Source organism: Mycobacterium sp. ELW1 (assembly GCF_008329905.1).
In the GTDB taxonomy this organism is placed as follows: Bacteria; Actinomycetota; Actinomycetes; order Mycobacteriales; family Mycobacteriaceae; genus Mycobacterium.
The window spans coordinates 5,887,911-6,003,253 of record NZ_CP032155.1; the positions used below are offsets into that span (position 1 = coordinate 5,887,911).

The 115,343-nt window shown below is 67.1% G+C and carries 99 protein-coding genes, 3 tRNA genes and 5 pseudogenes (2 of these 107 cut by a window edge); 51 read left to right on the top strand and 56 right to left on the bottom strand.

The features are described 5' to 3' along the window. The 3 genes in view from D3H54_RS28295 to D3H54_RS28305 are tightly spaced (each overlapping or abutting the next) and all read right to left on the bottom strand, a layout consistent with a single transcriptional unit that may run on beyond the window. Positions 1-550: the 5' portion of an ABC transporter permease gene (locus D3H54_RS28295; protein ID WP_149383004.1), read on the bottom strand. Its footprint begins 95 nt before the window's first position; only the first 550 of its 645 coding nucleotides appear in the window; its start codon is at positions 548-550; the stop codon falls past the left edge of the window. Further along, positions 547-1,647 carry an ABC transporter ATP-binding protein gene (locus D3H54_RS28300; RefSeq protein ID WP_149383005.1) on the bottom strand — a complete coding sequence of 367 codons (1,101 nt, stop codon included), beginning with the start codon at positions 1,645-1,647 and terminating at the stop codon, positions 547-549. Before D3H54_RS28300 ends, D3H54_RS28295 begins: the two co-directional genes overlap by 4 nt. Continuing rightward, on the bottom strand, positions 1,648-2,601 hold the full coding sequence (locus tag D3H54_RS28305; RefSeq protein WP_210419615.1) for an ABC transporter substrate-binding protein: 954 nt from the start codon (positions 2,599-2,601) through the stop codon (positions 1,648-1,650). It lies immediately after the preceding gene. Between the two features lie 184 nt (positions 2,602-2,785). On the opposite strand from D3H54_RS28305, the gene D3H54_RS28310 reads away from it, so the two are divergent. Then, positions 2,786-3,112 carry a LapA family protein gene (locus D3H54_RS28310; protein ID WP_149383800.1) on the top strand — a complete coding sequence of 109 codons (327 nt, stop codon included), beginning with the start codon at positions 2,786-2,788 and terminating at the stop codon, positions 3,110-3,112. On the opposite strand, the gene D3H54_RS28315 is transcribed toward D3H54_RS28310, so the two are convergent. Genes D3H54_RS28315 through D3H54_RS28325 form a run of 3 tightly spaced genes read right to left on the bottom strand, consistent with a single transcriptional unit; the run spans position 3,109 to position 5,980 of the window. Then, entirely contained in the window at positions 3,109-4,134 is a 1,026-nt protein-coding gene (locus D3H54_RS28315; protein ID WP_149383006.1) for a phosphotransferase family protein, read from the bottom strand. The genes D3H54_RS28310 and D3H54_RS28315 overlap by 4 nt on opposite strands. Positions 4,135-4,147: 13 nt before the next feature. Continuing rightward, positions 4,148-4,756: a histidine phosphatase family protein gene (locus D3H54_RS28320; RefSeq protein ID WP_149383007.1), complete on the bottom strand. Its 609-nt coding sequence runs from the start codon at positions 4,754-4,756 to the stop codon at positions 4,148-4,150. Positions 4,757-4,816: 60 nt separating this feature from the next. Continuing rightward, positions 4,817-5,980, bottom strand: coding sequence for a CaiB/BaiF CoA transferase family protein (locus D3H54_RS28325; RefSeq protein ID WP_149383008.1), 1,164 nt, complete (start codon positions 5,978-5,980; stop codon positions 4,817-4,819). An 87-nt stretch (positions 5,981-6,067) separates the two neighbouring features. Here D3H54_RS28325 and D3H54_RS28330 point away from each other — a divergent pair, with 87 nt between their 5' ends. Genes D3H54_RS28330 through D3H54_RS28350 form a run of 5 tightly spaced genes read left to right on the top strand, consistent with a single transcriptional unit; the run spans position 6,068 to position 10,784 of the window. Next, positions 6,068-7,111: a phosphotransferase family protein gene (locus D3H54_RS28330; RefSeq protein WP_149383009.1), complete on the top strand. Its 1,044-nt coding sequence runs from the start codon at positions 6,068-6,070 to the stop codon at positions 7,109-7,111. Beyond that, positions 7,112-7,870: an SDR family NAD(P)-dependent oxidoreductase gene (locus D3H54_RS28335; protein ID WP_149383010.1), complete on the top strand. Its 759-nt coding sequence runs from the start codon at positions 7,112-7,114 to the stop codon at positions 7,868-7,870. A 12-nt stretch (positions 7,871-7,882) separates the two neighbouring features. Continuing rightward, a complete protein-coding gene (locus D3H54_RS28340) occupies positions 7,883-9,190 on the top strand; it encodes an acyl-CoA dehydrogenase family protein (RefSeq protein WP_149383011.1) in 1,308 nt (435 codons plus the stop codon). Beyond that, positions 9,187-9,810 (top strand): TetR/AcrR family transcriptional regulator, encoded by a 624-nt coding sequence (locus tag D3H54_RS28345; RefSeq protein WP_115317689.1) that lies wholly within the window; start codon positions 9,187-9,189, stop codon positions 9,808-9,810. The genes D3H54_RS28340 and D3H54_RS28345 overlap by 4 nt, the downstream gene beginning before the upstream one ends. Continuing rightward, positions 9,810-10,784, top strand: coding sequence for an NADPH:quinone oxidoreductase family protein (locus D3H54_RS28350; RefSeq protein ID WP_149383012.1), 975 nt, complete (start codon positions 9,810-9,812; stop codon positions 10,782-10,784). Before D3H54_RS28345 ends, D3H54_RS28350 begins: the two co-directional genes overlap by 1 nt. Positions 10,785-10,789: 5 nt before the next feature. Here the strand turns inward: D3H54_RS28350 and D3H54_RS28355 are convergent, their stop codons facing one another. From D3H54_RS28355 to D3H54_RS28385, 7 genes and pseudogenes are all read right to left on the bottom strand, one after another. Continuing rightward, entirely contained in the window at positions 10,790-12,667 is a 1,878-nt protein-coding gene (locus D3H54_RS28355; protein WP_149383013.1) for an alkyl/aryl-sulfatase, read from the bottom strand. A gap of 28 nt (positions 12,668-12,695) precedes the next feature. Further along, positions 12,696-14,600, bottom strand: a complete 1,905-nt coding sequence (locus D3H54_RS28360; RefSeq protein ID WP_286199032.1) for an alkaline phosphatase family protein — start codon at positions 14,598-14,600, stop codon at positions 12,696-12,698. 156 nt (positions 14,601-14,756) lie between these two features. After that, positions 14,757-16,661: a glycosyltransferase family 39 protein gene (locus D3H54_RS28365; RefSeq protein WP_149383014.1), complete on the bottom strand. Its 1,905-nt coding sequence runs from the start codon at positions 16,659-16,661 to the stop codon at positions 14,757-14,759. Beyond that, positions 16,661-17,902: a bifunctional glycosyltransferase family 2/GtrA family protein gene (locus D3H54_RS28370; RefSeq protein ID WP_149383015.1), complete on the bottom strand. Its 1,242-nt coding sequence runs from the start codon at positions 17,900-17,902 to the stop codon at positions 16,661-16,663. The genes D3H54_RS28365 and D3H54_RS28370 overlap by 1 nt, the downstream gene beginning before the upstream one ends. A 44-nt stretch (positions 17,903-17,946) precedes the next feature. Continuing rightward, positions 17,947-19,743: a glycosyltransferase family 39 protein gene (locus D3H54_RS28375; protein WP_149383016.1), complete on the bottom strand. Its 1,797-nt coding sequence runs from the start codon at positions 19,741-19,743 to the stop codon at positions 17,947-17,949. Beyond that, positions 19,740-21,241 (bottom strand): annotated as a pseudogene (locus tag D3H54_RS28380) (sensor histidine kinase). Before D3H54_RS28380 ends, D3H54_RS28375 begins: the two are co-directional and overlap by 4 nt. Next, entirely contained in the window at positions 21,219-21,923 is a 705-nt protein-coding gene (locus D3H54_RS28385) for a response regulator transcription factor (protein WP_149383802.1), read from the bottom strand. The pseudogene D3H54_RS28380 and the gene D3H54_RS28385 overlap by 23 nt, the downstream one beginning before the upstream one ends. 160 nt (positions 21,924-22,083) lie before the next feature. Here D3H54_RS28385 and D3H54_RS28390 point away from each other — a divergent pair, with 160 nt between their 5' ends. The 8 genes from D3H54_RS28390 (at position 22,084) to D3H54_RS28425 (ending at position 28,012) form a co-directional block, all read left to right on the top strand. After that, positions 22,084-22,554: a DUF4249 domain-containing protein gene (locus tag D3H54_RS28390; protein ID WP_149383017.1), complete on the top strand. Its 471-nt coding sequence runs from the start codon at positions 22,084-22,086 to the stop codon at positions 22,552-22,554. 7 nt (positions 22,555-22,561) lie between these two features. After that, positions 22,562-22,939 carry a DUF1622 domain-containing protein gene (locus tag D3H54_RS28395; RefSeq protein ID WP_149383018.1) on the top strand — a complete coding sequence of 126 codons (378 nt, stop codon included), beginning with the start codon at positions 22,562-22,564 and terminating at the stop codon, positions 22,937-22,939. Positions 22,940-22,965: 26 nt separating this feature from the next. Continuing rightward, entirely contained in the window at positions 22,966-24,282 is a 1,317-nt protein-coding gene (locus D3H54_RS28400) for a threonine/serine exporter family protein (protein ID WP_149383019.1), read from the top strand. Between the two features lie 40 nt (positions 24,283-24,322). Further along, positions 24,323-25,321 (top strand): phosphotransferase family protein, encoded by a 999-nt coding sequence (locus D3H54_RS28405; RefSeq protein ID WP_149383803.1) that lies wholly within the window; start codon positions 24,323-24,325, stop codon positions 25,319-25,321. After that, the gene (locus D3H54_RS28410) at positions 25,318-26,496 is read left to right on the top strand and encodes an acyl-CoA dehydrogenase family protein (protein ID WP_149383020.1); all 1,179 of its coding nucleotides are present in this window, start codon (positions 25,318-25,320) and stop codon (positions 26,494-26,496) included. The genes D3H54_RS28405 and D3H54_RS28410 overlap by 4 nt, the downstream gene beginning before the upstream one ends. After that, entirely contained in the window at positions 26,493-27,254 is a 762-nt protein-coding gene (locus D3H54_RS28415) for an SDR family NAD(P)-dependent oxidoreductase (protein WP_149383021.1), read from the top strand. Before D3H54_RS28410 ends, D3H54_RS28415 begins: the two co-directional genes overlap by 4 nt. A gap of 90 nt (positions 27,255-27,344) precedes the next feature. After that, entirely contained in the window at positions 27,345-27,614 is a 270-nt protein-coding gene (locus D3H54_RS28420) for a hypothetical protein (protein ID WP_149383022.1), read from the top strand. A 134-nt stretch (positions 27,615-27,748) separates the two neighbouring features. Continuing rightward, positions 27,749-28,012: a hypothetical protein gene (locus D3H54_RS28425; protein ID WP_168214996.1), complete on the top strand. Its 264-nt coding sequence runs from the start codon at positions 27,749-27,751 to the stop codon at positions 28,010-28,012. A gap of 11 nt (positions 28,013-28,023) precedes the next feature. On the opposite strand, the gene D3H54_RS28430 is transcribed toward D3H54_RS28425, so the two are convergent. Both D3H54_RS28430 and D3H54_RS28435 read right to left on the bottom strand, forming a co-directional pair. Further along, positions 28,024-28,218, bottom strand: coding sequence for a three-helix bundle dimerization domain-containing protein (locus D3H54_RS28430; protein WP_286199033.1), 195 nt, complete (start codon positions 28,216-28,218; stop codon positions 28,024-28,026). Positions 28,219-28,289: 71 nt separating this feature from the next. After that, the gene (locus D3H54_RS28435) at positions 28,290-28,847 is read right to left on the bottom strand and encodes a TetR/AcrR family transcriptional regulator (RefSeq protein WP_149383025.1); all 558 of its coding nucleotides are present in this window, start codon (positions 28,845-28,847) and stop codon (positions 28,290-28,292) included. An 83-nt stretch (positions 28,848-28,930) separates the two neighbouring features. On the opposite strand from D3H54_RS28435, the gene D3H54_RS28440 reads away from it, so the two are divergent. Both D3H54_RS28440 and D3H54_RS28445 read left to right on the top strand, forming a co-directional pair. Beyond that, the gene (locus D3H54_RS28440; protein WP_149383026.1) at positions 28,931-29,338 is read left to right on the top strand and encodes a hypothetical protein; all 408 of its coding nucleotides are present in this window, start codon (positions 28,931-28,933) and stop codon (positions 29,336-29,338) included. After that, on the top strand, positions 29,335-30,780 hold the full coding sequence (locus D3H54_RS28445) for an FAD-dependent oxidoreductase (protein WP_149383027.1): 1,446 nt from the start codon (positions 29,335-29,337) through the stop codon (positions 30,778-30,780). Before D3H54_RS28440 ends, D3H54_RS28445 begins: the two co-directional genes overlap by 4 nt. 7 nt (positions 30,781-30,787) lie before the next feature. Here the strand turns inward: D3H54_RS28445 and D3H54_RS28450 are convergent. Then, positions 30,788-30,860, bottom strand: a tRNA-Arg gene (locus D3H54_RS28450). Between the two features lie 41 nt (positions 30,861-30,901). Further along, positions 30,902-30,990 (bottom strand) — tRNA-Ser (locus D3H54_RS28455). Positions 30,991-31,074: 84 nt separating this feature from the next. Here D3H54_RS28455 and hisC point away from each other — a divergent pair. Next, positions 31,075-32,145 carry a histidinol-phosphate transaminase gene (gene hisC, locus D3H54_RS28460; protein ID WP_149383028.1) on the top strand — a complete coding sequence of 357 codons (1,071 nt, stop codon included), beginning with the start codon at positions 31,075-31,077 and terminating at the stop codon, positions 32,143-32,145. On the opposite strand, the gene D3H54_RS28465 is transcribed toward hisC, so the two are convergent. After that, positions 32,135-32,722, bottom strand: coding sequence for a TIGR03086 family metal-binding protein (locus D3H54_RS28465; RefSeq protein WP_149383029.1), 588 nt, complete (start codon positions 32,720-32,722; stop codon positions 32,135-32,137). The genes hisC and D3H54_RS28465 overlap by 11 nt on opposite strands. Positions 32,723-32,792: 70 nt before the next feature. On the opposite strand from D3H54_RS28465, the gene cysK reads away from it, so the two are divergent. The 4 genes from cysK (at position 32,793) to D3H54_RS28485 (ending at position 36,719) form a co-directional block, all read left to right on the top strand. Next, positions 32,793-33,728 carry a cysteine synthase A gene (cysK, locus tag D3H54_RS28470; protein ID WP_149383030.1) on the top strand — a complete coding sequence of 312 codons (936 nt, stop codon included), beginning with the start codon at positions 32,793-32,795 and terminating at the stop codon, positions 33,726-33,728. Between the two features lie 4 nt (positions 33,729-33,732). Beyond that, positions 33,733-34,317 carry a serine O-acetyltransferase EpsC gene (epsC, locus tag D3H54_RS28475; protein ID WP_149383031.1) on the top strand — a complete coding sequence of 195 codons (585 nt, stop codon included), beginning with the start codon at positions 33,733-33,735 and terminating at the stop codon, positions 34,315-34,317. A gap of 88 nt (positions 34,318-34,405) precedes the next feature. Then, positions 34,406-35,860 (top strand): APC family permease, encoded by a 1,455-nt coding sequence (locus D3H54_RS28480; protein WP_149383032.1) that lies wholly within the window; start codon positions 34,406-34,408, stop codon positions 35,858-35,860. 34 nt (positions 35,861-35,894) lie between these two features. After that, the gene (locus D3H54_RS28485) at positions 35,895-36,719 is read left to right on the top strand and encodes a crotonase/enoyl-CoA hydratase family protein (RefSeq protein ID WP_149383033.1); all 825 of its coding nucleotides are present in this window, start codon (positions 35,895-35,897) and stop codon (positions 36,717-36,719) included. A 3-nt stretch (positions 36,720-36,722) separates the two neighbouring features. Here D3H54_RS28485 and D3H54_RS28490 read toward each other — a convergent pair whose 3' ends face one another. The 3 genes from D3H54_RS28490 to D3H54_RS28500 all read right to left on the bottom strand — a co-directional run bounded on the left by D3H54_RS28490 (position 36,723) and on the right by D3H54_RS28500 (position 37,852). After that, positions 36,723-37,013 carry a hypothetical protein gene (locus tag D3H54_RS28490; protein WP_168214997.1) on the bottom strand — a complete coding sequence of 97 codons (291 nt, stop codon included), beginning with the start codon at positions 37,011-37,013 and terminating at the stop codon, positions 36,723-36,725. A 222-nt stretch (positions 37,014-37,235) separates the two neighbouring features. Beyond that, positions 37,236-37,322 (bottom strand) — tRNA-Ser (locus tag D3H54_RS28495). A gap of 17 nt (positions 37,323-37,339) precedes the next feature. Next, complete coding sequence (locus D3H54_RS28500; protein WP_149383035.1) at positions 37,340-37,852, bottom strand: MarR family winged helix-turn-helix transcriptional regulator; 513 nt, start codon at positions 37,850-37,852, stop codon at positions 37,340-37,342. A 64-nt stretch (positions 37,853-37,916) separates the two neighbouring features. On the opposite strand from D3H54_RS28500, the gene D3H54_RS28505 reads away from it, so the two are divergent. Then, a complete protein-coding gene (locus D3H54_RS28505; protein WP_149383036.1) occupies positions 37,917-38,900 on the top strand; it encodes an NAD(P)H-quinone oxidoreductase in 984 nt (327 codons plus the stop codon). A gap of 12 nt (positions 38,901-38,912) precedes the next feature. Here D3H54_RS28505 and D3H54_RS28510 read toward each other — a convergent pair whose 3' ends face one another. Next, positions 38,913-40,109, bottom strand: a complete 1,197-nt coding sequence (locus D3H54_RS28510) for a cysteine desulfurase-like protein (protein WP_149383037.1) — start codon at positions 40,107-40,109, stop codon at positions 38,913-38,915. A gap of 109 nt (positions 40,110-40,218) precedes the next feature. Here D3H54_RS28510 and D3H54_RS28515 point away from each other — a divergent pair, with 109 nt between their 5' ends. The 6 genes from D3H54_RS28515 to D3H54_RS28540 are packed head-to-tail and all read left to right on the top strand — an operon-like array spanning position 40,219 to position 46,772. Continuing rightward, complete coding sequence (locus tag D3H54_RS28515; protein ID WP_149383038.1) at positions 40,219-42,201, top strand: DUF6541 family protein; 1,983 nt, start codon at positions 40,219-40,221, stop codon at positions 42,199-42,201. Positions 42,202-42,229: 28 nt separating this feature from the next. Further along, complete coding sequence (locus D3H54_RS28520; RefSeq protein ID WP_149383039.1) at positions 42,230-42,736, top strand: bacterial proteasome activator family protein; 507 nt, start codon at positions 42,230-42,232, stop codon at positions 42,734-42,736. Between the two features lie 11 nt (positions 42,737-42,747). Beyond that, complete coding sequence (gene wzt, locus D3H54_RS28525) at positions 42,748-43,572, top strand: galactan export ABC transporter ATP-binding subunit Wzt/RfbE (protein ID WP_149383040.1); 825 nt, start codon at positions 42,748-42,750, stop codon at positions 43,570-43,572. Then, the gene (gene glfT1, locus D3H54_RS28530) at positions 43,569-44,465 is read left to right on the top strand and encodes a galactofuranosyltransferase GlfT1 (RefSeq protein WP_149383041.1); all 897 of its coding nucleotides are present in this window, start codon (positions 43,569-43,571) and stop codon (positions 44,463-44,465) included. The genes wzt and glfT1 overlap by 4 nt, the downstream gene beginning before the upstream one ends. Continuing rightward, positions 44,462-45,292 (top strand): galactan export ABC transporter permease subunit Wzm/RfbD, encoded by an 831-nt coding sequence (gene wzm, locus D3H54_RS28535; protein ID WP_149383042.1) that lies wholly within the window; start codon positions 44,462-44,464, stop codon positions 45,290-45,292. Before glfT1 ends, wzm begins: the two co-directional genes overlap by 4 nt. Positions 45,293-45,326: 34 nt before the next feature. Beyond that, the gene (locus D3H54_RS28540) at positions 45,327-46,772 is read left to right on the top strand and encodes an HNH endonuclease signature motif containing protein (protein ID WP_149383043.1); all 1,446 of its coding nucleotides are present in this window, start codon (positions 45,327-45,329) and stop codon (positions 46,770-46,772) included. On the opposite strand, the gene D3H54_RS28545 is transcribed toward D3H54_RS28540, so the two are convergent. Together D3H54_RS28545 and D3H54_RS28550 are read right to left on the bottom strand one after the other, a co-directional pair. Further along, positions 46,769-47,203, bottom strand: a complete 435-nt coding sequence (locus tag D3H54_RS28545) for a pyridoxamine 5'-phosphate oxidase family protein (RefSeq protein ID WP_149383044.1) — start codon at positions 47,201-47,203, stop codon at positions 46,769-46,771. The genes D3H54_RS28540 and D3H54_RS28545 overlap by 4 nt on opposite strands. A gap of 91 nt (positions 47,204-47,294) precedes the next feature. Beyond that, positions 47,295-47,918, bottom strand: a complete 624-nt coding sequence (locus D3H54_RS28550; RefSeq protein ID WP_149383045.1) for an HD domain-containing protein — start codon at positions 47,916-47,918, stop codon at positions 47,295-47,297. 146 nt (positions 47,919-48,064) lie between these two features. Here D3H54_RS28550 and D3H54_RS28555 point away from each other — a divergent pair, with 146 nt between their 5' ends. From D3H54_RS28555 to D3H54_RS28600, 10 genes and pseudogenes are all read left to right on the top strand, one after another. Then, a complete protein-coding gene (locus D3H54_RS28555; protein WP_149383804.1) occupies positions 48,065-48,430 on the top strand; it encodes a GtrA family protein in 366 nt (121 codons plus the stop codon). A gap of 27 nt (positions 48,431-48,457) precedes the next feature. Further along, positions 48,458-49,858 (top strand): decaprenylphosphoryl-beta-D-ribose oxidase, encoded by a 1,401-nt coding sequence (dprE1, locus tag D3H54_RS28560; protein WP_149383046.1) that lies wholly within the window; start codon positions 48,458-48,460, stop codon positions 49,856-49,858. A 19-nt stretch (positions 49,859-49,877) separates the two neighbouring features. Continuing rightward, positions 49,878-50,657, top strand: a complete 780-nt coding sequence (gene dprE2 / locus D3H54_RS28565) for a decaprenylphospho-beta-D-erythro-pentofuranosid-2-ulose 2-reductase (RefSeq protein WP_149383047.1) — start codon at positions 49,878-49,880, stop codon at positions 50,655-50,657. Positions 50,658-50,701: 44 nt separating this feature from the next. Next, positions 50,702-52,513, top strand: a complete 1,812-nt coding sequence (locus D3H54_RS28570; protein ID WP_149383805.1) for a galactan 5-O-arabinofuranosyltransferase — start codon at positions 50,702-50,704, stop codon at positions 52,511-52,513. Between the two features lie 2 nt (positions 52,514-52,515). After that, positions 52,516-55,755, top strand: a complete 3,240-nt coding sequence (locus D3H54_RS28575) for an arabinosyltransferase domain-containing protein (RefSeq protein WP_149383048.1) — start codon at positions 52,516-52,518, stop codon at positions 55,753-55,755. Positions 55,756-55,831: 76 nt separating this feature from the next. Further along, positions 55,832-58,128: pseudogene (locus D3H54_RS28580) on the top strand (arabinosyltransferase domain-containing protein); the annotation flags it as partial. Between the two features lie 42 nt (positions 58,129-58,170). Next, positions 58,171-59,244, top strand: a pseudogene (locus tag D3H54_RS28585) (arabinosyltransferase C-terminal domain-containing protein); the annotation flags it as partial. Further along, positions 59,241-62,452 (top strand): annotated as a pseudogene (locus D3H54_RS28590) (arabinosyltransferase domain-containing protein). The pseudogenes D3H54_RS28585 and D3H54_RS28590, both read left to right, overlap by 4 nt. Before the next feature lie 107 nt (positions 62,453-62,559). Further along, positions 62,560-63,171 (top strand): hypothetical protein, encoded by a 612-nt coding sequence (locus D3H54_RS28595; RefSeq protein WP_149383049.1) that lies wholly within the window; start codon positions 62,560-62,562, stop codon positions 63,169-63,171. A gap of 66 nt (positions 63,172-63,237) precedes the next feature. Beyond that, positions 63,238-64,737, top strand: coding sequence for an APC family permease (locus tag D3H54_RS28600; RefSeq protein WP_149383050.1), 1,500 nt, complete (start codon positions 63,238-63,240; stop codon positions 64,735-64,737). Here the strand turns inward: D3H54_RS28600 and D3H54_RS28605 are convergent. Continuing rightward, positions 64,734-65,102, bottom strand: coding sequence for a hypothetical protein (locus D3H54_RS28605; RefSeq protein ID WP_149383051.1), 369 nt, complete (start codon positions 65,100-65,102; stop codon positions 64,734-64,736). The genes D3H54_RS28600 and D3H54_RS28605 overlap by 4 nt on opposite strands. A gap of 272 nt (positions 65,103-65,374) precedes the next feature. Between D3H54_RS28605 and D3H54_RS28610 the strand changes: the two genes are divergently transcribed. Continuing rightward, positions 65,375-65,728 carry a hypothetical protein gene (locus tag D3H54_RS28610; RefSeq protein WP_149383052.1) on the top strand — a complete coding sequence of 118 codons (354 nt, stop codon included), beginning with the start codon at positions 65,375-65,377 and terminating at the stop codon, positions 65,726-65,728. 29 nt (positions 65,729-65,757) lie between these two features. On the opposite strand, the gene D3H54_RS28615 is transcribed toward D3H54_RS28610, so the two are convergent. The 4 genes from D3H54_RS28615 to D3H54_RS28630 are packed head-to-tail and all read right to left on the bottom strand — an operon-like array spanning position 65,758 to position 68,661. Then, the gene (locus tag D3H54_RS28615) at positions 65,758-67,020 is read right to left on the bottom strand and encodes a serine/threonine-protein kinase (protein ID WP_149383053.1); all 1,263 of its coding nucleotides are present in this window, start codon (positions 67,018-67,020) and stop codon (positions 65,758-65,760) included. A 29-nt stretch (positions 67,021-67,049) separates the two neighbouring features. Further along, positions 67,050-67,487: an RDD family protein gene (locus D3H54_RS28620; protein ID WP_149383054.1), complete on the bottom strand. Its 438-nt coding sequence runs from the start codon at positions 67,485-67,487 to the stop codon at positions 67,050-67,052. Then, positions 67,484-67,876 carry a hypothetical protein gene (locus D3H54_RS28625; protein WP_149383055.1) on the bottom strand — a complete coding sequence of 131 codons (393 nt, stop codon included), beginning with the start codon at positions 67,874-67,876 and terminating at the stop codon, positions 67,484-67,486. The genes D3H54_RS28620 and D3H54_RS28625 overlap by 4 nt, the downstream gene beginning before the upstream one ends. Positions 67,877-67,893: 17 nt before the next feature. Continuing rightward, a complete protein-coding gene (locus D3H54_RS28630) occupies positions 67,894-68,661 on the bottom strand; it encodes an SCO6745 family protein (RefSeq protein WP_149383056.1) in 768 nt (255 codons plus the stop codon). 169 nt (positions 68,662-68,830) lie between these two features. Here D3H54_RS28630 and D3H54_RS28635 point away from each other — a divergent pair, with 169 nt between their 5' ends. Further along, positions 68,831-69,142 carry an SDR family NAD(P)-dependent oxidoreductase gene (locus D3H54_RS28635; RefSeq protein WP_149383057.1) on the top strand — a complete coding sequence of 104 codons (312 nt, stop codon included), beginning with the start codon at positions 68,831-68,833 and terminating at the stop codon, positions 69,140-69,142. Continuing rightward, positions 69,109-70,380 (top strand): glycoside hydrolase family 27 protein, encoded by a 1,272-nt coding sequence (locus D3H54_RS28640; RefSeq protein ID WP_149383058.1) that lies wholly within the window; start codon positions 69,109-69,111, stop codon positions 70,378-70,380. The genes D3H54_RS28635 and D3H54_RS28640 overlap by 34 nt, the downstream gene beginning before the upstream one ends. Here D3H54_RS28640 and D3H54_RS28645 read toward each other — a convergent pair. The 14 genes from D3H54_RS28645 to glf all read right to left on the bottom strand — a co-directional run bounded on the left by D3H54_RS28645 (position 70,377) and on the right by glf (position 93,511). Further along, the gene (locus tag D3H54_RS28645) at positions 70,377-72,599 is read right to left on the bottom strand and encodes a molybdopterin-dependent oxidoreductase (RefSeq protein ID WP_286199334.1); all 2,223 of its coding nucleotides are present in this window, start codon (positions 72,597-72,599) and stop codon (positions 70,377-70,379) included. The two genes, D3H54_RS28640 and D3H54_RS28645, sit on opposite strands and share 4 nt — an antisense overlap. A 144-nt stretch (positions 72,600-72,743) precedes the next feature. Then, positions 72,744-74,294, bottom strand: a complete 1,551-nt coding sequence (locus D3H54_RS28650) for an acyl-CoA carboxylase subunit beta (RefSeq protein ID WP_149383060.1) — start codon at positions 74,292-74,294, stop codon at positions 72,744-72,746. Next, positions 74,291-79,600: a polyketide synthase Pks13 gene (gene pks13 / locus D3H54_RS28655; protein ID WP_168214998.1), complete on the bottom strand. Its 5,310-nt coding sequence runs from the start codon at positions 79,598-79,600 to the stop codon at positions 74,291-74,293. The genes D3H54_RS28650 and pks13 overlap by 4 nt, the downstream gene beginning before the upstream one ends. Positions 79,601-79,662: 62 nt before the next feature. Further along, the gene (fadD32, locus tag D3H54_RS28660) at positions 79,663-81,555 is read right to left on the bottom strand and encodes a long-chain-fatty-acid--AMP ligase FadD32 (protein ID WP_149383061.1); all 1,893 of its coding nucleotides are present in this window, start codon (positions 81,553-81,555) and stop codon (positions 79,663-79,665) included. A 278-nt stretch (positions 81,556-81,833) separates the two neighbouring features. Then, the gene (gene culp6 / locus D3H54_RS28665; protein WP_149383062.1) at positions 81,834-82,853 is read right to left on the bottom strand and encodes a carboxylesterase Culp6; all 1,020 of its coding nucleotides are present in this window, start codon (positions 82,851-82,853) and stop codon (positions 81,834-81,836) included. A 21-nt stretch (positions 82,854-82,874) separates the two neighbouring features. Continuing rightward, entirely contained in the window at positions 82,875-83,384 is a 510-nt protein-coding gene (locus D3H54_RS28670) for a DUF732 domain-containing protein (protein ID WP_286199034.1), read from the bottom strand. 94 nt (positions 83,385-83,478) lie between these two features. Continuing rightward, a complete protein-coding gene (locus tag D3H54_RS28675) occupies positions 83,479-84,369 on the bottom strand; it encodes an alpha/beta hydrolase-fold protein (protein ID WP_149383063.1) in 891 nt (296 codons plus the stop codon). Between the two features lie 145 nt (positions 84,370-84,514). Next, entirely contained in the window at positions 84,515-85,522 is a 1,008-nt protein-coding gene (locus tag D3H54_RS28680; protein ID WP_149383064.1) for an esterase family protein, read from the bottom strand. A gap of 116 nt (positions 85,523-85,638) precedes the next feature. Then, a complete protein-coding gene (locus tag D3H54_RS28685; protein WP_149383065.1) occupies positions 85,639-86,598 on the bottom strand; it encodes an esterase family protein in 960 nt (319 codons plus the stop codon). 306 nt (positions 86,599-86,904) lie between these two features. After that, the gene (gene aftB / locus D3H54_RS28690) at positions 86,905-88,860 is read right to left on the bottom strand and encodes a terminal beta-(1->2)-arabinofuranosyltransferase (RefSeq protein WP_149383808.1); all 1,956 of its coding nucleotides are present in this window, start codon (positions 88,858-88,860) and stop codon (positions 86,905-86,907) included. A 4-nt stretch (positions 88,861-88,864) separates the two neighbouring features. Continuing rightward, positions 88,865-89,779, bottom strand: coding sequence for a decaprenyl-phosphate phosphoribosyltransferase (locus tag D3H54_RS28695; RefSeq protein WP_149383066.1), 915 nt, complete (start codon positions 89,777-89,779; stop codon positions 88,865-88,867). A gap of 6 nt (positions 89,780-89,785) precedes the next feature. Then, positions 89,786-90,328: a phosphatase PAP2 family protein gene (locus tag D3H54_RS28700; protein WP_149383067.1), complete on the bottom strand. Its 543-nt coding sequence runs from the start codon at positions 90,326-90,328 to the stop codon at positions 89,786-89,788. Continuing rightward, positions 90,321-92,261 carry a glycosyltransferase gene (locus D3H54_RS28705; protein WP_149383068.1) on the bottom strand — a complete coding sequence of 647 codons (1,941 nt, stop codon included), beginning with the start codon at positions 92,259-92,261 and terminating at the stop codon, positions 90,321-90,323. The genes D3H54_RS28700 and D3H54_RS28705 overlap by 8 nt, the downstream gene beginning before the upstream one ends. Beyond that, positions 92,258-93,511, bottom strand: a complete 1,254-nt coding sequence (gene glf / locus D3H54_RS28710) for a UDP-galactopyranose mutase (RefSeq protein ID WP_286199035.1) — start codon at positions 93,509-93,511, stop codon at positions 92,258-92,260. The genes D3H54_RS28705 and glf overlap by 4 nt, the downstream gene beginning before the upstream one ends. A gap of 245 nt (positions 93,512-93,756) precedes the next feature. Between glf and D3H54_RS28715 the strand changes: the two genes are divergently transcribed. Further along, entirely contained in the window at positions 93,757-94,704 is a 948-nt protein-coding gene (locus tag D3H54_RS28715; RefSeq protein WP_149383069.1) for a hypothetical protein, read from the top strand. Positions 94,705-94,867: 163 nt separating this feature from the next. Then, on the top strand, positions 94,868-96,487 hold the full coding sequence (locus tag D3H54_RS28720) for an N-acetylmuramoyl-L-alanine amidase (protein WP_149383070.1): 1,620 nt from the start codon (positions 94,868-94,870) through the stop codon (positions 96,485-96,487). Positions 96,488-96,489: 2 nt separating this feature from the next. Here the strand turns inward: D3H54_RS28720 and D3H54_RS28725 are convergent. From D3H54_RS28725 to D3H54_RS28735, 3 genes and pseudogenes are all read right to left on the bottom strand, one after another. Further along, positions 96,490-97,304 (bottom strand): annotated as a pseudogene (locus D3H54_RS28725) (HAD family hydrolase). Beyond that, on the bottom strand, positions 97,304-98,050 hold the full coding sequence (locus D3H54_RS28730; RefSeq protein ID WP_149383071.1) for a lysophospholipid acyltransferase family protein: 747 nt from the start codon (positions 98,048-98,050) through the stop codon (positions 97,304-97,306). The pseudogene D3H54_RS28725 and the gene D3H54_RS28730 overlap by 1 nt, the downstream one beginning before the upstream one ends. Positions 98,051-98,055: 5 nt before the next feature. Beyond that, positions 98,056-98,823: a lysophospholipid acyltransferase family protein gene (locus D3H54_RS28735; protein WP_149383072.1), complete on the bottom strand. Its 768-nt coding sequence runs from the start codon at positions 98,821-98,823 to the stop codon at positions 98,056-98,058. A gap of 74 nt (positions 98,824-98,897) precedes the next feature. Between D3H54_RS28735 and D3H54_RS28740 the strand changes: the two genes are divergently transcribed. Further along, positions 98,898-100,448, top strand: a complete 1,551-nt coding sequence (locus D3H54_RS28740) for a Rieske 2Fe-2S domain-containing protein (RefSeq protein ID WP_149383810.1) — start codon at positions 98,898-98,900, stop codon at positions 100,446-100,448. After that, a complete protein-coding gene (locus tag D3H54_RS28745) occupies positions 100,445-100,780 on the top strand; it encodes a hypothetical protein (RefSeq protein WP_149383073.1) in 336 nt (111 codons plus the stop codon). Before D3H54_RS28740 ends, D3H54_RS28745 begins: the two co-directional genes overlap by 4 nt. 2 nt (positions 100,781-100,782) lie before the next feature. Here D3H54_RS28745 and D3H54_RS28750 read toward each other — a convergent pair whose 3' ends face one another. Beyond that, positions 100,783-101,598, bottom strand: a complete 816-nt coding sequence (locus D3H54_RS28750; RefSeq protein ID WP_149383074.1) for a DUF5718 family protein — start codon at positions 101,596-101,598, stop codon at positions 100,783-100,785. Then, the gene (gene serS / locus D3H54_RS28755) at positions 101,595-102,848 is read right to left on the bottom strand and encodes a serine--tRNA ligase (RefSeq protein ID WP_149383075.1); all 1,254 of its coding nucleotides are present in this window, start codon (positions 102,846-102,848) and stop codon (positions 101,595-101,597) included. The genes D3H54_RS28750 and serS overlap by 4 nt, the downstream gene beginning before the upstream one ends. Positions 102,849-102,977: 129 nt before the next feature. Here serS and D3H54_RS28760 point away from each other — a divergent pair, with 129 nt between their 5' ends. Both D3H54_RS28760 and D3H54_RS28765 read left to right on the top strand, forming a co-directional pair. Beyond that, a complete protein-coding gene (locus D3H54_RS28760) occupies positions 102,978-104,363 on the top strand; it encodes a septum formation family protein (RefSeq protein ID WP_149383076.1) in 1,386 nt (461 codons plus the stop codon). Further along, positions 104,363-104,713 (top strand): metallopeptidase family protein, encoded by a 351-nt coding sequence (locus D3H54_RS28765; protein ID WP_149383077.1) that lies wholly within the window; start codon positions 104,363-104,365, stop codon positions 104,711-104,713. The genes D3H54_RS28760 and D3H54_RS28765 overlap by 1 nt, the downstream gene beginning before the upstream one ends. 6 nt (positions 104,714-104,719) lie before the next feature. On the opposite strand, the gene D3H54_RS28770 is transcribed toward D3H54_RS28765, so the two are convergent. The 4 genes from D3H54_RS28770 to D3H54_RS28785 all read right to left on the bottom strand — a co-directional run bounded on the left by D3H54_RS28770 (position 104,720) and on the right by D3H54_RS28785 (position 108,587). After that, on the bottom strand, positions 104,720-105,463 hold the full coding sequence (locus D3H54_RS28770; protein WP_149383078.1) for a hypothetical protein: 744 nt from the start codon (positions 105,461-105,463) through the stop codon (positions 104,720-104,722). Next, positions 105,460-106,680, bottom strand: a complete 1,221-nt coding sequence (locus D3H54_RS28775) for a zinc ribbon domain-containing protein (protein ID WP_149383079.1) — start codon at positions 106,678-106,680, stop codon at positions 105,460-105,462. The genes D3H54_RS28770 and D3H54_RS28775 overlap by 4 nt, the downstream gene beginning before the upstream one ends. Beyond that, positions 106,677-108,233 (bottom strand): S53 family peptidase, encoded by a 1,557-nt coding sequence (locus D3H54_RS28780; RefSeq protein WP_168215125.1) that lies wholly within the window; start codon positions 108,231-108,233, stop codon positions 106,677-106,679. Before D3H54_RS28780 ends, D3H54_RS28775 begins: the two co-directional genes overlap by 4 nt. A gap of 93 nt (positions 108,234-108,326) precedes the next feature. Next, a complete protein-coding gene (locus D3H54_RS28785; protein ID WP_115317765.1) occupies positions 108,327-108,587 on the bottom strand; it encodes a hypothetical protein in 261 nt (86 codons plus the stop codon). A 209-nt stretch (positions 108,588-108,796) separates the two neighbouring features. On the opposite strand from D3H54_RS28785, the gene D3H54_RS31980 reads away from it, so the two are divergent. Beyond that, positions 108,797-108,994 carry a hypothetical protein gene (locus tag D3H54_RS31980; protein WP_149383081.1) on the top strand — a complete coding sequence of 66 codons (198 nt, stop codon included), beginning with the start codon at positions 108,797-108,799 and terminating at the stop codon, positions 108,992-108,994. A gap of 7 nt (positions 108,995-109,001) precedes the next feature. Here D3H54_RS31980 and D3H54_RS28795 read toward each other — a convergent pair whose 3' ends face one another. Together D3H54_RS28795 and pheA are read right to left on the bottom strand one after the other, a co-directional pair. Then, positions 109,002-109,688: a histidine phosphatase family protein gene (locus D3H54_RS28795; protein ID WP_149383082.1), complete on the bottom strand. Its 687-nt coding sequence runs from the start codon at positions 109,686-109,688 to the stop codon at positions 109,002-109,004. Beyond that, entirely contained in the window at positions 109,685-110,605 is a 921-nt protein-coding gene (gene pheA / locus D3H54_RS28800; RefSeq protein ID WP_149383083.1) for a prephenate dehydratase, read from the bottom strand. Before pheA ends, D3H54_RS28795 begins: the two co-directional genes overlap by 4 nt. 95 nt (positions 110,606-110,700) lie before the next feature. Here pheA and D3H54_RS28805 point away from each other — a divergent pair, with 95 nt between their 5' ends. From D3H54_RS28805 to D3H54_RS28815, 3 genes are all read left to right on the top strand, one after another. Further along, on the top strand, positions 110,701-111,471 hold the full coding sequence (locus D3H54_RS28805) for a DUF2470 domain-containing protein (protein ID WP_149383084.1): 771 nt from the start codon (positions 110,701-110,703) through the stop codon (positions 111,469-111,471). A gap of 18 nt (positions 111,472-111,489) precedes the next feature. After that, on the top strand, positions 111,490-112,257 hold the full coding sequence (locus D3H54_RS28810; protein WP_286199036.1) for a CPBP family intramembrane glutamic endopeptidase: 768 nt from the start codon (positions 111,490-111,492) through the stop codon (positions 112,255-112,257). 73 nt (positions 112,258-112,330) lie between these two features. Further along, the gene (locus D3H54_RS28815) at positions 112,331-113,500 is read left to right on the top strand and encodes an LCP family protein (protein WP_149383811.1); all 1,170 of its coding nucleotides are present in this window, start codon (positions 112,331-112,333) and stop codon (positions 113,498-113,500) included. Here D3H54_RS28815 and D3H54_RS28820 read toward each other — a convergent pair. Beyond that, the gene (locus D3H54_RS28820; RefSeq protein ID WP_149383085.1) at positions 113,497-114,318 is read right to left on the bottom strand and encodes a glycerophosphodiester phosphodiesterase; all 822 of its coding nucleotides are present in this window, start codon (positions 114,316-114,318) and stop codon (positions 113,497-113,499) included. The two genes, D3H54_RS28815 and D3H54_RS28820, sit on opposite strands and share 4 nt — an antisense overlap. Positions 114,319-114,322: 4 nt before the next feature. Then, positions 114,323-115,343 carry the 3' portion of a DUF4328 domain-containing protein gene (locus D3H54_RS28825; protein WP_149383086.1) on the bottom strand. 32 nt of this gene lie beyond the right edge of the window, so the window shows 1,021 of its 1,053 coding nt (coding positions 33-1,053); the start codon falls outside the window, past its right edge — the gene reads right to left on this strand; it ends in the stop codon at positions 114,323-114,325.

Sequence of the window (115,343 nt, forward strand, 5' to 3'; positions counted from 1 at the left end):
TGATGCCTGCGACGATCTGATCGCTCTTGTCCGCCTGGTAGCCCTCGGTGAACCAGGTACCCAGCCCGCCGATGCCGATGACCGACCCCACCGACACCATCGAGATGTTGGTCACCGCGACTACTCGAAGACCGGCGATGAGGACCGGAATCGACAGCGGCAGTTCGACTTTGAGCATCCGCGACACTCGGGTATAGCCGACAGCGGTGGCCGCGTCACGCACCTGGGCGGGCACCGCGTCCAGCGCTTCGGGCACTGCCCGCACCAGCAGCGCGGTGGTGTAGAGCGTCAGCGCGACGATGACATTGGCCTCGTCGAGGATTCGGGTCGGAATGATCAGCGGCAGCACCACGAACAGTGCCAGCGACGGGATCGTGAAGATGATGCTGGCCGTCACCGTGGTCACCCGGCGCAGCGCGGTCGTCCGCCACACATAGGCGCCCAACGGCACCGCGATCACCAGACCCAGCACCACCGGAATGAGCGACAGCCGGAGATGAATCACGGTCAGCGCCCATGCCTTGTCGAGATGGGTGAGCAGATAATTCATTGTCGGGTCCGTTGGGCCTCTAACGCTTCCAGGACGTCGTCGGCCTTCACTCCGCCGATCACCTGCCCGTCGTCGTCGACTGCCACCCCCAGCCCGGCCGGGGAGGACAGCGCCGCATCAAGAGCCAGTCGCAACGTACCGCCCGGAACGAACAGCGATCCGCCCGCAATTGTGCTGTCGTACAACGAACTTCCGCCACGATGGAGCTGCACGCCGTCGGCGTCGAGCCACGCGTACGGCCGGCCGTCGTCCCTGGTGACCAGGCGCCAGTCCCCCGGCGCGAGTGTCAGCGCATCGATCTCGGCCTCTGTGACCGTCTGAATGTCGTGCAGCGGCAACCCGGAAGCCTGCCGGAACTGCAGGCCACGGTAGCCGCGGTCGGTACCGATGAACCCGGAGACGAATTCGTTGGCGGGATTGGACAACAGCCGGGCCGGGGCGTCGTACTGCTGCAAGGTGCCGCCGGGCCCGAACACCGCGACCCGGTCACCGAGCTTGATCGCCTCGTCGATGTCATGGGTGACGAAGACGATGGTCTTCTGCAATTCTCCTTGCAGGCGCAGAATTTCGGCCTGCAACTCATCGCGCACCACCGGGTCGACCGCCGAGAACGGCTCGTCCATCAGCAGTACCGGTGGATCTGCAGCCAGCGCGCGGGCCACGCCGACGCGCTGCTGTTGACCGCCGGACAGCTGCGCGGGGTAGCGGTCGCCGAGCTTGGGATCGAGGCCCACCCGCTCCAGCACCGCGTAGGCGGCCTTGCGAGCGGCCCGCCGCGACTCGCCTTTGAGCACCGGGACCGTCGCCACGTTGTCGATCACCCGCTGATGGGGCATCAGTCCGCCGCTCTGGATGACATAACCGATCCCGAGCCGGAGCTTGACCGGGTTGACACCGGCGATGTCGCGGCCGTCGACGGTGATCGTCCCGGAGCTGGGCTCGATCATCCGGTTGATCATCCGCATCGAGGTCGTCTTGCCGCAGCCCGACGGCCCGACGAACACCGTCAGCGTGCCGGTCGGCACCTCCATACTCAGGTCGTCAACCGCGACCGTGCCGTCCGGGTAGGTCTTCGTGACGTTGGCGAAGGTGATCATCTATTTCCCGATCGGCTTGTCGAAACCGTTGTCACGTATCCACTTTCGCGCCGCCTCATCGGGGTCGACGCCGGAATTGCCAGACACTGCGGTGTTGAGTTCGATGAGTGCCTCGGTGCTCAGCTTCGCCGACACCGCATCCAGCACAGTCTTGAGTTCGTCGGACTTCTTCTGCGAACTGACCAGCGGCACGACATTGGCCGCCAGGAAGTTGTTCTTGGGGTCCTCCAGGACGACCAGTTTGTTCTGCGGAATGGCGGGTGAGGTGCTGAAGATGTCGGCGGCGGTGACGGTGCCGTCCACCAGCGCACGGACCGTCGCCGGGCCGCCGCCGTCACTGATCGAGACGAAGTTGTCCGGCTTGATGTCCAGCCCGTATTTGGCCTTCAGGCCCGGCAGCCCCTCCGTGCGGGTCTGGAACTCTGACGGTCCACCGAACTTCACCTCCGGCGAATGTGCGGCCAGGTCGCCGATTGTCTTCAGGTTCCACTTCCGTGCGGTGGCTTCGGAGACGGCGACGGTATCGGTGTCGTTGGCCGGTGACGGGGTCAGGATCGACAGATCGCCGGGCAACACCCGGAACAACGCCAACTCGACCTGATCCGGCGTCGTCACCGTGGTCTTGGAATCGAAGTACTGCAAGAGATTTCCGGTGTACTCGGGCACCAGGTCGATGGAGTGGTCACGCACCGCGGGAATGTAGGTCTCGCGGCTGCCGATGCCGAACTGCCGGCCCACGGTGAAACCGTTGGCCTCCAAGGCCTGGGCGTAGATCTCGGCGATGATCTTCGACTCCGGGAAGTCCGCCGATCCGACAACCAGATTCTTCAGATCACCCGAGGCCGATCCGCCACCAAGCGGATTGGCGCTGCCACACGAGACCACCGCCGGCAGCACGAGCGCCAACAAGATCGCCACAAACCACAGTCGCCTGCCGCCCCGCGACGCATTCATGCGCGTCCTTTCACCCCGACCCGTTTAGCCGACAGTAACGACACTTACCCTCCTACGCCGGGGTTTAGATCAGGGCAAACGTCATCGTTCTGTCATAACCCCATTGTTTCTGCCCGGCCTGAGTGGGAACAATGACTATGTGACCATCAGTGAACCGACGGGCCCGCACTACGAGCCGACGCCGATGCCGCCGGCGCCTCCGGCTGCGGAGCCTCCCGCGCCCACCAATGCCAAGTCGGTGAACGAGGTCAAGTTCACCCGCGCCGCGGCCCTGTGGTCCTCGTTGATCTTCGGATTGTTGATCCTGACGGTCCTGCTGATCTTCATCGCCCAGAACACCGGATCGACGTCGTTCGCGTTCTTGGGCTGGCATTGGTCACTGCCACTGGGCGTCGCGATCCTGATGGCGGCGGTGGCCGGCGCCATGGTGACCGTGTTGGCCGGGGCGGCCCGCATCTTCCAGCTCCGCCGCGCCGCCAAGAAGAACCTGCGGGCAGCCCGCACGACTTAACCGAAAAACTCCAGACCGCGGCTGATCAGCACGGCGACAGCCTCCCCCGCCTGGTCATCGTCGCCGGCGACGTCCTCGGACATCCGCCGGCGGAAGTCGATTCCGGCCACGATGATCGCCAGTTTGAAATAGCCCAGTGCCATGTGGAAGTTCCAATGCGCCAACGGGTTTCCGGACGCCACCGAATAGCGCTGGGCCAGATCCTCTGCCGTCGGCATCTGCGGGGCCGTCCACGACTTGTGCTCCTGGCTGAGCAAGTCCAGCATCGGATCGCGCTGCACACACATCACGGCGACATCGGCCAGCGGGTCTCCGAGGGTGGACATCTCCCAATCCAGCACCGCCCGAACAATTGTCGGGTCACTCGGATCGATGATGGTGTTGTCGATGCGGTAATCGCCGTGCACGATCGAGCTACGACTTTCCGACGGCACCGCGTCGGCCAGTTTGGAGTGCAGCCGTTCGACGTCACCGTCACGCGGATCGTCGGGCAGCCGAACGTGTTGCCACTGCGAACCCCACCGCCGCACCTGCCGTTCGAGATATCCCACCGGCTTGCCGAAGTCACTCAAGCCGACGGCGTCGGGATCCACTTCGTGAAGGTCGACAAGCACCCGGATGAGACTGTCGACGCAATCGCTGACCACGCCGGCGTCGCCGAGCGCATCGAGCTCGGCGCGGGTTCGAACCACTTGGCCCGCCACATATTCCACCATCTGGAACGGCACACCCCCGACGGAATCGTCGTCACGCATGGTGACCGCGGGCGCGACCGGCACCGGGCTGCCGGCCAATGCGGCCACCACCCGATATTCGCGAGCCATATCGTGCGCCGACGGGGTGAGCCCGTGCAGCGGCGGGCGGCGCAGCACCCATTTGGAGGCGTCGTCGAAAATCAGGAAGGTCAGGTTCGACCGGCCACCGGAGATGAACTCCGCCTGCAGCTCCCCGCTACGCGGAATGCCCGCCGATCGCAGATGCCTGTCCAGTGCCGCCAGGTCGAGCCCGTCCAGAGAAGTCACCCGCTATGTATAGCTAATAGCGCTGGTTGCGCGGCAAGAGATCCCAAACATGTTCGGTGGTGTTGACCGCCGCCACCGTGCCGAACCCGCTGCGGGCGTAGAGCAGGCGGGTGATCGAGACGTAATCGATGGGGAACGACAGCAGCCGTTTGGTGCCGAGCAGCTCGTGCAGGATCACGTTGATCACCCCGCCGTGGCTGAAGACGGCAACCGTCTCGTCGTGGTCTGCCGCCGCGACGATATCTCTCAGCGCCGCGCCTACCCGGCCGCGGAACTCGTCTTCGTCGACGGTGCTGGGCAGCCGGCCGTCGGCCATCCGCGCCCACTCCTCCGGCCGCTCTTTGCGCACCTGTTCGATCGGCACGTAGTGGGACAGCCCGCGGTCGTACTCGGCCAGCCGGTCGTCGATATCGACGGTCAGCCCGGTGGCCTTGGCGACCGGCTCGGCGGTCTGCAGCGCGCGCCGCTGCGGGCTGCTGATCAGCCGGGCGAGCGGGAAACGGTCCAGTGCCTCAGGCAGCCGCCTGGCCTGCTCCCAACCCTCCTCGGACAGTTCCGGATCGCTGCCTTCACCCGCCTCGGTCCGGTGTGGCAGGGCATGCCTGACGAGCAGCAGCTGCATGGGTGCGGTGGTCCTTTCACGCTCCGAGCGTGTGAGTTGTCGCGGATTCTTCGACGATTTTCAACGATATCCCGCACGTTCGGCGAGCTCGGCGAGGACCTCATCGGTGTGCTCGCCGAGTTTCGGGGCGGCCGACCGCGGCGCCCACGGGGTGCCGTGGAAGTCGGCGGGGGTGGCGATCATCGGGCCGCCGTCGGGCACGTCGACCAGACCGCCCGCGGCGTGGAACTGCTCGTCGGCCAGGACGTCCTCCATCGAGTTCACCGGCGACCAGAACAGGTCGGGCTCGGCGTCGAACGCTGAAGCCCATTCGGCGAGCGTCTTCGTCGCGAAGATCTCGTCGAGCGTCGCAATCAGTTCACGGGAATTGATCGCGCGGTCGCGGGCAGTGGTAAATCGGCTGTCGGTCAACCACTCCGGGCGCCCGACCGCACGGCACAGCGACGGCCAGTGCCGGTCGGCTTCCAGCCCGACGATCCAGAGGCGCCGCCCGTCGGCCGCCAGGTAGTTGTTCATGCACGGGTTGAACATCGTCTCGCGCTGACCGATCGCGATCGGATTGCCGGTCAGCAGGAAGGTGTTGAGGTCGAAGCTGACGGTGTAGGCGCCCTGGCGGTAGAGGGATGTGGTCACCAGTTGCCCTTCACCGGTGCGGGCGCGGGCGACCAGTGCGGCGTTGATCGCCGCGGCCAACGTCATCCCGGTCATGTGATCGCCCATGCCGCCCCGCTGGAAGGGCGGGCTGTCACCGGGACGGGTGAGCAGATCGGCAACCCCGGAGCGGGCCCAGAATGCGGCGACGTCGTAGGCCGGGCGGTTGGCTTCAGGCCCGCTCTCGCCGTACCCGGTGATCAGGCCGTAGACCAGGCCCGGATTGAGCGCGGCCACCGACGGATAGTCCAGATCGAGCCGCCCAAGCGCATCCGGCCGGACGTTGGTGAGGAAAACGTCTGCCGCCGTGAGCAATTGGCGAGCGGTAGCCAGCCCACCGTCGGTGGTCAGGTCGAGCACGATGCTGCGCTTGGACCGATTGTCCATCTCGAACGGCGGGTTGCTGCCGTCGTCGAGTCCGAGCATCCGGCCGAACATTCGGCCCGGGTCGCCGGTCGGCGGTTCGATCTTGACGACGTCGGCACCCCAGTCGGCCAGAATTCCTCCGGCAGCCGGCCCGGCGACCCACACCCCGAGCTCGACAACCTTGATGCCCTCCAGCGGTCCGGCCATCGTCGCCCCTTTCGCTATGCGTCTGCCAAAGGCTAGTGGCTCGGCGCTTGGAGAATGCTATTCTCCAAATGGAGATTGAGGAGTTCCATGACGAGAACGCAAAACCCCGCGGACCTCGACACCGCGACGCTCGGCCGATGGCTCGACACCCAGAACGCACCCGGCCATGGCGAGCAGCCCGTCGCCGAGGTCCTCAAGGGCGGGTCGCAGAACATGCTGTACCGGATCAACCGCGGTGGGGAGGGCATGGTGCTGCGGATGCCCGGACCGCGCGCCGACGAGCGCCGCCTCGGTGAGCTGCTTCGCGAAATCCGTCTGGAACGGGCGTTGAAGGGCACCGACGTACCGCACGCGGAACTGGTGGCCGCCGACGAGAGTGGGGAGGTTCTCGGCAAGCCCTTCTATCTCATGAAGGAAGTCGACGGCTGGAGCCCCATGGAGGGCGGCTGGGAGGCGCCGTTCGACGCTGACCTCGACGCCCGCCGCGACCTGGCATTCCAGCTGATCGAGGGTGCCGCGAAGCTCGGCCGGGTGGACTGGAAGGAACAGGACCTGGAGGGGTTCGGCAGACCCGACGGCTTCCACGACCGACAGGTGGATCGCTGGCTGGCGTTCCTCGCCGCGTTCCAGGTGCGCGAACTGGCCGGACTGGATGCGGCGTCGCAGTGGTTGCGCGACAACCGGCCCGCGCACTACACCCCCGGGATCATGCACGGCGACTACCAGTTCGCCAACGTCATGTACGCCCACGGGGCACCCGGGCGGCTGGCCGCGATCGTGGACTGGGAGATGACCACGATCGGCGACCCGCTGCTGGACGTGGCATGGGCGCTACTCGGCTACGACGGCGAACATCCCAAGGACACCGGCTTCTACCTGCCGATGGACGGTATGCCCACCCGCAGTGAGCTGCTGGCGCACTACGAGAAGGTCAGCGGGCTGTCTACCGAGAACATCCACTACTACCTGGTGCTGGCCAACTGGAAGCTGGGCATCGTGCTGGAGAAGACCTACGCCGCCGCGGTCAACGGCGGCACGGCAGACCCGAAAGTGGTCGAGGCCTTCGGCGCGATGGTGCCCGATCTGATCGCCACCGCGGCCCGGTTGGCGCAATCCGGTGAGGAGTCCTGAATGGGCTACGCAGACACTCTTTTCGACCTGACCGGCCGCGTCGTGCTGGTCACCGGCGGCAGCCGCGGTCTGGGCCGCGAGATGGCGATGGCGGCCGCGCGCTGCGGCGCGGACGTGGTGATCGCCAGCCGCAAGTTCGACACCTGTGTGGCGACGGCCAAGGAGATCGAGGCCGAAACCGGCTGCACCGCAATGCCATACGGGGTTCACGTCGGGCGATGGGATGAGCTCGACGGGTTGGTCACCGCGGTCTACGACCGGTTCGGCAAGCTTGATGTGCTGGTGAACAACGCCGGTATGTCGCCGACCTACGACAAGCTCACCGATGTCAGCGAGAAACTGTTCGACGCGGTGATGAACCTGAATCTGAAGGGGCCGTTCCGCCTTTCGGCACTGGTCGGCGAACGCATGGTCGACGACGGCGGCGGTGTGATCATCAACGTCAGCACCCACGGCTCGCTGCGGCCGCATCCGTCGTTCATCCCGTACGCGGCATCCAAGGCCGGACTGAACGCGATGACCGAAGGCCTCGCGGCGGCGTTCGGGCCGACGGTGCGGGTCAACACCCTGATGCCGGGTCCGTTCCTCACCGACATCAGCAAGGCCTGGAACCTCGGTCGCGAAAATCCGTTCGGCCGGCATGCCCTGCAGCGGGCCGGTGAGCCGCACGAAATCATCGGCGCCGCACTGTTTCTGATGTCCGATGCATCCAGCTTCACCACCGGCTCGATCCTTCGGGCCGACGGCGGAATCCCGTAAAGGAGTACGACGATGGCGTGGGACTTTTCCACCGAGCCGGAATTCGAGGAGAAGCTCGAGTGGATCCGGACCTTCGTGCGCGACGAGATCGAACCGCTCGAGGTGATCTTCCCGAGCTGCGAGTTCCTGCCGCTCAACGACGAGCGCCGCAGGATCGTCGACCCACTCAAGCAGAAGGTCCGCGACCAGGGCCTGTGGGCGCCGCACCTCGGGCCCGAGCTGGGCGGCCAGGGCTTCGGGGCCGTCAAGCTCACGCTGATCAACGAGATCCTGGGCCGCGCAACGTGGTCGTCGATCATCTTCGGCACCCAGGCGCCCGATACCGGTAACGCCGAGATCCTCGCCCGCTTCGGCACCGAGGAACAGAAGCAGCGGTACCTGACCGGGCTGCTGTCCGGGGAGATCTTCTCGACGTTCTCGATGACCGAACCGCAGGGCGGATCCGATCCGCGGGTGTTCACCACGCGGGCGGTGCGCGACGGCGACGACTGGGTTATCAACGGCCGCAAGTACTGGTCCTCGAACGCCTCGGTGGCATCGTTCTTCATCGTGGTCGCGATCACCGACCCGGACGTCCCGGTACACACGGGCGCCTCGACGTTCCTGGTGCCGGCCGACACCCCGGGCGTGCACATCGAGGCGACCCACCACCTGGTCGGCTCGCAACCCCACGACCCCGGGCACTCACTGGTGCACTACGACAACGTCCGGGTCCCCGCGTCGGCGATGCTCGGCGAAGAGGGCCACGGCTTCGGCGTCGCCCAGTCCCGGCTGGCCGGCGGGCGTCTGCACCATGCGATGCGCTCCATCGGAGTGGCCCAGCGAGCGATCGACGCGATGGCCCGCCGCGCGAAAAGCCGCTTCACACAGGGAAGTCTGCTGGCTGACAAGCAGTTGATCCAGGAGATGGTCGCCGACTCGTTCGTTGAGCTGACCCAGTTCCGGCTGATGGTGTTGCACGCCGCGTGGCTGGTCGACACCGCCGGTGAGCGGGCCGCGCGGGAGGAGATCGCGGCCTGCAAGATCGCGACCGCCTCCGTGCTGAAGTCCATCGGCCTGCGGGCGATCCAGGTGCACGGCGGACTCGGACTGACCGACCAGATGCCGTTGACCAGTGTGCTCATGGGTGGGATCACGCTGGGGCTGGCCGACGGGCCGACCGAGGCGCACAAGGTCAACCTGGCCCGCCAGCTCCTCAAGGGCTACGAGGCGGAGGATCCGGTCTGGCCCAGTGAGTTCCTGCCCAACCGGATCGAGCGAGCCCGGGAGAAGTACGGCCATTTGGTCGATCGCATTCCCGCGCTGCCTGTTTCGCCGTGACCAGCAGAGCCGCGGCCGCCGTGGTGCGGGCCCTCGACGACCGGCAACGCGAAGCCACCGAAGACGTGGAGCGCATCCTGGCCGCCGCACTGCGGGTGTTGCAGCGGGTCTCCCCCGACGCGCCGCGGGTCAGCGACATCGTCGCCGAGGCCGGCGTCTCCAACAAGGCGTTCTACCGTTACTTCGCCGGCAAGGACGATCTGATGCTGGCGGTCATGGAACGCGGTGCGGCAATGGTGGTTTCGTACCTGGAACACCAGATGGCCAAGGAATCCACCCCGAAAGGCAAGATCACCCGATGGATCAGCGGGGCGCTGGCCCAGGTCGCCGATCCGGAGCTGATCGGAATGAGCCGCGCCCTGGTGGTGCAGATGTCCGACTCGGACAAGCGCCGCCTCGGCGAGGAGGAGATCCTGGCCGCCATGCGCGAGCTGCTGGTCGAGCCGATTCGGCAGCTCGGCAGTAGCGATGCCCAGCGTGATGCCGACGCGGTGTTCGTGTGTACCGTCGGCACGATGCGCCGCTACGTGAACTCCACCGACCAACCGGGTCGCAAGGACATCAACCACCTCGTCGGGTTCTGCCTGCGAGGCCTCGGCCTGCCGGAAGCGACGAGCTGATGCGCGCCGTCGTCTGCCGCGAGTACGGCGCCCCGGAGGATCTGGTCACCGACGAACTGCCGGACCCCACACCGGGTCCCGGTCAGGTGGTGGTCAAGGTGCATGCCGCCGCGGTCAACTATCCCGACGTGCTGCTGATCGCCGGCAAGTACCAGATCAAGGTGCCGCCGCCGTTCATCCCGGGCAGTGAGCTGGCCGGTGAGGTGCTGGCCGTCGGCGACGGCGTCGATTTCCGGCCGGGCGATCGGGTGTCGGCCACCACGTTCGTCGGCGGATTCGCCGAGCAGGCGCTGGTCGATGCGCGGGGTCTGACCCGCGTTCCGGACGGTGTCGACTATGCCGATGCCGCCGCGTTCGGGGTCACCAACCGCACGGCCTACTACACCCTGCGCACCGTCGCTCCCGTCCAGCCCGGCGACTGGGTGGTTGTCCTCGGCGCCGGTGGTGGTGTCGGCCTGGCCGCCGTCGACATCGCGGTTCTGATGGGCGCCAAAGTCATTGCCGCGGCATCGGGCGCCGAGAAGCTCGAGGTATGCCGCCGCCGCGGCGCGACGGAGGTCATCGACTATGACCGCGAGGACCTCAAGAGCCGGCTCAAGGAGATCACCGGCGAGGCCGGCACCCGCGTGGTCCTCGACCCGGTCGGTGGTCACTACTCCGAGCCCGCCCTGCGTAGTCTCGGCCGTGGCGGAAAGTTCGTGACGCTGGGCTATGCGGCCGGCGAGATCCCCAGGATTCCGTTGAACCTGGTGATGCTCAAAGGAATCACCGTGCAGGGCATGGAAATCCGGACGTTCGCTACCGACTACCCGGACGACATCGCGCACGACGACGCCGAGCTTGCGCAGTTGTTCGCCGAGGGCAAGCTGCGCCCGTACCTCGGGGCGCGGTTCCCGCTGGAGCAGGCGGCGACCGCGCTGCGTTACGTCGCCGACCGCAAAGCGATCGGCAAGGTCGTCATCGACGTCTGCTGACCGCGCTAGGGCGTGATGATGTTGAAGCTCGGGTCCGGCTGATCCAGCGCCCCGAGAAACTTCTGCAGGGCTTCCGCCTCACCGGTGGTCTCCAGACCCGGTGAGGTGAAATCGCCTGCCGCGGCGGCCAATAGCCGCAGCTTGGTAGCCAGCCGGATGGTGGCGGTCGCCGTCGACTCGTCTGCCGGCCACTGCCGGTAGACCAGCACGCCATTACGCAGGGTGAGCCGGTAATTGGCGTCGAGATCGGCGAACGTCACATCCAGTGCGATGTCCAGGTCCCAGGCCCGCGGCCCGTTCACACTGATCGCCAGCACGTCGAACATCTGCTCCGGGGTGAGCTGAGCAAGCAACGTCGACGACGACGACTGGGTGGGCGTACCGAAGTTCCCGTCGCGCAGCTCGGTGGCGCCGGACAGGAAGAAGTTGCGCCACGTCGCGCACTCGGCGCCGTACGCCAGCTGCTCGAGTGTGTCGGCGTACAGCTCCCTGGCACCCGCATGCTGTTCGTCGGTGAAGATGACGTGATCCAGTAGCGTTGCTGCCCAACGATAGTCACCGGATTCAGCGGCCGCACGGGCCAGCTCGACCACCCGGTCGGCGCCACCCATCGCCTCGACGTAGCGCGGCCCGATCGCCTCGGGCGGATGCGCCCACAAGCGCGCCGGGTTACCGTCGAACCAGCCCATGTACCGCTGGTAGACGGCTTTGACGTTGTGGCTGACCGATCCGTAATAGCCGTGCGCATGCCACGCCTTGTGCAGCGCGGGCGGCATCTGGAAGCCCTCGGCGATCTCGATGCCGGTGTAACCCTGGTTGAGCTGCCGCAGTGTCTGGTCGTGCAGGTAGGCGTAGAGATCGCGTTGCAGTGACAGGAATTCGACGATGTTGTCCTGCCCCCAGGTCGGCCAATGATGCGAGGCGAACACGACGTCGGTGCGGTCGGCGAACGTCTCGATGGCCTCGGTCAGGTACCCCGACCACCCGTGCGGGTCGCGCACCAGCGCCCCGCGCAACGTCAACAGGTTGTGCAGGTTGTGCGTGGCGTTCTCCGCCATGCACAACGCGCGAAACTTCGGAAAGTAGAAGTGCATCTCGGCGGGCGCCTCGGTGCCCGGCGCCATCTGGAATTCGATCTCGATACCGTCGATGGTGTGCTTCTCACCGGTGGTTTTGATGTCGATGGTCGGCACGATGATCGCGACCTCACCCGTCGACGGTGTCTGCCCCAACCCACAGCCGACCTGCCCCTGCGGCCCGCGGGCTAGGACGGCGCCGTACATGTACCCGGCCCGTCGCGCCATCGCGGTGCCGGCGTAGACGTTCTCCTGGACGGCGTGTTCGGTGAACCCCTCGGGGGCCAGCACCGCGACCTTGCCCGCGTCGACGTCGGCCTGGGTGGTCACCCCGAGGACACCGCCGAAATGGTCCACGTGGGAATGCGTGTAGATCACCGCGACCACCGGCCGGTCGCCGCGGTGCGCACGGTAGAGCGCCAGAGCGGCTGCGGCGGTTTCGGTGGAGACCAGCGGATCGATCACCACGATGCCGGTGTCGCCCTCGATGAAGCTGATGTTGGACAGGTCCAGTCCGCGGACCTGGTAGATACCCTCGACCACCTCGTAGAGACCCTGCTTGGCGGCCAGGATGGACTGCCGCCACAGACTCGGGTGGACCGATGTCGGCGCATCCCCGTCGAGGAAGCCGTAGGCGTCGTTGTCCCACACCACCCGTCCGTCGGCGGCATGGACCACGCACGGGGTCAGGGCGGCGATGAAGCCGCGGTCGGCGGCGTCGAAGTCGGCGGTGTCCTCGAACGGCAGGGATTCCAGATGCTCGGCATGAGCGGCCTCGATGACGGCGGACGGCGGCTTGGGTGTCATACCGCAATCCTTACCCAGGACGACGGCGTCAGGTCCAGAATCCGTTGAGCGGTTCGGCGTACTTGTCGTTGTTGGTCATCGTCGGCACCCCGAGCGCGTCTTCGATGGTGCGCAGCGTGCTGTAGTGGTCGTAATGATCGGTGACGACGAAGGCGCCGCCCTTCATACCGCCCGCGCTCACCGCCATCGGCGAGGGGATCACCACCGTCACGACGTGGTTGCCCTCGTTGCCGAAGCCCAGCGTGATGTTGTTGTTGTCCTCGTCGAACGTGACGATCAGCACCGACTTGGTGGTCTTCCACACGTCGGAATTCATGATCGTCGGGACGTTGTCCGCCAGGAACTGGTCGAGCGCGGGGACGTTGTACTGGTGGCGCGGATCGATCTGCGAGAACGCGAAGTGCGCGACTCCCGCCAGGGAGTCGACCGGGCCTTCACCGTTGGAATCCTCGTCGGCGGCGAACCACACGAAATCGGGTGTGGTGGCGTCTGATTGGAGGTCAGTGGCCATCTGCGTCAGCGGGAACATGTGCGCAGCGGCGTAGGCCTGGTTGTCGCCGATGCCGGCGAAGGCCGGCCACGGGGTCTGGTCCGTCGAATAGTTCGCGGTCGACTGCAACGGCTGCCCCGGTGTCATGCCCTGGGCGTAGGCCGCCCACGTCTTGCCGTGGGTGTCGAGGTTGACGGCCAGATTGTTGGGATCGGTGATGCAGACCGATTTGCAGTTGTAGGTCTTGCCGTACACCTGGCCGCCGACGATGGCGTAGTAGTTCGGCAGGCTGGGATGGGTCACCGCGTAATAGTTGTTCGCGAGGCCGTAGCCGTTGATCAAGCTGTTGAGGAACGGTGCGTTGGGGCTTCCGACGATGTCGTTGTAGCCCTTGTTCTCCATGTACACCAGGAACACGTGGTCGAGCGGCTGGACATCGGACACCGGCGGCGTCGGCGCGGGCGGTGCGGGCTGGGCGGTGCCGATACTGAAGGACAGGTTGTCGGCGTACGCGTTGTTGTAGCGGGCGGTGAAACCGATCACCACCGGATTCAGGTCGTGCATGGTCAAGGTGACGACGGCGCTGCGGGTGCCCACCGGGACGGTACCGATGGAGGTGCGTTGCCGGAATCCGGTCTGCCCCCAGCGATCCAGGTTGGAAACCGGCCCGATCGTGGAGCTTCCGAGGTAGAGCTGGTTCTGGTCCAGGAAGGTGACTTTCACACTGGCGAAGGACGGATCCAGCAGGTAGCCACCCAGGTAACCGTTCAGGTTGAACGGGACTGTGCCGCTGTCGATCTCAGCACTGGATGCACTGAGGTCCACGGTTTGGGAAAGCTTGGACGTGGCCACGTCTCCGCCGCCGAAGAACTGGGCGCCCCCACCGGGGGGTGCTGCGTTGACGCCCGGGAACGAGACGATGGCGGGAAGATTCGGCCATGCGAAACTCAGGCCCACCGGCCACGCGTTGCGGAGTTCGCCGTACTGAACCACGGTCGGGGTGCCGGTTGCGGTCCAGCCCGGCACGCTGACGGTGCTGTTGCCGTACCCGGCCGGATCACCGAGCTCGGCACCCGGATTCGTCAGCAGGTTGGGCCCGGTGGCCGGTACCGCGGTGGTCGTGACCGCGCCCGCCTTGCCGATGCCCGTGATGCGACGCAATTCGTCGCCCGCATACGCCAGCATCGACGAGATCGTCGCCGGCGAAGGCGGCGTGCCATCGCCGACCAGAGAATGCACTGCGACGGCGATCGAGTGCACTGTCGGCGCGTGCATCACCGGAGCCGAAAGTTGCGCGGGCTTGGCCACTTTGGCCGACGACGGGCCGGCGGCCAAACTGGGCGTCACCCGGTGCGTCTTGCCCACTGCCGCGGGTTTCGGCTTGGCCGCCGATGCCGTGGCCCCCGAGGCAGTCGAGGTGTTCGACGGCTGGGCATTCGCCACACCCGGTGTGCTTGCCAACCAGGAACCGATCCCGAGGGCTACCGCTAGCGCCCCGACCCTGCCGATATGTGCTGCGTTACCCATGACCCGTACTCCCGCCAGCCGATACGACAGATGGTACGAAGTACGGGCCGTCGGCGGACGGTAATTGACGGGTTAGTTCGGCGCGGTCAGGTCGTAGACCTCGGTCCCGCCCACATCCTGTGCGGTGAAGTGCTGCTTCACCCACTGGGTGATCTGGGTACCCGCACCCGAATCGCCGCCGGGCCCGTGATGGCCACCGCCGGGCCCCTCGCCGGCGATGAAGTAGTGGACCTGACCCGTCGAGACGTAGCTCTGGAACTGTTCCAGTGTCGGCGAGTTGTCGCCGCCGCCGAAACCACCGATCGACATGATCGATGTGCCGGTGGCCAGCTCCAGCGGGCTGGTGCTCATGGACCCGACAGTTGCTGCAGCCCAACGATTGTCGGCCTGAGTGAGCATGGTCTTCAGTTCGGTGTTGTCGGACGCCTGCTGGCCGCGAGGACCACCTGGTCCGCCGAAGCCCATCCCTCCGTCGGAGCGAGCCGGTCCCGATGTCGGAATCGCCCCGCTGTGGCTGTTGGCCACGGTCTCGACGGTGTAGGCCGCTGTGGCACCGAGGCCGAAGAGCAGACCGGCCGCCGCCAGTGCGACCGTCCAACGCCCGAGGCGATGTCCGCCCGCCACGAGCACGGCGGTGACCAGGATCGAGCCGGCCAACACCACCCAGCGCAGCCAGGGAAGCCACTCAGGAGTGCGATCGAGAAGGACGAAGTTCCACACTCCGGTGGTCACCAACATCGCCCCGAGTCCCACCCGCGACAACACAAACTGCTTGCCACGCCACAGTTCTCGAACGCTGATGCCGATCACGGCGGCGATCGCCGGTGCGAGGGCGATCGTGTAGTAGGGGTGCATGATCCCCTTCATGAAGCTGAACACCGCGGCGGTGACCAGCAACCAGCCTCCCCACAGGAGCAACGCCGCACGGGTGCGGTCGGTGCGCGGTGCCCGGCGAGTGAACCACAATCCGGCGAGCAGGCCGATCAGTGCGGCGGGCAGCAGCCAGCTGATCTCGGTGCCCATCGAGCTGTCGAACATCCTGGTGATGCCGGTGGACCCACCGAACATCCCGCCACCGGGACCGCCGCCCTCGCCGGGGCCCCCGCCGGAGCTGCCGCCCGGATTCCCGTCGCCGCCGAACACGCGGCCCAGGCCGTTGTAACCCAGCGCCAGCTGCAGCAGGCTGTTGTCGGTCGATCCGCCGATGTAAGGCCGAGAGTCACTGGGCCACAGGCTGACCAGAGCCAGGTACCACCCGGCGGAGACCACCATCGCGATCAGACCGACGGCAAGATGACGCAGCCGCAGCCACACACTGCCCGGGACCGCGACCAACACCACCAGGGCGAATGCCGGGGTGACCAGCAGGGCCTGCAGAAGCTTGGCCAGGAACGCGAATCCGATGGCCACACCGGCCAGGGCGATCCAGCGGGTGGGGTTGGCCTCCAGCGCGCGGATCAGGCAGTAGGCGGCCACCACCATCAGCAGAACGAGAAGTGCGTCGGGGTTGTTGAAGCGGAACATCAACGCCGCCACGGGTGTCAGCGCCAGAACCGCACCCGCCAGCAGACCGGCACCGTATCCACTGACCCGACGAACCGCGCTGTAGACCAGCGCCACGGACGCCACGCCCATCAAGGCCTGCGGGACCAGCATCGACAGTGTGCCGAATCCGAAGATCCGCCCGGACAATGCCATCACCCACAGCGAGGCCGGTGGCTTGTCCACCGTGATCGCATTGCCCGCGTCGAGCGACCCGAACAGCAGGGCCTTCCAGCTCTGAGTGCCGGCCTGCACAGCGGCCGCGTAGTACTCGTTGGCCCACCCGGCGGCACCCAGCCCCCACAGGTAGAGCAGGGCGGTGACGGCCAACAGCAGCCCCAGCGCCGGGCGCACCCAGCGCGGCCGCAGCGGGTGCGGCTGTTCGTGGGGCGGAATGTCCGTTGGCTTCTCAGTGAACTCGGCGAGCACAGTCATCACTTTCCTCCAACGGTCTGGCCGGTGCGCCGGGGATGGAAGACCCAGTTGCGCAACAGCACGAAGCGAACGACGGTGGCCATCAGGTTGGCCGCGATCAGCACCAGGAGTTCCACGGCGCGGTGCGGTTCGCCCATCGCGTGCAGCAGCGCCAGTGCGCCGCTGGTCAGGCCCAGCCCGATACCGAAGACCACCAAGCCCTCGAACTGATGGCGTGCCACCCCGCCTCGGCCGCGGACCCCGAAGGTGAACCGCCGGTTGACCGCGGTATTGACTATCGCGGTCACCAGCAGCGCCACCAGGTTGGCGCCCTGCGCGCCGATCGGGCGCAGCAGCAGGAACAACAGCAGGTAGGCCAGTGTCGATCCGATGCCGATCGCTGCGAATCGCACACCTTGGGTCAACAGCGATTTCGGCGCGCCGGCCTGGTTGCCGAACTGGGCGCCGATTGCCTTGACCGGGATCTGTCCGGTGCCGAATCCTTTGAGCAAGCGTGCGATTCCCTTCAGATCGGCGACCGCGGTGGCCACGATGTCGACCCGGCTGTCGGGATCGTCGATCCAGTCCACGGGGACCTCGTGGATGCGAAGGCCGCTACGCTCGGCCAGCACCAGCAGTTCGGTGTCGAAGAACCAGCCGGTGTCCTCGACGTAGGGCAGCAGCTCGGCCGCGACATCGGCGCGGATCGCCTTGAAACCGCATTGGGCATCACTGAACTTGGCGGCCAGCGTCGAACGCAGGATCAGGTTGTAGCAGCGCGAGATGACCTCCCGCTTGGCACCCCGCACCACACGGGAGCCGCGGCCCAGCCGGGTGCCGATGGCCAGATCGGAATGCCCCGACACCAGCGGTGCCACCAGCGGCGACAGCGCGGCCAGATCCGTCGACAGGTCGACGTCCATGTAGGCCAGCACCGGCGCATCCGAGGTCGACCACACCGCGTGCAACGCCCGCCCCCGGCCCTTCTGCTCCAGTCGCACCATGCGGACTTCGGGCAGTTCGGCAGCCAGACGGGCCGCCACCGCGGGGGTGTCGTCGATGCTGGCGTTGTCGGCGATCGTGATGCGGAACGAGAACGGGAAGTCCTCCCGCAGGTGGCGGTGCAGCCGGTGGATCGAGTTGGCCAGCACGGCCTGCTCGTTGTACACCGGCACGACGACATCGAGCACCGGTACACCGCGGTCGGCGGCGGTCAGTGCGGCATTGCGTCGGCGTGCCACGGGGATGTCGGTGATGGTCATGTACTCATCGTCGGCCGCGGCGGTGAGGGCCCAATTTGTGTTTGCTATGCGGCGGCTGTGAATCCCTGCGACAGGTCGTAGACGGTGATCCCGTCGACCTCGCGGGACGTGAAATTCGCGCTCACCCAACGCTGGATCTGCTCGGCGGCGTCACTGCCCGACCGGTTGCCGAACATGAATCCGGGCATGTCAGAACGGATGAACCAGTGGATGCGGCGCCCAGTGACGTAGGCCTGGAACTGCTCGAGGGTCGGAGCGGGGTCGGTGCCGTTGAAGCCGCCGACGGCCATCACCGGCAATCCGGTCGCGAGCTGGTATCCGGCGGCGTTGCTCGAACCGACTACCGCTGCCGCCCAAGTGAATTGACCGGCATCCTGACGCAGTGAGGCCGTCAGCGCCGCACCCGGCCGAGGCGCGTCGAACATGCCGCCCGGCGGTCCGCCCTGCCCGCTCGACGGGCCCACCGACGGGATGGCACCGCTGTGCGGAGCGGCGACGGTGGCCAACGAGAACGCGACCGGTCCGGCCAGCGCGGCGACCACGGCCACCATCCCCACCCCCATGCCCACCCGGCGCGGCAGGCGTACCACCACCAGCAACAGCAGGGCACAGCCGATGGCGGTGACGACGACGGCCATCCGAAGCCACGGTAGCCACTGCGAATCACGCTGCAGCAGAAGGTAAGCCAGCACACCGGTGATGACAACCATCCCGGCCAATGTGGTGGCAGCGCGGATATCGGTGCGATGCCGCCACAGCAGTGCCGTGCCGATCGCCAGGCCGCCGCCGATCGCCGGCGCCAGCGCCACGGTGTAGTACGGGTGCAGGATGCCGTTGGCGAAGCTGAACACCACCGCGGTGACGACGAGCCAGCCGCTCCACAACAGCAGCGCGGCCCGGGTGACGTCGGTACGGGGTGCGCGGCGGGTGATCACCAGCCCGGCGACGATCGCGATGGCCGCGGCGGGCAGCAGCCAGGCGATGTGGGTGCCCATCTCTGCACCGAACAGCCGCGCCCACCCGACATCGGAGTTCATGTTGCCAAGGCCGCCGGTTTCCTCGCCGGTGATGCGGCCCAGACCGTTGTAGCCCAGTGCCAGCTCGAGGATCGAATTGTGCTGCGACCCACCGATATACGGCCGCGCCGTCGCAGGCCACACGGCGACCAGCAGTAGATACCAGCCACCGGACACCGCCAGGGCAGCCACCGCGGCCGCCAGGCGCACGAACCGTGTCCGCAGCGGCACCGCGGCGGCGAACAGAAAGACCGCACCGAGCGCGGGCAACACCAAGAAGGCTTGCATCATCTTGGCGAGGAAGCCGACGCCGATCGCCACTCCCGCCAGCGGCATCCACCACCACGCGGCGCCGTCGTCCAGTGCGCGCAGCGTGGCATAGGCGGCCACCACCAGCGAAAGGACCAGCAGCGCATCGGGATTGTTGAAGCGGAACATCAGCGCCGCGGCCGGGGTGAGCGCCAACACCGCACCGGCGAAGAGTCCCGCCCACGGTCCGCTGACTCGGCGCACGGCTGCGTAGAGCACCGCGACGGCCGCCACGCCGAACAGTGCCTGCGGCACCAGGATGCTCCAGGGATTGACCCCGAACACACGCGCCGACAGACCGGTCACCCACAACGCGGCAGGGGTCTTGTCGACGGTGATCGCATTGCCCGCGTCGCTGGACCCGAACAGCCAGGCCGTCCAGTTCTGCGCGCCGGCCTGCGCTGCCGCCGAATAGAACGGATTCGCCCAGCCGCTGGCGCCCAGGTTCCACATGTACAGCACGGCTGTGACGGCCAGCAGCACCGCGAGAGCACCATAGTGCTTGCTGCGGATCATGATTGGGCCGATCGCGGCAACCTCACCGTGAATTCGGTCAGACCCGGCACGCTGACCAGCTCGATGACCCCGCCGTGAGCCCGCACGACGGCCGACGCGATCGCCAGGCCGAGGCCGGTGGATCCGCCCTTACGGGATCTCGACGTGTCCCCGCGCGCGAATCGCTCGAACACCTCGGTCTGCAGCTCCGCCGGAATGCCCGGCCCGTCGTCGACCACCCGCAGCACCGCGGCGTCGGGCTCCGCGTGCAGCGACAACGTGACCGTCGTCCCGGGCGGGGTGTGCGTGCGGGCGTTGGCCAGCAGGTTGGCCACGACCTGATGCAGCCGGGCGTCGTCGCCGGTGACATACAGCGGATCCGACGGCACGTCGAGGTTCCACTCGTGGTCGGGTCCGGCGATGTGCGCGTCGCTGGCGACGTCGGCCGACAGCCGGGACAGGTCGACCGGCTCGCGTTCCAGCGGGCGCCCGGAGTCCAGCCGCGCCAGGAGCAGCAGGTCCTCGACGAGGTGGGTCATGCGTTCGGCCTCGGACTCCACCCGGCCCATCGCGTGCGCCACGTCGTCGGGCACCTGATCCCGTTTGCGTTGTGCCAGTTCGGTATAACCCCGGATGGCGGCCAGGGGGTGCGTAGCTCATGGCTGGCGTCCGCGACGAACTGACGCACCCGGCTCTCGCTGGCCTGCCGCGTCGACAGCGCGGTCGAGATGTGGTCGAGCATCCGATTCAGCGCGAGCCCCAGCCGGCCCACCTCCGTGTAGGGATTGGCATCGGTGTCCGAGACCCGCACGGGCAGTTCCACCTCGCCACGGTCCAACGGCAGGTTCGCCACCTCGCCCGCGGTGGCCACCACCCGGGTGAGCGGCGCCAGTGCACGACGGTTGATCACGATGCCGACGGTCGTCGCCACCGCCAGCGCCGCCAACGTCACCACCACGAAGGTCAGTGCCACCTGCAACAGCGTCGCGTTGAGATTGCCCAGGCTCAGCCCGATCACCAGCGTCTCACCGGTCACCCTGCTGCGAACCGCCATCACCCGGTAGTCGCCGAGGCCGTCGAGATTGCGCGTCACCGGGCGGCGTTGGTCGGCGTTGCGGGTGAGTTCGGCTGTCGCGCCGGACGGTACCTGCGCGCGCACGCCGCCCGGACCGAGCAGCCCGGCGTCGCTTGCGGTGCCGTTGGTGATCACAGCCGCGACCATCCCGATCGGTTGTCCCGGCGCGTCCAGGAACTGCGGCCCCGGCCCGGGCCGCGGCCACGGTGGCCGGTTTTCGCGGAATGCCGGCGGCAGCGGTGGTGGCGGTGGCTCGCCGTAGATGATGGCCGACCGGTGCGCGGTCTCGCGCAGCTGATTGTCGACCTCGCCGATCAAATACTGGTGCAGCGCAAGGATTGTCACCGCACCGATACCGACGCAGACAACCAGCAGCAGACACAGCTGACCGATCAGCAGCCGCGCACTGAGCGACCGCGTGTTAGCTCGCAGGTTTGAGAACATAGCCCGCGCCGCGCAACGTATGGATCATCGGGTCGCGGCCGCTGTCGATCTTCTTGCGCAGGTATGAGATGTACAGCTCGACGATGTTGGACCGACCGCCGAAGTCATAGCTCCAAACCCGGTCCAGGATCTGGGCTTTCGACAACACCCGCTTGGGGTTGCGCATCAGGAAGCGGAGCAATTCGAACTCGGTGGATGTCAGCGAGACCGGTTCACCGCCTCGGGTCACCTCGTGGCTGTCCTCGTCGAGCACCAGATCACCGACGACGATCTGGGCGCCGCTGTCCTCGGTGGTCACGCCGGTACGACGCAGCAGGGCCCGCAGCCGCAACACGACCTCTTCGATGGAGAACGGCTTGGTGACGTAGTCGTCGCCGCCCGCCGTCAGCCCGGCGATGCGATCCTCCAACGCGTCTTTGGCGGTCAACAGCAGCACCGGCAGTTGGGGGTTCTGTTCGCGCAGCTTGCGCAGTACATCCAGGCCGCTCATGTCGGGCAACATGATGTCGAGCACCACGGCGTCCGGCCGCGCGCTGCGGGCCGCGGTGATCGCCGACGCGCCGTCGGCGGCGGTGGCGATGGTCCAGCCCTCGTAGCGCAGCGCCATCGACACCATCTCGGCCAGCACTGCCTCGTCGTCCACCACCAGCACCGTGATCGGGTTTCCGTCGGCTCGGCGCATCACGACACGTTCCGCCGCTGAAGAGGTCATGTACTCCAGTATGAGAGCGGCGATGAGTGGTTCCTATGGCGTTCCTATGCCCCCGCTGTGAAACGTGATGCACAGATCGGGCTGATCGCGCGCACAGCGGACACACAGCTCGGCTGCCCACCGTGGTGGCATGAGTGTCGAACAGCAGCCTGTGTGGGGTGCACCCGCGGAGCACCCCAAGACCTGGTCAACCCGCACGACGGCGGCTGCCGTCGGGATCGCCGCCGCACTTGCCGCGGTCGGTGGCGTGGTGGTCTACGCCGCGGCCGGCAGCGGTGACGGGCACGCGGGCGGCCCGCCCGGATGGGGTGGCGGCGGCCCGGGCGGCCCGGGCGGGTCGCAGCGGTCGCTGCACGGCGAGAGCGTCGTCTCCGACGGCAAAGGCGGATTCAGCACCGAACTGACCCAGACCGGTGACGTCACCGCCGCGTCCGACAGCTCGGTGACGGTGCGCTCCCAGGACGGCTTCAGCCAGACCTATGTGCTGAACACCGACACCCGAAAGCCACCGCAGCCGCTGCAGACCGGTACGCAGGTGTCGGTTCGCGCGACCGAACAGGACGGCGCGGCAACAGCGACGATGGTGATGCCCGCCAGATAATTTGGCGGTGAACTTTTTCGAGGTCATCGAGACGGTGGGCAAGGCGATCGACGCGACGGGGGTCGCCGTGATCGCGATCGGCGCACTGCTCTCGGCCAGCGGTGTGCTGCGCCGGTTGCGGACCGGCGACGCCTACCGGGCGTTCCGCCAGCAGCTCGGCCGATCGATCCTGCTGGGGCTGGAGCTTCTGGTCGCCGCCGACATCATCAGGACCGTCGCGGTGACCCCGGACGCCCGCAGCGTGGCGGTGCTGGCCGGCATCGTGCTGATCCGGACGTTCCTGAGTTTCTCGCTGGAGTTGGAGATCACCGGCTACTGGCCGTGGCAGAAGAACCGCCAGCCTCAGGCCGCGCCGGATCCCGCCGGCCAGTCAGCCACGACGTGACGCCACCAGTTCGCAAGGATGCGGGTATGGACGACAAGCGACGGGCTCGGCGCACACGGATCTTCGACGCGATCCGCAAGATTCCCCCGGAGCCGCTCGGTCCGCCGGACTCACACGACCAGGTCGAAGTGGCGGCGATGCTGCGGGAGATCGGCATCGCCCTGCTCGAAGTCGAGCAGCCTACTCAGCTGGTGTACGCCCGCTTGCTGGAAATCGCCGCGCAGTACACCACCGCGCCGGTGCGCATCGTCGTGCTCCCCACTGTGTTGATGATCCAGGTGGGCACCGTCGCCTACGAGGTGGACACCTCGACGACCTACTCGGTGCAGCTGAACATGGCCGGCCGCATCGACGACATCGCCAGTCTGGCGTCCGTCGGGGCGATCACACCCGCCGATGCGGTCGAGTCGACCAAGCGGGCACGCGCCCTGCGTCCGCGATTCGGCCCGATCGCGACGACCCTCGGATATGCCGTCACCACAGTCGGTTTCGGCATGGTCATCAATCCCACCTGGGCCTCGCTGCCGGGTTACGTATTCCTCGGCCTGGTGGTCGGCGCGATAGCCCAACTCGGGCGCCCGTTCCCGTCGCTCAGCCCGGTTCTGCCCACGCTGGCCGCGATGATCGTGACGATGCTGGCGACGTGGTTTGTGGCCGATACCGCGAATGACGGTCTGCTGCGGGTGATCGCCCCGGCCCTGGTGGCGATGCTGCCGGGCATGTCGCTGACGATCGGCGCGATGGAGCTGGCCAGTAACCAGCTGATCGGCGGCACCAGCCGGCTGGTCTACGGCATCGCTCAGCTGGCGCTTCTGGTGTTCGGCGTCGCGTTGGGTGTGCATGTCGCCGGGGAGGTGCTTCCGCAGACACCGTCGACGCAGATGGGTCCGTGGGCGCTGTATGTGGCGATCATCGTGGTGGGGTTCGGGTTGTACGTCTATCTGTCCGCACCGAAGGGCTCGCTGGTGTGGTTGATGGCCGCGATTGCAGTCGCGCTGGTCGGCCAGGCGATCGCCGGAAAGTTCGTGGCGGCAGCCTATTCCGGTTTCATCGGCGCCTTCCTGACGGTGCCGTTCGCGATGCTGGCATCGCGAATCAAGACCTCACCCCCGGCGATCGTGATGATGCTCGCGGCGTTCTGGGCGCTGGTGCCCGGCGCGCTGAGCTTCGAGTCGGTGAGTCAGGCCGCCACCGGCGGCAACATCGGCGTGGCCAGCCTCGGCGTGACCGGAGCGGCGATTCTGTCCATCGCGCTGGGCACGGTGATCGGCTGGAGCGTGTTCCGCACCATCGACAGCAGGTTGCCCTGGCCGAAGGGATTGGCTCAACCAACCGTACGGTAGGTTCTCCTGGGTGGATGAGCTGAGCGCGGTCAGCGCATGGATGTCGGAGCGGGGCCTGGGTGACGGCCCGCTCGAAAACGTCTCCGAAATCACCGGCGGCACCCAGAACGTCATGCTCCGTTTCACCCGCTCGGACCGCGAGTACGTGTTCCGCCGAGGACCCCGCCACTTACGCCCGGTGAGCAACAAGGTGATCCTGCGCGAGACCCGGGTGCTGCACGCGCTGGCCGGTACCGATGTCCCCCACCCGCGACTGATCGCGGTGTGCGACGACACCGCCGTCCTCGGCGATGCGGTGTTCTATCTGATGGAGCCCGTCGACGGGTTCAACGCCGGCTCGATGCTGCCGCCGCTGCACGCCGGTGACGCCGGCATCCGGCACGGGATGGGACTGTCGATGGCGGAGGCGGCAGCCAAGCTCGGCGCCGTCGACCACGTCGCGGTCGGCCTCGCCGACTTCGGGAAGCCGGACGGATTCCTGGAACGCCAAGTGCCGCGGTGGCTTTCCGAGCTGGAGTCCTACAGCGGGTTCGACAACTATCCGGGACCCGACATCGGCGACGTCGACGCCGTGGCCACCTGGCTGCAGCAGAAGCAACCCACCGACTGGCAGCCAGGCATCATGCACGGCGACTACCACGCCGCCAACGTGATGTTCTCGCCGACCGGCCCCGAGGTGGTGGCCATCGTCGACTGGGAGATGTGCACCATCGGCGACCCGCTGTTGGATCTGGCGTGGATGCTGGCCACCTGGTATTCGCCCGGCCGCGATTCGGTGCTGGGCAACGCCCTCATGGGCGCCGACGGCCTGGCCACCCCCGACGAGCTGATCGAGCGGTACGCACAGAACACCACCCGCGACCTGTCCAACATCGACTGGTACACGGTGCTGGCGTGTTTCAAACTCGGCATCATCCTCGAGGGATCGAATGCCCGTGCCGCTGCAGGGTTGGCACCCAAAGAAGTTGGCGACCATCTACACATCGCGACAGTGCGCTTGTTCGAGCGCGCCCTAGCTCTCATGGAGGGACAACGATGATCGATTTCGAGATTCCCGACGACCTGGCCGCGCTGCGCGACGAGATCCGCGCGTTCGTCGTCGAGAAAATCGTTCCCTACGAACGAGATCCACGCGTCACCCGGCACGGACCCAACGAGGACCTGCGCACCGAGCTGGTGGGGCTGGCCCGCGATGCCGGCCTGCTCACGTTCCAGGCCCCGCACCGCTTCGGCGGCCGTGAACCGTCGCATCGCGAGCAGGCGGTGCTGTTCGAGGCGGCCGGCTGGTCGACGCTGGGTCCGGTCGCGCTGAACTGCGCGGCACCCGACGAGGGCAACATGTACCTGCTGTCCAAGATCGCGACCGAGGAGCAGGCCGACGAGTTCCTGGTCCCGGTGATCGACGGCCGCCAGCGCTCGGTGTTCGCGATGACCGAACCTGGTGGTGCCGGATCCGACCCGAATCAGCTTGCCACCGAAGCGGTTTTCGACGGCACCGACTACGTGATCAACGGGCGCAAGTGGCTGATCACCGGAGCCAACAAAGCGCGGACGTGGATCATCATGGCGCGAGTTGCGCCGAATGCGCACGGTCCCGACGGCCCGACCCTGTTCCTGTGCGACGGCAACACGCCCGGCATCGAGCTCGAGCGCGTGATGGACACCATGGACCGCAATTACGTCGAGGGGCACGGCGTCGTGCTGTTCAACGACTTGCGGCTGCCGGCCGCCACCGTCCTGGGCGAGGTGGGACAGGCACTGCGCTACGCCCAATTGCGGCTGGCGCCGGCGCGTTTGACGCACTGCATGCGTTGGCTGGGCGCGGCATCGCGAGCACAGTCGATCGCAATCGAACATGCCCGCACCCGAACGGGCTTCGGCAAGCCGCTCGGCGAACACCAGGGCGTCAGCTTCATGCTGGCCGACAACGAGATCGCCCTGCAGCAGTGCCGGCTGGCCATCTGGTGGGCGTGCTGGACGTTGGACGGCGGAGCCAAGGGGCGCCACGAAAGCTCGATGGTCAAGGCTTACGTGTCCGAGGAACTGTTCAAGGTGGCCGACCGCTGCGTGCAGATCCTGGGCGGTATGGGCATCTCCGACGAAACCCCGGTTGGTGCAATCTTTTCCGACATGCGGGCGTTCCGGCTCTATGACGGTCCCACCGAAGTCCACAAGTACGCGATCGCCCGCCAGGTGCTGAGGAACCCGTCATGAGCATCCTTGATTCGTTCCGGCTCGACGACAAGGTCGTCATCGTGACCGGCGCGTCGTCCGGTTTGGGCGTGTCGTTCGCGCAGGCCTTCGCCGAGGCGGGTGCCCACCTGGTGCTCGGCGCACGACGGGTCGAGCAGATGGCGGGCACCGCGGCCCTCGTCGAAGAGGCGGGCCGCAAGGTGTACACCCGCAAAACCGATGTCGTCGATCCCGATCAGTGCCAACAACTCGTCGAGTCGGCGATGAAGGTGTTCGGCCGAGTGGACGTCTTGGTCAACAATGCCGGCGTGGGAACCGCGGTGCCGGCCACCCGCGAGACGCCTGAACAGTTCCGCAAGGTCGTCGACGTCAACCTCAACGGTTCGTACTGGATGGCACAGGCGTGCGGCCGCGTCATGCAGGCCGGAAGCTCAATCATCAATATTTCCAGCATTCTTGGCATCACCACGGGTGGTCTGCCGCAGGCCGCGTACAGCGCGTCCAAGGCAGGCGTGATCGGGCTTACCCGGGATCTGGCCCAACAGTGGGGGCCGCGCAAGGGAATTCGCGTCAATGCCCTGGCTCCTGGCTTTTTCCAGAGCGAGATGACCGACGAATATCAGCCCGGCTACCTGGACACACAGCTACCGCGAGTGATGGTGGGCAGGATGGGTGATCCCGTCGAATTGGCCGCTACCGCAGTGTGGCTGGCCTCGCCGGCCGGCGGTTATGTGACGGGACAGACAATTATCGTCGACGGCGGCCTCACGATCACCTAGTGATCACGATCACGCAGCGATTCGGGGCCTCTCAGTACTCTCACACGATTGAGACACCCGCCTTTAAGAAGTATCTGGGACTCTCAAGCCATGTGGTTGAACCTGTACCTGGTGTCGGCGGTCATCGCGGCCGTTGGCGCCTGGCTGATCAGCCCACACTTTCAGTCCTACGATCCCCCGAGTGACATCGTCCGCGGACTCTGTTCTGCCGTCGCCGGCGCGCTGTGGCCCATCATCGTGGTTGGGGCCGCTCAAATAATGGCCGTGCGCTACATCGCGCGCCGCCTGAGTGCGCCACGCGTCGAAGCGGTGGATCTGGCTCCGCTCATCGCGCTGCCGAACGCCGGCCTGCGTTCCTGATCGCAGGTCGGTTCGACTCGCCGCGAATTTGCGTCGTATAAGCGGCACCTCCGGACGAAATCGGCGACTATTGACGCCTATCGAAGAGGAGATCGTCCGTGATGGTGCGCGAAAGACTGGTATCGGCAGGCCTTGTGACTGTCACGATGGCCGCGATCATGCTCTCGGCGGCCGCGACGGCCGCGGCTGACGACTCGGGCAGCGGGCTGTTGTGGCCGGATCCCAACGAGCCGTACTACTGGGATGACAACGAGAACCCCGGCAGTACCGGACCCGCACCGCTACCGACCGACGACCTGTACTGGAAGGAAGGTCAGGATGCCGGCGGCACGGGCAATGCGCCCCAGCCGAGCGGTCCTGAGTACACCGACGAGGGTGAGAACGCGGGGGCGGTCTAGCCCACGCGGGGTTACGACGACCAGACGAGCAGCGATTCGCTGCGGGAGAGTTCTTTTCGCGCCCGACGCTCGACCAGCAGGGGAACGAACTCGCGGATCGTGCTGTCGTGGAAGTGATTGTGGGCGTTGGCAACCGTCTGCGCTACATCGTCACGAGGGACGTCGGAATAGGTGGCCGCCAGGCGGTCGATGACCTGCTCGATCAATATAACTTCACTTACGTTTCCCACCCTGTTAACTCTGAGCCATGGGATCGGCGCCGTCAATTTGACGTCCGTCACGGCGCCGGGTCACTGAGGTAGTGCGCCACTACCGGCCGCAACCACTCCGCAAGCGTTGCGTCATCCATGGCCACAAGCGGCGGTAGCCCCAATACGTAGCGTCCGACCGCCAGACCCAGCATCTGCGAGCCGACGAGTGCGGCGCGCTCCGCCGGCCGGTCCGGCACCACGGCGGCCAGGGCAGGGCTCACCTGGTCGACGAACACGCCGAGCAGCGCATCGGCGGCGAGCCTGTTCGTGGCCGCAGAGCGCAGCAGCGGCAGAAACGGGCCGTGCGGTCCCCACACTTCGACGAATAGCGGAAGCACCAGGTCGACGACGCGCTCGGGCGCGACGCCGGCAAGGTCCGGGAAGGTGATCGCGAGTCGCGACGCGGCCGCGAAGAGCTCGGACTTGGTGCCGAAGTAGTGCATGACCAGAGCCGGATCCACTCCGGCCGCCGACGCGATCGACCGGATGGTCGTGCGCTCGAAGCCCCGTTCACCGAATTGAGAGCGGGCTTCGGCCAGGATCCGCGATCGGGTCGCCTGACCGTCGCGCGACTTCACCGTCATTTCGGCAGTCTATTCAACAACTGTTGATATCTCCAAGTCGTCGACCTAGCGTCGAGTTCAACAACTGTTGAGGAGGCATCGACATGACCGTCACTGCCATACAGATCGGACTCGATCCCGACGTGATCGACTACTCGTCCCCAGACTTCACCCAGTTCCGCGGCCTGTCGAAGGACGGGCTTCGCGCCGCCAACGACGAGAACGTGTCGGCGCTGCGGGCCGCCGGCTATGAGGTCGACAACTGCCTGATCGACGTCGGTGAAGCCGGCGTCGAGACTGCCCGGCAGTGGCTCGGCGCCAAGCGCTACGACGCGGTGCTGATCGGCGCGGGCGTGCGCCTGGTCGCCAGCAACACCCTGCTTTTCGAGTCCATCGTCAACGCCGCCCACGTGGCCCAACCGGGCTGCCGGTTCGTCTTCAACCAGGCGGCCAAGGCCACCCCCGACGACATCCGTCGCTGGTACCCCGATCCGGAAGGAGCGCTGCGATGACCGACCATGACGTCGACGTACTTGTCGTAGGAGCCGGGCCCGCCGGCTTGACCGCCGCCGGCGATCTGGCCCGGGCCGGCTGCTCGGTGACCGTCCTGGAGCGCTGGGCCACGATCAACCCGTCGAGCCGGGCGTTCGCGGCGATGGCCCGCACGCTCGAAGTGCTCGACGCACGCGGACTGGCCGAGAACGTGCTGACACAAGGCCAGCACGCGCAGCAGATCCGGATCTTCGGCGACGCACGTCTTGATCTGACTCATCTGGACTCGCCCTACCGCTTCGTGCTGATCACTCCGCAGACCAACGTCGACGCCGCACTCGCCGGCTATGCCGAAGCCCACGGCGCCGACATCCGGCGCGGTATCGAGGTGGTCGATCTGGTGCAGGACGAGGCCGGCGTAACCATCACCGCGCGGGCGCACGACGGAGCCGGACCGCTGATGCGGTTCCGGTCCAAGTACGCGATCGGGGCAGACGGCGCGCACAGCACAGTGCGCCGGCTGGTCGGGGCGGAGTTCCCCGGCAACACCCTGCTGTCGTCAGTGGTGCTGGCCGACGTGAAACTGGCGCACGGGCCCGATGACGGGCTGAAGCTGGGCAACACCCGGCAGGTGTTCGGATTCCTCGCACCGTACGGCCGCGGTGACGCCGACGGCGCGTGGTACCGCGCGATGGTGTGGGACCGCCACCATCAGGTGCCTGACACCGAGCCGGTGGACAACGCTGAGGTGATCACGGTTCTGAACCGGGCCTTCAAGGCAGATGTGGGCGTGCTCGAGATCAGCTGGAAGTCCCGATTCCATTGCGACGAAAGGCAAGTCGCACAGTATCGGCACGGTCGGGTATTCCTGGCCGGCGACGCCGCGCACGTGCACTCCCCCGTCGGCGGGCAGGGGATGAACACCGGGATTCAAGACGCGGCCAACCTCGCCTGGAAGCTGGCCGCGGTGCTGGGCGGCGCCGACGACAGCCTGTTGGACAGCTACCAGGAGGAGCGTCATCCGATCGGCCGCCGGGTGGTGTTGCAATCCGGGGTGATGACGCGTGCGGTGACGCTGTATCCGCGGGTGGCGAGGGCGATGCGAAACTTGCTGGCACCCAGGCTTCTTCGAGTGCCGATCGTGCGCGACGCCATGGCGGGCAGCTTCGCGGGGACCGGGCTTCGGTACGGCCGCCGGGGACCGGTGGGCACCCGGGCAACACAGATACCGCTGGCCGAGGGCCGGCTGACCGAGCTGCAGCGCACGCCATGGTTCGTGCTGATCCGCGAGCGCGGGGCGGATCCCGTCGAGGTGACCGGGGTGCTCCAGGCCGAGCGGACCGACGACGGCCCCGCGGTGTTGGTGCGGCCGGACGGCTACATCGCGTGGGTGGGGTCGTCAGCCGGCGAGGGCTGGCGGGATGTACTCAGGGAGTGGATGCCGACGCATGCGTCGGTGTGATGCGAAGTGCGCCCGAAGGGATTCGAACCCCTAACCTTCTGATCCGTAGTCAGATGCTCTATCCGTTGAGCTACGGGCGCCGTTCTGTCTTCAGTTGTCGTGGCTGACGAATCAGCCGCGGCGGAGGCGAGAGGATTTGAACCTCCGGTCCCCTGTAAGGGGGACAACTCATTAGCAGTGAGTCCCATTCGGCCGCTCTGGCACGCCTCCTGAACTACCTGAGCGTACCGGAGCCTGACTGATGCCCCGAACCGCCGATGGATGAGAGTACACAGCCCACTTAGACTTGGACAAATGACTGCCCGCCTGCGCCCTGAACTGGCCGATCTACCGGCCTACACCCCGGGTAAGACGGTGCCGGGCGCCATCAAGCTGGCCAGCAATGAAACCGTGCACGGGCCGCTGCCCAGCGTGCGCGAGGCGATCGCCGCATCGGCCGAAACCATCAACCGCTACCCCGACAACGGCTACGTGGAGCTCAAGGAGCACCTGGCCAAGCATCTGAGCAAGGATGGGCCGTTCGCCCCCGAGAACATCGCCGTCGGCTGCGGATCGGTGAGCCTGTGCCAGCAGCTCATTCAGATCACCGCCTCTGTCGGTGACGAGGTGGTCTTCGGCTGGCGCAGCTTCGAGATCTACCCGCTGCAGGTCCGGGTCGCCGGCGCCACCGCTGTCCAGGTGCCGCTGCGCGACTACACGTTCGACCTCGAGGCCATGCTCGCCGCGATCACCGACCGCACGCGTCTGATCTTCGTCTGCAACCCCAACAACCCGACCTCCACCGTCGTGGACCCCGACGCGCTCGCCCGGTTCGTCGCCGCCGTGCCGTCCGACATTCTCATCGCCATCGACGAGGCCTACGTCGAGTACATTCGCGACGGGATGCTGCCCGACAGCCTCGGACTGGTCCGGAACCATTCCAACGTCGTTGTGCTGCGCACCTTTTCGAAAGCCTACGGGCTGGCAGGGCTGCGGATCGGCTACGCCGTCGGTGATCCCGACATCATCACCGCACTGGGCAAGGTCTACGTGCCGTTCACCGCGACCACCGTCTCGCAGGCCGCGGCGATCGCTTCGGTGAATGCCGCTGACGAACTGCTGGCCCGCACCGACGCCGTGGTCGCCGAACGCCGCCGGGTCTGCGCCGCACTCACCGACCTCGGCTACCGCTTCCCGCCGTCGCAGGCGAACTTCGTGTGGCTGCCGCTGACGCCGGAGGAGACGCCCGACTTCGTCGAGAAGGCCGCCGACGACCGCGTCCTGGTGCGCCCCTACGGCACCGACGGCGTCCGGGTGACGATCGGCGCACCCGAGGAGAACGACGCGTTCCTGGCCTTCGCCCGAAATTGGATCGCTACCCGCTGACCGGTGTCCTGCCGGTGAAGGCGACCAGCCGGTCCAGTTTGGGCGCGTGCCGGCCGACGTCGACCGGGTCGTCGAAACCGGCCCTGACACGGCCCTCCGGGGTGATGATGCGGTGCGCCAGGCCCGACACGTACTCGGCCAACGAATCCGGGACATCGATCGGACGGCCGATCGACGACGCGTAATCCCACGCGTGGATCAGGAACTCGACCGACAGGATGCCGGCCATGTACTGCGCGGGCGCTTCGTTCTCGCCGAACGGGACCGTGCCGTCCAGTCCACGGCGCCGCCAGGCGTCCAACGCCGGCCGGGCCGCAGCGATCACCTGGCGCTCGACGGAGTCATCGCGGTTGCGCTCCGGGAATTGCGCACCGGCCGCACCACCCAGCAGCGTGATCGAGTTCAGCAGGTGATCGGTGAGCCCGGCAACGTCGAATTCGCGGCACGGCGTCTGCTTATTTAAATCATCGGAAGCAATACCGTGCAGCACTTGTTGGAGAACCTGTAGTGATGCTTCAGCACTGGCCAGTTCGTCGGTGGGCGGAGCTTCCGGTCCTGAGGTCAGTTCGTCAGCCATGCCCCAACCGTACGACCAGCGGCCGACAGAATAGTGTTCGGTGGGGTGCCACGAGGAAGGGACGCGCAGCATGGGCAAGATCTATGACAACGTCACCGAGCTGGTCGGCAATACGCCGCTGGTGCGGCTCAACCGCTTGACCGAGGGCCTCGATGCCGAGGTCGCGGTCAAGCTCGAGTTCTACAACCCGGCCAACAGCGTCAAGGACCGCATCGGCGTGGCGATCATCGACGCGGCGGAGGCCTCCGGTGAGCTGAAGCCCGGCGGCACGATCGTCGAGGCCACCAGCGGCAACACCGGCATCGCGCTGGCGATGGTCGGCGCGGCCCGCGGCTACAAGGTGATCCTGACGATGCCGGAGACGATGTCGACCGAGCGCCGGGTGATGCTGCGTGCCTACGGCGCCGAGATCGTGCTCACCCCCGGCTCCGAAGGCATGGCCGGTGCGGTGGAGAAGTCCCGCCAGATCATCGCCGAAACCAACAACGCCGTCTCGGCGAACCAGTTCGGGAACCCGGCCAACCCGGCGATCCACGAGAAGACCACCGCAGAAGAAGTCTGGAACGACACCGACGGCAAGGTCGACATCTTCGTCGCGGGCATCGGCACCGGCGGGACCGTCACCGGGGTGGGACACGTGCTCAAAGCGCGCAAGCCCGGCATCCAGATCGTCGGAGTCGAGCCCAAGGACTCGCCGCTGCTGACCGAAGGCAAGGCCGGCCCGCACAAGATCCAGGGCATGGGAGCCAACTTCGTTCCCGACGTGCTCGATCGCGGCGCCTACGACGAGATCGTCGACGTCGAACTCGACGACGCCATCAGGGTCGCCCGGGACCTGGGAACCGCGGAAGGCATTCTGGGCGGCATCTCGTCCGGCGCGATCGTGTGGGCCGCCCTGGAAATCGCCAAGCGTCCGGAGAACGCCGGCAAACTCATCGTTGCCATCGTGTGTGACTACGGCGAGCGCTACATCTCCACACCGCTTTTCGAGCACATCAGGGACTGACTTCATGGGCCTGCTGTCGACACTGCGCGAAGACCTGAGCAACGCGCGCGGCCACGATCCGGCTGCGCGCGGCGACGTCGAGAACGCGTTGGTCTACTCCGGCCTGCACGCCATCTGGTCCTATCGGCTGGCGCACCGGCTGTGGGCCAGGCCGGCGCTGCGCGGTCCGGCTCGGGTGCTGTCGCAGCTGACCCGGTTCGCCACCGGCATCGAAATCCACCCCGGTGCCACCATCGGCCGCCGGTTCTTCATCGACCACGGAATGGGCGTCGTGATCGGCGAGACCGCCGAGATCGGCGAGGACGTGATGCTCTATCACGGCGTGACGCTCGGTGGCCGCTCCCTGGAACAGGGCAAACGCCACCCCACCCTCGGCAACCGAGTGGTCGTGGGCGCCGGGGCAAAGATATTGGGCCCCTTGATGATTGGCGATGACAGCGCGATAGGCGCGAATGCCGTGGTCACCCACGACGTGCCGGCGGACTCGATAGCCACCGGCATCCCTGCCGTCGTACGGCCGCGCACCGAACAGCAGCGCGAACAGCTGGTGGACCCGACGTCCTACATCGACCCCGCGATGTACATCTGAGCGGTATCGAATCCGACTGATCCGAAGTGTCTGATCCTGCCCGTCTCGGGATTAGCGTCTGCAGGCGCGAATCCAGCGAAAGGGCATCATGGCGAACCGAATTGAACAGGGCACTGCCCGGGATGCTGTAGACACGTCCGACGGCGTCTCACACCGCAAACTTCGAGGCACGCTGGGCGTGTGGGGCATCGTCTTCGTGGTGGTGGCCGCAGCGTCTCCGCTCGGCGTCATGGGCGGCCCGGTGCCACTGGGCATCGCCAACGGCAACGGCGTCGGGTTCCCCGCCATCTTCGTGGTCAGCACGCTGATCATCCTGCTGTTCGCGGTCGGATTCACCGCGCTGACACCGTATGTGCCGGATGCGGGCGCCTTCTACTCCTACATCGGTAAGGGCCTCGGCCGGGTGACGGGCTTCGGTTTCGCGTTCGTCGCGCTGATCTCGTACCTCACCCTGGAGATCGCCGTCTACGGCCTGATCGGCCAAGGCGCACAGGCGTTGTTCACCTCCTATGGACTGCCCAATATTCATTGGGGCATATGGGCTTTCGTCGCATTCGCGATTGTGACGGCGCTCGGCCACTTCAATATCGACCTGTCCCGCAACGTCCTCGGGGTCCTGCTGATCGGCGAGGTGGCGATCGTGCTGGCGCTCGATGCCGCCGTCGTCTTCAGCGGCGGCCAGGAAGGCTTGTCCACCGGGATTGTGACGCCGTCTGAAATCCTTTCGGGCGCACCGGGTATCGCGTTGCTGTTCGCGATCCTGAGCTTCATCGGCTTCGAGGCCACCGCCGTGTTCCGTGACGAGGCCCGCGAGCCGCTGCGCACCATCCCGAAGGCCACCTATCTGGCGGTCGTCCTGATCGGGGTGTTCTACACCGTCTCGACGTGGGCATTGATCAGCGCGGTGGGCGACAGCAAGGCCGTCGAGAAGGCGCAGGCCGACCCGTCGGCCCTGCTGCCCAACGCAACTGAGCAGTACCTCGGCACGGCTGGGCTGCACATCGTCCAGGTGCTGTTCGTCACCAGCCTGTTCGCCTGCATCCTGTCGTTCCACAACATCGTGGCCCGCTACGTGTTCACGCTGTCCAACCGCCGGGTGTTCCCCAACCGACTCGGGCAGCCGCACGCCGCCCACGGCTCCCCGCACATCGCCTCCGGAGTCGACGCGATCGTCGTGGCAGTGGCCATCGTCGTGGCCATCCTGTTCGGCCTCGACCCGGTCACGCAGTTCTACACATGGCTGGCAGGCATCTCCACGGTCGGCATCACCATCTTGCTCATCGCGACCACCGTGGCCGTGCTCGCCTTCTTCATCCGGCGCAAGCGGGCCGGCCAGCTCGAGGTGTCGACCTGGCGCGCGTTCGTGGCACCCGGCCTGGGCCTGCTCGGTCTGCTGATCTCGTTCGCGCTGATCCTGCAGAACCTGCCCGGCCTGGTCGGCGACTCGACGCCCATCGCGGTCGGCGTCGTCGCGCTGCTGGTCGCATTCTTCGCCCTGGGCGCCGGCATCGCCGCACGCCGACCGCACGTGACCCTGGAGTAACGCAGGCTGCGGCAGGCGTCGTAGCCTTCAGAGCATGAGCCAGCAGTATGAATCCCTCACCGTCGAGGTCAAGGACCACGTTGCCCAGGTCACGCTGATCGGCCCGGGCAAAGGAAATGCCATGGGTCCGGCGTTCTGGGCAGAGATGCCGGTGGCCTTCGGCGAGCTCGATGCCGATCCCGACGTGCGGGCGATCGTGCTGACCGGCTCCGGCCGCAACTTCAGCTACGGCCTGGACCTGGTCGCGATGGGCGACACCATCGGCGGTGCGATGTCCGGAGAGGTCTCGGCCCGGCCTCGCGTCGAGTTCCACGGCAAGCTCAAGCGCATGCAGCAGTCGATCACCGCGGTGGCCGACTGCCGCACCCCGACGATCGCGGCCATCCACGGCTGGTGCATCGGTGGCGGCGTCGACCTGATCAGTGCGGTGGACCTCCGCTACGCCAGCGCCGACGCCAAGTTCTCGGTACGCGAGGTCAAGCTGTCCATCGTTGCCGACGTGGGCAGCCTGGCCCGGCTGCCGTACATCCTGTCCGACGGACATCTTCGCGAATTGGCGTTGACAGGCAAGGACATTGACGCCGCACGCGCCGAGAAGATCGGTCTGGTCAACGACGTCTACCCGGACCCCGAGGCCACGCTGGCCGCGGCACACGAGACCGCCGCCGAGATCGCGGCGAACTCGCCGCTGGTGGTGCACGGCATCAAGGACGTCCTCGACGAGCAGCGCACCGCCGCCGTGGCGGCTAGCCTGCGCTACGTCGCGGCCTGGAATTCGGCGTTCCTGCCGTCCAAGGACCTCAACGAGGGCATTGCGGCGATGTTCGCCAAACGGAAGCCGGAGTTCACCGGCGAATAGCGGTTACTTGCCGGCTTTGATGGCCGGTACCGCTTTGGTGACCTCGAGTGCCGTCGGCTCGTCGGTGGGCTGCGTCGTCGTGGTCGCACCCACGTTCATGGCGGCGACGGCGGGCGAGGAGTAGGCGGGGAACTTGGTCTCGTCGCCGGAGTCGGCCATATGGGTCAGCGATGCAGGGGCCGGGTGGGTGAGCCCGAACAGGCCGAGGACCGCGATGGCACCGCCGCCGACGACAGTACCCAGCAACCTCTTATCCAGAGCCAAGCTTTTCCGAAGCTTTCGAGGGGAGGACATGTTGACCAGCACCTTTCGCGATGTTTCGGACCGACGCCACCTAACCGGGCCGTTCCACAAGAAGGGTCCGGCTACCATTTGGCGCCTTACATCCTTTGTATGCCCGTCCACCGCTGGAATGCACGCGTCCCAAGCTGATCCACAGAAGTCCTGATCCCGCCCCACAGGTCACCAAGGGCGAAATGCCAGGAGTCAGATGGGCGTCAACCGGCGCCCACGCAGCGGTGGCGGAGGGATTTGAACCCCCGGACGGTGTTAGCCGTCTCTCGCTTTCAAGGCGAGTGCATTAGGCCGCTCTGCCACGCCACCGCCGACAAGACTAGCGGTTAGACGCGGCCGACCCTCGTCGAGTTGCCGCCGTCCTTCAACGCCGCGCTGATCCGGCGGCAGTTCTCCCCCATCGCCGCCATCTGCGGACGCGACAACGGAGTCAGGAAGTTCTCCCGGACCCCCTTGGCGTAGGTCAGCATCGCGTCTTCGACGACCTCACGGCCGAGATCGGTGATGCTCGCCAGGACTCCGCGACCGTCGTCAGGGCTCGCCTCACGACGCACCAGCCCCGCGGTCTCCAGCCGGCGAATCTGGCGTGTCACCCGACTCGGCAACGACATCAGTTGTTCGGCCAGATCACCCATCCGAGCCGCGCCGGTCTCCGAGTTGTCCAGGATTTCCAATAGACGAACGTCGACCAAGCTCAACTTGTGCTTGTCGACGAGCCCCCGATTCAGTGTTCCGTACAGCCGCAGTGCAGCGTCGAGGAAGTTCTGCCAAGATCTCTGCTCGGCTATATCCAACCCCGGCATCTCACTAGCGGTCCGCCCCGCAATCATCCCTCCCATTGCGCAATCGTAAGCGACACAGCGCTGTACGAGGCCGAAATGACCCGGGAGTAACCTGACGCCCATGTTGGCCATCGTCGCTGAATCGTCCGACCGCCTGACCTGGCGCGAAGTGCCTGATGTGTCGCCCGGCCAGGGCGAAGTTCTGATCCGGGTGAACACCGCGGGTGTCAACCGTGCCGACCTCCTGCAAGCGGCCGGGAACTATCCGCCACCCCCGGGAGCCAGCAACATCCTTGGTCTCGAAGTGTCCGGCGTCATTGCGAACGTGGGCGACGGCGTGACGGGATGGACTGTCGGACAAGACGTTTGCGCACTGTTGGCCGGAGGCGGTTACGCCGAGTACGTCGCGGTGCCCGCCGGCCAGGTCATGCCCGTTCCCCTCGGGGTCTCGCTGCCCGACGCGGCCGCGCTGCCGGAGGTCGCGTGCACGGTGTGGTCCAACATCGCCATGACCGCGCAGCTGGCCGACGGCGAACTGTTGCTCATCCACGGTGGCGCAAGCGGGATCGGCACCCACGCCATCCAGGTAGCCACCGCCCTCGGCAATCGAGTGGCCGTGACGGCGGGTTCGCGCTCGAAGCTCGATCTGTGCCGCGAACTGGGGGCCGAAGTCCTAATCCCTTACCGCGACGAGGATTTCGTCGCGCGCGTCAATAACGCGACCGACGGCCGCGGGGCGGACGTCATCCTCGACATCATGGGTGCGGCATACCTGGATCGCAACCTCGACGCGTTGGCACCGGACGGCCGGATGACCATCATCGGAATGCAGGGTGGCATCAAAGCCGAATTCAACATCGCCAAGGCGGTCGCCAAGCGGCTGCACGTGATCGGTACCTCCTTGCGCGGCCGGCCCATCGACGGTCCGCACGGAAAGAAGGCCATCGTCGACGCGGTGGTGTCCTCGGTCTGGCCGATGATCGCCGACGGCAGAGTCAGGCCCATCATCGGTGCCCGGTTCCCCATCACCGAGGCCGCCGAAGCGCACCGGGTGCTGGCCGCCGGAGAGACGTTCGGGAAAGTGTTGCTGACCGTCAACGAGTGACGTGGGCCGGATTCAGCCGAGTGACGCGAGCGCCCGCACCAGCTGATCGACTTCGGCCATCGTCGAGTAGTGCGCCAACCCGACGGTCACCGCACCTCCGATGTCGTTGACGCCGATCAGGTCGAGCACCCGGGAGTTGGCGTTGCACACGGCCAGAATTCCGTTGTCCGCCAGCCGCTGGACCACCCGCTCCGCAGGCACCCCGGTCACTGCGAAACTGACGACCGGAATGTGCGCCTCCGGCCGGCCGATCACCATCACCAGGGGCAGCGATCGCAGCGAGCCCATCAAATAGTCGAAGAGTCCGTTGAGATACGAACCCGCGGATTGCATTGAGAGCGCCAGTCTTTCGCGCCGACTGCCGCGCGCCGACTCATCCAGCCCGGCCAGATATTCGATGCTCGCGACCACTCCGGCCAGCAGACCGTACTGGTGGCCGCCGAGTTCGAGCCGTTCCGGCCCGCTGGCGTACGGGTTCATCGACACCGACCCGAAGCTGTCGATGAGCGACGGGTTGCGGAACACCAGCGCGCCGATCGGCGGCCCGCCCCACGCCGGTGCGTTGAGCGCGACGACGTCGGCTTCGGTCTCGCCGAGATCCATCAGCTGATACGGCGCCGCGGCCGAATGGTCGACGACCACCAGCCCGCTGACGTCGTGCACGAGTTTGGTGACGGCACTCACGTCGGTGATCGTGCCCAGGGTCGAGGATGCCGACGTCATGGCCACCAATCGGGTGGGCGGGGTGATCAGGCTCTCCCACTGCCACGGCGGCAGCTCACCGGTCTCGATGTCGACTTCGGCCCACTTGACCTTGGCTCCATACCGGTTGGCCGCACGCAGCCACGGCGCGATGTTGGCCTCGTCGTCGAGCCGGCTGACCACCACCTCGTAGCCGATCCCGGCCCGCGAGGAGGACGCATCGGCCAGCGACGTCAGCAGGATCGACCGATCGGCGCCGAGGACCACCCCGCTCGGATCGCCGTTGACCAGGTCGGCCACCGCCTGGCGGGCGGCGTCCAGAACAGCGACGCTGCGCCGGGCCGCCGGATGCGGGCTGGCCGTGTTGGGCACCGAACCCCGGAACGCCGTCGAGACCGTGGTGGCCACCGACTCGGGGATCAGCATCCCGGCCTGGGCGTCGAAGCGCATCCACCCGTCGCCCAATGCTGGGTGCAGACCACGCACCCGGGCGACGTCGTATGCCATGAGCCCACCTTAGAGCGTCGGTGATTGCGCTATTGAGACAGCGATGGCGCCTGCGGCCCTCGCCGATGGGCGATAAGGGCAGGTTCACCTGGCCAGCCATACTAGTCCAGTGAGCTTCGGGTTCGGAGTCCTGATCGCGGTCTTGTTGCTGATCCTGCCGGGTGCGGTGGTGGCGCTGGCCGGGCGGCTGCGCTGGTACGTCGCACTCGGCGTGGGGCCGGTGCTGACGTACGGCGTTGTGGGCCTGGCCATCATCCCGTTCGGTGCGATCGGCATCGGCTGGAACACCTGGACGGCGCTGCTGGCACTGGCCATCGTGACGGCCGCCGTGTTCGGTTTGCGGATTCTGCTCGCCCGGTATCGCGCCGCCGACCCGACCGCCGACGAGGTGTCGCTGTGGCCCGCGCTGACGGTGGCCGCCGGGGTGATCCTCGGCGCACTGTTGATCGGCATCGCGGCCTGGCGAGGGATGCCCTACTGGCAGTCCATCCCGAGCAACTGGGACTCCGTCTGGCACGCCAACACCATCCGCTGGATCCTCGACACCGGCCAGGCGTCGTCCACGCACATGGGCGAACTGCGCAACGTCGAAACCCATGCGCAGCTGTATTACCCCTCGGTCTTCCACGCGCTGGGTGCCGTGCTGGCCCAGCTGACCGGCGCAGCCCCGACCACCGCGTACACGCTCAGTTCGCTGTCCGCCGCGGTGTGGCTGTTCCCGCTCAGCGCAGGCCTGTTGACCTGGCAGCTGCTCCGCTCCCGCGGCACCTCGCAGTGGCGCACCGCCGGTGCGGCGGCCACCGCGGCCGCGCTGTCCGCGTCGTTCACCTCGGTGCCCTACGTCGAGTTCGACACCGCCTCGATGCCGAACATGGCGGCCTACGGCACCGCCATACCCGCGTTCGTGCTGATCGCATCGTCCCTGCGGAATCGCGACCGCATCCCGTTGGCGGTGATCGCGCTGGTGGGGGTCTTCTCGGTGCACATCACCGGCGGTGTCGTGGTGGTCACATTCGTGGTGGCGTGGTGGCTGCTGGACGCGCTGTGGCGGCCGGTACTGGGCCGAGCACGCGACTTCATCACCCTGGTGGTCATCGCCGTGCCCACCCTGGCGGTCCTGCTACCGCAGTTCCTCGGCGTGCTGCAGCAGGCCGAGGTCATCGCCGGGCACGCGTTCCTGACCCATCAGGGCCGCAAACGGACACTGTTCAACGCGATCGTCCAGCACACCCGGCACCTGAACGACTACCCGATCCAGAACGTCATCGTCGCGCTGGCCGGTGCCGGCTTCGTCCTGCTGCTGACCAAGCGGATCTGGTGGCCGGCGGCGGTCTGGTTGGTGCTGATCGTGTCGATCGTGCATTCCGGCGCGCCATTCGGCGGCCCGCTCGGCACGATCATCGGCAAGTACAGCGATCTGTTCTACAGCGACCCCCGCCGGCTGTCCGCCGTGGTGACGCTGCTGCTGACGCCGATGGCCGGGATCGCGCTGTACTCGCTGGTGTTGATCCTGGTGGCCGGCGCCCGCCGGTTGACCCGACGCTGGGCCGCCGCCCGCGAGCCCGACCGCGGCTTCTGGATCGGCGCCACCGCGGTGCTGCTGGTGGCCGTCAGCGTCGGCCTGGCCTGGCATTACTTCCCGCGCCACCGCTACCTGATGGGCGAGAAGTACGACCGGGTGATCATCGACGACAAGGATCTGCAGGCGATGGCCTATCTGGCGACCCTGCCCGGGGCCCGGGACACCGTGATCGGCGACGCGAACGTCGACGGCACCGCCTGGATGTACGCGGTGGCCGGCCTGCACCCGCTGTGGACGCATTACGACTACCCGGTGCAGCAGGGGCCGGGCTACCACCGGTTCATCTTCTGGGCCTACGCCGACGACGCGGACCACGATCCGCGGATCGCCGAGGCGGTGAAGGCGCTGAACATCCGCTATGTGTTGACGAGCGCACCGGTGGTTCGCGGGTTCGTCATGCCCGACGGACTAGTGTCACTAGACAAGTCCAAGTCGTGGGCGAAGATCTACGACAACGGCGAGGCCCGCATCTACGAATGGCGCGGATCTGTTCCGCAGGACACCAAGTAACAATGGGCGACGAGGGAATGCTCACTCCATGACGACGAACACAGACGACGACAACATCGAGATCATCACCGGTGCCGACGGGGGCGACGCCGACGCCGACGGTCGCTCCGTGACCGACCTGGTGGAGCAGCCGGCCAAGGTGATGCGCATCGGCACGATGATCAAGCAGCTGCTCGAAGAGGTGCGCGCCGCACCGCTGGACGACGCCAGCCGCAGCCGGCTGCGCGAGATCCACGCGACCTCGATCCGCGAACTCGAAGACGGCTTGGCCCCGGAGCTGCGCGAAGAGCTCGAGCGGCTCGCCTTGCCGTTCACCGACGACAGCATCCCGTCCGATGCCGAGCTGCGCATCGCCCAGGCTCAGCTGGTTGGCTGGCTGGAGGGCCTGTTCCACGGAATCCAGACCGCGCTGTTCGCCCAGCAGATGGCGGCGCGCGCGCAGCTGGAGCACATGCGCCAGGGAGCCCTGCCGCCCGGCATCGCACAGCCCGGCCCGCCCGGAGTCCCCGGTCACGGCACCGGGCAGTACCTCTAGCCGAGACCCCGGTGCCTGCCGACGACCCCTACATCGAAACCCGCGACGCCTGGGTTGAGTTTCCGATCTTCGACGCCAAGACGCGGTCGCTGAAAAAGACCTTCCTCGGCGCCGCCGGCGGCGCTATCGGGCGCAACACCGAGAACGTCGTCGTGATCGAGGCGCTGCGGGACATCACGTTGTCGCTGAAGATGGGCGACCGCGTCGGCCTCGTCGGCCACAACGGCGCGGGCAAATCCACGCTGCTGCGGTTGCTGTCCGGGATCTACGAACCGACCCGCGGGTCGGCCACGGTCCGCGGGCGCGTCGCGCCGGTGTTCGACCTCGGCGTCGGGATGGATCCGGAGATCTCCGGCTTCGAGAACATCATCATCCGCGGGCTGTTCCTGGGGCAGACCCGCAAGCAGATGATGGCCAAGGTCGACGAGATCGCCGAGTTCACCGAACTCGGCGAATACCTGTCGATGCCGCTGCGCACCTACTCCACCGGCATGCGGGTGCGACTGGCCATGGGCGTGGTCACCAGCATCGATCCCGAGATCCTGCTGCTCGATGAGGGCATCGGCGCGGTCGACGCAGACTTCCTGAAGAAGGCTCAGACCCGGCTGCAACGTCTGGTCGAGCGGTCCGGAATCCTGGTGTTCGCCAGCCATTCCAACGAATTCCTTGCGCGGCTGTGCAAGACCGCGATGTGGATCGACCACGGCACCATCAAGATGTCCGGCGGCATCGAAGACGTCGTGCGAGCGTACGAGGGCGAGGACGCGGCCCGGCATGTGCGGGAAGTGTTGGTCGAGCACAAGTCCGATTGGTCCGACGGGGTCGCCACCCCGTGACCGACCTGGTGTGCGCCGTCGTCGTCACTCACCGCCGCCTCGACGAACTCGCCAAATCGCTGGGTGTGTTGACCACCCAGACCCGGATGGTCGACCATCTGATCGTCGTCGACAACGACAACGACGAGCGGGTGCGCGACCTCGTCGCCGGACAGCCCGTGCCGACCACCTATCTGGGATCCCGCCGAAACCTCGGTGGCGCAGGAGGATTCGCGTTCGGCATGCTGCACGCACTGTCGTTGGGTGCGGACTGGGTGTGGCTGGCCGACGACGACGGCCGGCCCAAGGACTCCGCGGTGCTGGCGACGCTACTGGACTGCGCCGCGCGCCATCAGCTGGCCGAGGTGTCGCCGATGGTGTGCGATCTCGACGACCCGGATCGGCTCGCCTTCCCCTTGCGGCGTGGCCTGGTGTGGCGGCGCCGTGTCTCGGAGCTGGGCTCGGAATCGGGTGGCGACGACCTGCTGCCAGGCATAGCGTCGCTGTTCAATGGGGCGCTTTTTCGGGCGCAGACGCTGGAAGCTGTTGGCATACCTGATATTCGGCTCTTCATCCGCGGCGACGAGGTCGACATGCACCGCAGGCTGGTGCTCTCAGGTCTGCCGTTCGGCACCTGCCTGAAGACCAGCTACCTGCACCCTCAGGGCAGCGACGAGTTCAAGCCGATCCTCGGCGGGAAGATGCACACCCAATATCCGGACGACCCGACTAAGCGGTTCTTCACCTATCGCAACCGCGGTTATCTGCAGGCACAGCGCGGTATGCGCAAGCTGGTGCCGCAGGAGTGGGTGCGGTTCGGCTGGTTTTTCTTGGTCCAGCGCCGCGATCCGAACGGCTTCGCCGAATGGATTCGGTTGCGGCGCTTGGGTAGGCAGGAAAGGTTCACCAGATGACGATCGTCGACGCCGCCGCGCAGTCGAAGACCTTCACCCGCGCGTGGGGTGACCTGCTCGACGGGTTCCGCAAGCGCGAACTGTGGCTGCACCTCGGCTGGCAGGACATCAAGCAGAAGTACCGCCGCTCGGTGCTCGGCCCGTTCTGGATCACGATCGCGACAGGTACCACCGCGGTCGCGATGGGCGGGTTGTACTCACAGCTGTTCCACCTCAAGCTGTCCGAGCATCTGCCGTATGTGACGCTCGGCCTGATCATCTGGAACATGATCAACGCCGCGATCCTCGAGGGCGCCGATGTGTTCATCGCCAACGAAGGGTTGATCAAACAGCTGCCGACGCCGCTGAGCGTGCACGTCTACCGGCTGGTGTGGCGGCAGATGATCCTGTTCGGGCACAACATCGTGATCTATGTGGTGATCGCGATGATCTTCCCGAAACCGTGGTCCTGGGCCGACCTGTCGGCGATCCCGGCGCTGCTGCTGATCATGCTGAACTGCGTGTGGGTGTCGTTCTGCTTCGGCATCCTGGCGACCCGCTACCGCGACATCGGCCCGCTGCTGTTCTCGATCGTGCAACTGCTGTTCTTCATGACGCCGATCATCTGGAACGACAACACTCTGCAGCAGCAGGGCGCCGGCCGCTGGGCCAAGATCATCGAACTCAACCCGCTGCTGCACTACCTCGACATCCTGCGCGCGCCTCTGCTGGGCGCCGACCAGCACCTGCGGCACTGGGCGGTCGTGATCGGGCTGACGATCCTCGGCTGGCTGCTGGCGGCGTTCGCACTGCGGCAGTACCGCGCCCGGGTGCCGTACTGGGTCTAACTGCTTGTCGGGGGCCGATGGCATAATCGAACACATGTTCGACACCAGGTCCGCTGGCGATGCGGCGGTGGTGGAGGCCATCGTCGACTTCGCGCGAGCCGAGAACCAGGACGCGGCGCGACGCCTGGCCTGGATCGGGGAGCTGGTGGCGCGGCGCTGCGCTGATGACGAGCGAGCCCACTGGGCCTGCGACGAATGGGACTCCGCGGTAGCCGAGGTGTCGGCGGCGCTCGGGACCACGTCGGGTCGGGCTTCGGGCGAGATGCTGATGGCGATGTCGCTGCGGCATCGGCTGCCTCGGGTGGCCGAGCTCTTCCTGGCGGGCGCGTTGAGTTACCGGGTGTGTGCGGCGATCACCGATCGCACCGATTTGATCCGAGACCGGGTCGCGTTGCGGTTGGTGGACAAGGCGATCGCCGAGGACGCGACAACCTGGGGTGCGCTGTCGACACTGAAGCTGCAACGCGCTATCGACTCCTGGGTGGATCGCTATGACCCGGGCGCGGTGCGCCAGGTGCGCTCACGATCACGCGAACGTGACGTCGTGATCACCGTTGACGCCGGGGCCGGGACGGCCGACATCTACGGGCGACTCTCCGCCACCGACGGTGAGATCGTGCGACGCCGGTTGACCCGGATCGCATATTCGGTGTGCGAGGACGATCCGCGCACCATCGCCCAGCGCCGCGCTGACGCCATGGGTGTGCTGGGCGCCGGCGGAGATCGGCTGGCCTGCCTGTGCGGCAACCCGGACTGCCCCGCCGCCGGCGAGGACGACCGGGCTGCCTGCGTGGTGGTGCACGTGCTCGCCGACGCCGATGTGATTGACGCCGAACCGGATCCGGGGATGCACGGCGAAAAACCCGATACCGACCCCGAACCGCGGCGGGCGGCCAGCGCAGTGCTGACCGGTAACCGGGGCATTGTGCCCGCCCCACTGCTGGCCGAACTCGTCCGCGCCGGGGCGGCGGTGCGTCATCTGCGCCGCCCCAAGGACGAGCCCGAACCCCAGTACCGGCCGTCGACCGCCCTCGATGAATGGGTTCGGCTGCGCGACATGACCTGCCGGTTCCCGAATTGCGATGTGCCCGCCGAGTACTGCGACGTCGACCACACCATCGCCTGGCCGTTCGGACCCACCCACCCGTCGAACCTTGCGTGCATGTGCCGAAAACACCACTTGCTCAAGACTTTTTGGGCCGGCTGGTCAGATCGTCAACACCCCGACGGCACCATCGACTGGACCTCACCCACCGGGCACACCTACACCACCCGCCCCGGCTGCCGGCTTCTCATGCCCACCTGGAACACCACCACCGCCACCCTGCCACCGCCGAAAGGCGAACCCCCACCCACCATCGGCATCATGATGCCCACCCGACGACAAACACGGGCCACCCAACGCGCCCACCGCATCACAACCGAACGCACACTCAACGACGCCCGCGTCGCCGAACGCAACCGGCCGCCACCGTTCTAGCCGGGGTAGGACCCCCGGTCGGGCTCCGGCCCGAAGACAAAGCGCCTGCCGGACACCTCATTCGGGGTGATGCGCACGAACCGCAGCTTCTCGGTGGCGACCCAGGGCAGCAGCTGCGCGCTCTCGGCTTCGTGGATGTCGTCGGCCGCGGTCAGCACCTGCGCGGTGCCGCGGATGATGACGCTCCAGCCCTCCGAGACGGTGTGGTCGTCGACTTCGAAGAGCACCTTGTCGTTCATCACCGTGCTGAAAAGCTTGGTGCCCTCGGCGGTCCGGAACAGCACCGTGTGGTTCTGCGTCACGAAGTTGACCGGGAAGATCTCCAGCTGATCGCCGATCTGCGTGACCAGGCGCCCCAGCGCAGCGCTCTTCAGGCGATCCCAACTCTCGTGGTCGCTGAGTACCACGATCGGATCCTGTTCGACTGTCATGGGCAGATCTTCCGCCGCGGACCACGCCCGGCCATAGGGTCGAACGGCCTTCGGTGAAGGTCGGGCGTCACTACCAGTGCCGATGCCCGGCTCAACCCGTCAACGTCGCCAGTTCGGCCCGCAGATTGCCCTGGGCCAATGTCTCCCACTCGCGGCGGGCGTACTCGGTGCGGAAAACGCCCGGCCCGCCCAGCAGTGCCACCAGCACCTGCACCCGGCCCCGACGGAAGACCTCGGTGGGGACATGGCTGTATTCGGCCTGAATCGCCGCGGTGTTGCGCTCGTAGCGGTCCCTCGGCACCGCCAACGCCGCCAGGTCGGCATCGGAGAGCACCTCGCCGTTGTGGTCGCCCGGCGCGGGATCGTGCGTGATCGTCAGCCGAATCAGCCGGGCCACCTCGTCGACCAGCTGCGGCTGCACGCCCAGGCGGGACAGGTCCTGCTCGGCGAGCTGGGCGCTACGTTCCTCGTCGTCGGGTAGCCCGGCGTAGACCGCGTCGTGGTACCAGGCCGCGAGCCGCACAGCGTCCGGGTCGTCGGCGAATCCGGCCAGCTCCTCGACATGGCGGAGGATGTCCCGCAGGTGCTCGACGGAGTGGTAGCGGCGGTGCGCTTCGGACCAGGACGCCACCAGGTCGCGGCCCACCTCAGCCACGGCCGGGTCGTCGGTATACCGGGACAGCAGTGCGGCCCACGCCTCAACCAGATCCTGCACACCACCATGGTGCACTCACCGGCGGGCAGGAGCGAAGCGACCCGGGGAATCGGACCGGCGGGCAGGAGCGAAGCGACCCGGGTGATCAGTAAGCTTCCGGCGTGGCCGAATCAGCCCCGACGGCGTCCCTGAGCCTCAAGACCCAGATGGTGCGCTTCATCGTCACCGGCGGGCTGTCGGCCGTTGTCGACTTCGGGCTGTACGTGCTGTTCCTCAAGCTCGGCCTGCAGGTCAATGTCGCCAAGACGCTGAGCTTCATCGCCGGCACCACCACGGCCTACCTGATCAACCGCCGGTGGACCTTCCAGGCGCCGCCGAGCACCGCCCGCTTCGTCGCGGTGGTCGTCCTCTACGCCCTCACTTATGCGGTGCAGGTGGGCATCAATTACCTGTTCTATCTGAAGTTCGCCGGCCATTCCTGGCAGGTGCCGGTGGCCTTCGTCATCGCGCAGGGCACCGCCACAGTCATCAACTTCGTGGTGCAGCGAGCAGTGATATTCCGGTTGAAGTAATGGGGCCGGGTAACCTTTGGCACTGATATGGCTACCGCACTTCCCCTCACGCCGCGTTCCCTGACCGGATTCGGCCGAACTGCGCCGAGCGTGGCACAGGTGCTCTCCACTCCCGACGTGGAGGTGATCGCCGACGCCGTCCGGCAGGTCGCCGACGCTGATTCCGCCAGCCCGTCGTACCTGCGCCGCGGCATCGTGGCGCGCGGGCTGGGCCGTTCGTATGGAGACCAGGCCTGCAACGGCGGCGGAATCATCGTCGACATGACCCGGCTGAATCGGATTCACTCGCTGTCCGCCGACACCGCGGTGGCCGATGTGGATGCCGGGGTGAGCCTGGATCAGCTGATGAAGGCCGCGCTGCCGTTCGGCCTGTGGGTGCCGGTCCTTCCGGGCACCCGTCAGGTCACCGTGGGCGGCGCCATCGGATCTGACATCCACGGCAAAAATCACCACAGCGCAGGCAGTTTCGGCAACCACGTGCTGTCGCTGGACCTGCTGATGGCCGACGGCGAAGTGCACACCCTGACGCCGGACGGCCCCGAAAGCGCGCTGTTCTGGGCCACGGTCGGCGGAAATGGCTTGACGGGCATCGTGATTCGCGCACGAATCGCGATGACCCGGACCGAGACCGCGTATTTCATCGCCGACGGCGTGAGTACCGCAAACCTGGACGAGACCATCGCCGTGCATCTGGACGGCAGCGAGGACAAGTACACCTACTCGAGCGCGTGGTTCGACCTGATCAGTCCGCCGCCCAAACTGGGCCGGGCCGCGGTCAGCCGGGGCAGCCTGGCCAAGCTGGACCAGTTGCCCGCGAAGCTCGCCAAAGATCCGCTGAAGTTCGACGCGCCGCAGCTGTTGACGGTGCCCGACATCTTCCCGATCAGCGCCATGAACAAGCTGTCGTTCAGCGCGATCGGCGAGGTGTACTACCGCCTGGGTGGCACCTACCAGGGCAAGATCATGAACCTGTCGCAGTTCTACCACATGCTCGACCTGGTCAGCGGCTGGAACAATGCTTATGGCCCAGCAGGTTTCGCGCAGCATCAATTCCTCGTTCCACCGGACGCCCTGGACGAGTTCAAGGACATCATCCGGTGGATCCAGACCAGCGGGCACTACTCGGCCCTCAACGTCTTCAAGCTGTTCGGCCCCGGCAACAAGGCACCGCTCAGCTTCCCGATGGCGGGCTGGAACGTCGCGATGGATTTCCCGATGAAGGCCGGAGTGAACGAGTTTCTCAACGAACTCGACAGCCGTGCAATGGAATTCGGCGGCCGGGTCTACACCGCGAAGGACTCGCGCGTCAGCGCGGAGAATTTCCACAAGATGTATCCACGGATCGACGAGTGGATTGCACTGCGCCGCAAGGCCGATCCGGACGGCGTGTTCGCCTCCGACATGGCCCGCCGACTCGAACTGCTGTAGAAAGGCATCCCCCACAGACATGATCGACGCCACTGGCAATCCGCAAACCATCCTGCTGCTGGGCGGAACCTCCGAGATCGGCCTCGCCATCTGCAAGCGCTACCTGCGCAACGCCAAGGCCCGCATCATCCTGGCCGATCTGCCGAACGCCCCCAAGCGTGACGCCGCCATCGCCCAGCTGGAGGCCGCAGGCGCCAGCTCGGTCGAGTACCTCGACTTCGATGCACTGGACACCAAGAGCCACCCGGATGTCATCGAAAAGGCCTGGGCCAATGGCGATGTCGACGTGGCGATTGTCGCGTTCGGCATCCTCGGCGACGCCGAGGAGCTCTGGCAGAATCAGTCGAAGGCGGTCCTGAGCGCCCAGATCAACTACACCGCGGCGGTCTCGGTGGGGGTGCTGATCGGTGAGAAGATGCGCGCCCAGGGTTTCGGTCAGATCATCGCGATGTCCTCGGTGGCCGGGGAACGGGTACGCCGCAACAACTTCGTCTACGGATCCACCAAGGCCGGTCTGGACGGCTTCTACCTCGGCCTCGGAGAGGCCTTGCAAGAGCACGGGGTTCACGTCCTCGTCATCCGCCCCGGCCAAGTGCGCACCACCACGACGCTGGAGCACTGGAAGGCCACCGGCGCCAAGGAAGCACCGTTCACGGTGAACGCCGAAGATGTCGCCGAACTGGCCGTCACCTCCGCGGCCAAGGGCAAAACCCTGGTGTGGGCGCCCGGGCAGGTGCGGGTGCTGATGTCGGTGATCCGACACATCCCGCGCCCCATTTTCCGCAAGCTGCCGATTTAGCAGGCCGCCCGGTGTCCAAGGGCGCGCTGGCCACCGTGGGCCAGATGGTTGCGGCAGTCGTTGCAGCCGTGGCCGTTTCGACCATTGCGCTGATCGCGATCTCGCGGGTGCAGTGGCCGGCCTTCCCGTCGTCGAACCAACTTCACGCGCTGACCACCGTCGGGCAGGTGGGCTGCCTGATCCTGCTGCTGGGCACGGGATTCCTCTGGCGCAGGGGATATGAGTGGGTCGCCCGGATGGCCGCGGCGGCGTTCCTGGCGGCGTTCACGGTGGTCACCCTCGGCATGCCACTGGGCGCGACCCGCCTCTATCTGTTCGGCATCTCCGTCGACCAACAGTTCCGCACCGAGTACCTGACCCGGCTCACGCAGAGCCCGGCACTGCACGACATGACCTATATCGGTCTGCCACCGTTCTATCCGCCAGGCTGGTTCTGGCTGGGCGGCCGCATCGCCGCCCTGACCGGAACTCCGGGCTGGGAGATGCTGAAGCCGTGGGCCATCGTCTCGATCGCGATCGCCGTCGTGCTCGCGATGACGTTGTGGTCGGCCATGATTCGGTTCGAGTACGCACTGATCGTCACCGTTGCCACCACCGCGGTGACCTTGGCCTACAGCTCGCCCGAGCCCTACGCCGCGATCATCACCGTCCTCATCCCGCCGGTCCTGGTGCTCGCGTGGTCGGGACTGCGCGGCAAGACCCGGGCCGGTGGATGGGCCGCCGTCGTCGGCGTCGGGGTGTTCCTCGGCGTCTCGGCGACTTTCTACACCCTGCTCGTCGGCTACACCGCGTTCACGGTCGTGGTGATGGGTCTGATCGTGGCGATCGCGCGACGCACCGCCGAACCGCTGCTGCGACTCCTGGTCGCCGGCGTCATCGCACTGGCCATCGCCGCGATCACCTGGCTGCCGTTCCTGCTGCACGCCGTCCGGCATCCGCTCAGCGACACCGGCAGCGCCCAGCACTACCTGCCCGCCGACGGCGCGGTCCTCACCTTCCCGATGCTGCAGTTCTCGCTGCTGGGCGCGCTGTGCATGCTCGGCACGCTCTGGCTGGTGTGGCGGGCCCGCTCGTCCACGAGAGCAGCCGCACTCGGGATCGGAGTGCTGACCGTCTACGGCTGGTCGATGCTGTCGATGCTCACCACGCTGGTCGGCACCACCTTGCTGTCGTTCCGGTTGCAGCCCACCCTCACCGTCCTGCTGTCGGCCGCCGGGGTGTTCGGGTTCATCGACGTGACTCTGGCGCTGGCCACTCGCACCAACCGCAAGGTCATCGGAGCCGCCGCGGCCATCGGGCTGATCGGGGCCGTCGGCTTCAGCCAGGACATCCCCGACGTGCTGCGCCCCGATCTGACCGTCGCCTACACCGACACCGACGGCTACGGCCAGCGCGGCGACCGCCGACCCCCCGGGGCCGAGAAGTACTACGCCGAAGTCGACGCCGCCATCGCAAAGATCACCGGCCGGCCCCGCCAGGAGACCGTCGTGCTGACCGCCGACTACAGCTTCCTGTCCTACTACCCGTACTACGGGTTCCAGGGGCTGACGTCGCACTACGCCAACCCGCTCGCCGAGTTCGACAAGCGCGCGGCGGCCATCGAATCCTGGGCCGAGTTGAAGAGCGCCGACCAGCTGGCCCACGCGCTCGACACCCTGCCGTGGCAGCCGCCCACGGTGTTCCTGATGCGCCGTGGCGCCAATGACACCTACACCTTGCGGCTGGCCGAGGACGTCTACCCGAACCAGCCCAATGTGCGGCGCTACACCGTCGACTTCGACGTCAGCCTGTTCAGCGGACCGCACTTCACCGTCAAGACGATCGGGCCCTTCGTAGTGGCCATCCGGAATCCGTAGCGATGGCCGTCTCGGACCGCCAATTAATATCTAGCTCCGTGAACGAGACGCGGGCGAAGTATCGGACCGCCCGTCTTGTCGCTGTCATCGCAGGTCTGTTGGGCGCCGGGCTGGCGATCCTCACGCCGCTGCTGCCGGTCGAGCAAACCACCGCAGAGCTGAATTGGCCGCAGAATGGGGTGCTGAACAGCGTCACCGCGCCGCTGATCAGCTACGTGGCAACCGATTTGACCATCGACGTGCCGTGTCGCGCGGCCGCCGGGCTGAACAGTCCCGACAAGACGGTGCTGCTGTCGACGGTCCCCAAGCAGGCACCCAAGGCCGTCGACCGCGGGATGTTGATCCAACGCGCCAACAACGACCTCGTCGTCGTGGTCCGCAACACCCCCGTCGTCGTCGCGCCGATGAGCCAGGTGCTCAGCCCGGCGTGCCAGAAGCTGACGTTCACCGCGCACGCCGACCGGGTGACCGCCGAGTTCGTCGGCCTCACCCAGGGCGCCGACAGCAATGCTCCCGGCAAGCCGCTCACAGGCGAGCGCAGCGGCTATGACTTCCGGCCCCAGATCGTCGGCATCTTCACCGATCTATCCGGACCGGCACCGCCCGGGCTGAGTGTTCACGCCACCATCGACACCCGGTACAGCAGCGCCCCGACCGCGCTGAAGATGGCGGCGATGGTGCTCGGCGTGGTGCTGACGATCGTCGCCCTCGGCGCGCTGCACGTGATGGACCGCGCCGACGGTGTCCGGCAGCGACGGTTCCTGCCGTCACGCTGGTGGTCGGTCACCCCACTGGACGGATTGGTTCTCACCGTCCTGGTCTGGTGGCACTTCGTCGGCGCCAACACCTCCGACGACGGCTACATCCTGACCATGGCCCGGGTATCCGAGCACGCCGGCTACATGGCCAACTACTACCGCTGGTTCGGCACGCCGGAAGCACCGTTCGGCTGGTATTACGACCTGCTGGCACTGTGGGCGCACGTCTCGACATCGAGCGTGTGGATGCGGCTGCCGACCCTCGGCATGGCCCTGGTGTGCTGGTGGCTGATCAGCCGCGAGGTGATCCCCCGACTCGGTCACGCCGTCAAGACCAGCCGCGCCGCCGTCTGGACCGCGGCCGGCATGTTCCTGGCGTTCTGGCTGCCGCTGAACAACGGCCTGCGCCCCGAGCCGATCATCGCGCTGGGCATCCTGCTGACCTGGTGCTCGGTCGAGCGTGGGGTGGCCACCAGCCGGCTGCTTCCGGTCGCGTTCGCCTGCATCATCGGGGCGCTGACGCTGTTCTCCGGCCCGACCGGAATCGCGTCGATCGGCGCGCTGCTGGTGGCGATCGGCCCGCTGCGCACGATCCTGCATCGACGGTCCCGGCAGTTCGGACTGCTGCCCCTGCTCGCACCGATCCTGGCCGCCGGGACAGTCACGCTCATCCTGATCTTCCGGGACCAGACCCTGGTCGGCGAGGTGCAGGCCAACGCGCTCAAGTCGGCCGTCGGCCCCAGCCTGAGCTGGTTCGACGAACACATCCGCTACGAGCGGTTGTTCATGGCCAGCCCCGATGGTTCGGTATCGCGACGGTTCGCGGTGCTGGCCCTGCTCGTCGCGCTGGCGGTGTCGGTGGCGATGATCCTGCGTCGCGGGCACATCCCCGGAACCGCCGCCGGCCCCAGCAGGCGGATCATCGGGATCACGATCATCTCGTTCCTGGCGATGATGTTCACCCCGACGAAGTGGACGCACCACTTCGGGGTGTTCGCCGGGCTGGCCGGTTCGCTGGGTGCGCTGGCCGCGGTCGCGGTCACCGCGCATGTGTTGCGATCCCGAAGAAACCGGGCGATCTTCGCCGCCGCGGTCCTGTTCGTCACCGCTCTGTCGTTCGCCAGTGTCAACGGCTGGTGGTACGTCTCGAACTTCGGCGTGCCGTGGTCGAACCAGTTCCCCGAATGGCACTTCGGCTTCACCACGATGCTGCTCGGGCTGACGGTGCTCGCCCTACTCGTAGCCGCCTGGTTCCACTTCTCCGGCCGTGACACCGGCGGCCCCGTGCGCACCCGGTGGTGGTCGCGCTTCGTCGGCTCGCCGCTGGCCACGATGGCCTGGCTGTTGGTGGTCTTCGAGGTGCTGTCGCTGACGCTGGGAATGACCGAGCAGTGGCCGGCGTGGTCGGTCGGCCGCTCGAACCTGCAGGCGGTGACCGGCAAGACCTGCGGGCTGGCCGACGATGTCCTGGTCGAGGAGGACCCGAACGCCGGGACGCTGGCCCCGATCGTCGGAGTGTCGGTGGGCGACGCGCTCGCCGCGACGACGGCCCAGGGCTTCACTCCCGACGGCATCCCCGCCGACGTCTCGGCCGACCCGGTGCTGGAGCCGCCCGGCGGCGGCAGCTTCGTCGACAGCGACGGCATGGTCACCAGCAGCGAGGCCGGCACCGAAGGCGGCACCACCGTGGCGGCCGGGGTCAACGGCTCCCGGGCCCGGCTGCCCTACGGCCTCGACCCGGCCCGCACCCCGGTGATGGGCAGCTGGCGCGCCGGTGTGCAACAACCGGCGGTGCTGCGCTCGGCCTGGTACCAGCTGCCCGCCGACTGGGCCGCTTCCCCGCTGCTGGTCGTCGCGGCCGCCGGACGGTTCGACCAGGACGAGGTCCAGGTGCAGTGGGCGACCGACCAACAGGCCGCCGAAGGCAAGTCGGGCGGCACCGTGCTGTTCGGCGACGTCGGCGCCGCACCGGCGTGGCGCAACCTGCGCGCCCCGCTGGCGGCGATCCCGCGCGACGCCACCCACATCCGCCTCGTCGCCACCGACGACGACCTCTCTCCTCAGCACTGGATCGCCATCACGCCACCGCGCATCCCGAAGCTGCGCAGCCTGCAGGACGTAGTCGGATCGCAGGATCCGGTACTGCTGGATTGGCTTGTCGGACTGGCATTCCCGTGCCAACGGCCGTTCGCCCACCAATACGGCGTCATCGAACCGCCGAAGTGGCGGATCCTGCCGGACCGGTTCGGCGCCGAAGCCAACTCGCCGGTGATGGACAACATCGGCGGCGGCCCGCTCGGCATCAGTGAGCTGCTGTACCGCGCGGTCACAGTCCCGAGCTATCTGCGCAACGACTGGTTCCGCGACTGGGGCGCCCTGCAGCGGCTCAACCCGTTCTATCCCGACGCCCAGCCAGCGCGTCTGGATCTCGGCACCGCCACCCGAAGCGGGCTGTGGAGCCCGGCTCCGCTGCGACCTACCTAACATTCGGCTCTCGATTCGCGGTGACGCCCGCAGGCCTTCCGAACCGACACACCTTCGTCGCCTACCATCGAGCCTCGTGCCAAGCGACAGAGCCGACTCCACCCGGATCGCCCGGCTCTTAGCTGTCGTAGCCGGCATCCTCGGTGTGCTGCTGTGCGGCGTCGTGCCGCTGCTGCCCGTCACACAGACCACCGCCAGCATCCAGTGGCCGCAGGCGCCCGGCCCCGACGGCCTGGTCAGCGACATCACCGCGCCGCTGGTGTCGGGTGCACCGCAGTCTCTCGAGGTGTCGATCCCCTGCCAGGTCATCGCCACGCTGCCCGCCGAAGGTGGCCTGGTCTTCTCGACGATTCCGCCGGCCGGCATCGACTCCAGCCGCAACGGGCTGTTCGTGCGGGCCAACGCCGCCACCGTCGTCGTCGCCTTCCGTGACACCGTCGCCGCAGTGGCCCCGCGCCCGGCCATCGCGGCGGGCGGCTGCAGCGAGCTGCGCATCTGGGCCGGCCCCGGCGGCGTCGGCGCCGATTTCGTCGGTATCCCCGGCGCCACCGGAACCCTCGCCCCGGAGAAGAAGCCCCAGATCGCCGGCATCTTCACGGACCTCAAGGTCGCTTCACAGCCGGGGTTGAGCGCCCATATCGACATCGACACCCGGTTCATCACCAGCCCCAGCCCGCTCAAGATCGCGGTGATGGTGCTCGGCATCGCCTGCGTGGTGGCGTCGATCGTTGCGCTGGGCGTGCTCGACCGGCGGGCAGGAGCGAAGCGACTCGGGGATATCAGGAGTCGGTCCGGGCGTCGGGTACGCGGCGCCTGGCGGCACCTGCTCACAGCCCGCGCCGCCACCTGGGTGGCCGATATCGGGGTGATCGGCGGGTTGCTGCTCTGGCATGTCGTCGGCGCCATCTCCTCCGACGACGGCTACAACCTCACCATCGCGCGGGTGTCCGGCGAGGCCGGCTACACCGCCAACTACTTCCGCTACTTCGGGGCCACCGAGGCGCCCTTCGACTGGTACCAGTCGGTCCTCGCCCACCTCGCCGCGATCAGCACCGCCGGTGTGTGGATGCGTCTGCCCGCCACCATCGCCGGGATCGGCACCTGGCTCATCCTGAGCCGCTGTGTGCTGCCCCGACTGGGCAGGCGGCTGTCGCTCAACCGGGTCACCGTATGGACCGCGGGCGCAGTCTTCCTCGCCGCGTGGCTGCCGTTCAACAACGGACTGCGACCCGAACCGCTGATCGCGTTCGGCGTACTGGCGGCGTGGATCCTGGTGGAGAACGCCATCGCCACCCGCCGGCTGGTTCCGGCAGCGCTGGCGATCGTGGTCGCGGTGTTCAGCGTGACGCTCGCCCCGCAAGGCCTGATAGCGATCGCGCCGCTGCTCGTCGGCGCGCGCGCCGTCGCCCGGGTAATCAAGGCCCGGCGCGGCACCGACGGTCTGCTGGCGCCGCTGGCCGCACTCGCCGCGTCCCTGTCGGTCATCTTCGTCGTCGTCTTCCGCGACCAGACCCTGGCCGCTGTCGCCGAATCCGCCCGCATCAAGTACGTCGTCGGCCCGACGATCGCCTGGTACCAGGACTTCCTGCGCTACTACTTCCTGACCGTCGAAGACAACTCGGAAAGCTCACTGACCCGCCGGTTCGCGGTCCTGGTGATGATGCTGTGCCTGTTCGGCATGCTGGCGGTGCTGCTGCGCCGCGGCCATGTCCCCGGGGTGGCGGGCGGTCCGGTGTGGCGGCTGCTCGGCAGCACCGCGATCGGCCTGCTGCTGCTGCACTTCACCCCGACCAAGTGGGCCGTGCAGTTCGGTGCGTTCGCCGGGCTGGCCGGGGCGCTGGGCGCGGTCACCGCGTTCGCCTTCGCCCGCGTCGGCCTGCACAATCGACGCAACCTCGCCCTCTACGTCACCGCCCTGCTGTTCGTGCTGGCGTGGGCGACCTCGGGCACCAACGGCTGGTTCTACGTCGGCAACTACGGTGTGCCCTGGTTCGACCGTCAACCGGTGATCGCCCACCAGCCCGTGACGACGATGTTCCTCGGCCTGGCGATCCTGTCCGGCCTGACCGCCGGTTGGTTGCACTTCCGGATGGACTACGCCGGGCACACCGAGGTGAAGAACACCGGCCGCAACCGGGCTCTGGCGTCGACTCCACTGCTGGTCTTCGCGATCATCATGGTGCTGCTCGAGGTCGGCTCGATGACCAAGGCCTTCGTGCAACGCTATCCGGCCTACACAACCGCCGCCGCCAATCTATCCGCGCTGAAGTCGGGCCTGTCCGACGCGAGCTGCGCGATGGCCGACGACGTTCTGGTCGAGGCGGACCCGAATGCCGGTATGTTGCAACCGGTTCCGGGCCAGAAGTGGGGCCAGTACGGGCCGCTCGGCGGGGAGCTGCGCGACTGGGCGACCGACGTCTGGTCGAGGCGGACCCGAATGCCGGTATGTTGCAACCGGTTCCGGGCCAGAAGTGGGGCCAGTACGGGCCGCTCGGCGGGGACAATCCGGTCGGCTTCACGCCGAACGGCATCAGTGACACCCTGGAGCCGGCCGAGCCGTTCGTCGCCAACCCCGGCACCGTCAACTCCGACGGGTCACCCAACAAGCCCAACGCGGGCATCGCCTTCGCGGCAGGCACCGGCGGCGGGTATGGCCCGGTCGGCGTCAACGGCTCGCGGGTGTTCCTGCCGTTCGGTCTGGACCCGAAGACCACCCCGGTGATGGGCAGCTACAACGAGAACACCGTTGCGGCCAAGGCGACTTCGGCGTGGTACCAGCTTCCGCCACGCACTCCCGACCGGCCGCTGGTGACCGTCGCCGCCGCGGGGGCGATCTGGTTCTACGACGAAGAGGGACAGTTCAACTACGGACAGTCACTCAAACTGCAGTGGGGTGTGCAGCGGCCGGACGGCACCTTCCAGGCGCTGAACTCGGTGCAACCCATCGATGTGATCGCCCAAAAGGCCTGGCGCAACCTGCGTTTCCCGCTGTCATGGGCACCGCCGGAGGCCAACGTCGCGCGGATCGTCGCCGACGACCCGAACCTGAGCACCGACCAGTGGTTCGGCTTCACCCCGCCGCGGGTGCCCGTGCTGCAGACCGCTCAGCAGTTCCTCGGCTCTCAGACGCCGGTGATGATGGACATCGCCACCGCCGCGAACTTCCCGTGCCAGCGCCCGTTCTCCGAACACCTCGGCGTCGCCGAACTGCCGGAGTACCGGATCCTGCCCAACCTCAAGCAGGTGGTGGTGTCGAGCAATATGTGGCAATCCGCCCGCGCCGGTGGGCCGTTCCTGTTCATCCAGGGACTGCTGACCACCGCGACCGTCCCGACGTATCTGCGCGACGACTGGTATCGCGACTGGGGCGCGATCGAGCGCTACGTCCGGCTGGTGCCGTCATCGCAGGCGCCGAACGCCGTGATCGACCAGGGCACCAAGACGGCATTCGGTTGGAGCCGTAGCGGACCGATCAGGGCACTGCCATGACACAGACTCTCGCGGCCAACGCACGCAACGCCGCCGGTGACGTACGGATCACCCGCTGGGTGGCCACGATCGCCGGACTGGTGGGCTTCGTGCTGTCGGTGCTGACACCGCTGCTGCCGGTGGAACAGACCACCGCGACGCTGAATTGGCCGCAGGCCGGTCAGCTGACCAACGTCACCGCCCCACTGATCTCCCAGGCCCCGGTGTCGGTGACGGCGACGGTCCCCTGCGACGTGATCCGGTCCATGCCGCCCGCCGGCGGCCTGGTGCTGGGGCTCGCGCCGCAGAAAGGCAAAGAGGCGGCGCTCAATTCGCTGTTCGTCAACGTCAATGCGCAGCGCGTCGACATCACCGACCGCAACGTGGTGGTCGCAAGCGTCCCGCGGGCGCGGGCGGAGTCCGCCCAGTGTCAGCGCATCGAGATCAGCTCGACCACCGATGGGACGTTCGCCACGTTCGTGGGGTTGAACGATCCGACCACCGGCAAGGACCTGCGTAGCGGGTTCGCCGATCCCAACCTGCGACCGGCGATCGTCGGGGTGTTCACCGATCTGGTCGGTCCGGCGCCGCCGGGGCTGACCGTCTCGGCGACCATCGACACCCGGTTCTCCACCACGCCAACGGTGTTGAAGCTGGCCGCGATGTTGCTGGCGATGACCGCCACCGTGATCGCGCTGGTGGCCCTGTGGCGGCTGGACCGCCTCGACGGGCGCCGCATGCACTCCTGGATTCCGCAGCGCTGGCGCACCTTCACCGCGGTCGACGTGACCGTGGTGGCCGGATTCCTGATCTGGCATGTGATCGGAGCCAACTCCTCCGACGACGGCTACATCCTGCAGATGGCCCGCGTCGCCGACCACGCCGGCTACATGTCGAACTACTTCCGCTGGTTCGGCAGTCCCGAAGACCCGTTCGGCTGGTTCTACAACGTGCTGGCGCTGATGACCCACGTCAGCGACGCCAGCATCTGGATGCGGTTGCCGGACTTGATCTGTGCGCTGGTCTGCTGGCTGCTGCTGTCCCGCGAGGTGCTACCCCGGTTGGGCCCCGCCGTGATCGCCAGCCGGCCCGCACTGTGGGCCGCGGGCCTGGTGTTGATGGCGGCGTGGATGCCGTTCAACAACGGTCTGCGCCCCGAGGGCCAGATCGCGACCGGCGCGCTGATCACCTACGTGCTCATCGAACGCGCGGTGATCTCCGGTCGGCTGACCCCGGCGGCGCTGGCCATCATCAGCGCCGCGTTCACCCTCGGTATCCAGCCCACCGGCCTGATCGCCGTCGCCGCGCTGATCGCCGGTGGACGTCCGATCCTGCGAATCCTGGTGCGCAGGCGCGCGATCGTGGGGACCTGGCCGCTGGTGCTGCCGCTGCTGGCCGCGGGCACCATCATCCTGACCGTCGTCTTCGCCGACCAGACTCTGGCAACGGTATTGGAAGCCACCAGGATTCGCACCGACATCGGGCCCAGCCAAGCCTGGTACACCGAGAACCTGCGCTACTACTACCTGATCCTGCCGACCGTCGACGGCTCACTGTCACGGCGGTTCGGCTTCCTGATGACCGCGCTCTCGCTGTTCGTGTCGATGTTCATCATGTTGCGCCGCAAGCGTGTTCCCGGGGTGGCCCGCGGTCCGGTGTGGCGGCTGATGGGCGTCATCTTCGCGACGATGTTCTTCCTGATGTTCACCCCACCAAGTGGGTGCATCACTTCGGCCTGTTCGCCGCGGTCGGTGCGGCCATGGCGGCGCTGGCCACCGTGCTGGCCTCACCGGCGGTGCTGCGATGGTCGCGCAACCGGATGACCGTCGTCACCGCGGTGTTCTTCCTGCTCGCGCTGTGCTTCGCCACCACCAACGGCTGGTGGTATGTGTCGAGCTACGGCGCGCCGTTCAACAACGCCATGCCGAAGATCGCCGGGATCACGGTCAGCACAATATTTTTCGCACTGTTCGCGGTGTCTGCGATCTACACGACATGGCTGCACTTCAGCACCCGCGACCACGGCGAGGGCCGCATCGCCCGGGCCGTGACCACCGCGCCGATTCCGGTGGCCGCCGGATTCATGGTGCTGGTGTTCATCGCCTCGATGGCCGCAGGCGTGGTGCGCCAGTACCCGACCTACTCGAACGCCTGGGCCAACCTGCGCTCATTCTCCGGCGGTTGCGGGCTGGCCGACGACGTCTTGGTGGAGCCGGACGCCAACGCCGGCTTCCTGACCCCGCTGCCCGGCGATTACGGACCGCTCGGCCCACTGGGCGGCACCAACCCGGTCGGCTTCACGCCCAGCGGCGTACCGGAACACATTGTGGCCGAGTCGATTCGGATGACCAATCCGCAACCCGGCACGGATTACGACTGGGATCAGCCGATCAAGCTGAGCACACCGGGCGTCAACGGCTCGACCGTGCCGTTGCCCTACGGCCTCGATCCGGCACGGGTTCCGCTGGCAGGCAGCTACTTCGTCGGCCCGCAGCAGGACGCGACGCTGAACTCCGCGTGGTATCAGTTGCCGCCCAACGACGATGGTCACCCCCTGGTCGTCGTCACCGCCGCAGGCACCATCGCGGGACTCAGCGTGCTCAACGGCTTCACCGACGGGCAGACCGTCGAGCTGGAGTACGGCAAGCCCGGACCCGACGGCGCCCCGGTGCCCGCCGGCCGGGTCAGCCCCTACGATCTCGGCCCGGCGCCGTCATGGCGCAACCTGCGCTACCCCCGCTCGGCGATCCCGGCCGACGCGACCACCGTGCGCATCGTCGCGCAGGACCGCTCGCTGTCGCAGGGCGACTGGCTGGCCGTGACTCCGCCGCGGGTGCCCGAGCTGCGGTCGGTCCAGGAGTTCGTCGGTTCGACGCAGCCGGTGTTGATGGACTGGGCTGTGGGCCTGGCGTTCCCGTGCCAGCAGCCGATGCTGCACGCCAACGGCGTCACCGAGGTGCCGAAGTTCCGGATCACACCGGACTACACCGCCAAGAAGCAGGACACCGACACCTGGGAGGACGGCCGCAACGGCGGCCTCCTGGGCATCACCGACCTCCTGCTGCGCGCGCACGTCATGTCGACCTATCTGTCGCATGACTGGGGCCGCGACTGGGGGTCGTTGCGCCAGTTCGAGACGATCGTCCCGGCTGAGCCCGCGCAGATCGACCTGGGCACGGCAACGCGCAGCGGCCTGTGGAAGCCGGGTCGCATCAGGATCAAGCCCTAGTCGGATCAAGCCCTAACATATTTCCCGGGTCGCTTCGCTCCTGCCCTCCGGAAATGCAGTAGCGCGGTACTGACATCACCGCGGCCTGGTGCCGCCAGTGTGGGGTCATGGAACACATCCTCAGGAGTCGACCGGTGGTCGCCACGGTGGCGGCGATCGCTGCAGGCACAGTCATGCTCGCCACCACGACGGCGGAGCCGCCGAAGCCCACTGCCGCGATCACCCCGCGGGTCTCCGTCGAGGTCGTTGAGCTCGCCGCGCTGCCGGTGGCTGCGGCGGCGATCGATCAGGTGAGCGTCCGTCCAAGCCTGCCCAACATCGCCGGCGGCGTGATCGCGGGTGCCGGTTCCGGAGCGTTTCTCGGTTACATCAGTGCCGGACTGGTGGCGGTCAACGTGCTCAACAAGATTCCGGTGCTGGGCCAGGCGCTCACCCCGCTCGTCCCGTTGGTCGGCATTGTGGGTGCGCTTGTCGGTATCCCGATCGGCATGGTCGCCGGTGCGGTTGCCGCCGTGCGCAATTGGGTGACCAGCCTGCGCTCGCAGCCCAGCAGTTCAGCATCCGCCACCACATCGCACCGCTCGGTGCGACCAGGCCCGCGGCCGGATCGGAAAGTCACCAAGACATCGGAACCCCGAAAAGCCGCGACACCGCAACGGCGTTCCCACCGGCCCGGGTCGGGCCTCGGGCACTCCGGCAAGGGCGTCACCCGGCACTGACCCCCCGGCGGTTCGGATCCCGTCGTAACGGCGCTTGTCCGGCATCCGCGGTGGCAGAATCCGCTGATGGCCGAAGACGCAGCAATCGTCGATCCATTGATGCACGGCCTGCGCTCCAAAGGCCTCAAGAAGGGATCGGTCTCCCTCGTGGGAGCGGTCGCCATCGGTCTGGCGGCCACCGCCCCGGCCTATTCGCTGACCGGTGCGCTTGGGCACGGCGCGGAGGAGTCGGGCTACCAGCTCCCGATCGTCTTCATCATCGCCGTCATCCCGATGTACTTCGTCGCACAGGCCTACAAGCACCTCACCGACGCCGCCCCGGATGCCGGCACCGTGTTCACCTGGGGCTCCAAGGCGATCGCACCGCACATCGGCTGGATGGGCGGCTTCGCGCTGGTGCTGTCGTCCATCCTGGCCGGTGTCGGCGCCGCCGGGATCCTGACCAACGCGGCCGCGGTGCTGGTGGGCATGGACTCGTCCCCGGTGTGGTTCGACATCGTCGTCGCCACGGCGTTCATCCTGCTGACGACCTGGCTGGTGGCCCGCGGTGCCGAGGAATCGTCCCGCACCACCCTGATCCTGACGATCATCCAGTATGGCGGGCTGCTGCTGTTCGCGATCATCATGATCATCCCGGTATTCCGCGGTGGGCAGAGCGCAAGCGCCGAGTCGTTCTCCTGGGAGTGGTTCAACCCGTTCGCGATTCACGACTTCAGCGGTCTACTGGGCGGCTTCCTGGTGGCCATCTTCATCTTCTGGGGCTTCGACGCCTCACTGGCGATGTCCGAGGAGACCTCCGGAACGTCGGCCGACGCCGGCCGCAGCGGAGTCACCGCGATCCTGATCACGGTTGCCACCTACGTGATCTTCTCGGTCGCGGCGCTGGCGTTCGCCGGTATCGACCCGAACAGTGACACGAGCCTGACTCACGAGGGCAACGTCGACGACGTGTTCACCACGCTGGCCACCCAGTCGATCGGCGAACGCGGCGCGATGCTGGCGGCGCTGGTGGTCGGGTTGTCCGCGTTCTCGGCGACGATGTCCACCGTCATGCCGACGGCCCGCGGGCTGTTGTCGATGGCGACCTACAAGGCGTTGCCGCACCGGTTCGCCTCGGTGAGCCAAGCGAGTTCGACGCCCAAGTACGCGACCTGGGTGATCGGCCTGACCAGTCTGGCGATCTATTGCGTGCTGGATGTGGTCAGCGACAGCGTGGTGTCGGATTCGGTCTACAGCGTGGGCATCGCGATCATGACGTACTACTCCGTGGTGGCGATCTCCTCGGTGGTGTACTTCTGGCGCACCGCTTTTCGCTCGTGGCGCACGGCGATGGGTCAGGTGATCCTGCCCGGCATCGGTGCGCTGATCTTGATCCCGGTGGGCGTCGTCGAGGCGTACCTGATGGCCGACCCGAGCACCGGTTCGGGCGGCTCCCTCCTCGGCATCGGAACCGCGTTCGTCGTCGGCGTGCTCAGCCTGGCGTTCGGTGTCGTGCTGATGGTCCTGTGGAACCTGAAGGCTCCCGCCTTCTTCCGCGGTGAGACGCTGCCGAGAGAGCGCACTTAGCCGCCGTTGTGGTTGCCGAAGCCGTTCGGCCCGAACGGCCGGTTCGGCGCCACCGTGACCGTCTGGGTTGCGGTGGCGATCGACGTGGCGACGGATGTCTCGGTCTGCGTTGCCGTTTCGGTATTGGTCACTGTTTGTGGGTCCTGAGTCGCCGTGACTGTCTGCGGCGCCTGGGTCTCGACGACGGTCTGCTGCGGTTGCGCTCCGCCGCCTGAGCCGGAGTTGGACTGGTGATGGGTCGCAGGTGCAGCGGTGGTCGTCGTCGTGGTCGGGGTCGACGTGACGGTGACAGTTGTCGGACCCGTGGCCCCCTTGGATCCGCAGGCCACCGCGCCCAGCACCACCATCGCTGAAACAGAGGCCACCAGACATATCGACCGAATACCTGTATTCACAGATGACATGTCTAATTATTGACGCGCGCAAAAGCCATGCGCCACAACAGCGAATGTTCGTAGAGTCGGCTGTCAACAAACTCTCGAACCCCTGGAGATCGCGCAAAATCGCTGATACCGAACCGTTTTCGATACGTTATGACTCCCTCAGCGCGCACCAATTCGTGTCACAGCTGGCACAAATCCACGGTCCATAACGTCGTTACCGCAAGCGCAACTCGTGCAACGAAACGGATATGACGATGAATCTCAAGCGATTGGTCTACACCTCGACCGCGGCGGTCGGCATCGGTGCGGCCGGACTGTTCGGGCTCGGTATCGGAACCGCGAGCGCCGATCCCGGCCAGTGCGGCGGCCCCGGGCCGCAGAACTGCCAGGGTCCCAACAACGGGTGGAACAACGGACACGACAACAACTGGAACAACGGGCCGGGCGACCAGAACAACGGGCCGGGCGACTGGCAGCATCGCAACGTCGATCAGGCTCGCCAAGACCACCAGCCCTTCAACTGGAACGGCCAGTGGGTCCAGCCGATGCCGGCCGGCAACGGGGCGGGCTGGGGCTTCTGGTTCCTGGGGCAGTGGATTCCGCTGTAACCCACGTGCAGAGTGGCCGACCGGCGGCGCTAACCTGCGCCGCCGGTAGCCATTTTCTCGGACTGCAAAGACCACACGATCGGACCGGTGCCCGCGGCCGCATGCGCGCAGTACGCCGGCGCACCCTTCTCGCTGACCGCCGCCGCACCCAGCACGGCACAGTTCGCGCCGATCACCACGACGGGCAAATCCATCCGGCTCGAGGTGGCGGGCGGCGGTGACGTGGTGCGCGTCGTGGCCGAGGCGTTCAGATCGCGGTGGCCGAACAGCAGCGAAACGCCCGCGGCCGCACCGGCAATGATCACCACCGCACCCAGGATCGCCGGGATGAGCAGCCGACGGCGCGACGAATCGGACTCCGGCTTGGCGTGACGACCGGCACCAGCCTTCGGCGACGCACCGGACGCCGGTGCGGAACTGGTCACGTCGGTCGCGCCGGTCTGCCGTTCCGCGGTGCCGATACCCTGCTGCAGCGCCCGCGCGAAGTCGATGCAGCGGGTGTAGCGCTTACCGGCATCTTTGGCCAGCGCCTTGGCGAAAACCGGGCTCAGGCAAGCAAGTTCGGGACGCTTGGCACCGATGGCGGGCGGATCGGAGCTCAGATGCTGGCTGATCACGATCGCAGGGTTGGTGTGCTGGAACGGCGGCATGCCGGTCAGCAGATGGTAGGCCGTCGCCGCCAGCGCGTATTGATCGGCATGACCGTCGATCTGCTCGCCCTTGAGCTGCTCCGGGGCCGCATAGGCGACGGTTCCTACGGTCATGTTCGTTCCGGTCAGATCGCTCGACTGCCCCATCCAGCGGGCAATTCCGAAGTCCGCGAGCATGACTCGCTCGTCACCGGTGCCGGGCAGACCCAGCAGGATGTTGGCGGGTTTGACGTCGCGGTGGAGCAGTCCGCGGCTGTGCGCATAGTCGAGTGCTTCGGCGACCCCGGTGATGATCCGCACGACTTCCGCGGGCGGCATCCCGTACGGATAGCGCTCGGCGAGCAGACGGGAGGCGTCGGTGCCGTGGATGTATTCCATCGCGATCCACAGCTTGTCGTCGAACTCGCCGCGGTCGTAAATCGTCACGATGTGCCGATTCGACAACGTGGCCACCATGTCGGCCTCGAGGTTGAACCGCTTGCGGTACTCGTCGTCGGAGCTGACCGCGGAACCGAGCACCTTGAGCGCGTCATGCCGGGGCAGCCGGGGATGCTGGGCGAGGTAAACCTCACCCATACCTCCGGCCCCCAGTGTCCGCAGGATGGTGTAACCAGCAACAACCTGGCCGTCAGCTAACGGCATTGGGGCATCCTAATCATCACCGGTAACGATTACCGAACGGGAGCGCCGGGGGCGGGGCGGTCGTAGATGACCCGGCTGCCCAGCACGACGTCCTGCGCCGACCGTCGCTGCCGATCGACAGCAACCCACAACAGCCCGACCGGGAACAACACGCAGGCCACCGCTCGCAGTGCGGCGACAGCAACGCGCAGGGGCTTCCCGCGCCGGTCCAACACCCGGACTCCCAGCACGACCATCCCCGCTGTGCGTCCGGACAGCGTCCAGCCCCCGGTCAGGTACAGCACGGACACCGCGAGAGTCACTGTGGTCGAGAAGATCAGGTTGGGGGCGGGGAACCGGAACGCCGCCGGGTTGACGATCAACATCGTCAGCGCCAAACCGAGATAGAGAGCGCCCATCGTGACGAGGACGACCACCATGTCGACGAGAGCCGCCAGACCTCGGGAGACGATGCCGGCGTTGGTCACTGACGTTCCTGGGTGCCCGGCTCCCGGCCCAGCATCCGGTCGACAAAGCCGGAGATCATGTCATCGGCACGCGCCGTCTGGCTGCGCACATCGGTCATCACGTCCGCGGTGACCGTCCCGGTCGACTCACGGATGATCGTGGGCAGGTCCACCCCGTCGATGATCTGGTCGGCCAGCCCGATCAGATCGATCCGCGCGATGATCGCGTCGATGTCGACATCGGTCACGATCGCGTCGATGTCGACGTTGTCACGGACCAGCGCCGTGAGATCGAGCTGTTCCAGAACGAGTTCGACAACTCTCGTCAGCCCCGCGACACCGATCCGGGTCGCTTCCTGCCGGGTCGCCCGCAACGGGTCGCCGATCAGCGGAAGCCGCTCCCAGAACACGAGGGAATCGTTAGTGCTCAGGCGCCGACCGGGGCCGGTGCGCTGGCCTTCAACGCCGCCAGGGCGGCGACGCTCAGCCGGGCCAGCTCGTCGGCCTCCGCCGGAGTCAGCGCGGATTGGTAGATCTGGGCCATCCGCCGGTTGGTGAGGTCCTCGACCTCGTCGTACGCGTCTTTCTTGCCCGCCACGTCGGCGAACGGCGGCTGCCACCCCATGAACGCCGCGTAGTCCGTGCCGTGGTTGAGGATGTGCGCCTCGACAGGGCTCAGCCCGGAGATCGTCAGAGCGTTGAAGTGCACGGCGGCACGCAGTTCCCGCAGCACCATCATCACCTGCAGGGCCCGCGCGGGGGCGTCGTCGGCCAGCGGCATGGCCCGCCAGCCCGCATACAGCGGAAGGCCGGGCTCGGGGGCGTCCGCGATGATTTTCTCACCCAGCTCGGCGATGCGGTCCAGCCCCTCGGCCCCGGCGAGGTACGTCCTGCCGAACTCGGCGAGCTGATCCCAGTAGAGCCGGCAACTTTCCGACGCGGGGTGCACCGCGACGCCGTTCTCCCAACATGACCGCGCGAGGTTGGGTTCGAAGACGGCGAACACCGCGGTGACCGTGGTGCCGGTGGCGTCACCGAGGACGCCGCCGCGACCGGCGAAGTACGCGGCGAACGGGTCCGGATAGCCGGCCTCGAGACTCTTTGCGAAGGTGTCCGGGTTGAGCATGAACACGCTGATGGCCTCGCCGATGGCTGCCCCGGCGGTCCGGACCGATTCGACGTCGATATCGCTCATGCGCCGGAGTGTACGGAGGTGAGGGCGTACCCGGTGTGGGATCCCACCGTCTTGGCCGCGAAGTCGGCGGGAATTATGACCCCGCAGTCGCCAGCGATCCCGGGAAGCGCACCGCGAACTCCAAGTCGCGACATAGCTGCCGCTCACGTCCGGTCTGTTGAGTGGGGACATGGCATTTCCAGCGAACTCAACTAAGGACAGTCCTTTCGTTCTGGTCCTCGATGCCGGAACCGACCGGGGTTACCGGCTTGCCCGGGCACTTCTGGCAGCCGGCAACTGTGTGGTGGCCGTCGACCGTAACGCGGCCCGTCTGGCGCGAATCGGCCACGGCCACAGCAGCGCTCGACTTTTCCTGATCGCCGCCGACACCACCGATCCGGCGCAGGCCGAGCAGGTGCTGGCCCGAGCGCATGCGCACTTCGGTGAAGCGCCTCCTACTCTTGCGCTATGCGCCGACTATCGACGATCCTCGGCTGCCTAGTTCTGCTCACGGCCTGCGAGTCGGCCCCGCCCGTCCCGGACCCGCCGGCGGCCCTCACCCCGCCGATGGGCTGGAACTCGTGGAATTCCGGTATCCCGCTGTCCGAGGGGACCGTCGAGGAGACCGTCGACGCGATGGTGTCCTCCGGGATGCGCGACGCCGGGTACCGCTATGTGAATCTCGATGCGGGCTGGGCGGCCGACACCCGCGACAGTGCCGGCGACCTGCGCGCCGACCCGATCCGGTTTCCCGGCGGTATCCCCGCCGTGGCGCAGTACGCCCACGCCCACGGGATGCTGCTGGGCCTGTATGCGAGCCCGAGCTATGAGCTGTGCGGACTCGGCAAGGCCAATGCGAGCAGGGGCCACGAAGCGGCCGACGCGGCCACGTTCGCGCGGTGGGGCGTCGACTACCTGAAATACGACTGGTGCAGTACCGACTCGAACCGATCGGATCAGATCAGCGCGTTCACCGTGATGCGGGATGCGTTGCATCGCAGCGGAAGACAGATTCTGTACAGCATCAACCCGAACACCTCGGGCGACCCGTCCGCCGGGTCCGACCACGACTGGTCGGAGATCGCCGACATGTCGCGCACCACGATCGATCTGGTTCCGTTGTGGCACAGCCAGACCGGGAAGGCCGGCCCGGTATTCGGGGTTACCGAGCAGGTCGACGCCGATGTCCCGCTGGGCGCCCGCAGCCGGCCCGGTTTCGTCAACGACCCGGACATGCTGGTGGCCGGTATCGGCTGGCCGGACTTCGTCGCCGATCACCAGGGCATGACCGGAACACTGGCCGGTGAGCACGGCCCGAGCATGACCCTCGACGAGCAGCGCACCCACCTGTCGCTGTGGGCGATGATGGCGGCACCGCTGTTGGCCGGCAACGACATTCGTACCATGTCCGGACAGACCCGAGACCTGTTGACCAATCCCGAGATCATCGCGGTCGACCAGGACCGGCTCGTCGCGCAGGGCCGCCGCCTCGCCGAGGACCACCGGATCATGGTCAAGCCGCTGGTCGGCGGCGCCGTCGCGGTCGCGATGACCAACCTGGATTCACAGCCCGCATCGATCGTCACCACCGCGGCCGCCGTGGGCCTTCCCACCGCACCGTGCTATCGGGTTCGCGACCTGTGGACCCACGCAGACAGCACCACACCGAGTGACCTTGCCGGCAAGTCGATTCCACCGCACGCGACGGTGGTGTTGCGGGTCGAGCCGAACTGCGGCTAGCCGACTGCGGCGGGGACCACGGTCACCGGGATCCCGTTCAGCGCACCATTGCCCGACGGTTCGTCGAGGAATGTCGGCGGCGACAGGATGTTGGTGTTGACCCCGGGTGACCCGTTGGCCACCGACATCCGAGTGCCGGGCTTCCCGTGTCCCCAGCCGTGCGGCATCGACACCACACCGGGTTTGATGGCGTCGGTCACCTCCACCGGCACCTCGATGCGCCCGGCCGAGGACGTCACCGTCACGTGGTCGCCCCCCGACACCCCCCGGCTGGCGGCATCGTCGGGGTGCATCAGCAGGGTGCAGCGATCACGGCCCTTCATCAGAGCCGAAACATTGTGCAGCCACGAGTTGTTCGACCTCAGATGGCGCCGGCTCACCAGCACCAGCTCGTCGGGCTCACGCTCAAGGCGGCGGGCCAGCCGCGGGATGTCGTCGAGCAGATACTGCGGGGCCAGGCGGATCTTCTTGTCGGTGGTGCTGAGGATCTCCGGGACCTGCGACACCATCGGCCCGAAGTTGATCCCGTTGGGCTGCTCCTTGAGTTTCGCCAGGCTCAGCCCGTCCGGGTTCTCGCCGTAGCGGTCGCCGAACGGCCCGGTACGCAGGGTCAGATCGAGAATGCGTTCCGGTCCGCCCTGCGTGTAGTGGCTACGCACCTGCCCGCCGTCGAGTCCCTGGGTGAAGCACAAGTAGTCGAAGAAGCCGTCGTCGATCGCGGCGACGTCCACCTCTTCGGCAGGCACTCCCGCGCACAGGCCGGTGAGCCGCACCAGGATCTCCCACTCCTCCGGGCGGTCGGGATCCTCGGGGGCGAACACCGGTACGGAATAGTTGGCGATGCTGTTGATCGCGAACATCAGGATCAGGTCGTCGTGATGCGGCTGCTCCAACGGGGACAGGCCAGGCAGGATTACGTCGGCGTGGCGCGTGGTTTCGTTGAGCCACAAGTCAACTGCGATCATCGCGTCGAGGCCCGGCAACAGCTCATCGAGCCGATGACCCTGCGGAGTGGACAGCACCGGATTGCCCGCCACCGTGATCAGGGCGCGGATCTGCCCCTCCCCCGGTGTTTCGATCTCCTCTGCCAGACACGACACCGGCACCTGCCCGAGCACCTCCTTGGCGCCGCGCACCCGGGTCTGCCAGCGGCCGAACTCGGGCAGCCCACCCTCCAGGCCGGGCTGCGGCTGGGCGGTGACCGTCCACACCGCGGGCCGGGGGAACATCGCACCGCCCTCGGTGTCAAAGTGGCCGGTGAGGATGTTGACGACGTCGACCAGCCAGCTGGCCAGACTGCCGAACTCCTGATTGCACAACCCGATTCGGCCGTACACCACGGCGCGTTCGGTACCCGCCAGTTGGCGGGCGAGGTGTTTGATGCGGTCCGCGTCGATGCCCGTCACCGGGGCAACCCGCTCCGGTGACCAGTCGGCCGCGGCCGCCCGCAGGGTGTCGACACCGTCGATGTGGTCGGCCAGTCGACCCAGCCGAACCAGGTTTTCGTCGAACAAGGTGTGCACGACGGCCAGTAGCAGGGCGGCGTCGGTGCCCGGGGTGATCGGCAACCATTCGTCGGCCTTCGCCGCGGTCGCAGTGCGGACCGGGTCGATGACGATGACGTTGTCGATGGCGGCGAGAATGCCCATCACATCGGGGGCGGCCAGCAGCGAGCCTTGCGAGGCGGCCGGGTTCGCGCCCATCACGACCAGCAGGTCGGTGCGTTCGATGTCGGGAACCGGGAATCCCCACCAGTTGCCGTACATCAGATGCGACGACAGGTTCTTCGGCCACTGGTCGACGGTGCCCGGCGAATAGCTGACCGGGATTCCGGACATGCCCAGCAGGACGCCGGTGTAGCGGCCCAGCGAGAACGAGTGCGCCAATGGGTTTCCGGTGTAGCAGGTCACCGCACCGATGCCATGCTCGGCGATCACCGGGGCCAGCAGTTCGGTGCAGCGCCGGAAGGCGGCGTCCCAGCTGACCTCCTGCCACTGTCCGTCGACCTTGATCATCGGCGTCCGGATCCGGTCGGGGTCTTCATGGATGGCGCCCAGCGACGCACCCTTGGGGCACAGGTGCCCACGGCTCCACACGTCGTCCTGGTTGCCGCGGATGCTGTCGACGCGCCCGTCGGAGACCTGAATCTCCAAGCCGCACATGGCCTCACACAACGGGCAGGTGTAGAGGTGGCGGCCGTCTTGGCCGATGGCGGCCAGCTCGATCTTCTCGGTGGTCACCGACCCACGGTAAGGCGGCCGGGCTCGCGATCACCGACGTTTCGTCAACTTTGCCATCGGCCGGCGTCCGCGCGGGCGAATTACACAGGTGTGAGTAAACCCTGGGGATAACCCCGAGGCGGGTTAGATCGGGATCAGACCATGCTTGCGCTGCACGCGCAGGATCTGCTTGTCACGCAGAATCCGCATGGCGCTACGCAGCTGCAGGCGAGTCTGGTGCGGCTCGATCACCGCGTCGACATAACCGCGCTCGGCAGCCACGTACGGGGTAGCCATGTCGCGGTTGTACCCCTCGATGAACTGGCGCCTGATCTCCTGCACTTCAGGGGCCTTGGGGTCGGGGAATCGCTTCACGATCAGCTGGGCCGCACCTTCGGCGCCGATCACGGCGATGCGCGCCGTCGGCCACAGGAAGTTGAAGTCAGCCGTCAGCTGCTTGGAACCCATCACCGCATATGCGCCGCCATAGGACTTGCGGATGGTGATGGTCACCTTCGGCACGTCGGCCTCCACGACGGAGTAGAGGAACCGGCCGCCGCGCTTGATGATGCCGTTCTTCTCCTGCTCCACACCGGGCAGGAAGCCCGGGGTGTCGACGACGAAGACCAGTGGGGTGTTGAACGCGTCGCAGAACCGCACGAACCGGGCGGCCTTGTCGGACGCCTCGTTGTCGATGGCGCCGGACATGTGCATCGGCTGGTTGGCGATCACCCCGACGGGACGGCCGTCGACGCGGGCGAATCCGGTGATGATTGCCTGGCCTGCTTGCGCGGCGACCTCGAGGAAGTCACCGTCGTCGAAGATCCGCAGCAGGATCTCGTGCATGTCGTAGGCGGTGTTGTCGGCGTCCGGCACGAGGCTGTCGAGTTCCAGATCGTGCGGAGTGATTTCCGGCTCCAGACCCGGATTGATCACCGGGGCATCGTCAAACGTGTTGGCGGGCAAGAACTGCAGATAGTCGCGGACGTAGGTGAACGCGTCCTTCTCGCTGTCGACGACCTGATGGATGTTGCCGTACTTGGCCTGCGCGTCAGCGCCGCCGAGTTCATCGAGGGTGACATCCTCACCGGTGACGTCCTTGATGACGTCCGGACCGGTGACGAACATGTAGCCCTGGTCGCGCACGGCCACGATGAGGTCGGTCTGGATCGGCGAGTACACGGCACCGCCGGCGCACTTGCCCAGGATGATCGAGATCTGCGGAACCAGACCGCTGAGCAGCTCATGGCGACGGCCGAGCTCGGCGTACCAGGCCAAGGACGTGGCCAGGTCCTGGATGCGGGCGCCACCGGAGTCGTTGATACCGATGATCGGGCAGCCGACCATCGCCACCCACTCCATCAGGCGGGAAACCTTGCGGCCGAACATCTCTCCCACCGAGCCACCGAACACGGTGTAGTCGTGGCTGAACACACCGACCGGACGACCATTGATGGTGCCGTGCCCGGTGACCACACCGTCGCCGTACAACGCATTCGGATCACCCGGGGTGCGGGCCAATGCGCCGATCTCGAGGAAGCTGCCCGGATCCAGCAGCGCGTTGATTCGGGCCCGGGGACTGGGGATTCCGCGTTTGTCGCGCTTCGCGGCGACCGCCTCACCGCCCGGTTCCTTGGCGAGCTCCAGCTTTTCGCGGAGTTCGGCGAGCTTTTCGGCAGTGGTTACAGCAGTCACTTGGACTCGTTCTCCTCGGCGTCGATACGGTTGATCGCTTCGCTCAGATGAGCCCCGACCTTGGCGATGTACGGCTCGTCGATGGCCTGGATGTGCTCGCCCCCGATGGGCACGATCTCCAGGTCCGACACGAACTCACCCCAGCCACCGTCAGGCTGGCGGACGGCGTAGCGCGGTTCGAACATGATCGCGTCGTCGTGATAGCGGTCCGCCATGTAGAGCGTGACGTGTCCGTCGTAGGGCTCGATGTTGGCGGTATCCAGGGCCCGGTTGTCCAGGTAGGACGTCCGCTGGTGCTCGATGATGCCGCCGGGGATGTCGACCCCCGCCTCTTTGACGGTGTCCAGGACGAACCGCACCTGACCTTCGTCGTCGAGTTGTTCGAGCTGCTCGTAAGGGATTTCGGGGATCTCGACGTTGAAGGTCCGCGAGGCGAACACCGCGTAGCGGTCCCAGCGGGCCCGGATCTCCTCCTTGGTCTGCGGCACCTCCTCGCCGGCGCGCACCGTGTCGATCAGACCGACGAAGCGGACGTCGCAGCCGTTGCGCTTGAGGCCTACCGCGCAGGCGTAGGCCAGCGCCCCGCCCAGCGACCAGCCGGTGAGGATGTAGGGGCCCTTGCCGCCGATCTCCATCAGCTTGGGCACGTACTCGGCCGCACGCTCCTCGATGGAGCCCTCGACGCGCTCCAGACCGTAGACCGGGGTGTCAGCGGGTAGCCGCTTGAGCAGCGGCTCGTAGACCACGGTCGACCCGCCGGCCGGGTGGAACACGAACACCGGCACGTGCGTGCTGCCCTCTTTCGGGGCACGCAGGATACGGACGAACCCGTCGACCACACCGTCTTCGAGCTGGGCCCGCACGATGGTGGCCAGTGCCTCGATCGTCGTGGCGGACTTCACGTCGTCGACACTGATCGTGCCTTCGGCGCGCTCGGAGAGCCGGTCGGCCAGCTTGGTGGCGGTCTCGTCGGTGACGGCGGGCAGCTCGTTGAAGATGCCGCCAGGCGACTTGCCGGTGACGATTGCCCACGTCGCGAACGTCACCCGCTCCGCGGCATCGCGGGGCGGCACGTCGGCGCCGAGGGCTTCGGTGACAGCCTCCTGGGTCAGGACCTTGGCAGCCGCTGCCGCAGCAGTGGACTTCGCGCCCGGGCCGGCCGGATCTGTCGGTGGCGGTGGGATATTCGGCTCGGCCTGCGCCTCGGTCTCGGTCGCGATCGGGTGACCGGCCTCGGCGAGCTTGGCCTCGAGTTCGGCGACCGTGCTGGCGCCGCCCATCAGCTCGGCCTGGGCGGCGGCGATCTCCTCGGCCGTCTTGCCCTTCTGACTCTCGGCCAGTGCCTCGACTTCGTCACGGTGCTCGATCGCGTATTCGATGAGCTTCTCGACGGCGTAGAGATTGGCGTCGCGCACCGCCGTCAACTGAATCGGCGGCATATCGAAGTCGTACTCGACGCGGTTCTTGATCCGCACCGCCATCAGCGAATCCAGGCCCAGCTCGATCAGCGGGACCTCCCACGGCAGGTCCTCGGGCTCGTAACCCATGGCGCCGCCGACGATCGCGCCCAGTCGCTGGCCGATGGTCTCACCCGAATCCGGCGACCACTTGGCAAAGCCGGCGGCCAGGCCGGCACCCGCGGTCAGGTTGTCCTGCAAGATTTCCGCGTCATCGCCCGGCTCGTCGGTGGGGACCTCGGTGGCCGGAGTGGTGACCGCGACACCGGTGGCGACCGCGGACGGCAGAGCCGACACCGCGCCGCCCCGGGTGACGACGGCGTCATAGACCAGCGTGAAGGACTCGTCGATCCGCGCATGCACCTGCACCGAGGCGCCGCCCGGATGGCGGGTCAGCGTGGTGACCAGGCGGGCGCCGTCCCCAGGCACCGCGCGCTGCTCGGATGCCGTCAGCTTGGCGTCCGGAAGAACCTGTGCCGCAGCAGATTTCACCAGTGCAGCCAGGTCGGCCTGCCCCTTCGGCGAGTACTCCCAGACGTGCCGACCGTCGGGGGTGGCCACGTGGTTGCCCGGCATCATCACCGAGCTGTCGCCGGTGAACTGTGCGTCCAGCCAATACGGCTTGCGCTTGAACCGGGTGGGCGGAATGTCGGCGTACTCACCCGAATCAAAGAGAGTCCGGAAATCGAGATCGTGCCCGTAGACGTAGAGCTGCGCCATCGCGGCCAGCATCGACTCGACCTCGTCCTGCTTACGGGCCAGCGTCGCGATCAACTGCCCGTCATGCAGTCCGGCGGCTGCGGTGGTCAGACCAACCTGCATGAGCGCCACCGGGTTCGGCGCCAGCTCAAGGAACGTGGTGTGGCCGTTGTCGACGGCGTTGCGAATGCCGTGGGTGAAGTAGACGCTGTGCCGCAGTCCCTTCTTCCAGTACTCCACATCGTGGATCGGCTCGCCGCCCGGACGGATGTAGCTGCCCTCGTGCACAGTCGAGAAGTAGCCGGTGTGCAGCGGCCGCGCCTCGATGCCCTGGATCTCGGCGGACAGCTCACCGAGCAGCGGGTCCATCTGCTGAGTGTGGCTGGCGCCCTTGGTCTGGAGCTTGCGGGCGAACTTGCCCTCGGATTCGGCGCGGGCGATGATCGCGTCGATCTGATCCGGCGGCCCGCCGATGACCGTCTGGGTGGGGGCGGCGTAGACGCACACCTCCAGGCCCGGGTAATCGGAGAACACCGTCTTGATCTCGTCGGCCGAGTACTCGACCAGCGCCATCAGCCGGATGTACTCACCGAACAGCATCGCCTCGCCTTCACCCATGAGGTGTGCGCGCGAGCAGATGGTGCGGGTGGCGTCGGCCAGCGACAGGCCGCCGGAGAAGTAGGCGGCGGCCGCCTCACCGAGCGACTGTCCCACCACCGCACCGGGTTTCGCGCCATGGTGCTTGAGTAGTTCGCCGAGGGCGATCTGGATCGCGAAGATCACCGTCTGGACCACTTCGATGGGGTATTCGCAGGTCTCGTTGGTGTAGTCGATCGCGTCGTCGAGGATCAGCTCGACGACCGAGTAGCCGCGCTCGTCCTGGATGTGCGCGTCGACCTTGTTGATCCACTCGGCGAACACCGGCTCGCGCAGATACAGGCTCTTGCCCATCTTGCGATGCTGGGCACCGAATCCGGCCAGCACCCACACCGGTCCATTGGTGACCGGGCCGTCGGCGCTGTACACCAGCGGACTCTGCTTGCCGTCGGCGATGGCGCGCAGGCCCTTGATCGCCTCATCGTGATCGTGCGCCATCACGACGGCGCGCGAACGGCCGTGATTGCGCCGCGACAGCGAACGGCCGATGGACTCCAGCGACGCCGCGCGGCCCGCCGGGCTGTCGATCCAGTCTGCCAGCTCAGCCGCTGCCGCGCGTTTGCGCGAGGTCAGGAAGCCCGAAATAGCCAGCGGCACAACGGGAACAGGCTTCTCCGACGCCTCCCACTCGGCGCGTGCGGCCTCGATCAGCTCCAGCGCCTCATCGGTCAGACCGGGCAAATCCGGCTCGTCGTCGTATGCGACGGCCGACGCATACTCCTCGGCCACATCCTCGTCCTCGGCGTTGACGAACTCGCCGTACTCGTCCATCCGGACCCCGCCGACATAGACGGCGTCGGCGTTGGCCGCGCCGTTCTCGTCGACCGGTGCGGATTCCTCCTGCGGTTCAACCAGATCCGACGGCAACACCTCGCGCACCACCAGGTGGGCGTTGGCGCCGCCGAAACCGAATCCGGAGACACCGGCGATCGCATGGCCGCTGTAGCGGGGCCAGTCGGTGACCTTCTCGACCACCCGCAGCCGGATCGCGTCGAAGTCGATGTACGGGTTGGGGCCGGCGTAGTTGATCGACGGCGGAATCTTGTTGCGGCTCAACGACAATGCCACCTTGGCCAGGCTGGCCGCACCAGCGGCCGACTCCAGGTGACCGAGGTTGGACTTCACCGCACCCAGCAATGCAGGCTGATCCGCGGAACGGCCGCGACCGATGACGCGACCGAGTGCGTCGGCCTCCATCGGGTCACCCAGAATCGTTCCGGTTCCGTGCGCCTCGACGTAATCCACGGTGCGCGGGTTGATTCCGGCGTCCTTGTAGGCCTTGCGAAGCACCTCCGCCTGCGCGTCCGGGTTGGGCGCAAGCATGCCGTTGGACCGGCCGTCATGGTTGACCGCACTGCCCGCGATGATCGCGAGGATCTCGTCACCGTCGCGGCGGGCGTCGCTCACCCGCTTGAGCACCAGCATGCCGCCGCCCTCGGAGCGCGAATAGCCGTCGGCATCAGACGAGAACGACTTGATCCGGCCGTCGGGTGCGAGCACACCGCCGACCTCGTCGAAGCCGATGGTCGCCAGCGGGGTGATCATCGCGTTCACACCGCCGACCAGCGCCACATCGGTCTCACCGGACCGCAGCGCCCTCACACCCTGATGGGTCGCGACCAGCGAGCTCGAGCACGCGGTGTCCAAAGACATTGAGGGACCGCGGAAGTCGTAGAAGTAGGACACCCGGTTGGGGATGATCGAGCTTGTCGTGCCGGTGATCGCATACGGGTGCGCGGTGGTCGGATCGGCCACGGCGAGGAACTGGTAGTCGTTGTTGGTCGAGCCGATGTAGACACCGACGTTGGCGCCGCGCAGGCTGGACGCGGGGATGCGGGCGTTCTCGAGCGCCTCCCAGGTGAGCTCGAGCGCCATCCGCTGCTGCGGGTCGATGTTGTCGGCTTCCATCTTCGACAGCGCGAAGAACTCGGCGTCGAAGCCCTTGATGTCGGTGAGGTAGCCACCGCGGGTGGCGGCCTTGGCAACGCGTTCGGCGATGCGCGGCTCGGCGAGGAACTCCGACCAGCGACCCTCGGGCAGGTCGGTGATCGCGTCGCGGCCCTCGAGCAGCGCCTGCCACATTTCGCCCGGCGTGTTCAGGTCCCCGGGGAACCGGGTGGCGACGCCGACGATCGCGATGTCCTCGACATCGGCGGCACGCGACCAATCCTCGCCGTCGGCGTCGAACTCGACCTCGGGCTCACCTTCGATGATCACCGTGGCGAGCGACTCGATGGTCGGGTGGCGGAAGGCCACCGTCGCGGTCAGCGTCACACCGGTGAGATCTTCGATATCGCTGGCCATGGCGACCGCGTCCCGCGAGGACAGCCCCAACTCCACCATCGGGGTGGACTCGTCGACCGCGTCGGGCGCCTGCCCGGTCGCATTGGCCACCCAGTTGCGCAACCATTCGCGCATCTCCGGCACCGTCATGTCGGTGCGGGCGGGAGTGTTGGGCGTTTCGGGCGTTTCGGGCGTGTGTGATTCAGACATGAGGCCTCAGCTCGTGCGAAGGGGCAATCTCCCCTTCATCGGTCGAGTCTTTCCTTCGATCGTCATTCCGATTCGTCAGGGAAGGCATTGGCCACCTTCCCGCTGCGCAGGGTGCCGTCGAGGTACGCCGACCGGCAGGCTCGCCGGCCGATCTTGCCGCTGGAGGTGCGCGGGATCGCGCCCGCCGGGGTGAGCAGTACGTCGCGGACCGTGACGCCGTGGCGTACCGCGATGGCCGCACGGATGTCGTCGGAGATGGGCCCCATCTCCATCTTGTGGGAACCGGGTGCGCGCTCCGCGACGATCACCAGTTGCTCGGAGCTGTCGCTGGGGTCCCGCTTGAGCCCGGCGTGGGCGTTGTCGAACACCTCGTCGGGCAACTGGTTGGCCGGCACCGAGAACGCGGCGACGAAGCCGGTCCGCACGGCCTTGGTGGCCTCCTGGGCGGAGTACTCCAGGTCCTGCGGGTAGTGGTTGCGGCCGTCGATGATCACCAGATCCTTGACCCGGCCGGTGATGTAGAGCTCGCCGTCGTGGAAGGCACCCAGGTCGCCGGTGCGCACCCAGGTCGCGTCGTCGGCGGCACCTTCGGCGTGCGACGGGCTGGTCCGCGACTTGAGGATGTTCTGGAATGTCGCGATGCTCTCGTCGGGCTTGTTCCAGTAACCGGTGCCCATGTTCTGACCGCTGATCCAGATCTCGCCGATCTGTCCGTCGGGCAGCTCGGTGGCGGCGTCGTTGTCGACGATCACCGCCCATTCGGCGACGCCGACCTTGCCCGCCGAGGCCTGTGCGACCGCCGTGGGCGAATCGTCGGGCACCACGACGAACGTGCCACTGTTCAGCTGATCCCGGTCGACCGAGACGATCTTGGGCTCTTCTGCCGCCGGTGTGGTCGAGACGAACAGGGTCGCCTCGGCCAGGCCGTAGGACGGCTTGATGGCCTTGGGCTGGAATCCGAACGGACTGAACGCATCGTTGAAGCGCTGCACAGTGGCGGCCGAGATCGGCTCGCTTCCGTTGAGGATGGCCTTCACCCTGGACAGATCCAGCGGCTCTTCGTCGTCCTTGGGCACGCCACGTGCCGCGGCGTGGTCGAACGCGAAGTTCGGGGCCACCGAGATGGTGCCCCCGGTATCGCCCTCGCGATAGGCCAGCTCCCGGATCCAGCGACCAGGCCGGCGGACGAACGCGGCGGGTGTCATGAACGTGAAGTAGTGGCCGATCATCGCCGGCAGCAGCGCGGTGACCAGACCCATGTCGTGGAAGAACGGCAGCCAGGAGACACCGCGGTCGCCTTCCTCACCCTCGAGCGCCTCGATCACCTGCACCACGTTGGTGGCCAGGTTCAGGTGAGTGATCTGCACGCCGCTCGGAATCCGGGTGGAACCCGAGGTGTACTGCAGGTAGGCGACGGTGTCCGCGTCCACCGCGTTGAAGGGCTCCCACGTCGCGCCGACCTCGTCAGGGACCGCGTCGACGGCGATGACGCGGGGGCGCTCCTTGGCCGGGCGGCTGCGGAAGAACTTGCGCACACCCTCGGCGGAGTCGGTGGTGGTCAGGATCGCCGACGCACCGCAGTCGTCCAGCACGGCGTGCAACCGGCCGACGTGGCCGGGCTCGGCCGGATCGAACAGCGGGACGGCGATGCGACCGGAGTACATGGTGCCGAAGAACGCGACCAGGTAGTCGAGGTTCTGTGGGCACAGGATGGCGACTCGGTCGCCGGGCTGGGTGACCTGCTGCAGGCGGGCGGCGACGGCGCGATTTCGGGCGCCGAAGTCGGCCCACGTCAGTTCGCGGACGACGCCGTCACGTTCGACGGAGAAATCCAGGAAGCGGTAGGCGATCTTGTCGCCGCGAACCTTGGCCCAGCGCTCCACGTGCTTGATCACGCTGGCGCCCTCGGGGAAGGTGATCAGTCCGTTCTTGATGAACGGGTTGTGGAACGGCATACCAGTCTCCTGTCAGAACACATCTGTGTCGGGCCCTGCGGCGGCCGCGCACGACGTCGCGCCACCGTTCGCCCTGCGTCTAGGGCCCCAAACCTCACAGATCGTACCGATCCATCCAAGATCCATCGGGGACCTCGGTGGCCCTGTGGGCCGGCGCCCTGTCGGCTCGGACGTGTGGACGCCGGACCGACAACTGACGCATGCAGCTCTTATTTTCTTCTTAATGTTAGGCGTAGTCGCGGCGGCGGCCAAATCCATCGGCCGACGAAGCTCCCACGTCACCCATGTTTTGGATGTGGCGCGTTCTCGATCAGATTGCGCGCCCAATTCAGTGTCCACTGCGTGGACGTTTGCCCGTCGAGGTTCCAGAACTGCGGCGTGTTGTAGAGCGCGTGCACGGGTTGTCCGGCGCCGCCGGCCAATACATCAAGTGTGGTCGGCAGATTCGTGATGTTGAACGCTTGCTGCGGGGCAGCGCAGATCAGATCGCCGGAGGCACAGATCTGATTGGTCCGGTTGTTGAGCGCACCGAAGCCACCCGGCCGCGGCCCCGTCATGGTCAGGCCCATCGCGGACAACACCGGGACTTCCTGCAGCGTGATCTCGGCGCCTTCGCCCGGCGGGTTGGGGCCGATGTCCTGCCCGACGCCTTCCTGGCGACGGCCGTCGGCGATCAACGTCACACCCAGCACCAGGTCCTCGTCGACCGGGCCGCGCCCGTTGCCGATATCGCTGGCGAGGTCACCGCCGATCACCGCGCCCTGCGAGAAACCGGCGATGACGTAACTGGTCAGCGGGCAACGGTTGTTCATGTCGGTCATGGCCTTGACCGCGTTGCGGGTACCTTCGGCGCGACTGTCGTTGTAGGACATCTGGTTGTCCTGCGACAGCGGATTGTGGAACTGCGCGGTGTAGGGAACGGTGTACACCTCGACGCGGTCCCGGCCGAACTCGCTGGCGATCGGCGCGGTGACGTTGAGGATCAGCGACCGCGGGAACTGCGTCGGATTCAGCGGATCGTCGGTCGGCGACGACTCCCAGGTGCCGGGGATCGCGATCATCTGGACGTCCGGGCAGCTGGCGTCCTGGAATTCCGGCCGCGGCTTGTGCTGGCCGGGTGAACTGGTCGGCGGGAGCGCGGTCGGCGGCACCGCGGTCGGCGGCGCTTCGGGCCGGCGCGCGACGATGACGATGATCGCGACGATCAATGCCACCGCGGCGGCCATGGCGCCGGCGGCGATCAGTCCGAGAATGCGGTGACGTCGGCGACGGGCGTTTGTCCGGGAGTTTCGAGCCATTGAGGGGAGGTGATCTTCCTGCTAGCAGAGCCGCTGGGTGGCGATCCGGATGTAGTCGGCCGTAGCCGCGGTCACCTGCGGATCGGGGGCAGTGTGCGGCGCCGATCCCGCGTCGACGACGTCACTGCGCACCATCGGAGCAATGTAGTCCCAGACAGCCTGGTCACTTTGACCGGCCGCGTGGGCCTGGCAGACGTGGGAACCGATGCTCAGTGCTTCCAGCTCACTCGATGGATGTACGCCGGCGGCAGCGAGCGCATCGAGAAATCCGCGCTGGGCCGGCGTGACATTGAACTTGGCGGACTGCAGGTCGGCATCCGCCGGCAGCGGCGCACCGTGACCGTGGACGGCGCCGTGGGTCTGGGTAGGCGGTGGCGCGGCGGTGGTCACCAGATCCTCACCGGAGCTGCAGGCCACCATCAGCAGAGTTGCCGACCCGAGCAGGCCGGCCATCAACAGTGCATGCCGGACGGTGCCCGCAGCGGTGGCGTTCACGCCGCTGCCGTTCACACGATGGACCGAGCGCTGCACGTCTCCACGGTACCGGCTGGGCATGGCTGCCCCAGAGCACCGCAAGATTGCGGAAAGTTAACAGTTCGCGCTGACCTGGGGTGTCAGCCTCGAGCTATTTGATCGCTGCAGCAACGTCTCCCGACATCGCGGCCAGCTGCGCGGCCCAGTTGCCCCAGTCGTGATTGCCGCCGGCCGGGAAGTCGAAGTGGCCGTTGCGGCCGCCCACGGCCCGGTAATGCGCATAGAACGTGCGGTTGCTGCCCTGGGCCAGGTCGCAGTAGCCGATCATGGCCGGAACGTCGCTGCAGGTCGTGGTCTGGGGGCTGAACACCCACAGCCGGGTGTTGTTGTCGGCCAGCAGCTGCACGTGCACCTCGGGGTCGTGCCACTTCCACCGGCCGAGCTGCGCCGCACCCCACATGGCCTGGGTGTTCACGCCGCCGAATTCGTTCATACCGGCGGTGATCGCGCCGTTCATGAAGGTGTTCGACGGGGTCAGGAAGCCCGACAACGAACCGGCGTAGCGGTAGCGATCGGGGTGGAACGTCGCCTCCATCATGGCGCCGAGCCCGCCCTGGGCGGCGCCGACGATGGCGTGCCCACCCGGGGCCAGGCCCTTGTTGGCTGCCAGCCAGCTGGGCAGCTCGTCGGACAGGAAGGTCTCCCACTGCCGGGTGCCGTCAGCCTCCCAGTTGGTGTAGAGGGTGAAAGCACCGCTGGCCGGAGCCACCACGGAGACGCCCTTGCCGGCCAGGGTGTTGAATGCGTTGCCCGCGGTGACCCAGTTGCTGACCGGATCGCCGGCGTTGAACGCGTCCAGGAGCACCACGGCATGCGGACCGCCGCCCATGAAGGCAACCGGGATATCGCGGCCCATGGCCGGCGACGGCACCATCAGATACTCGACGTCGGCCGCGTGGCCGGTCGGCGCTGTCGCGCCCCACAGGCTCAGCGCCAGAACCGCGGCGCACACTCCCCGAAACAGGCCCGACAGACTCTTCATGGTCACCTCAATGTCGACTCGTCGCATTTCACAGCCCCGCCCCACCTGCAGGTAGTGAATCACACTGCTTAGTCGGTTGGTTCAGATACGCCAACGGCGGCGACCCGGAGGTCGCCGCCGTCGGTGAATTGTCGACTGCTGGATATCAGGCGGTCGGCGTGGCGCCGAGCACGCGCTGGATGTCCGGCTTCATCTGCTGCAGCTGCTGGCCCCAGTAGTTCCACTGGTGGGTGCCGTTGGCGGGGAAGTTGAACACCCCGTTGGTGCCACCCTTGGCCAGGTAGGTGTCGCGAAACGTCTTGTTCGTCCGCAGCGTGAAGCTCTCCAGGAACTTCGCGTTGAACAGGTTGCCGCTGCTGGTTCCGGCGTCCAGATCGGACGGCTTGCCGTCACCGCAGTAGATCCAGATGCGGGTGTTGTTGTTGATCAGCGTCTGGATGTTGACCATCGGGTCGTTGCGCTTCCAGGCACTGTTCGGATCCTCGGTCGGTCCCCACATGTCGTTGGCCTTGAAGCCACCGGCATCGCCCATCGACAGGTTCACCAGCATCGGCCACCAACCCTCGGAGAGGTTGAGGAAGCCCGACAGCGCGCCTGCGTAGGGGAACTGCTCGGGGTGGTAGATCGCCAGGGTCAGGGCGGCGGAGCCGGCCATCGACAGACCCACGGCAGCGCTACCGGTCGGCTTGACCTGCTTGTTGGCGGCCAGGTATGCGGGCAGCTCCTGGGTCAGGAACGTCTCCCACTTGTAGGTCTGGCAACCGGCCTTGCCACACGCCGGCTTGTACCAATCCGAGTAGAAGCTGGACTGGCCACCGACGGGCATGACCACCGACAGGCCGGAGTTGTAGTACCACTCGAACGCCGGGGTGTTGATGTCCCAGCCGTTGAAGTCGTCCTGCGCACGCAGACCGTCGAGCAGGTAGACCGCGGGCGAGTTGGGCCCGCCGCTCTGGAACTGAATCTTGATGTCGCGTCCCATGCCTGCGGACGGCACTTCGAGGTACTCGACCGGGAGGCCGGGCTTGGAGAATGCTCCCGCCGTTGCGGAGCCGCCGACGACGCCGATCAGGCCGGGCAGCACGGCGGCAGCCGCGGCAGCGACTGTCAGCCGGCGCAGCCAAACGCCGCGCAACTTCTCAACGAACTTCATGTATTTCCATCCTTTTTCGGGGGCCGCACCGCATGCGATCCACGCAGCCGTGCCCTGGTAGTCAACCACATGTGTCGTGATCGTTCCTCTTCAGAGATGTTGTCGTGACCGCCCTCTCACCGGTTTATGGTGGCGATGAGGTCGGGTTTTAGTGCCGCGAGCTGAGCTCCCCAATAGGGCCACGAATGGTTGCCCGACGACGGGAATTCGAACGTCGCGTTGGTGCCGCCGGCCGCGGTGTAGGCGGCCTGAAAATCTTTGTTGCTCTTGATCGCCATCGACTCCAGGCTGGTGGCGCTCAGCGCCGCGCCCGCGTCGGCGCCGACATCGAGATCGGTCTGCCCACCAGGCGCGCAGTAGATCCACAGCCGGGTGCCGTTGTGCGCGATCGCGGCGGCCTGAACCACCGGGTCATTGCGCTTCCACGCCGGATCCCAGGGTGGACCCCACATGTTGTCGACGTTGTAGCCGCCGGCGTCGAGCATGGCGACCCGAATGGCTTGCTGCATCAGCAGCGCCGAGGGATTGAGGAAGCCCGACAGCGAGGCTGCGTAAACGAACTGTTGCGGGTGATAGGCCGACAGGGTCAGCGCTGCGCCACCCGACATCGACAGGCCGACGACGGCGTTGCCGGTCGACGAAACCTGCTTGTTGGCGGCCAGCCACTGCGGGAGCTCGCTGGTGAGGAACGTCTCCCACTTGTAGGTGTAGGGCTGCTTGTTGAAGCTCGACGGCGAGTACCAGTCGGTGTAGAAGCTGGACTGCCCACCGACGGGCATGACGACGGAGACTCCGGAGTCGTAGAACCACTCGAAGGCGGGGGTGTTGATGTCCCAGCCGCTGTAGTCGTCCTGCGCACGCAGACCGTCGAGCAGGTAGACGGCCTTGGAGCCGGCGGCGGCTCCTTGGAACTCGACGCGGATGTTGCGGCCCATCGACGGCGAGTACACGTCGAGGTACTCGACCGGAAGGCCTTCTCGGGAGAACGCTTTGGCGTGCGGAACCACGCCCGTCACCGTCGCCAGTGCGGTCATCAGTAGGACGGCGGCGAGGGAGGCTCTCACGGCACGAACCATCGGTTGCTCAACTCATTCGTTTACGGCACGGCAGAACCGTTGTCGACACTGACATTGGTTTTGCCAAGCGCTGTCACACTTGACCTGTGTATCGCCGCAAACTGACCGCAGCGTTACCGGCTAGAGCCCGGCTGGCAAACTAAACTACCGCGCCGGCGACACAATCGTGAAACCCGCTGCACCCGAAGGGTGCTTTCCGCCCGTGGTCACCGACCAGCGGCGTGTGTCACACGTAACATCTTGCACTCGGCCCACTTTGGCCCCACGGCGAGGCTGTGAAACTGACGGGACGGTCAGCCGGGGTGGTCAGGGGCCCGTGGCAGGCAGGCCCGTGTAAGGGGTGCCCTTCAACGGCGGCTCCGCAAGACCGCAACGCGCCAACTCATACTGCGGAACGCGATCGATGCGATACGGGGTGAAATCGATCGCATGCAACACATTTGACATGAAGCGGCGGATACCCAGCGGGGCCCGGATGGAATTGAGCATCGCCTCGGTCTCGGGGCACCCCAGTGCCACCCCGGCCTCGGCGATCCACCCCTCGTCGAGATACGGCGGCACGTACGGGTGTTCCTTGAGCCAAGGCCCCTCGGCAACGGCCCAGTCCGGGAAGAGGTTCTTGTCGTGGCCGATCCGGCCGTCTTCCAGCCGCGCGGTATGTGCGGCGATCGGGTTGGCCAGACCGATCTGATCGATCACCCTCACGTTCAGCCCGACGTTCATCCCGAGCATGCCGAGGTTGGTGAAAAAGACTGTGTGCGGCGCGATTTGGCGGCGCCAGGTATCCATCGAAACACCCGGCGGAGGTGGCGGCGGCGGGTAGGCGGGCACCACATCCCATTGGTCGTAGTTCCCCGACGGCAGCAGCAGCGCGCCATCGGGGGTATTGGCGATCGCGGTCAGGACAGCGCGCATCCGCGGGTAGTCGAGGTAATCGGCGGCGGTCAGCGGGTGAGCGTGACCGGTGGCCTGGGAGTAGAACCGTCGCTCGTCGACGATGCCCGTATAGGTGACCCGGGTGGCGTCGGGGCCCATCCCCGGCGAGTTGGCCGCCCACAGCGACCAACCGACCAACCCCAGCCACAGCGCGATCGTCGCGCCCGCGAGCACCGTGGCGCGTTCGCGGGAGAAGGTGACGGTGTCGGGTAGTACGACGGGAATCACCGCGACCGGAGTCAGCAGGCAGAACAGCGGCGTCAGCAACACCCGGCCGTGCATGAAGTCACCGCCCTGCCTGATCCAGTACAGCGCCTGAAGCAGACCACTGACGAGCATGAAAATCACTACGGCAGTGGGACTTTGGATTCTGCGCGCCAGTCGACCGCGGTCGTCGGACGGACCCGGCGCACCGGCCCGCAACGAGGTATCGCGTGCGGCCACCACCACCGCTCCCAGCGCGATCACCAGCAGTGCCGCCAGCCACAGCGCGTAGGGCTGGTTGAAGTTGGCCAGGTAGATCAGACCCTGCCCCCACTTGTCGCCCGAGGCATCCTTGGCCAGCGCGGTCTGCGGGAAAAGCAGTGCGTAATAACCCATCCGGAAGATCTGATAGCCCACCGGGAACAAGCCACCGGCGACCAGGATGATCACTCGGCTCATCCAGCCGCGGGCCGCGACGAGCATCATGACCAACGCAAGGCCGCCGATCAGGGCGAGTTCGGGCCGCACCAGCACGCTCAAACCAGCGACGAAGGCCAGCGCGGCGGTGAAAACCGGACCTCCGCGCTGCAGCCGCGGTTGCTGCGCCCAGCAGACCATCATCCACCACAGCACGCCGATCCAGGCCAGCACCAGGCCGTTCTCCAGACCCGAGGTGGCAAAGTCCCGCGCGGGCGGGATCGCGATGTAGACCAGCGCCCCGGCGGGCAGCAACACGGCCCGGCGACCCACCAGGCCGGGCGCGAATAGTCTTGCGGTGCCGAGCATTATCAGAACCACCCCGGCGACCGACAAGCTCAGCGCGAGCGCCAACGCCACGTACTCCAACTGCACCGGTCCGGCGATCAGCGCGCCGAGATAATTGAGGTAGGTCCAGAGCGTGGAGGTGTTGGATTCCACCCGCTCACCGGCGTTGAACACCGGCCCGTTGCCGGCCAGCAGGTTGCGCACGGTGCGCAGCACGATCAGACCGTCGTCGGCGATCCAGCGGCGTTGCCAGGCACCCCACGTCCACAGCGCCGCGGTCACCACGACGCCCACCCAGAGGCTCACCCGGGCCAGGCGGCGCCCCGTCGGCTCGGCCGAAACCGGTTCAGGCGTCAGGCGCTCAACTGAAGGCGATCGCTGCACCGATGGTCCCGATCCACGCCAGCAACAGCAGCTGCAGCACCCGATCCTTCAACGCGATGTCTTCGGGTTCACCGGCCATACCGCCGTCGACGTCGACCGCGTACCGCAGGATCGCGATGGTGATGGGAATGATCGTGACCGCGTACCAGGACGCGTTGGCGCCGTCCCGTTCGAAAGCCCACAGGCTGTAACAGACCACCATCGCGGTGGCCGCCACCGTCCAGACGAACCGGAGGTAGGAGGCTGTGTAGCTCTCCAGCGACTTGCGAATCTTGGCGCCGGTGCGTTCGGCGAGTTGCAGTTCGGCATAACGCTTTCCGGCCACCATGAACAGCGAGCCGAAGGTCATCACCAACAGGAACCATTGCGACAGCGGGATTCCCGCCGCTGCGCCGCCGGCGATGGCGCGGATCAGGTATGCCGAGGACACGATGCAGATGTCCAGCACCGCCTGGTGTTTGAGCCCGAAGCAGTAGGCGAGCTGCATGGCGATGTACACACCGATCACGATGAGCAGATTCACCGAGGCCAGCAGTGACAGCCCGAGCGCAGCGATGCCCAGCACGACCGCCAACGCGTAGGCCAGCGATGGGGGCACCACACCCGCGGCGATCGGACGGAACCGTTTGGTGGGGTGCTGACGATCCGCCTCGACGTCGCGCGAGTCGTTCACCAGGTAGATACAGGAGGCGGCCAGCGAGAACGCGGCGAACGCGATCAAGATCTTGACCGCGACCTCTCGGTAGTCGTATTGCACGTTGCCGCCGAGCGCAGCGATCGGGGCGAGCAACACCAGCAGGTTCTTGACCCACTGGCGAGGGCGGATGGCCTTGATGATCCCGGTGAACAGATTGCTCGGCGGTCCGGCGACCCTCGCCGCTCCCTCACTCATGGGCGCTCATTTCCGCTTCTCCTTCTGCGGTGCGGCGACACGGCCGGCCGTCGTCGCGACAACGGCGCCGACCGCCGCCCCAGCGAGCACGTCAGTCGGGTAATGCACGCCGAGCACCAGCCGCGACAGGGCCATCGCGGGCACCACTGCCAGCGGCAGCCGTGAGCGGGTGGCCCGGCTCAGCAGCATAGCCGCGGCAGTCGTGGAGGTGGCGTGCGCCGAGGGAAAGCTCAGCGCGCTGGGCGTGCCGACATTGATCGCGACCGCGGGATGATTCGGGCGCGCACGGCGAACCACCAGCTTGATCGCGATCGCGGCCGCATGCGCGGCCACAGCACCGGCGCCGACCAGCACCCAGTCCCGGCGGCGTTTCGGCATCGCCAACGCACCGAGCGCCGACACTGCGACCCAGCCCTGGGCATGTTCACCGAAGTGCGACATCGCCCGGGCAACCTCGATCACCTGGGGGGTTCCCAGCGTGGATTGGATGGCGACCAGCGCGGCGACCTCACCGCTCGCAGGCGGCGCGACGGGCTCGACGTCAGCCATGGCTGGAGGAGCTCTCGAGCAACACCGTTTCCCACTTCTCCTTGCTCGACAGCGTCGGCAGCGCGTCTCGGTAGACCTTGCGCATCCGGTTGAACTTGCGGGCCAGTCGCACCTGGCGCTGCGCCGAAGCACGCAGCAGCGCAAACATTTTCGCGCGGTCCCGCTGGCGGTAGACCACACCGCGGCCATCGGCGGTGGTGACGGTGACACCGTCGACCCGGGACAGCGAGAACCACCGGGCGTCCTGGGTCGCGACGTTGATCTGCGGGCGCTCGTGATGCACGGGATCGTGTGGCCTCAGCTGGTGCGCCACGCCGCGGGCGAGCCGCACAGAGATCGACAGCGGGTTGGTCGGGATGCTGACCTTGCGGCGCCAGCGCTTGTCCGACGGCGTGGGCAACGCCGTTGCGCTGGGCAGCACGACGGCATCGGGGTACTGCGACCGCATCTGGCGGACGTCCGGCAATGCCGACTCGAGGATCGAGAAGATGTGTTCGGGCCCCTCGAGGAAGTCGTCCATCGCCTTGTTCTGGATCGCGACAGTCGAATACTCAAGGCACAGAAGGTGTTTGAGGGTGGCCTTCATGTGGCTGGCGATCAGGCCACGGACGTTTCCATCCCAGTGCAGAGCGGCCACCACCAGCCGGTTGCGCAGGTGGAAGTACGCCTGCCAGTCGATGGCGTCGTCCTTGTCGCTCCACGCCATGTGCCAGATCGCGGCGCCGGGCAGCGTGACGGTGGGATAGCCGTGCTCGCCGGCCCGCAGACCGTAGTCCGCGTCATCCCATTTGATGAACAGCGGCAGCGGCTGACCGAGCTCCTCGGCGACCTGCCGCGGGATCATGCACATCCACCAGCCGTTGTAGTCGACGTCGATCCGGCGGTGCAGGAGCCGGCTGCGGTATTCCTCTTCGTCGTTGAGCGGATACTTGGCGAAGTTGTGGTCGTACTCGGTGTTGACCGCGCCCGTCCACATGAAGTTCGCCGAGTCGACCATCTCACCCATGACGTGCAGGTGGCTGGGCTCCTGCAGGTTGAGCATCTGGCCGCCGACGAGGGTCGGAACCTTCGCAAATCGGTTGAGCGCCAAGGCCCGCAGGATCGAGTCGGGCTCGATGCGGATGTCGTCGTCCATGAACAGGATCTGTTCGCAGTCGGTGTTCTTCAGCGCCTCGTACATCACCCGGCTGTAACCACCCGAGCCGCCCAGATTGGGCTGGTTGTGTATCGACAGACGCGAGCCCAGCGCCGCGGCGGCGGCGTCGAAACCGGGATGGTCTTTCGCCTTCTGGGTTCCTTGATCGGACACGATGACGGCGGTGATCACCTTGTCCACCAACGGATCCGACGTCAGCGCCGCCAGCGCGTTGACACAGTCCGCTGGCCGGTTGAAGGTCGGGATGCCCACGACGACACTGGCCCGGCCCGGTGCGGGCGCCGGGGCGTACCAACCGGCGCTGTGCACCGTCGTCTTGGTGTCGGTGGTGATGTCGAACCAGACCCAGCCACCGTCTTCGAAAGGATCCAAGCCGATCTCGAATTCCGCGGCTTTCGGCGTGGTCGCATCCGGGCTGGTGATCTCGGTGCCGCCGACGGTGATTCGGGCGCCGGTGGCCTTGGACCGGTAGACGTCGACGCGGGCCGAACCGGTGATCTCGACGCGCAGCACCACCGAGTCGAGCGTGGACCAGCGCCGCCAGTAACTGGCCGGGAACGCATTGAAGTAGGTCGCGAACGAGACCTCGGATTCCGCGCCGATCTCCAGGGTGGTGCGGGTGGGCGCGTGTGCCCGGCGCGCGTTGGTGTCGGACTCTTCGATGTAGAGCTTGCGGACGTCGAGCGGTTCGCCGGGACGCGGGAGGATCACCCTCGACAGCAGGCTGACGGCCTTGGTTTCACCGGCCGCGATGGGGCCGGACGGAATCTCGCTCATTCTGTGCTGCTTTCGGTCAGCGGAGTCCCGTCGCGCAGGTGCGGCGCCAGGGTGTTGTCGTACATATTCAGCGCGCTGGCGATCGCCATGTGCATGTCCAGGTATTGGTAGGTGCCCAGCCTGCCACCGAAGAGCACCTTGTTCGCGGACGTCTCCTCCCGGGCCCGGGTGCGGTAGGCGGCCAGCAGTGCGCGGTCGGACTCGGTGTTGATCGGGTAGTACGGCTCGTCGTCGTCGTCGGCGAACCGGGAGTACTCCCGCATGATGACCGTCTTGTCGGTCGGGTACTCGCGCTCCGGGTGGAAGTGCCGGAACTCGTGGATGCGGGTGTAGGGCACCTCGAGGTCGTTGTAGTTCATCACCGGGGTGCCTTGGAAGTCCCCGCACGGGAGCACTTCGAGCTCGAAGTCCAGGGTGCGCCAGCCCAGCCGGCCCTCGGCGTAGTCGAAGTAGCGGTCGAGTGGCCCGGTGTAGATCACCGGAGCGTCGGGGCTGGCGGCCCGCAGTTCGTCGCGGACGTCGAACCAGTCGGTGTCCAGTCGGACTTCGATTCGGTCGTCGACGGCCATGTTCTCCAGCCACTTCGTGTAGCCGTCGACCGGCAGGCCCTCGTAGGTGTCGTTGAAGTAGCGGTTGTCGAACGTGTAGCGCACCGGCAGGCGGCTGATGACCGCTGCCGGGAGTTCGGCGGGGTCGGTCTGCCATTGCTTGGCGGTGTAGCCCTTGACGAAGGCCTCATAGAGGGGGCGGCCGATCAGCGAGATGGCCTTCTCCTCGAGGTTGGCGGCCTCCTCGGTCTTGAACTCGGCGGCCTGCTCCTGGATCAGCCGGCGGGCCTCGTCGGGGCTGAAGTACTTGCCGAAGAACTGCGCCACCAATCCCAGCCCCATCGGGAACTGGTAGGCCTGGCCGCCGTGCATGGCGAACACCCTGTGCTGATATCCGGTGAAGTCGGTGAACTGCCGCACGTAGTCCCACACCCGCTGGTTGGAGGTGTGGAAAAGGTGGGCACCGTAGCGGTGGATCTCGATGCCGGTCTGCGGCTCCGGCTCTGAGTAGGCGTTGCCGCCGATGTGCGACCGGCGTTCGACGACCAGGACTCGCTTGCCCAGCTGGCTGGCCACCCGCTCGGCGATGGTCAGGCCGAAGAAGCCGGAGCCGACGACGAAGAGGTCGAAGGAGCCTGGGGCCACCCCGGAATCTTGTCCGGCGGGCTGGGGCGAAGCGACCGGGGATTCTGAACTGCTCATCGGCGCCTAGGTTATCGGACCGGCGCGGTGGGACCCGCATCGCAAGCCCGGACGCCGGCGGTAAATCACATGCGCCGGTAACGATCCAAGGTCGCAATTGGCTCACGATTCCGCATCGTCACTCTAGACACACTAGTCACAGCCGTACCATCAATCACGTTGGCTTCGGACCCGGCGCACGGCCGAATTCCGAGCCCTACGAAGTGATCAGACACGAACGTTGTCTAGATATTGAGGAGACTTCCGTGCCTAACAGCCGTCGACGCAAGCTCTCGACAGCCATGAGCGCAGTCGCCGCATTGGCCGTCGCAAGTCCAATTGCCGCTATTGGTGTGGTCGAACTGACCGCCGCCCCGCAGAAGGCGCCCGAGCAGCGCGAGTTCGTTCGCGCCGCAGTGGTGACCGACCTGCCCAACGAGTTGATGTCCGCGCTGCAGCAGGGTCTGTCGCAGTTCGGGATCAACCTGCCGCCCCTGCCGACGGGTCTGAGCCCGGCCGGCGCGCAGCCGGCGCAGGCAGGCCCGACGCTGACCACCCCGGGCTTGACCGCGCCGGGGCTCACCACCCCGAGCCTGACCGCACCCGGGCTGACCACCCCGAGCCTGACCACGCCGGGGCTCACCACGCCCGGTCTGACGACGCCCAGTCTGACGACGCCCGGTCTGACCACGCCAGGGCTGACCACGCCCGGTCTGACCACGCCTGGTCTGACCACGCCCGGTCTGACCACGCCCGGTCTGACCACGCCGAGCATCACCACCCCGGGTCTCACGACACCCAGCCTCACCACGCCCGGGGCCACCCTGCCGTCCACGTCGTTGACCGATCCCGGGTTGACCAACCCGGCACTGACGACTCCGCAGCTGGGCACCACCCCGTCGCTGGCAACACCGGGCTTGACCAGCCCCTCGGCGACCGGCCTCGGCCTGCCCAGCGAGCAGCCGATCAGTGCTCCGCTGGGTCCGGTGAACGGGACCTATCCGATCCTCGGCGATCCCTCGCTGGCCATGCCCAGCGCACCGGCCGCCTCCGGCGGGATCATCAGCGATCTCAGCAGCGCCGCCAACCAGCTCGGCGTCGGCCAGGCGATCGACCTGCTCAAGGGTGTGGTCATGCCATCGATCACCCAGGCCATGCAAGGCGCATCGGCCGCCGCTGCCGCTCCCGCGGCAGCCCCAGCCCCCGCCGGTTAAGAAAAGACCTGCGTCGGAACGGCACCGCAGGGTGGGTCAGGCCGCTAGGGCAGTGAACCCGGAGAGGCCCCTGCGGTGCCGTTGCAGGCATCAAGTATCACTTTCTTCACACTGGCCCGTGTCGAAACAGTGGTATCAGAGGGCACATACGTAACATCGCCTTGTGCTGCCCCGCCGACCTGCGCCGACGCTCGTGTTCACCGCGATCGCGGCGACCGTCGTCATCCTGCCGTGGGCGATCACCGGCGTGCCCGGATCCGAACGCCAGGACGGGCCGAAGGCAGCGGACACCGTGCTGTCCCAGCAACCGCTGACCGGCGTCGGCGGCGGCGTGACCGTGCGCGAGGTCAGCCAGCCGACGCCGTTCTCGATGGTGGCCCTCACGGGGACTGACCTGACCGGAACGTCGGCCCGGGTGCGCGCCAAGCGCCCGGACGGAACCTGGGGCCCGTGGTACACCGCGGAGACTCTGGAATCGAACGCCGACGACAGCCAGCACGGCGGCCCGCGCGGCACCGACCCGGTGTTCGTCGGGTCCACCACATCCGTGCAGATCGCGGTCACCCGGCCGCCGAACGCACCGGTCACCACCGCGCCACCCGAGACCGGCAAGGAACTCGGCTACGTGCCCGCCACCTCCGAACAGCCTTTCGCGCAGAACATCTCGGCGGTGTTGATCACCCCGCCGCCCAAGGCGCCGGTCGACTCGCAGTGGCAGCTGCCGACGGCCGCACTGGGCCCCGGCCAACCGCCGAACATCATCAGCCGCGCCCAATGGGGTGCCGACGAACACATCCGCTGCGGTAACGCCGCGTACGGCAACGGGATTCGCGCGGCAGTGGTCCACCACACCGCGGGCAGCAATGACTACGCGCCCGAAGACTCGGCCGAGATCGTCCGCTCGATCTACGCCTATCACACCCGCACCCTGGGCTGGTGCGACATCGCCTACAACGCGTTGGTCGACAAGTACGGCCAGGTCTTCGAGGGCCGCGCCGGCGGAATCACCAAAGACGTACTCGGCTCGCACACAGGCGGTTTCAACACCGACGTGTGGGGTGTATCGATGATCGGCGACTTCGAGGACGTGCCGCCCACCGACATCCTGGTCCGGACGGTCGGCAGGCTGCTCGGCTGGCGGCTGGGCCTGGACCACGTCAATCCACTGGGCACCGCGATGCTTCGGTCTGCCGGGGGCGACTACACGTTCTTCCCCGCCGGTGCCACGCCCACGCTGCCGACCATCTTCGCGCACCGCGACGTCGGCAACACCGCATGCCCGGGCAACGCCGGCTATGCGGCGCTCAACCAGATCCGCGACATCGCTTCGAGGTTCAACAGGCCACCGGACCTGATGGATTCGCTGCGCGGCGGCGCGATCCTGGCCAAGTGGGAGGCCATGGGCGGCAAGGACTCACCGCTCGGGATGCCGACGACCCCGGAGGCCGCGGCCGACGGCAATGCGCGGTACGTGACGTTCGAACACGGCGCGGTGTACTGGTCGCCCAGTACCGATGCGCAGCCGCTGACCGGTGCGATCTACGAGGCCTGGGCATCGCTGGGCTATGAGCGTGGGGCACTGGGCCTGCCGACCAGCGGTGAGATCCAGGAACCCGAGTGGATCGTGCAGAACTTCCAGCACGGCACCCTCAACTTCGACCGCCAGACGCACAACGTGCTGCGGGTGGTCGACGGGCTGACGCTGGTGATGCCGCCGCCGCCCGCCGACGGGCCGCCGGTGCAGCTGGAGCGGTTCAGCCGCATCACCAACCCGATCGCCTAGGTCTAGAGCCACCAGCGTTCGAGGACGCGGGCCAGGCCGTCGTCGGCGTTCGTCGCTGTCACCTCATTGGCGGCCGCGACAGCCTCCGGGTGGGCGTTGCCCATCGCGACACCCAGGCCGGCCCAGCGCAGCATCGGGATGTCGTTGGGCATGTCGCCGAAGGCGACCACATCTTCGGCGGCGATCCCGAGTGGCCTGGCGATGTGTTCGACCCCGGTCGCCTTGCTGGTCCCGCGCGGGTTGATCTCGATCAAGCCGTTATTGGTCGAGTAGGTGATATCACCCTGGAGCCCAATGTGTTTCGCGAGCTCGACGGCCATGTCCGCGCTGAGCGCGCCGGCCTTGCGGATCAGCAGCTTCACCGCGGGCGCGCTGAGGAGATCCTCGATCGCGACTTCGGTGTTGTCGGGGTTGAGCCAGGCGTGCTCGTAACCGGGTGAGCTGACGAACTGCGGCGTGGCCGAGTCGTGCGCGCTGACACCGACCCGCTCGACGGCCAAGCCCACACCCGGGATCACCCGGGTGGCGATGTCGGCGAGTTCGGCGAGGATCTCGACCGACAAGGTGCGCGCGGAGATGATGCGATCCTGATCGGAGTCGTAGATGACGGCACCGTTGGCACACACCGCCATCGGGGCGAATCCCAATTCCTCGACGACAGGTGGCACCCAGCGGGGGGCGGGCGGCCGGTCGCCAACACGAACTGGACTCCCGAGGCCACGGCCGCCTGCACCGCGGCGCGGGTGCGTGGCGTGACGTGCTCGTCTTCATCGAGGAGCGTGCCATCCACATCGGTGGCGATCATCGCGGGCAGCATCAGTGGCGTTCCGTCGAGCGGCGTGCACGTCGGGCCAACTCGGCCTCGTCGCGCCTCTTGGCTTCGTCGAGAGTCGGCGCCCCGCCTCCGAGCTCTGCCGGCACCCAATATTCACCTTCCGGGTGCGGATACGCCAGCTGGACCTCACGCAGAATCGTGCTCATCTGCTCTCTGAGCGCAGCCTCCAACTCGCGGGCGGTGCCCACCGGCGGCAGCGCTCTGCCGTATCGGACGGTGAACGGAATCTTGTTGCGTCCCAGGCGTTTTGGATGGTCCTTGGTCCACACCCGGTGAGCCCCCCAGACGATGCAGGGGATGATGGGGACTTGTGCCTCCAGGGCCATTCGCGCGGCACCGCTCTTGAAATCCTTCAGGACGAAAGCCCGGCTGATCGTGGCCTCGGGATAGACCCCCACGAGCTCGCCCGCCTTCAGTGTTCGCACCGCTTCGGCGTAGGCATCGGCGCCCGCCTGCCGGTTCACCGGGATGGTCCCGGTGTGCTTGATCAGAAAATTCACGGTGCGCACATTCTGCATTTCGGCCTTGATCATGAACCGGATACGACGTCTGCGGTGGCGGGTACCCAGCGCGGCCGGCAGGAAATCGACATACCCGGTGTGGTTGATGGCAAGCACGGCACCACCGCGGGCGGGGATGTTGTCGAGACCCTCGAAGGTGATCCTTGTCCCCGCTGCCCGGACCGCCATCGAGGCGAGGATCTCCAGGGAGCGAAAAACGGGTTCCATGGCGGCTACCCCGGCGGGTCAGGGCGCTGCGCCCGCTTGGCGGCTTTCTCGGCGGCCTCGGCCGCGTCCATGGCAGATGCTTCGGCCAGCGTCGGAGCACCCCCACCCAACCGGTGCGGCACCCAGAATTCGCCCGCAGGATGCGGGCCGTAGCTGTCTTGCACCTGCTCGAGCAGATGTTGCATACGCGAGTGCAGCAGCGCCGTCAGCTCATTGGGCGGCAGCGTCGGCTGGATGGGCTCACCGACCGCGATCGCGATCGGCACCTTGGGACGCCACATCTTGCGCGGACGGCCCTTGGTCCAGATGCGCTGAGCGCCCCACACGATGTGCGGAATGATCGGAACGTCGGCGGCGATCGCCATGCGCGCCGCACCGGACTTGAATTCCTTGAGCTCGAAGCTGCGGCTGATGGTCGCTTCGGGATAGACGCCGACGAGTTCACCGGCCTTCAGCGCCAGGCAGGCCGCGTCGAAGGAGGCGGCGCCACTGGCCCGGTCCACCGGGATGTGACGCAGGCTGCGCATGATCGGACCGGTGACCTTGGCGTCGAAGACCTCTTGCTTGGCCATGAACCGCACCTTGCGGCCGCGGCCCTGCAGGTAGGTGGGTAGTCCGGCGAAAGTGAAGTCGAAATAGCTGGTGTGGTTGATGGCCACGACAGCACCACCCGTCAGGGGCAGGTTCTCGACGCCGGTGACGGTGAACTTCAAGCCCTGCGCCCGCCACACCAGGCGCGCGAGCTGAATGACCGTTCCGTATACCGGTTCCACAGCGGTCAGCCTAGCTCGCGAACCGTTGGCCGCTAAGCTCGTGGCTGGTGCAGTTACCACGGAAATGGGGATTTGTGCAGGTCACCAGCATCGGTCACGCGGGTTTTCGGATCGACACCCAGGCAGGAAGCATCCTGTGCGACCCCTGGCTGAACCCCGCGTATTTCGGTTCGTGGTTCGTCTTCCCGGACAACAGCGCCCTGGACTGGGCCGCGCTGGGCGCCTGCGACTACCTCTACGTCTCGCACCTGCACAAAGACCATTTCGACCCCGCGCTGCTCGCCGAGTACGTCAACAAGGACGCCGTCGTCCTGCTGCCGGACTTCCCGGTACCCGACCTCAAGCGCGAGCTCGAGGCGCTGGGCTTCCACCGTTTCTTCGAGACCACCGACTCCGTCAAGCATCGGGTCAGCGGGCCCAAGGGCGACTTGGACGTGATGATCGTGGCACTGCGCGCCCCGGCCGACGGCCCGATCGGCGACTCCGGGCTGGTCGTCTCAGACGGCACCACCACGGTGTTCAACATGAACGATTCCCGGCCGCTGGCGGTGGACCTGCTGGCCGATGCGTTCGGGCATATCGACGTGCACATGCTGCAGTACTCGGGCGCGATCTGGTACCCGATGGTCTACGACATGCCGGAGCGCGCGAAGCAGTCGTTCGGCACCCAGAAGCGTCAGCGTGGCATGGACCGCTGCCGGCAGTTCATCGCCGATGTCGGTGCCACCTGGGTGATCCCGTCGGCCGGCCCGCCGTGCTTCCTGGATCCCGAATTGCGCGACCTGAACGACGACCACGGCGACCCGGCCAACATCTTCCCGGACCAGATGGTGTTCCTGGACCAGATGCGGCGCAACGGCAACGACGGCGGCCTGCTGATGATCCCCGGGTCGGTGGCCGATTTCACTGGGCGGGAACTGAATTCGCTCGAACACCCGTTACCCACCGCCGAGGTGGAGGCGATCTTCACCACCGGCAAGGCCGACTACATCGCCGACTACGCCGAACGGATGGCACCGGTGCTGGCCGCCGAGAAGGCGCGATGGGCGCCGGCGACCGGCGAATCGCTGCTGGAGCCACTGCGTGCGAAGTTCGAACCGATCATGCTGCAGAGCGACCAGATCTGCGACGGCATCGGGTATGCGGTGGAGCTGCGGGTCGGGCCGGAGACCATCGTGGTGGACTTTCCGAAACGCGTTGTGCGCGAGCCGATTGCCGACGAGAAGTTCCGGTACGGCTTCGAGATCGCCCCGGAACTGGTGCGGACCGTGCTGCGTGACGACGAGCCGGACTGGGTGAACACGATCTTCCTGTCCACCCGGTTCCGTGCGTGGCGGGTGGGCGGTTACAACGAGTATCTGTACACCTTCTTCAAGTGCCTGACCGATGAGCGGATCGCCTACGCCGACGGCTGGTTCGCCGAGACCCACGACGACAGCAGTGACGTGGAGCTCGGCGGGTACACGATGCAGCGCCGCTGCCCGCATCTGAAGGCCGACCTGTCGAAATTCGGTGTGGTGGAGGGCTCGACGTTGACGTGCAACCTGCACGGCTGGCAGTGGAATCTGGAGACCGGTCGGTGCCTGACCACCAAAGGCCACGAGCTGCGGTGTTCCCGCCAATGAGCGCACCGCCGCAACAGCATTACGACGACGGCCTGGTGCAACTGGACCGGTATGCTCTGACGTTGCGGCGCTACCACTTTCCTTCGGGTACCGCGAAAGTGATTCCCCTGCAGTCTATCCGCGGATACAAGGCTGAGCCGCTGGGTTTCTGGATGCAGCGCTTCCGGCTCTGGGGCAGTTCGGATCTGCGCCGCTGGCTGCCGCTGGACATCTACCGCCCGGTGAAATCCACGCTGGTGACGCTTGATGTCCCCGGGACCCATCCGAGTCCGGCGTTCACTCCGGTGAAGCCGCGCGAGTTTCTGCGGGTGCTGGACGAGCTGCTGGGTTAGGCCTAGGGCTCCCAGACCAATTGGCGCAGTTCGGATGCCGCGTCGCTCTCGGTGTCGTACACCCGCACGATGGCCTCATCACCGGGCTGTAGGTAGGTCGACTCCCCCAGCTTGGTGTACCGCGTCGCACCGATGCCGATGAGTACCCGCTCCGGCCGCCCGGACGCGACCATCAGCGCGCCGACATCCTCCAAAGGTGTATCGGGAGAGCCCTTTTGGTTCGCCAGTCGTTCGACGATCCAGTCCAGCAGCACCTCGCCGTAGTACGAGTAGCCCAGCAGTGGGCTGTCCACTCCGTACTCGTGATGCACGCCGTCGGCGGTCCGTAGATGGCACAGCAGCCGCAGCGTCGCGGTCGGGCCGTCCGGAGTGAGGTCGCTGATGTCGAAGAACTGGTGCGCAACGCCTTTGGACGCCGGTCCCCAGTTCTTCTTGTGGCTGATCTTGGCTGCGTTGGGCCGGCGGATCGAGCAGTCGTTGAACGCGCCGAGCGCGAACGGCCGCAGCGTGACCACGGTGTCGCCCTCCCACACCACGTCACAGGCCAACCCGACCTCGGGCTCGATCTGCAAATTGAGTGGCCCGTCGGCTTCCGTCGTCTTGGGCACAATCAACGCGTCGTGGGACAGCGGGAACTCACCCAGGAAGCTGTCATGCCCGGGCGCGTACCACGGGAAGATTCCCTTGGGGGCAGCGCCCTCGCTGGCGACATTGACGAAATCGACTGCCTCACCGGCTTGTTCGAGGTGGCCGGCGAAATTCCCGGCCACGCCGAACCCGAACCAGCCGCGCACCTCATCGAGGTCGAGTTCGATCACGGTTGCAGGACCTCCGTCCCAACGTAAGGCACCAAGGCGGCGGGAACACGCACGCTGCCGTCCGGCTGCTGATGGTTCTCCAGGATCGCGACCAGCCACCGCGTTGTGGCCAGCGTCCCGTTGAGCGTCGCCGCGGTCTGCGGCTTGCCGTTCTCGTCGCGGTATCGGGTGGCCAGCCGGCGGGCCTGGAACGTCGTGCAGTTCGACGTCGAGGTCAGCTCGCGGTAGGCCTGCTGGGTGGGAACCCAGGCCTCGCAGTCGAATTTGCGTGCCGCCGACGAACCGAGGTCACCGGCGGCCACGTCGATCACCCGGTAGGGCACGTCGATGAGCTCCAGCATCTGGCGCTGCCAGCCCAACAGCCGCTGGTGTTCGGCCTCGGCGTCCTCAGGACGGCAGTAGACGAAGCCCTCCACCTTGTCGAACTGGTGCACCCGGATGATGCCGCGGGTGTCCTTGCCGTAACTGCCGGCCTCGCGCCGGAAGCAGGACGACCACCCGGCGTAGCGCAGCGGACCGCCCGAGAGGTCGAGGATCTCGTCGGAGTGATAGCCCGCCAGCGGCACCTCCGAGGTGCCGACGAGATAGAGGTCGTCGTCCGCGAGGTGGTAGATCTCGTCGGCGTGGGCGCCGAGGAACCCGGTCCCCGCCATCACTTCGGGTCGCACCAGCACCGGCGGGATCATCAGCGTGAAGCCATTCTCGGTCGCCACCCGCACCGCCAGCTGGAGCAGTCCGAGTTGGAGCAGCGCACCGCGGCCGGTCAGGAAGTAGAACCGCGATCCGGACACCTTGGCGCCGCGCTCCATGTCGATGAGTCCCAATGACTCACCGAGTTCGAGATGGTCCTTCGGGTTCTCGATCTCGCGAGGCTGGCCCACCACGTCGAGCACGACGAAATCGTCCTCACCACCAGCCGGAACGCCGGAGATGATGACGTTCTGAATGCCCATGTGCGCGGCCGTCATCGCCGCTTCGGCTTGAGCCTGCTCAGCCTCGGCCGATTTCACCTGCGCAGCAAGCTCTTTGGCGCGCTCGAGCAGAGCGGGCCGATCGTCAGGGGATGCCGAACCGACCTTCTTGCTGGCGGCCTTCTGCTCCGCGCGCAGTGAATCGGCTCTCGATATCGCCGCCCGGCGCGCGGTGTCGGCGTCCAGCAAGGCGTCGACGAGGCCCGGGTCCTCACCACGGCTGAGCTGGGATCGCCGTACCGCATCGGGGTCGTCGCGCAGCAGTTTCAGGTCGATCACGCCCTGAACCCTAGCTAGTTGGCCTCAGCCATGCGTCGGCCCCTCCGGCCGACGGCACAGCACAACCCCATAACATTACAACTGCATCACTTGTCACACGCCTCGCCGCGCCTGCCACAATGGAGGGCGATGCTGCAGTTATCCGAGCGCGACGACGTAACGCCTGACCAGCCCGAACCGGGCACATCACGGCGAACGTTCCTCGGCACCTTCCAGGCCACGTCGACCCGACGGGCCCTACTGCTGACTGCGCTCGGCGGACTGCTGATCGCGGGTGTCGTCACCGCGCTGCCGATCGGCTACAACAACCGGCTGGCCGGCTACGCCGGGTCCAACCCGCTGTCGGGTGCCAAGGGCACGGCGGCGTTCGCCAACGCCAAGTCCGGCAGCTGTTTGACCTGGGACAAGAACCCCGACGCGGCCACCATCGTCGACTGCAAGGGCGACCACAAGTTCGAGGTGGCCGAATCCGTCGACATGCGCACCTATCCGGGGACCGAATACGGCCCCAACGCCGCGCCCCCGAGCGCCGCCCGCATCCAGCAGATCAGCCTCGAGCAGTGCCAGCCGGCCGTCGAGCGCTACCTGGGCGACAAGTTCGATCCGAACAGCAAGTTCTCGATCAGCATGCTGTGGTCAGGCGACAAGGCCTGGAAGCAGGACGGCGAGCGGCGCATGCTGTGCGGGCTGCAACTGCCGGGAACCGACAATCAGCAGATCGCCTTCAAGGGCCGGGTGGCCGAGGTCGACCAGTCCAAGGTCTGGCCCGCGGGCACCTGCCTCGGCATCGATCCGCCCACCAACCAGCCCACCGACATTCCCGTCGACTGCGGAGCCCCGCATGCCATGGAGGTCACCGGTGCGGTGAACCTCGCGGAGAAGTTCTCCGCCGCGTTGCCGTCGGACGCCGACCAGGACGCCTTCATCAAGGACGCGTGCACCCGGATGACCGACGCCTACCTGGCCCCGGTGCAGTTGCGCTCGACCACCCTGACGCTGATCTACAGCACGATCTCGCTGCCCAGCTGGACGGCCGGCAGCCATCAGGTGGCGTGCAGCATCGGCGCCACCCTGGGCAACGGCGGCTGGGCCACGCTCATCAACCCCGCCAAGGGCGCGCTGCTGATCAACGGCATGCCGCCGATCCCGCCGCCGGACATTCCGTCCGAACGGCTGAACCTCCCGTCGATCCCGTTGTTGCCCGACGTCCCGACGACCACCTATTCGCCGTCGGCCTCCGATAGCAGCAGCCAGTCCACCCAGTCGACCCAGACCCAGCACCTGCCGCAACAGTCGACGGCGACCCAGACGCAGGCTCCGAGCTCGACCGCAGCACCCACCACCGCCGCGGCCGTACCGCCGCCTGCCGACGGCAACGTGGTCAACGGTGAACTGGTGCCCGCCGCACCGCCGCCGCCCGCCGACGCGCCGCCCATGGACGGCCCTCCGGCTCCGGCGGCACCCGCCGGCCCGCCGCCCGGACCCGCCGACGTCCCCGTCCCACCGCCGGCCTAGTGCCCGTCCGGATGGACCCGGCACGGTTCGAGGAATTGGTCGGTGACGCACTGGATCTGATTCCGCCCGGACTGGCCAAGGCGATCGACAACGTCGTGATCTTGGTCGAGGATCACCACCCCGACGACCCGGATCTACTGGGCCTCTACGAAGGCATCGCGCTGACCGAGCGTGATTCCAGTTACGCCGGATCCCTTCCCGACACCGTCACGATCTATCGCGAACCGCTGCTCGACATGTGTGACACGGAGGCCGACGTGGTCGAGGAGGTCGCGATCACCGTAATCCACGAGATCGCACACCATTTCGGCATCGATGACGATCGACTACACGAATTAGGTTGGGGCTGAATCACTTCAGCGCGGCGGGTCACCCTGCCAGGCAAAGCTGTTGACGTACTTACCCATATCCTGGGCGATCTGCAGATTGACGCCTGACGGCAAGCCGGGGCCGAAATCGGGGCCGAACGCATGGTAGGGGCCGACAGCGCCGGCCACCAGCGCCAAATCGTTCTTGATCGCCACCAGCAGCACGGTGCGGAGGCGGATGTAGCTGTTGGACGTCCCCTGCGGCCAAGTGTCGGCGACCTCGCCGTAACCCGGTTGATAGCCGACCATCGCGTTGGGAATCTCGTAGGCGATCTTCGCGTCGGGGAACTTCTTCTTCAGCAGATCACGGGCGATGGTCTGCGGGTCGCGGCCGTTGGCCGGCTCGGAGAACAGTTGCAGCACACCGGTATCCCCGCCGGTGAACTTCGCGGTCACGCCGTTGTCGGCGGTGGAGATCTCGTAGGCCGAATTCGCGGTCGGATACGACACCGAGAATGAGCCGTCCGCCGCGGTGAAGCGGGGAAGTCCCGTGACGGGCGTGCCCATCGGTGGGGCACCGCACTCGGGCGGGCACATGTAGCGCGGAACCTTCTTGGTGACCGTCAGCGACACCCCGACCAGAATCAAAGCGACGACGACGATCCCCGCCATCCAAATCCCAACCGTGCGACTGAATTTGGGGCGCCGCACTTCCTGGGCGACGTAGAGGCCGGCCGGCAGCGCATAACCGACGAACTTCTCCTCGCCGGATGTGGCCGAGGGTGTGGTCACGACCCCTCCGCGGCGACCTGCCGGACCGGGCGCACCTCACGCCGCTCATGGCGCGACGCACGCGACGACGCTCTGGTGGCCACGCCGCACGCCGGACAGAAGGCCATGTCGGGAACCACGTGCTGACAGTGGATGCACAACAGTGGCTCGTCCAGCTCGATCGGATCGTGCGCTTCGTGAAGAAGGGCAAGCTGCAATGCGATTCGCAGCAGAACCAGCACGACCATCGTCATCACGACGTGGACGGCCAGCATCCGGAGCTGCTCCATGCCCATGATGTCGGTGACCGCGACCCCGGTGTGAATCACCACCACCACGATCGCGAGCGCGAACAGCACCGCACGGGTCCGGCCCGGGTGCTCGTGCGGGTTGGAGGTCTGGCCCTTGAACCACAACGCGATACCGATCATCCCGCCCGCGACCGCGGCGGTCAGTGGAATCGTCACCCCGCACAGCAGCGCCTCGACGAGCAGACCCTTCATCGGACGACCGCGCGCCAACAGCCCGGTGGCGAACTGCGGTGCCAACCGGGTCAGGGTCGCACCGGCGGCGAACATCAGCGCGGACAGCGCCCCGACGACGAACCCGTCCAGGGACTCTCGCGAGTTCGGCCGCAGCACCCGCACCAGAACCGTGGGCACCAGCGTCAAGATCATCCCGCCGGCGGGGATGATCATGCCTTCGCGCACGAGGTGGTGTATCGCCATGCCGGCGGCCATCGGCACGCCATAGGCGCGGGCCACCATCTGACCCGTCAACAGCGTCCAGCCCACGCCGAGCGCGGCCCCCAGGGTGCCGGCCAGCAGCAGTGACCACGTGGACATGTCGCGGTATACCGCTGATTCGGCGAGGTACAGCACGAACAACAGCGGCAAGCCGAGCGCGGCGACGGTGATCAACGCCGCGGGCATCTTCACGACGGCGAACAGGACGAGCCCGACGAGCACCAGTGCCAGCCCCACCCGGAAGGGCGTCCGGGACCGCTGCGGCAGGTGCGGGAACAGTGAGCTGGCGATCGCCGGCAGCAACACGCTCTCCCCCGGCGATGCGCCGAATGTGTCGCCACGAAGCCGACCCAGCCAGCGCGGTCCGCGGTGGGGTTCGTCGGCTGCGTGGGAGCCGCAGTAGCCGCAGAACGCCCCGGCGGGGACGTCGATCTGACAGACCGAACATTCCATCGTCGGAACGTCGTCGATGCCGTTCTCCGGCGAACTCATCCGACCACCTTTTGGGTCACAAGAATATTCTGCGCCAGGTTCTCGACATTGGGAGTGCCCAGGCCGGTGACCAGGTCGTAGCCCGGTCCGGCGTTGGCCACCGCGTTACCGCCGAGCACGACGTCGCGAAACGCGGGCAGCGGTGTGCCCTGGGCGATGGCGTAGAGCACGGGGTTGATGTTGCCGATCAAGGAGCCGCCCTTGTCGACGACGAACTGGTTCATCAATGCGGTCAATCCAGCCCAGATGGGCGCCGCCAGCGAGGTACCGCCGCCGACGATCACCTGCTGGTTGAACACGATCTGCACGCCGGTGAACGGGTCGGCGACGGCCGCGATATCGGGGGTCAGCCGCTTGCCGTCGCCCTTGGGGGCGCTGAGATGCTCCTGCCATTCGGGGCGCTCGAAGAGCGCTGACACACCGCCGCCGGTGCCCTGTGACAGCGGCGGGTCGAACCACGACTGCTCGGCGAGCCAGTCCCCCTTGTCGTCGGTGGACACCGTCGTGCCGCCGACGTCGGTCATCTCCGGCATCGACGCGACCGCGTCCAGTCCGACATCGTTGTCACTCGGCGGTGCCGACCATTCGTCGCCACCCTTGCAGTCGAGACCGGCCAGGTCACCGCTTGCATCGAAAGCCGTTGTGCCAGAACGATGTGCGGACGACAACGCCGCGCGCACCGGCACCAGGTCGGCGGCGGTGATGAGCTTGTCGCAACCCCAGCCGATGGAGAAGCTCCACACCGCGCCCGGGTAGGTGCGCTCGGTGTCCTCCATGAGTTTGGCGATCTTCTCGTAGGAACCGTCGCCCTCGACGGTGGACCGCGCATTGACGAGCACCTTCTTGGCGTCGGGGGCGATCGCGTGGATGGCCTCGAGATCCATGGTCGCCTCGCCGCGTCGCGCCGAGGGCATGCCACCCACCACATCCGGGGTGAACTTCGGCAGGTTGAAGGTCGTCGCGAAAGTGTCGAGGTCAGCTTGGTCAAAGCCGTCGAACGCGAACACCACGACCGTGGTGCCCTTGCCGGTGTAGCCCTTGTCGTGCAACGGCATCGCGTTGTAGGTGCGCAGCAGCGCGCTGGGGTTCAGCCCTTGGTCGGGCACCTCCAGCGGCAGCATCCAGACCTTGGACTCGCGGTGCGGCGTGTAACCGAGGATGCGGCCGAGACCGGCCACCTCCACGCTGAGCGGCTGCGGCACCGACGGCTGCTGGGGGGAGGCGTAGAACACCTGGCCACGCTTGCCGCGGTAGTCGTGAACGTCGACATCGAATGCGCCGGATACCGCGTCGGGCGCACCCTCGACAATCGCCCAGCTGTCGCCCGGGCGCCAGCGCACTGAAAGGTTTTGTTGGACAGCCCATCCCATCAAGAGATCGGGCCGAGAATCGTCACGCAGCGCGGCAGTCAGCTGAACGTGATCGGTGCGCGCCGGGCCGAGATCGACGGAACTGGCGAGCAGAGACGCGTACGGGCCGCTGATCGCACCGACGTCGGCGGGTGCCGGTGGACGGTGCGGATCAGCGACCAGTACTACAGCGGCGGTCAGCATCCCGAGCAACCCCACCGCGGACAGCGCCCTGAGGCGGTTGACCCCGATCACTGTCGGCGGAGGGTGGCTGCGGACGGATACCGACCGTGCGGCTTAGTTACCGCCGGTGATGACGTTGCCGGGCAGCGCGGTCGGTGCCGGCGGAGCCTTGACCGTCGGCGTGAAGGAGTTGGCGCCACCAGGCGACACAGCCTTCTCCGTGGGCGACGGCGCAGGCGCGCTGGTGGTGGTCGGCGTGGTGCTCTCCGGCGCCTTTTCTTTGTCCTTACCGCAAGCGGTGAGCGTGCCCATCCCGACAATCGCGAGGCCGCCAGCAAAAAGCGCGATCTGTCGAGTCAAACGACCTGACATCATGATCAGTCCTTACTTCGTATTGCCGGGGTTGATCGTCGAATAGCTGGCTGGCCCGGCAGTTAACCAGCCCACCCCCGAAGGGCCGAGGACACTCAAGATATCTCACCACACCAGCTATTGCATAGCTAATTTCGCGACGGGCGAAAATTTGCTTGCTGGCGTCAGCGTGGCAACCACGCCGTGTCGGACCGCAGTGCTAGGAACGAACCATGGAATCGAGTTGCCGAGAATGCGCTGCTGGCCTGGCACATTGCCACGGTACCTTGATCGTCCACGACCTGCATCGCGGCGAGTGCACGGAGCCGGATTGCGACGGCCCCGAGCTGGTACTTCACCTGTTGGTGATCGATTGCGACGCGGTCGGGTGTGCCTGCTCTCAGCAAACGACCCACTCGTTGGCTGTGTGAGGTCTTCTCAGCCCATCGGGTCGATCGATTCGAGCGCATCCTCGATCGGATGCGCGTCGGGCTCCGGGTAGAACGGCGGGCTGAGCGATCCCCACTGCACGCAGCTCCACCGGCCGTCGGTGATTGGCGCCAGGACCACCGACTCCGCGTTGGCCAGATGATGGTCGAGCACGAAGCTGCTTTCCACCCCCGCGAGGGTCGCCGCAATCAGCCGGATCGCCGCGCCGTGACTGACCACGACGATGTCGTCGGTCCAGGCGTGATCGTCCAGGTAGCGCAACCTCAGATCCGTGATCGGCGGTAGGTAGCGCTCCAGCACATCGTTGGCGCTCTCGCCGCCGGGCATGGGCACCGCGAGTTCCCCTTGGTGCCAGCGCTGGTAGATCGCATTGAACTCCGCGATCGCATCGTCGTCGTTGCGGTTCTCCAGCTCGCCGGCCTGCACCTCGTGGATGCCGTCGAATTCCTCGGCGGACAGCCGGAATTGCGTGCCGATCTCCTCAGCGGTCTGAGCGGCCCGCCGGGCGACCGAGTGCACCAGGAGCCCGGGGCGCCGACCGCGGGACAAGGCGAATTCCCGCGCCTGTTCCCGGCCGAGGTCGGTCAGGTCCGCACCGGGTGGACGGGTGTCGAGGCGGCGTTCGACGTTGCCGTGGGATTGCCCGTGCCGCAGCAGGATCAGTCGCCCACTCATGTCGGTTCACCTTCTCGGAGCCGGGTCAGCCAGCGATCCGCTTCGTCGGGTTGCGGCGGTGTCGCACCGGTCGCCGACTCCGTCGGCCACGACCCCAGGAAGCGCACGTCGGCGCAACGGCGATGCAGCGCTTTGAGCGCCTCGGCCACCGCGGAGTCGTCGATGTGACCGACGCAATCCAGGAAGAACACGTAGGTGCCCAATTCGATTCGGGTGGGCCGGGATTCGATGCGGGTCAGATCGATGTCGCGGATCCCGAACTCGGTCATCGCCGACACCAACGCCCCGGGGGTGTTGTCGATCCGCAACACCACCGACGTGCGGTCGGCGCCGGTGCGCGGCGGCGGCGGGCCGGGCCGACCGACCAGGACGAACCGCGTCCGGGCGTTGGGCTCGTCGACCACACCGTCGGCCAGCGTGCTCAACCCGTAGCGCTGCGCGGCCAGGGCGGTGCTGATCCCCGCGTCGGCGTGGCCGGCGATCACTTCCTGAGCGGCGGCCGCGTTCGAGTGCGCCGGGACCAGTTCGGCATCCGGCAGATGTTCGCTCAGCCAGCGACGCACCTGGGCGGCGGCGATCGGAAACGCCGCAACGGTCCGCACGGCGGCACGGTCCTGGCCGTCACGGACCACGATGCTGAACGCGACATCGAGCGTGAGCTCGGCGTAGATCTGCAGCGGCACACCGGTCGCGAGGCTGTCCAGGGTCGGCAGCACACTCCCTTCGATCGAATTCTCGATCGGTACGCAAGCGAAGTCCGCTGTGCCGGCCCGGACGGCCGCCAGTGCCGCCGGGGTGCTGTCTGTCGGCTCGGGCTGCGCGGCACCGTCACCCGGAATGACACCGGCCGCGCACATTTTGAGCAGTGCCGCTTCGGTGAACGTGCCCTCGGGACCGAGGTAGGCGATGCGGGCCACGGTTCAACCCTATCGGTTCCTTCTCGCGGGAAAGCCTTGCGCGACCACACGTCGATAGTTAACTTAGGCTTACCTCACTAACCGGAAGGTGCGCGATGACCTCAGCGACGCTCACAACACCAACCACCGCCGAACGCGTCCGTAGTGCCTGTGCGCGAGCGGCCGGAGCGATGCTGGTCGCCGACGACGTCGCCCCCGCCACCACTCCCCTGCACCATCTGCTGCCCGGCGGATCCTTCGCGGTCAGCCTGGACGCCGAGTCGGCACTCGCGACCCGTGCCCGCTGCGCCGGGACCGACGGCATCGCGGCGGTGCTCGAGCTCACCGACTACGCCCCGCTGCCATTGCGGGAGCCGGTGCGTTCGCTGGTATGGATCCGCGGCCGAGTCCAAAGCGTGCCCGGTCATGCGGTGCGCACGATGGTCGACATGATCGCGTCCGACCACCCCAACCCGGCACTGCTGGACATCGGATCCGGGCAGGCGTTGCTCCTGCTGGAAGTGGAGTCCGTCGTCGTCGCCGATGCCGCCGGCGCCGAAACCGTCTGTCTGCACGAACTGCTGGCGGCGCAGCCGGACCCGTTCTGCGAGTTCGAATCGGCCTGGCTGCGCCATCTGGACAACGACCATCCCGAGGTCCTCGCGAGGCTGGCCGGCAAGCTGCCCGCCCAACTCCGGCGCGGGCGGGTGCGGCCGCTGGGCCTGGACCGCTACGGCGTGCGGCTACGCGTCGAGAGCACCGACGGTGATCACGACGTCCGCCTGCCGTTCAGCGCTCCGGTGCACGACGTCCCGGCGCTGGGTCGCGCGATCCGGCTGCTGATGGGCTGCCCGTTCGTCAACGGGTTGCGCGCCCGCCGCATGTAGGGCCGTTACCGTGTCGGGGTGACCGCGCCCCGCGACGATTTCCTCGCCACCGACCGGCGCGGGCTGCGCATCGAAATCGGCGTGATGCTCGCGGTCACCTTCGGTGTCAGCGCGGTCACCGCGATCCTGCAGTTGCTCGACGGTGTTCTGTCCGGACTGGCCGGACGCCGAGTTCGGTTGAATCCCAACCTGTCTCGGTATGACCTGATCAATCTCGGCTTGAACCTGGCCTCCGTCGCCCAGTTGGTGGCCTGGGGTGCACTCGGCCTGTATCTGTTGTGGCGCAGCGGAACCAGTCCGGCGAGACTCGGGCTCGGCCGGGTGCGCTGGCGTTCGGACATCCTGGGCGGTCTGGGTCTGGCGGCGCTGATCGGCATCCCCGGCCTGCTGCTGTATCTGGCCGCCCGCTGGCTGGGGATGAACGCCCAGGTCGAGCCGTCGGCACTGCACGACACCTGGTGGCGCATCCCGGTACTGATCTTCTCCGCGTTCGCCAACGGCTTCGCCGAGGAAGTGGTGGTGGTCGGATACCTGATCACCCGGTTGAAGCAACTGGGATTCAGCCAGAACCGGGCGATCCTGGTGTCCAGCGTTCTGCGCGGGATGTACCACCTCTATCAGGGCTTCGGAGCGGGCCTCGGCAACCTGGTGATGGGCCTGGTCTTCGGCTATGCCTGGTGCCGCACGGGGCGGTTGTGGCCGCTGGTGATCGCGCATGGCGTCATCGACACCGTCGCATTCGTGGGTTACGTCGCACTCGCCGGTCATGTTGGCTGGCTCAGGTGAGTCCGGCACGTAAATTGACCTGGTGAGCGACGACTGGCGGCCGCGACCCGCGCCGGATCCGCCGACCGAGCGGATACCGCGCGCCGCACCGCCGCGCCGTGAACCCTCCCAGGTCATCCGCCGCGATCCCGGCCATCGGCCACCACCGCCCCCGCCACCACCACGCCAGGCGCCGCCACCACCGCCGCCCCGGCAGCCACCACCGCGTCCGGCCCCGCCACCTCCCCCACCTCGGCGACCTCCACCTCCACCGCCGGTCGCAACGGCTCCGCCAAAGCGCAAGAAGCGTTGGGGCCGAAGGATTTTCGCCACACTGATCATCGTCGTCCTGCTCGCGGTCGGCGGACTCGTCGGCGGTGCCATCTGGATCGAGTCCTCACTGCACCGAGTCGCCGTGTTCGACTACGCCGACCGGCCGGCGGCGGGTGCGGGCACCACGTGGCTGCTCGTCGGGTCCGACAGCCGGGCCGGGCTGACCCCCGAGCAACAAGCCCAGCTGGCCACCGGCGGAGACCTCGGCAACGGCCGGACCGACACGATCCTGGTGGTTCACATCCCAGGGTTGGGCTCCGGCGCACCGACGACGATGGTGTCGCTGCCCCGGGACTCCTACGTGAACATTCCCGGCCACGGCAAGGACAAGATCAACGCCGCCTTCGCCGAGGGCGGCGCGCCGCTGCTGGCACAGACCGTCGAAGAAGCGACCGGGCTGCACCTCGACCACTACGCCGAAGTGGGTTTCGACGGTTTCGCCGTGGTGGTCGACGCGCTCGGCGGTGTCGACGTGTGCCCGGCCGACCCGATCGACGATCCGCTGGCCGGGATCACATTGCCTGCGGGCTGTCAGACCCTCGACGGGAGCAAGGCGCTGGGTTACGTCCGCACCCGCGCGACGCCGCGAGCAGACCTGGACCGGATGGTGCATCAGCGCGAGTTCATGGCCGCCGTGATGCACCGGGCGAGTAGTCCGCTGGTGTGGCTCAATCCCTGGCGCTGGTACTCGGTGCCGGACGCCGCCGTCGGGTCGCTCACTGTCGACACCGGTGATCATGTCTGGGATCTGGCTCAGCTGGGCTGGGCGCTGCACGGCTCGACCACCGCGATCACGGTGCCGATCGGTGAGTTCACCGGGAACGACTCCGGCTCGGTGGTGGTGTGGGATTCCGACGCTGCCGACCAGCTGTTCCAGGCGCTGCGCACCGATTCGGCCATCCCGCAATCGGTGCTGGACGCGCAGCCCTAATCGCCGGGGACCGCCAGCGGGTTCTGCAGCCAGGCTTTGGTCCGGCCCGGATGGTTGGTGGCGATCCAGCCGACGCCGAGGTCGCGGCAGTACCCGACGTCCTCGTAGTGGTCGACGGTCCAGCAGTACATGGCCCGGCCCTGGGCGGCCGCCCGGTCGACGAGTTCGGGATGTTCGCGCAGCGTGGTGATGGACGGACCGACCGCCGTGGCCCCGACGGTCGTGGCGGCGCTGCCGCCCAGATAACGCGACGTCTCCCCCAGCAGCACGGTCGGTAGTAGCGGTGCGGCACGGCGGATCCGCCAGACCGCGGCGGCCGAGAACGACATCACCACCGCGCGGGACAGGTCGGCGGAGGCCGGCGCGGCGATGCCGTAGCGATGCAGCAGGGCCAGCACCTTGCTCTCGACCAGGCCGCCGTAGCGCACCGGATGCTTGGTCTCGATGAACATCTTCACCGGCCGGTTCCAGTCCAGAACCAGCCGGACCAGGTCGTCGAGGGTGAGCAGCCCGGTTCCCTCCGGCGGTTTATCGGAGCCGGCGCTGCTGTGCCAGGCACCCCAGTCCAGCCGCTTGAGCTCGGCGAGTGTCATCTCGCTGACCAGACCCGTGCCGGTCGAGGTGCGATCCACCCGCCGGTCGTGCACGCACACCAGGTGGCCGTCGCGAGTCAGACGGACATCGCACTCGACTCCGTCGGCACCTTCGGCCAGGGCGAGTTCGTAGGCGGCCAGGGTGTGCTCGGGGCAATCGGCCGACGCGCCCCGGTGGGCCACCACGAAGGGGTGCCCGCCGTGCGGTTCGCCGGCCGAGTGCATACGCCTATGCTGCCGGTTCCTGCTGGTCTGGCTCAACCGCTGGCGGCGTTTCCGCTTCGGCGGGCCCGGGCTGATCGCTACCGGGCCGGCCTTGTCCGACCATCACCCACCGGTGCAGCGGCCGTTCGACCGGCTTGCGCACGAACGCGTTGAACACTTGCCACAACAACACCAGGACCGCCGCACCCAGCAGGTAGGCGATGACGACCGTCACGGTGTTGTCGGCGATCCCCTGCGGCTTGGTGGTGAAGCTGGTGGCGATCCCGAAGATCGACACCGCGGTCGAGAGCACCCACGCGATCCACCAGGCGGCGATGGGTCCACGTAGCCGGGCCTGCGTCTGCTCGGCGTGGGCAAGCTCGATGACGTACACCGGCGCCCACACCAGATTGACGATCGGTACCAGACAGCCGGCCCACAGCGCCCACGCCGGACGCGGGTCGTCCTGCCCGAGGTGCGCATAGACCGCCGCGCGGCGAGTGATCAACCACCACGCCATGACGGCCGCGGTCAGGATCACCGACACGATCGCGGCCAGACTGACCAACACGCCGAGCCACAGCGCCGCGCCGGCAACCAGCGGGGGCAGCAGCGTCGTCCGATTGATCAACAGCAACACGTAGCGAACGATGTGGATCGCCGCGGCCAGGCCGAAGATGGCGATCGCCGACAGCAGCGCGGCGCGGACGGTGACGAGCGCCGGCCCTTCTTTCGCGGTGGCCTCGGCGTCCACGGGGGCCTGCGGAAGATTGTCGGCAAGGCCCCAGCGCGGGATGTAGGCGTAGCGGGGCGTCGGTCCGAGATGGCGACGACGACGGCGGGGCGGCGGGGGCGGCCCGGGCCGGACCGCTATCCAGCGGAATCCCGACGGCAGCCGCGGCGCGCCGGGCTGCGGCGCGGGACTACGCGTCGGCGGATGCGTGGTAGCGCCCGGGCTCCAGCGCGGATCCGGCGGACCGGTCGGTGCCATCAGAGCGCCATTGCAGCGGGGGCACCAGGCGCGCTGGCGGTCGCGCACGTTCCAC

Coding starts and splice junctions, on each gene's coding strand:
- D3H54_RS28355 (WP_149383013.1), bottom strand. CDS start 12,667: ATGACACCCAAGCCGCCGTCCGCCGTCATCGAGGCCGCTCATGCCGAG.
- glf (WP_286199035.1), bottom strand. CDS start 93,511: ATGAGCAGTTCAGAATCCCCGGTCGCTTCGCCCCAGCCCGCCGGACAA.
- D3H54_RS28785 (WP_115317765.1), bottom strand. CDS start 108,587: ATGATGTCAGGTCGTTTGACTCGACAGATCGCGCTTTTTGCTGGCGGC.
- D3H54_RS28520 (WP_149383039.1), top strand. CDS start 42,230: ATGACGACGAACACAGACGACGACAACATCGAGATCATCACCGGTGCC.
- D3H54_RS28465 (WP_149383029.1), bottom strand. CDS start 32,722: ATGGCTGACGAACTGACCTCAGGACCGGAAGCTCCGCCCACCGACGAA.
- hisC (WP_149383028.1), top strand. CDS start 31,075: ATGACTGCCCGCCTGCGCCCTGAACTGGCCGATCTACCGGCCTACACC.
- D3H54_RS28680 (WP_149383064.1), bottom strand. CDS start 85,522: ATGAAGTTCGTTGAGAAGTTGCGCGGCGTTTGGCTGCGCCGGCTGACA.
- D3H54_RS28490 (WP_168214997.1), bottom strand. CDS start 37,013: ATGTCCTCCCCTCGAAAGCTTCGGAAAAGCTTGGCTCTGGATAAGAGG.
- D3H54_RS28510 (WP_149383037.1), bottom strand. CDS start 40,109: ATGGCATACGACGTCGCCCGGGTGCGTGGTCTGCACCCAGCATTGGGC.
- D3H54_RS28445 (WP_149383027.1), top strand. CDS start 29,335: ATGACCGACCATGACGTCGACGTACTTGTCGTAGGAGCCGGGCCCGCC.
- D3H54_RS28440 (WP_149383026.1), top strand. CDS start 28,931: ATGACCGTCACTGCCATACAGATCGGACTCGATCCCGACGTGATCGAC.
- D3H54_RS28370 (WP_149383015.1), bottom strand. CDS start 17,902: ATGACCATCACCGACATCCCCGTGGCACGCCGACGCAATGCCGCACTG.
- D3H54_RS28390 (WP_149383017.1), top strand. CDS start 22,084: ATGAGTGTCGAACAGCAGCCTGTGTGGGGTGCACCCGCGGAGCACCCC.
- D3H54_RS28500 (WP_149383035.1), bottom strand. CDS start 37,852: ATGGGAGGGATGATTGCGGGGCGGACCGCTAGTGAGATGCCGGGGTTG.
- D3H54_RS28350 (WP_149383012.1), top strand. CDS start 9,810: ATGCGCGCCGTCGTCTGCCGCGAGTACGGCGCCCCGGAGGATCTGGTC.
- D3H54_RS28780 (WP_168215125.1), bottom strand. CDS start 108,233: ATGCTGACCGCCGCTGTAGTACTGGTCGCTGATCCGCACCGTCCACCG.
- D3H54_RS28635 (WP_149383057.1), top strand. CDS start 68,831: ATGGCATTTCCAGCGAACTCAACTAAGGACAGTCCTTTCGTTCTGGTC.
- culp6 (WP_149383062.1), bottom strand. CDS start 82,853: ATGGCTCGAAACTCCCGGACAAACGCCCGTCGCCGACGTCACCGCATT.
- D3H54_RS28480 (WP_149383032.1), top strand. CDS start 34,406: ATGGCGAACCGAATTGAACAGGGCACTGCCCGGGATGCTGTAGACACG.
- D3H54_RS28505 (WP_149383036.1), top strand. CDS start 37,917: ATGTTGGCCATCGTCGCTGAATCGTCCGACCGCCTGACCTGGCGCGAA.
- D3H54_RS28410 (WP_149383020.1), top strand. CDS start 25,318: ATGATCGATTTCGAGATTCCCGACGACCTGGCCGCGCTGCGCGACGAG.
- D3H54_RS28320 (WP_149383007.1), bottom strand. CDS start 4,756: ATGCAGCTGCTGCTCGTCAGGCATGCCCTGCCACACCGGACCGAGGCG.
- D3H54_RS28375 (WP_149383016.1), bottom strand. CDS start 19,743: ATGATCCGCAGCAAGCACTATGGTGCTCTCGCGGTGCTGCTGGCCGTC.
- dprE2 (WP_149383047.1), top strand. CDS start 49,878: ATGATCGACGCCACTGGCAATCCGCAAACCATCCTGCTGCTGGGCGGA.
- cysK (WP_149383030.1), top strand. CDS start 32,793: ATGGGCAAGATCTATGACAACGTCACCGAGCTGGTCGGCAATACGCCG.
- D3H54_RS31980 (WP_149383081.1), top strand. CDS start 108,797: ATGGAATCGAGTTGCCGAGAATGCGCTGCTGGCCTGGCACATTGCCAC.
- epsC (WP_149383031.1), top strand. CDS start 33,733: ATGGGCCTGCTGTCGACACTGCGCGAAGACCTGAGCAACGCGCGCGGC.
- D3H54_RS28330 (WP_149383009.1), top strand. CDS start 6,068: ATGACGAGAACGCAAAACCCCGCGGACCTCGACACCGCGACGCTCGGC.
- D3H54_RS28305 (WP_210419615.1), bottom strand. CDS start 2,601: ATGAATGCGTCGCGGGGCGGCAGGCGACTGTGGTTTGTGGCGATCTTG.
- D3H54_RS28675 (WP_149383063.1), bottom strand. CDS start 84,369: ATGAAGAGTCTGTCGGGCCTGTTTCGGGGAGTGTGCGCCGCGGTTCTG.
- D3H54_RS28545 (WP_149383044.1), bottom strand. CDS start 47,203: ATGACAGTCGAACAGGATCCGATCGTGGTACTCAGCGACCACGAGAGT.
- D3H54_RS28595 (WP_149383049.1), top strand. CDS start 62,560: ATGGAACACATCCTCAGGAGTCGACCGGTGGTCGCCACGGTGGCGGCG.
- D3H54_RS28485 (WP_149383033.1), top strand. CDS start 35,895: ATGAGCCAGCAGTATGAATCCCTCACCGTCGAGGTCAAGGACCACGTT.
- D3H54_RS28335 (WP_149383010.1), top strand. CDS start 7,112: ATGGGCTACGCAGACACTCTTTTCGACCTGACCGGCCGCGTCGTGCTG.
- D3H54_RS28615 (WP_149383053.1), bottom strand. CDS start 67,020: ATGCCGTTAGCTGACGGCCAGGTTGTTGCTGGTTACACCATCCTGCGG.
- D3H54_RS28775 (WP_149383079.1), bottom strand. CDS start 106,680: ATGAGTTCGCCGGAGAACGGCATCGACGACGTTCCGACGATGGAATGT.
- D3H54_RS28700 (WP_149383067.1), bottom strand. CDS start 90,328: ATGGCTGACGTCGAGCCCGTCGCGCCGCCTGCGAGCGGTGAGGTCGCC.
- D3H54_RS28540 (WP_149383043.1), top strand. CDS start 45,327: ATGTTCGACACCAGGTCCGCTGGCGATGCGGCGGTGGTGGAGGCCATC.
- D3H54_RS28340 (WP_149383011.1), top strand. CDS start 7,883: ATGGCGTGGGACTTTTCCACCGAGCCGGAATTCGAGGAGAAGCTCGAG.
- fadD32 (WP_149383061.1), bottom strand. CDS start 81,555: ATGCCGTTCCACAACCCGTTCATCAAGAACGGACTGATCACCTTCCCC.
- D3H54_RS28630 (WP_149383056.1), bottom strand. CDS start 68,661: ATGAGCGATATCGACGTCGAATCGGTCCGGACCGCCGGGGCAGCCATC.
- D3H54_RS28640 (WP_149383058.1), top strand. CDS start 69,109: ATGCGCCGACTATCGACGATCCTCGGCTGCCTAGTTCTGCTCACGGCC.
- D3H54_RS28310 (WP_149383800.1), top strand. CDS start 2,786: ATGCCGCCGGCGCCTCCGGCTGCGGAGCCTCCCGCGCCCACCAATGCC.
- D3H54_RS28575 (WP_149383048.1), top strand. CDS start 52,516: ATGGCCGTCTCGGACCGCCAATTAATATCTAGCTCCGTGAACGAGACG.
- D3H54_RS28415 (WP_149383021.1), top strand. CDS start 26,493: ATGAGCATCCTTGATTCGTTCCGGCTCGACGACAAGGTCGTCATCGTG.
- pks13 (WP_168214998.1), bottom strand. CDS start 79,600: ATGTCTGAATCACACACGCCCGAAACGCCCGAAACGCCCAACACTCCC.
- D3H54_RS28555 (WP_149383804.1), top strand. CDS start 48,065: ATGGTGCGCTTCATCGTCACCGGCGGGCTGTCGGCCGTTGTCGACTTC.
- D3H54_RS28730 (WP_149383071.1), bottom strand. CDS start 98,050: ATGGAACCCGTTTTTCGCTCCCTGGAGATCCTCGCCTCGATGGCGGTC.
- D3H54_RS28760 (WP_149383076.1), top strand. CDS start 102,978: ATGCTGCAGTTATCCGAGCGCGACGACGTAACGCCTGACCAGCCCGAA.
- D3H54_RS28435 (WP_149383025.1), bottom strand. CDS start 28,847: ATGACGGTGAAGTCGCGCGACGGTCAGGCGACCCGATCGCGGATCCTG.
- D3H54_RS28365 (WP_149383014.1), bottom strand. CDS start 16,661: ATGACTGTGCTCGCCGAGTTCACTGAGAAGCCAACGGACATTCCGCCC.
- D3H54_RS28745 (WP_149383073.1), top strand. CDS start 100,445: ATGAGCGCACCGCCGCAACAGCATTACGACGACGGCCTGGTGCAACTG.
- D3H54_RS28685 (WP_149383065.1), bottom strand. CDS start 86,598: ATGGTTCGTGCCGTGAGAGCCTCCCTCGCCGCCGTCCTACTGATGACC.
- D3H54_RS28400 (WP_149383019.1), top strand. CDS start 22,966: ATGGACGACAAGCGACGGGCTCGGCGCACACGGATCTTCGACGCGATC.
- D3H54_RS28805 (WP_149383084.1), top strand. CDS start 110,701: ATGACCTCAGCGACGCTCACAACACCAACCACCGCCGAACGCGTCCGT.
- D3H54_RS28325 (WP_149383008.1), bottom strand. CDS start 5,980: ATGGCCGGACCGCTGGAGGGCATCAAGGTTGTCGAGCTCGGGGTGTGG.
- D3H54_RS28705 (WP_149383068.1), bottom strand. CDS start 92,261: ATGAGCGAGATTCCGTCCGGCCCCATCGCGGCCGGTGAAACCAAGGCC.
- dprE1 (WP_149383046.1), top strand. CDS start 48,458: ATGGCTACCGCACTTCCCCTCACGCCGCGTTCCCTGACCGGATTCGGC.
- D3H54_RS28610 (WP_149383052.1), top strand. CDS start 65,375: ATGAATCTCAAGCGATTGGTCTACACCTCGACCGCGGCGGTCGGCATC.
- D3H54_RS28795 (WP_149383082.1), bottom strand. CDS start 109,688: ATGAGTGGGCGACTGATCCTGCTGCGGCACGGGCAATCCCACGGCAAC.
- D3H54_RS28300 (WP_149383005.1), bottom strand. CDS start 1,647: ATGATCACCTTCGCCAACGTCACGAAGACCTACCCGGACGGCACGGTC.
- D3H54_RS28600 (WP_149383050.1), top strand. CDS start 63,238: ATGGCCGAAGACGCAGCAATCGTCGATCCATTGATGCACGGCCTGCGC.
- D3H54_RS28820 (WP_149383085.1), bottom strand. CDS start 114,318: ATGCACTCGGCCGGCGAACCGCACGGCGGGCACCCCTTCGTGGTGGCC.
- D3H54_RS28695 (WP_149383066.1), bottom strand. CDS start 89,779: ATGAGTGAGGGAGCGGCGAGGGTCGCCGGACCGCCGAGCAATCTGTTC.
- D3H54_RS28385 (WP_149383802.1), bottom strand. CDS start 21,923: ATGCGCCGAGCCGACGGAAACCCGATCACGGTGCTGGTGGTGGACGAC.
- D3H54_RS28570 (WP_149383805.1), top strand. CDS start 50,702: ATGGTTGCGGCAGTCGTTGCAGCCGTGGCCGTTTCGACCATTGCGCTG.
- D3H54_RS28420 (WP_149383022.1), top strand. CDS start 27,345: ATGTGGTTGAACCTGTACCTGGTGTCGGCGGTCATCGCGGCCGTTGGC.
- D3H54_RS28405 (WP_149383803.1), top strand. CDS start 24,323: ATGTCGGAGCGGGGCCTGGGTGACGGCCCGCTCGAAAACGTCTCCGAA.
- wzm (WP_149383042.1), top strand. CDS start 44,462: ATGACGATCGTCGACGCCGCCGCGCAGTCGAAGACCTTCACCCGCGCG.